107 protein-coding genes (1 of these 107 only partly in view) are annotated in these 114,959 nt (G+C 62.0%); 54 read left to right on the top strand and 53 right to left on the bottom strand.

The features are described 5' to 3' along the window. Together LAN70_12275 and LAN70_12270 are read left to right on the top strand one after the other, a co-directional pair. Nucleotides 1–445: the 3' portion of a hypothetical protein gene (locus LAN70_12275; protein MBZ5511931.1), read on the top strand. 125 nt of this gene lie to the left of the window's left edge; 445 of the gene's 570 nt are visible here — the last part of the coding sequence; the start codon falls outside the window, past its left edge; its stop codon occupies nt 443–445. Between the two features lie 164 nt (nt 446–609). Next, nucleotides 610–927 carry a hypothetical protein gene (locus LAN70_12270; GenBank protein ID MBZ5511930.1) on the top strand — a complete coding sequence of 106 codons (318 nt, stop codon included), beginning with the start codon at nt 610–612 and terminating at the stop codon, nt 925–927. A 6-nt stretch (nt 928–933) separates the two neighbouring features. Here LAN70_12270 and LAN70_12265 read toward each other — a convergent pair whose 3' ends face one another. Genes LAN70_12265 through LAN70_12250 form a run of 4 tightly spaced genes read right to left on the bottom strand, consistent with a single transcriptional unit; the run spans nt 934 to nt 5,028 of the window. After that, nucleotides 934–1,821 (bottom strand): hypothetical protein, encoded by an 888-nt coding sequence (locus tag LAN70_12265; protein ID MBZ5511929.1) that lies wholly within the window; start codon nt 1,819–1,821, stop codon nt 934–936. Continuing rightward, the gene (locus LAN70_12260; GenBank protein MBZ5511928.1) at nt 1,818–2,909 is read right to left on the bottom strand and encodes an adenylosuccinate synthetase; all 1,092 of its coding nucleotides are present in this window, start codon (nt 2,907–2,909) and stop codon (nt 1,818–1,820) included. The genes LAN70_12265 and LAN70_12260 overlap by 4 nt, the downstream gene beginning before the upstream one ends. Continuing rightward, complete coding sequence (locus tag LAN70_12255) at nt 2,906–3,466, bottom strand: AAA family ATPase (GenBank protein ID MBZ5511927.1); 561 nt, start codon at nt 3,464–3,466, stop codon at nt 2,906–2,908. The genes LAN70_12260 and LAN70_12255 overlap by 4 nt, the downstream gene beginning before the upstream one ends. 14 nt (nt 3,467–3,480) lie before the next feature. Continuing rightward, nucleotides 3,481–5,028 (bottom strand): DUF429 domain-containing protein, encoded by a 1,548-nt coding sequence (locus tag LAN70_12250; protein MBZ5511926.1) that lies wholly within the window; start codon nt 5,026–5,028, stop codon nt 3,481–3,483. 81 nt (nt 5,029–5,109) lie between these two features. On the opposite strand from LAN70_12250, the gene LAN70_12245 reads away from it, so the two are divergent. The 3 genes from LAN70_12245 (at nt 5,110) to lpxC (ending at nt 7,287) form a co-directional block, all read left to right on the top strand. Beyond that, complete coding sequence (locus tag LAN70_12245) at nt 5,110–5,565, top strand: helix-turn-helix domain-containing protein (protein MBZ5511925.1); 456 nt, start codon at nt 5,110–5,112, stop codon at nt 5,563–5,565. Nucleotides 5,566–5,846: 281 nt separating this feature from the next. Beyond that, a complete protein-coding gene (gene pheA / locus LAN70_12240) occupies nt 5,847–6,116 on the top strand; it encodes a chorismate mutase (GenBank protein MBZ5511924.1) in 270 nt (89 codons plus the stop codon). A 268-nt stretch (nt 6,117–6,384) separates the two neighbouring features. Next, complete coding sequence (lpxC, locus tag LAN70_12235) at nt 6,385–7,287, top strand: UDP-3-O-acyl-N-acetylglucosamine deacetylase (GenBank protein MBZ5511923.1); 903 nt, start codon at nt 6,385–6,387, stop codon at nt 7,285–7,287. A 128-nt stretch (nt 7,288–7,415) separates the two neighbouring features. On the opposite strand, the gene LAN70_12230 is transcribed toward lpxC, so the two are convergent. Further along, on the bottom strand, nt 7,416–8,180 hold the full coding sequence (locus tag LAN70_12230; protein MBZ5511922.1) for a response regulator: 765 nt from the start codon (nt 8,178–8,180) through the stop codon (nt 7,416–7,418). Between the two features lie 120 nt (nt 8,181–8,300). Here LAN70_12230 and folK point away from each other — a divergent pair, with 120 nt between their 5' ends. After that, nucleotides 8,301–8,843, top strand: a complete 543-nt coding sequence (gene folK, locus LAN70_12225) for a 2-amino-4-hydroxy-6-hydroxymethyldihydropteridine diphosphokinase (protein MBZ5511921.1) — start codon at nt 8,301–8,303, stop codon at nt 8,841–8,843. A 165-nt stretch (nt 8,844–9,008) separates the two neighbouring features. On the opposite strand, the gene LAN70_12220 is transcribed toward folK, so the two are convergent. After that, nucleotides 9,009–9,659, bottom strand: a complete 651-nt coding sequence (locus tag LAN70_12220) for a hypothetical protein (GenBank protein MBZ5511920.1) — start codon at nt 9,657–9,659, stop codon at nt 9,009–9,011. A 394-nt stretch (nt 9,660–10,053) separates the two neighbouring features. Next, the gene (ruvA, locus tag LAN70_12215) at nt 10,054–10,638 is read right to left on the bottom strand and encodes a Holliday junction branch migration protein RuvA (GenBank protein MBZ5511919.1); all 585 of its coding nucleotides are present in this window, start codon (nt 10,636–10,638) and stop codon (nt 10,054–10,056) included. Nucleotides 10,639–10,939: 301 nt separating this feature from the next. Here ruvA and LAN70_12210 point away from each other — a divergent pair, with 301 nt between their 5' ends. Next, nucleotides 10,940–13,561, top strand: coding sequence for a protein kinase (locus LAN70_12210; protein MBZ5511918.1), 2,622 nt, complete (start codon nt 10,940–10,942; stop codon nt 13,559–13,561). A 132-nt stretch (nt 13,562–13,693) separates the two neighbouring features. Next, nucleotides 13,694–15,358, top strand: coding sequence for a hypothetical protein (locus tag LAN70_12205; GenBank protein ID MBZ5511917.1), 1,665 nt, complete (start codon nt 13,694–13,696; stop codon nt 15,356–15,358). 243 nt (nt 15,359–15,601) lie between these two features. Here the strand turns inward: LAN70_12205 and LAN70_12200 are convergent, their stop codons facing one another. Continuing rightward, nucleotides 15,602–16,339, bottom strand: coding sequence for a hypothetical protein (locus tag LAN70_12200; GenBank protein ID MBZ5511916.1), 738 nt, complete (start codon nt 16,337–16,339; stop codon nt 15,602–15,604). A 66-nt stretch (nt 16,340–16,405) separates the two neighbouring features. On the opposite strand from LAN70_12200, the gene pnuC reads away from it, so the two are divergent. The 8 genes from pnuC to LAN70_12160 all read left to right on the top strand — a co-directional run bounded on the left by pnuC (nt 16,406) and on the right by LAN70_12160 (nt 25,543). Next, nucleotides 16,406–17,020, top strand: a complete 615-nt coding sequence (pnuC, locus tag LAN70_12195; GenBank protein ID MBZ5511915.1) for a nicotinamide riboside transporter PnuC — start codon at nt 16,406–16,408, stop codon at nt 17,018–17,020. Between the two features lie 474 nt (nt 17,021–17,494). After that, entirely contained in the window at nt 17,495–17,812 is a 318-nt protein-coding gene (locus tag LAN70_12190; GenBank protein ID MBZ5511914.1) for a hypothetical protein, read from the top strand. Nucleotides 17,813–17,941: 129 nt separating this feature from the next. Then, on the top strand, nt 17,942–18,031 hold the full coding sequence (gene kdpF, locus LAN70_12185; protein ID MBZ5511913.1) for a K(+)-transporting ATPase subunit F: 90 nt from the start codon (nt 17,942–17,944) through the stop codon (nt 18,029–18,031). A gap of 1 nt (nt 18,032) precedes the next feature. Further along, nucleotides 18,033–19,832, top strand: a complete 1,800-nt coding sequence (gene kdpA / locus LAN70_12180; GenBank protein MBZ5511912.1) for a potassium-transporting ATPase subunit KdpA — start codon at nt 18,033–18,035, stop codon at nt 19,830–19,832. 6 nt (nt 19,833–19,838) lie between these two features. Then, nucleotides 19,839–21,863, top strand: a complete 2,025-nt coding sequence (gene kdpB, locus LAN70_12175; GenBank protein ID MBZ5511911.1) for a potassium-transporting ATPase subunit KdpB — start codon at nt 19,839–19,841, stop codon at nt 21,861–21,863. Nucleotides 21,864–21,872: 9 nt separating this feature from the next. Next, nucleotides 21,873–22,463: a potassium-transporting ATPase subunit KdpC gene (gene kdpC, locus LAN70_12170; GenBank protein ID MBZ5511910.1), complete on the top strand. Its 591-nt coding sequence runs from the start codon at nt 21,873–21,875 to the stop codon at nt 22,461–22,463. Nucleotides 22,464–23,263: 800 nt separating this feature from the next. Beyond that, complete coding sequence (locus LAN70_12165) at nt 23,264–24,976, top strand: hypothetical protein (GenBank protein MBZ5511909.1); 1,713 nt, start codon at nt 23,264–23,266, stop codon at nt 24,974–24,976. Nucleotides 24,977–25,252: 276 nt separating this feature from the next. Further along, a complete protein-coding gene (locus LAN70_12160) occupies nt 25,253–25,543 on the top strand; it encodes a hypothetical protein (protein ID MBZ5511908.1) in 291 nt (96 codons plus the stop codon). Between the two features lie 75 nt (nt 25,544–25,618). On the opposite strand, the gene ftsH is transcribed toward LAN70_12160, so the two are convergent. From ftsH to LAN70_12090, 14 genes are all read right to left on the bottom strand, one after another. After that, nucleotides 25,619–27,532: an ATP-dependent zinc metalloprotease FtsH gene (gene ftsH, locus LAN70_12155; GenBank protein MBZ5511907.1), complete on the bottom strand. Its 1,914-nt coding sequence runs from the start codon at nt 27,530–27,532 to the stop codon at nt 25,619–25,621. Nucleotides 27,533–27,755: 223 nt separating this feature from the next. Then, on the bottom strand, nt 27,756–28,310 hold the full coding sequence (locus LAN70_12150) for a hypoxanthine phosphoribosyltransferase (GenBank protein ID MBZ5511906.1): 555 nt from the start codon (nt 28,308–28,310) through the stop codon (nt 27,756–27,758). A 120-nt stretch (nt 28,311–28,430) separates the two neighbouring features. Then, nucleotides 28,431–29,894 (bottom strand): tRNA lysidine(34) synthetase TilS, encoded by a 1,464-nt coding sequence (gene tilS, locus LAN70_12145; GenBank protein MBZ5511905.1) that lies wholly within the window; start codon nt 29,892–29,894, stop codon nt 28,431–28,433. Nucleotides 29,895–29,947: 53 nt separating this feature from the next. Then, nucleotides 29,948–31,450, bottom strand: a complete 1,503-nt coding sequence (locus LAN70_12140) for a bifunctional folylpolyglutamate synthase/dihydrofolate synthase (protein MBZ5511904.1) — start codon at nt 31,448–31,450, stop codon at nt 29,948–29,950. Between the two features lie 68 nt (nt 31,451–31,518). Then, entirely contained in the window at nt 31,519–32,376 is an 858-nt protein-coding gene (gene accD, locus LAN70_12135) for an acetyl-CoA carboxylase, carboxyltransferase subunit beta (GenBank protein ID MBZ5511903.1), read from the bottom strand. Between the two features lie 109 nt (nt 32,377–32,485). Next, entirely contained in the window at nt 32,486–33,022 is a 537-nt protein-coding gene (cobO, locus tag LAN70_12130; GenBank protein MBZ5511902.1) for a cob(I)yrinic acid a,c-diamide adenosyltransferase, read from the bottom strand. Nucleotides 33,023–33,093: 71 nt separating this feature from the next. Further along, the gene (locus LAN70_12125) at nt 33,094–33,531 is read right to left on the bottom strand and encodes a 23S rRNA (pseudouridine(1915)-N(3))-methyltransferase RlmH (protein ID MBZ5511901.1); all 438 of its coding nucleotides are present in this window, start codon (nt 33,529–33,531) and stop codon (nt 33,094–33,096) included. Nucleotides 33,532–33,814: 283 nt separating this feature from the next. Beyond that, nucleotides 33,815–34,651, bottom strand: coding sequence for a methyltransferase domain-containing protein (locus tag LAN70_12120; GenBank protein MBZ5511900.1), 837 nt, complete (start codon nt 34,649–34,651; stop codon nt 33,815–33,817). Nucleotides 34,652–34,717: 66 nt separating this feature from the next. Further along, on the bottom strand, nt 34,718–35,170 hold the full coding sequence (gene rsfS, locus LAN70_12115) for a ribosome silencing factor (GenBank protein MBZ5511899.1): 453 nt from the start codon (nt 35,168–35,170) through the stop codon (nt 34,718–34,720). Next, nucleotides 35,163–35,867 (bottom strand): nicotinate (nicotinamide) nucleotide adenylyltransferase, encoded by a 705-nt coding sequence (nadD, locus tag LAN70_12110; GenBank protein MBZ5511898.1) that lies wholly within the window; start codon nt 35,865–35,867, stop codon nt 35,163–35,165. The genes rsfS and nadD overlap by 8 nt, the downstream gene beginning before the upstream one ends. A gap of 266 nt (nt 35,868–36,133) precedes the next feature. Continuing rightward, nucleotides 36,134–37,201, bottom strand: a complete 1,068-nt coding sequence (gene obgE, locus LAN70_12105) for a GTPase ObgE (protein MBZ5511897.1) — start codon at nt 37,199–37,201, stop codon at nt 36,134–36,136. A 144-nt stretch (nt 37,202–37,345) separates the two neighbouring features. Next, nucleotides 37,346–37,606, bottom strand: coding sequence for a 50S ribosomal protein L27 (gene rpmA / locus LAN70_12100; GenBank protein ID MBZ5511896.1), 261 nt, complete (start codon nt 37,604–37,606; stop codon nt 37,346–37,348). A 119-nt stretch (nt 37,607–37,725) separates the two neighbouring features. Beyond that, nucleotides 37,726–38,235 (bottom strand): 50S ribosomal protein L21, encoded by a 510-nt coding sequence (rplU, locus tag LAN70_12095; protein MBZ5511895.1) that lies wholly within the window; start codon nt 38,233–38,235, stop codon nt 37,726–37,728. 508 nt (nt 38,236–38,743) lie between these two features. Beyond that, nucleotides 38,744–38,899: a hypothetical protein gene (locus LAN70_12090; protein MBZ5511894.1), complete on the bottom strand. Its 156-nt coding sequence runs from the start codon at nt 38,897–38,899 to the stop codon at nt 38,744–38,746. Between the two features lie 146 nt (nt 38,900–39,045). On the opposite strand from LAN70_12090, the gene LAN70_12085 reads away from it, so the two are divergent. Both LAN70_12085 and LAN70_12080 read left to right on the top strand, forming a co-directional pair. After that, on the top strand, nt 39,046–39,630 hold the full coding sequence (locus tag LAN70_12085; protein ID MBZ5511893.1) for a TIGR00730 family Rossman fold protein: 585 nt from the start codon (nt 39,046–39,048) through the stop codon (nt 39,628–39,630). Nucleotides 39,631–39,853: 223 nt separating this feature from the next. Then, the gene (locus LAN70_12080; protein ID MBZ5511892.1) at nt 39,854–41,824 is read left to right on the top strand and encodes a protein kinase; all 1,971 of its coding nucleotides are present in this window, start codon (nt 39,854–39,856) and stop codon (nt 41,822–41,824) included. Nucleotides 41,825–41,921: 97 nt separating this feature from the next. Here the strand turns inward: LAN70_12080 and LAN70_12075 are convergent, their stop codons facing one another. Continuing rightward, nucleotides 41,922–42,383 (bottom strand): hypothetical protein, encoded by a 462-nt coding sequence (locus LAN70_12075; protein MBZ5511891.1) that lies wholly within the window; start codon nt 42,381–42,383, stop codon nt 41,922–41,924. 213 nt (nt 42,384–42,596) lie between these two features. On the opposite strand from LAN70_12075, the gene LAN70_12070 reads away from it, so the two are divergent. From LAN70_12070 to LAN70_12045, 6 genes are all read left to right on the top strand, one after another. Beyond that, a complete protein-coding gene (locus tag LAN70_12070; protein MBZ5511890.1) occupies nt 42,597–43,571 on the top strand; it encodes a cysteine synthase family protein in 975 nt (324 codons plus the stop codon). Between the two features lie 114 nt (nt 43,572–43,685). Then, entirely contained in the window at nt 43,686–44,153 is a 468-nt protein-coding gene (locus LAN70_12065) for a M67 family metallopeptidase (protein MBZ5511889.1), read from the top strand. A gap of 95 nt (nt 44,154–44,248) precedes the next feature. Then, the gene (locus LAN70_12060; GenBank protein MBZ5511888.1) at nt 44,249–44,524 is read left to right on the top strand and encodes a MoaD/ThiS family protein; all 276 of its coding nucleotides are present in this window, start codon (nt 44,249–44,251) and stop codon (nt 44,522–44,524) included. 86 nt (nt 44,525–44,610) lie between these two features. Further along, nucleotides 44,611–45,780: a molybdopterin-synthase adenylyltransferase MoeB gene (gene moeB, locus LAN70_12055; GenBank protein MBZ5511887.1), complete on the top strand. Its 1,170-nt coding sequence runs from the start codon at nt 44,611–44,613 to the stop codon at nt 45,778–45,780. Nucleotides 45,781–45,909: 129 nt separating this feature from the next. Beyond that, nucleotides 45,910–46,605, top strand: a complete 696-nt coding sequence (locus LAN70_12050) for a PEGA domain-containing protein (protein ID MBZ5511886.1) — start codon at nt 45,910–45,912, stop codon at nt 46,603–46,605. Nucleotides 46,606–46,833: 228 nt separating this feature from the next. After that, nucleotides 46,834–47,814 (top strand): curli production assembly protein CsgG, encoded by a 981-nt coding sequence (locus LAN70_12045; GenBank protein ID MBZ5511885.1) that lies wholly within the window; start codon nt 46,834–46,836, stop codon nt 47,812–47,814. 208 nt (nt 47,815–48,022) lie between these two features. Here LAN70_12045 and LAN70_12040 read toward each other — a convergent pair whose 3' ends face one another. The 5 genes from LAN70_12040 to LAN70_12020 form a co-directional block, all read right to left on the bottom strand. Continuing rightward, nucleotides 48,023–49,744 carry a hypothetical protein gene (locus LAN70_12040; GenBank protein MBZ5511884.1) on the bottom strand — a complete coding sequence of 574 codons (1,722 nt, stop codon included), beginning with the start codon at nt 49,742–49,744 and terminating at the stop codon, nt 48,023–48,025. Between the two features lie 493 nt (nt 49,745–50,237). Then, the gene (locus LAN70_12035; GenBank protein ID MBZ5511883.1) at nt 50,238–50,624 is read right to left on the bottom strand and encodes a hypothetical protein; all 387 of its coding nucleotides are present in this window, start codon (nt 50,622–50,624) and stop codon (nt 50,238–50,240) included. 38 nt (nt 50,625–50,662) lie between these two features. Next, nucleotides 50,663–51,622, bottom strand: coding sequence for an NADPH:quinone oxidoreductase family protein (locus tag LAN70_12030; GenBank protein MBZ5511882.1), 960 nt, complete (start codon nt 51,620–51,622; stop codon nt 50,663–50,665). 474 nt (nt 51,623–52,096) lie between these two features. Continuing rightward, nucleotides 52,097–52,735 carry a hypothetical protein gene (locus tag LAN70_12025; GenBank protein ID MBZ5511881.1) on the bottom strand — a complete coding sequence of 213 codons (639 nt, stop codon included), beginning with the start codon at nt 52,733–52,735 and terminating at the stop codon, nt 52,097–52,099. Beyond that, a complete protein-coding gene (locus LAN70_12020) occupies nt 52,704–54,623 on the bottom strand; it encodes a glycoside hydrolase family 3 C-terminal domain-containing protein (GenBank protein ID MBZ5511880.1) in 1,920 nt (639 codons plus the stop codon). Before LAN70_12020 ends, LAN70_12025 begins: the two co-directional genes overlap by 32 nt. 269 nt (nt 54,624–54,892) lie before the next feature. Between LAN70_12020 and LAN70_12015 the strand changes: the two genes are divergently transcribed. Then, nucleotides 54,893–56,029, top strand: coding sequence for a TonB C-terminal domain-containing protein (locus LAN70_12015; protein MBZ5511879.1), 1,137 nt, complete (start codon nt 54,893–54,895; stop codon nt 56,027–56,029). 75 nt (nt 56,030–56,104) lie between these two features. Beyond that, nucleotides 56,105–56,995, top strand: a complete 891-nt coding sequence (locus LAN70_12010) for a hypothetical protein (protein ID MBZ5511878.1) — start codon at nt 56,105–56,107, stop codon at nt 56,993–56,995. Between the two features lie 299 nt (nt 56,996–57,294). Here LAN70_12010 and LAN70_12005 read toward each other — a convergent pair whose 3' ends face one another. After that, nucleotides 57,295–57,660, bottom strand: a complete 366-nt coding sequence (locus tag LAN70_12005; protein MBZ5511877.1) for a YbjQ family protein — start codon at nt 57,658–57,660, stop codon at nt 57,295–57,297. Nucleotides 57,661–57,752: 92 nt separating this feature from the next. Between LAN70_12005 and LAN70_12000 the strand changes: the two genes are divergently transcribed. Both LAN70_12000 and miaA read left to right on the top strand, forming a co-directional pair. Then, the gene (locus tag LAN70_12000; protein ID MBZ5511876.1) at nt 57,753–57,959 is read left to right on the top strand and encodes a hypothetical protein; all 207 of its coding nucleotides are present in this window, start codon (nt 57,753–57,755) and stop codon (nt 57,957–57,959) included. Next, nucleotides 57,960–58,874, top strand: coding sequence for a tRNA (adenosine(37)-N6)-dimethylallyltransferase MiaA (miaA, locus tag LAN70_11995; GenBank protein MBZ5511875.1), 915 nt, complete (start codon nt 57,960–57,962; stop codon nt 58,872–58,874). Between the two features lie 353 nt (nt 58,875–59,227). Here the strand turns inward: miaA and LAN70_11990 are convergent, their stop codons facing one another. Then, nucleotides 59,228–60,322, bottom strand: a complete 1,095-nt coding sequence (locus LAN70_11990) for a Gfo/Idh/MocA family oxidoreductase (protein ID MBZ5511874.1) — start codon at nt 60,320–60,322, stop codon at nt 59,228–59,230. A gap of 274 nt (nt 60,323–60,596) precedes the next feature. After that, nucleotides 60,597–61,070, bottom strand: a complete 474-nt coding sequence (locus LAN70_11985) for a DinB family protein (protein ID MBZ5511873.1) — start codon at nt 61,068–61,070, stop codon at nt 60,597–60,599. A 50-nt stretch (nt 61,071–61,120) separates the two neighbouring features. Between LAN70_11985 and LAN70_11980 the strand changes: the two genes are divergently transcribed. Next, nucleotides 61,121–61,411, top strand: coding sequence for a type II toxin-antitoxin system RelE/ParE family toxin (locus LAN70_11980; protein ID MBZ5511872.1), 291 nt, complete (start codon nt 61,121–61,123; stop codon nt 61,409–61,411). A 10-nt stretch (nt 61,412–61,421) separates the two neighbouring features. After that, the gene (locus LAN70_11975) at nt 61,422–61,739 is read left to right on the top strand and encodes a HigA family addiction module antidote protein (GenBank protein MBZ5511871.1); all 318 of its coding nucleotides are present in this window, start codon (nt 61,422–61,424) and stop codon (nt 61,737–61,739) included. Here the strand turns inward: LAN70_11975 and lpxI are convergent. Next, nucleotides 61,736–62,611: a UDP-2,3-diacylglucosamine diphosphatase LpxI gene (lpxI, locus tag LAN70_11970; GenBank protein MBZ5511870.1), complete on the bottom strand. Its 876-nt coding sequence runs from the start codon at nt 62,609–62,611 to the stop codon at nt 61,736–61,738. The genes LAN70_11975 and lpxI overlap by 4 nt on opposite strands. 294 nt (nt 62,612–62,905) lie before the next feature. Between lpxI and LAN70_11965 the strand changes: the two genes are divergently transcribed. From LAN70_11965 to LAN70_11950, 4 genes are all read left to right on the top strand, one after another. Next, the gene (locus LAN70_11965; GenBank protein ID MBZ5511869.1) at nt 62,906–64,378 is read left to right on the top strand and encodes a TolC family protein; all 1,473 of its coding nucleotides are present in this window, start codon (nt 62,906–62,908) and stop codon (nt 64,376–64,378) included. Next, nucleotides 64,378–65,613: an HlyD family secretion protein gene (locus LAN70_11960; GenBank protein ID MBZ5511868.1), complete on the top strand. Its 1,236-nt coding sequence runs from the start codon at nt 64,378–64,380 to the stop codon at nt 65,611–65,613. The genes LAN70_11965 and LAN70_11960 overlap by 1 nt, the downstream gene beginning before the upstream one ends. 98 nt (nt 65,614–65,711) lie before the next feature. Beyond that, nucleotides 65,712–67,262, top strand: coding sequence for a DHA2 family efflux MFS transporter permease subunit (locus LAN70_11955; protein ID MBZ5511867.1), 1,551 nt, complete (start codon nt 65,712–65,714; stop codon nt 67,260–67,262). 201 nt (nt 67,263–67,463) lie between these two features. Continuing rightward, the gene (locus tag LAN70_11950) at nt 67,464–68,102 is read left to right on the top strand and encodes a hypothetical protein (protein MBZ5511866.1); all 639 of its coding nucleotides are present in this window, start codon (nt 67,464–67,466) and stop codon (nt 68,100–68,102) included. A gap of 5 nt (nt 68,103–68,107) precedes the next feature. Here the strand turns inward: LAN70_11950 and LAN70_11945 are convergent, their stop codons facing one another. From LAN70_11945 to LAN70_11935, 3 genes are all read right to left on the bottom strand, one after another. Beyond that, nucleotides 68,108–69,118 (bottom strand): TIGR03842 family LLM class F420-dependent oxidoreductase, encoded by a 1,011-nt coding sequence (locus tag LAN70_11945; GenBank protein MBZ5511865.1) that lies wholly within the window; start codon nt 69,116–69,118, stop codon nt 68,108–68,110. A 66-nt stretch (nt 69,119–69,184) separates the two neighbouring features. Continuing rightward, nucleotides 69,185–69,589, bottom strand: coding sequence for a putative toxin-antitoxin system toxin component, PIN family (locus LAN70_11940; protein ID MBZ5511864.1), 405 nt, complete (start codon nt 69,587–69,589; stop codon nt 69,185–69,187). Further along, nucleotides 69,586–69,873: a type II toxin-antitoxin system Phd/YefM family antitoxin gene (locus LAN70_11935; protein MBZ5511863.1), complete on the bottom strand. Its 288-nt coding sequence runs from the start codon at nt 69,871–69,873 to the stop codon at nt 69,586–69,588. Before LAN70_11935 ends, LAN70_11940 begins: the two co-directional genes overlap by 4 nt. A gap of 280 nt (nt 69,874–70,153) precedes the next feature. Between LAN70_11935 and hydA the strand changes: the two genes are divergently transcribed. Beyond that, nucleotides 70,154–71,545: a dihydropyrimidinase gene (gene hydA, locus LAN70_11930; protein ID MBZ5511862.1), complete on the top strand. Its 1,392-nt coding sequence runs from the start codon at nt 70,154–70,156 to the stop codon at nt 71,543–71,545. Nucleotides 71,546–71,612: 67 nt separating this feature from the next. Here the strand turns inward: hydA and LAN70_11925 are convergent, their stop codons facing one another. Then, the gene (locus tag LAN70_11925; protein ID MBZ5511861.1) at nt 71,613–71,840 is read right to left on the bottom strand and encodes a hypothetical protein; all 228 of its coding nucleotides are present in this window, start codon (nt 71,838–71,840) and stop codon (nt 71,613–71,615) included. Between the two features lie 112 nt (nt 71,841–71,952). Here LAN70_11925 and LAN70_11920 point away from each other — a divergent pair, with 112 nt between their 5' ends. The 4 genes from LAN70_11920 to LAN70_11905 all read left to right on the top strand — a co-directional run bounded on the left by LAN70_11920 (nt 71,953) and on the right by LAN70_11905 (nt 75,878). After that, on the top strand, nt 71,953–73,026 hold the full coding sequence (locus tag LAN70_11920; protein ID MBZ5511860.1) for an MlaD family protein: 1,074 nt from the start codon (nt 71,953–71,955) through the stop codon (nt 73,024–73,026). 40 nt (nt 73,027–73,066) lie between these two features. Continuing rightward, the gene (locus tag LAN70_11915; GenBank protein ID MBZ5511859.1) at nt 73,067–73,297 is read left to right on the top strand and encodes a type II toxin-antitoxin system Phd/YefM family antitoxin; all 231 of its coding nucleotides are present in this window, start codon (nt 73,067–73,069) and stop codon (nt 73,295–73,297) included. Next, nucleotides 73,294–73,677 (top strand): type II toxin-antitoxin system VapC family toxin, encoded by a 384-nt coding sequence (locus tag LAN70_11910; protein ID MBZ5511858.1) that lies wholly within the window; start codon nt 73,294–73,296, stop codon nt 73,675–73,677. Before LAN70_11915 ends, LAN70_11910 begins: the two co-directional genes overlap by 4 nt. 131 nt (nt 73,678–73,808) lie before the next feature. After that, entirely contained in the window at nt 73,809–75,878 is a 2,070-nt protein-coding gene (locus LAN70_11905) for a M13 family metallopeptidase (protein MBZ5511857.1), read from the top strand. A gap of 78 nt (nt 75,879–75,956) precedes the next feature. On the opposite strand, the gene LAN70_11900 is transcribed toward LAN70_11905, so the two are convergent. Further along, nucleotides 75,957–77,063 (bottom strand): peptidylprolyl isomerase, encoded by a 1,107-nt coding sequence (locus tag LAN70_11900; protein ID MBZ5511856.1) that lies wholly within the window; start codon nt 77,061–77,063, stop codon nt 75,957–75,959. A gap of 124 nt (nt 77,064–77,187) precedes the next feature. On the opposite strand from LAN70_11900, the gene LAN70_11895 reads away from it, so the two are divergent. The 3 genes from LAN70_11895 (at nt 77,188) to LAN70_11885 (ending at nt 81,337) form a co-directional block, all read left to right on the top strand. Beyond that, entirely contained in the window at nt 77,188–78,960 is a 1,773-nt protein-coding gene (locus LAN70_11895) for a hypothetical protein (GenBank protein ID MBZ5511855.1), read from the top strand. 44 nt (nt 78,961–79,004) lie between these two features. Next, nucleotides 79,005–80,057, top strand: a complete 1,053-nt coding sequence (locus LAN70_11890) for an endonuclease NucS (protein ID MBZ5511854.1) — start codon at nt 79,005–79,007, stop codon at nt 80,055–80,057. 110 nt (nt 80,058–80,167) lie between these two features. Next, a complete protein-coding gene (locus tag LAN70_11885) occupies nt 80,168–81,337 on the top strand; it encodes a PP2C family protein-serine/threonine phosphatase (GenBank protein ID MBZ5511853.1) in 1,170 nt (389 codons plus the stop codon). A 22-nt stretch (nt 81,338–81,359) separates the two neighbouring features. Here LAN70_11885 and LAN70_11880 read toward each other — a convergent pair whose 3' ends face one another. Continuing rightward, nucleotides 81,360–82,541 (bottom strand): D-alanine--D-alanine ligase, encoded by a 1,182-nt coding sequence (locus tag LAN70_11880; GenBank protein ID MBZ5511852.1) that lies wholly within the window; start codon nt 82,539–82,541, stop codon nt 81,360–81,362. Nucleotides 82,542–82,662: 121 nt separating this feature from the next. Beyond that, the gene (locus LAN70_11875; GenBank protein MBZ5511851.1) at nt 82,663–84,306 is read right to left on the bottom strand and encodes a cobalamin-dependent protein; all 1,644 of its coding nucleotides are present in this window, start codon (nt 84,304–84,306) and stop codon (nt 82,663–82,665) included. A 187-nt stretch (nt 84,307–84,493) separates the two neighbouring features. On the opposite strand from LAN70_11875, the gene LAN70_11870 reads away from it, so the two are divergent. Together LAN70_11870 and LAN70_11865 are read left to right on the top strand one after the other, a co-directional pair. Then, nucleotides 84,494–85,729 carry an ABC transporter permease gene (locus tag LAN70_11870; protein ID MBZ5511850.1) on the top strand — a complete coding sequence of 412 codons (1,236 nt, stop codon included), beginning with the start codon at nt 84,494–84,496 and terminating at the stop codon, nt 85,727–85,729. Nucleotides 85,730–85,826: 97 nt separating this feature from the next. Next, nucleotides 85,827–87,113, top strand: a complete 1,287-nt coding sequence (locus tag LAN70_11865; protein MBZ5511849.1) for an ABC transporter permease — start codon at nt 85,827–85,829, stop codon at nt 87,111–87,113. A gap of 41 nt (nt 87,114–87,154) precedes the next feature. Here LAN70_11865 and LAN70_11860 read toward each other — a convergent pair whose 3' ends face one another. Beyond that, the gene (locus LAN70_11860) at nt 87,155–87,385 is read right to left on the bottom strand and encodes a hypothetical protein (GenBank protein MBZ5511848.1); all 231 of its coding nucleotides are present in this window, start codon (nt 87,383–87,385) and stop codon (nt 87,155–87,157) included. 286 nt (nt 87,386–87,671) lie between these two features. Between LAN70_11860 and LAN70_11855 the strand changes: the two genes are divergently transcribed. Next, complete coding sequence (locus LAN70_11855; GenBank protein MBZ5511847.1) at nt 87,672–88,322, top strand: corrinoid protein; 651 nt, start codon at nt 87,672–87,674, stop codon at nt 88,320–88,322. Next, complete coding sequence (locus LAN70_11850; GenBank protein MBZ5511846.1) at nt 88,313–89,773, top strand: trimethylamine methyltransferase family protein; 1,461 nt, start codon at nt 88,313–88,315, stop codon at nt 89,771–89,773. Before LAN70_11855 ends, LAN70_11850 begins: the two co-directional genes overlap by 10 nt. Before the next feature lie 112 nt (nt 89,774–89,885). On the opposite strand, the gene LAN70_11845 is transcribed toward LAN70_11850, so the two are convergent. The 3 genes from LAN70_11845 to LAN70_11835 form a co-directional block, all read right to left on the bottom strand. Continuing rightward, the gene (locus tag LAN70_11845) at nt 89,886–91,514 is read right to left on the bottom strand and encodes a serine protease (GenBank protein MBZ5511845.1); all 1,629 of its coding nucleotides are present in this window, start codon (nt 91,512–91,514) and stop codon (nt 89,886–89,888) included. Nucleotides 91,515–91,874: 360 nt separating this feature from the next. Further along, nucleotides 91,875–93,749 carry a tetratricopeptide repeat protein gene (locus LAN70_11840; GenBank protein ID MBZ5511844.1) on the bottom strand — a complete coding sequence of 625 codons (1,875 nt, stop codon included), beginning with the start codon at nt 93,747–93,749 and terminating at the stop codon, nt 91,875–91,877. 271 nt (nt 93,750–94,020) lie between these two features. Next, nucleotides 94,021–96,042: a S9 family peptidase gene (locus tag LAN70_11835; GenBank protein ID MBZ5511843.1), complete on the bottom strand. Its 2,022-nt coding sequence runs from the start codon at nt 96,040–96,042 to the stop codon at nt 94,021–94,023. 175 nt (nt 96,043–96,217) lie between these two features. Here LAN70_11835 and LAN70_11830 point away from each other — a divergent pair, with 175 nt between their 5' ends. Next, entirely contained in the window at nt 96,218–96,769 is a 552-nt protein-coding gene (locus LAN70_11830; GenBank protein MBZ5511842.1) for a hypothetical protein, read from the top strand. Nucleotides 96,770–97,227: 458 nt separating this feature from the next. On the opposite strand, the gene rsmD is transcribed toward LAN70_11830, so the two are convergent. After that, nucleotides 97,228–97,797: a 16S rRNA (guanine(966)-N(2))-methyltransferase RsmD gene (gene rsmD / locus LAN70_11825; GenBank protein MBZ5511841.1), complete on the bottom strand. Its 570-nt coding sequence runs from the start codon at nt 97,795–97,797 to the stop codon at nt 97,228–97,230. Between the two features lie 170 nt (nt 97,798–97,967). On the opposite strand from rsmD, the gene LAN70_11820 reads away from it, so the two are divergent. Next, entirely contained in the window at nt 97,968–99,077 is a 1,110-nt protein-coding gene (locus tag LAN70_11820) for a site-2 protease family protein (GenBank protein MBZ5511840.1), read from the top strand. Nucleotides 99,078–99,294: 217 nt separating this feature from the next. On the opposite strand, the gene serA is transcribed toward LAN70_11820, so the two are convergent. Both serA and LAN70_11810 read right to left on the bottom strand, forming a co-directional pair. Beyond that, the gene (serA, locus tag LAN70_11815; protein MBZ5511839.1) at nt 99,295–100,926 is read right to left on the bottom strand and encodes a phosphoglycerate dehydrogenase; all 1,632 of its coding nucleotides are present in this window, start codon (nt 100,924–100,926) and stop codon (nt 99,295–99,297) included. A gap of 141 nt (nt 100,927–101,067) precedes the next feature. Beyond that, nucleotides 101,068–102,258 (bottom strand): alanine--glyoxylate aminotransferase family protein, encoded by a 1,191-nt coding sequence (locus LAN70_11810; GenBank protein ID MBZ5511838.1) that lies wholly within the window; start codon nt 102,256–102,258, stop codon nt 101,068–101,070. 424 nt (nt 102,259–102,682) lie between these two features. Between LAN70_11810 and LAN70_11805 the strand changes: the two genes are divergently transcribed. From LAN70_11805 to gatB, 3 genes are all read left to right on the top strand, one after another. Then, nucleotides 102,683–103,135: a GatB/YqeY domain-containing protein gene (locus tag LAN70_11805; protein ID MBZ5511837.1), complete on the top strand. Its 453-nt coding sequence runs from the start codon at nt 102,683–102,685 to the stop codon at nt 103,133–103,135. 85 nt (nt 103,136–103,220) lie between these two features. After that, the gene (locus LAN70_11800) at nt 103,221–103,757 is read left to right on the top strand and encodes a transposase (protein ID MBZ5511836.1); all 537 of its coding nucleotides are present in this window, start codon (nt 103,221–103,223) and stop codon (nt 103,755–103,757) included. Between the two features lie 157 nt (nt 103,758–103,914). Next, nucleotides 103,915–105,405 (top strand): Asp-tRNA(Asn)/Glu-tRNA(Gln) amidotransferase subunit GatB, encoded by a 1,491-nt coding sequence (gatB, locus tag LAN70_11795; protein ID MBZ5511835.1) that lies wholly within the window; start codon nt 103,915–103,917, stop codon nt 105,403–105,405. 159 nt (nt 105,406–105,564) lie between these two features. Here the strand turns inward: gatB and LAN70_11790 are convergent, their stop codons facing one another. Both LAN70_11790 and LAN70_11785 read right to left on the bottom strand, forming a co-directional pair. Further along, nucleotides 105,565–106,476 carry an MBL fold metallo-hydrolase gene (locus LAN70_11790; protein MBZ5511834.1) on the bottom strand — a complete coding sequence of 304 codons (912 nt, stop codon included), beginning with the start codon at nt 106,474–106,476 and terminating at the stop codon, nt 105,565–105,567. A gap of 64 nt (nt 106,477–106,540) precedes the next feature. After that, the gene (locus tag LAN70_11785) at nt 106,541–107,929 is read right to left on the bottom strand and encodes a hypothetical protein (protein MBZ5511833.1); all 1,389 of its coding nucleotides are present in this window, start codon (nt 107,927–107,929) and stop codon (nt 106,541–106,543) included. A gap of 43 nt (nt 107,930–107,972) precedes the next feature. Between LAN70_11785 and bcp the strand changes: the two genes are divergently transcribed. Then, nucleotides 107,973–108,431, top strand: a complete 459-nt coding sequence (gene bcp, locus LAN70_11780; GenBank protein ID MBZ5511832.1) for a thioredoxin-dependent thiol peroxidase — start codon at nt 107,973–107,975, stop codon at nt 108,429–108,431. Between the two features lie 52 nt (nt 108,432–108,483). Beyond that, nucleotides 108,484–109,128, top strand: a complete 645-nt coding sequence (locus LAN70_11775) for a DNA-3-methyladenine glycosylase (protein ID MBZ5511831.1) — start codon at nt 108,484–108,486, stop codon at nt 109,126–109,128. Between the two features lie 92 nt (nt 109,129–109,220). Here LAN70_11775 and panC read toward each other — a convergent pair whose 3' ends face one another. The 5 genes from panC to LAN70_11750 form a co-directional block, all read right to left on the bottom strand. Then, nucleotides 109,221–110,033 carry a pantoate--beta-alanine ligase gene (gene panC / locus LAN70_11770; protein ID MBZ5511830.1) on the bottom strand — a complete coding sequence of 271 codons (813 nt, stop codon included), beginning with the start codon at nt 110,031–110,033 and terminating at the stop codon, nt 109,221–109,223. 179 nt (nt 110,034–110,212) lie between these two features. After that, entirely contained in the window at nt 110,213–111,109 is an 897-nt protein-coding gene (panB, locus tag LAN70_11765; protein MBZ5511829.1) for a 3-methyl-2-oxobutanoate hydroxymethyltransferase, read from the bottom strand. 134 nt (nt 111,110–111,243) lie between these two features. Further along, complete coding sequence (locus tag LAN70_11760) at nt 111,244–111,411, bottom strand: hypothetical protein (protein ID MBZ5511828.1); 168 nt, start codon at nt 111,409–111,411, stop codon at nt 111,244–111,246. Nucleotides 111,412–111,531: 120 nt separating this feature from the next. Further along, complete coding sequence (locus LAN70_11755) at nt 111,532–112,488, bottom strand: VTT domain-containing protein (GenBank protein MBZ5511827.1); 957 nt, start codon at nt 112,486–112,488, stop codon at nt 111,532–111,534. A 126-nt stretch (nt 112,489–112,614) separates the two neighbouring features. Next, nucleotides 112,615–113,121: a methylated-DNA--[protein]-cysteine S-methyltransferase gene (locus LAN70_11750; protein MBZ5511826.1), complete on the bottom strand. Its 507-nt coding sequence runs from the start codon at nt 113,119–113,121 to the stop codon at nt 112,615–112,617. Nucleotides 113,122–113,428: 307 nt separating this feature from the next. On the opposite strand from LAN70_11750, the gene LAN70_11745 reads away from it, so the two are divergent. Next, a complete protein-coding gene (locus LAN70_11745) occupies nt 113,429–114,850 on the top strand; it encodes a hypothetical protein (GenBank protein ID MBZ5511825.1) in 1,422 nt (473 codons plus the stop codon). The last annotated feature ends 109 nt before the right edge of the window (nt 114,851–114,959 follow it).

The following is a 114,959-nucleotide window of genomic DNA, read 5'->3' as shown; positions in this document are numbered from 1 at the left end:
TGTGGTCTCAATTGTCCTAATCGTGTGTTTTTGCTTTGAGGTTCTGTGGGCAGGCGTGGACAGCCAAAAGACGATGTACGTCGGGGGCACTGTCAGCTCAATCAAGGAGCAAACAGAAGGAGTTTCATCCACCAGCGACGAGAAGGTTTTCCTGTTTGACTACGGCACGGGCAAGCTCCAGATTCCTTACGATCGAATCGAGAGCCTCGAGTATGGGCAGAAGGTTGGCAGACGTGGCGGGGTTGTCAGCCGATGGGTTATCACGAAGAAGCGCAAGCATTTCCTGACGATCGGTTACAAAGACGAAAACGGCCAGCAGCAGGCGGCGGTGCTGGAGCTCGGTAAGGACATTGTTCGCGTAACGCTCGCTGCCATGGAAGCGCGCAGCGGCCGCAAGATTGAGTACCAGGACGACGAAGCGCGGAAGAGTGGCAGCGGAAATTAGCAGCGCGTAGACTCGGCTGTGGACAGAATCCCCGGTTGATCGATATGGGCAATTCCGGTTCAAGAAGCGCGTGGACGAATCCTTGGCCAAGCTGAAGGACTCGAAGCCTTCCCAGCCCGCTAAACCGGAGGCTCCAGCCAAGTGATTTCGGCAGGACCCCGCACGTGGCGCCCCTGGCCCGCCGCAAGGGTCCGGAGCTGGAGCCGGTGGAGAAGCAGACCGTCCGCGAGCTGTTCGATTACGTGCTCAACGAGGGCAAGAAGGATTTCACGGTACAGCGCTACAAAGGCCTGGGCGAAATGAGCGCGGAGCAGTTGTGGCAGACCACCATGGACCCGGAGCGGCGCACGCTGCTGGCGGTGAAGGCGGAAGATATCGAGGCGTGCGAGGCGATCTTTACCACGCTGATGGGCGAAGACGTGGAGGCGCGGCGGAAGTTCATCGAAGAGAATGCGCTGGATGTGAAGAACCTGGATATCTGAAGCCGATTATCTGCCGCGGAAGAAGAACGCTATAAAGGCCACAATTACGGCGAGCACTGATACGAGAAACGCGCCGAATGTCCAAACTGTTACGGCCTTCTGAAACTGACTGGTTGCAATTATCGCAACCGCAGCAAACATAATCGCGACCGCCGTGTAGATGATGGTCGAGGTTTGTGCCGCTCTGTCCTCAACCCGGCGAATACTCGCAGATGTGTTAGTTTGCAGTTCGGTAATCGCAGCTTGAAATTTTCCAACATCTGTCTGGAACGCCTTGATTTGAGCATCGACCTGAGTCACCAGGGCACTCTGCAGCGCTGGGTAGTCCTCGAAGAGGATCAACTCAGTCTTCGCCTTGTATGCGAGTGAGTTCCCCTCGTGAAATTCAGTTGTTTTGACGAAGTCAATCACCGCAATGGTGTCCCGGTACCGCAGTCTCACCAACTGATCGGAAAGGTTATAAATTGGGCAAAACAGGTGGCCGACGTATCCGGGGTCGACCTGAGGGCCTCCGACCCACAGTAAGCCTTCGTACGCACGGGGAACTTGGATGTTCCATCTACCGATCAGGAACCGGGGCATGTTAATTGTTTCGAGTGTTTTGATGATTGCAACTTCAAAGGGCGGAATATCCAATTCTTCATTGCCGTCTTTGTCTGGCAGCTTCTTGCGGTCTCCACCTATGGCGTATTGGTCGCCAACACTTAGCTTGTAGTATGCGGGCTTGAGGTTAGTCTTGTTAAAGGGACTGATGAGATCGAATTGCTTGCAGTAGCTTTCGATACCATCGCTCAGAACGACACCGGTGCCCGGAAAATCGTCGGTGGTGGGCCGCCGTTCCCTCAATCTTTCCAGCCGCTGTCGTTCGGCCTCGCGCTTTTCGTCTAGAGTCATACCAGTGCGGGACAGGCTGTAACCTGCCGGAATGGCAACAGAGCAGACGTCGCCTCAATCACGTTCGTGAGAGTCGGCCCCACCCCCAGAAAATAGTCCGATGCCTTGAATTCGCTGAGCCGCGAAACAAAACGCAACGACTGCTCCGAGAGGTTGGCGACATCGCGTTTACCAAGATCCTCATAATCGAAGTAGTCCAGTCCGTTGACTGCTATGTGAGTCGGACGGTTCACAGACACAGCTCGTTTCGCTAAGTCCCAATCGAACCTAGCAACACGGCGGGTCTTGCGAGTCACACTCGTTATCTCGTGGATGGGGTGCGGGTATCCACTCTCAGCCTGCAGAGTTTCCCAGTCGATCTCCTCTTTCAGTGATCCTGCTTGTTCGCCAGCCACACGGATTGGAAATGTCCGCAGTACGAGCACGATTTGAGTAGCCAAACGCGGGCTTAAGCCAACTTCGCTAAGACATCCTGCAGCGGTTGTATCCCTCGAAGTGGCCTTGGGGTACTCCGCGGTGTGGTACAGAGACAGGCCAAACCCTTGCGTCCCCTCTACGAGAACTTTGCGGCCCTCATCGACAGCTTGGTTTGCTTTGAGGGAAACGTCGTCCAAGAAGGCGGTCAACCACGGACTGGCCTTGGCAGCATGCGAAGCAAGACGGACATCGCTCCCTCGGAGAGCGCGTCGCGCCACAGCCGACCCGACTCCGCACAGGGTCGAACTCAGCCGCTCGCGCAAGCCTAACTGGGCCTCACGTTCCCGATCAGACGGCTCGATGACCATTGCATTGCGATCAATTCGGACGCGCCGCTCGTCCAAGCCCAGAGACTCGATCTCGTGCCGCAGCACATCAAGGTCGATCAGCGCCCCGGCGGGAATCATCAGCATTGTTCGAGGATTGACGAAACCTGTCGGGAGCTGGCGAACAAGCATGGTGCGCCCGTCCTCCGCGACGAACGAATGCCCAGAATTCGGTCCGCCGCAGCGGATGCAGATGTCGATGTCTTCGCGCAGGGTGATAAAGGCAGAAATCTTGCCTTTCCCCTCCGACCCGTACTGTCCGCCGACAACAACCCAGAGGCTCACGGCTGGTCTCCTGACCGGATGCGCTCTAACACGCCGTTAACTGCAACGAAAAGATCACCCAGGCTTCCGGTGTTAGGAATAATGGCGAACGCCTTTGGCCGAAGCTCGTCAATGTGCTGCTCAACCGGATGCGCGTCGGCCGCATCGAAGTCCTGGCGTGTCTTGTAGCGACCACTGGCGTGCAAACGCTCCCATCGGACTTGGGCGGGGCAGTCTACAAAAATCAGGAAGAAAGAGGAAGCAAAAGTGTTCCTCAGGCTTTCATAATCGACCGGGTGACGGAGGCCGTCCACAGCGCAGTCTTTTCCCGGTTGTATTCTGGCGATCAGCTCACGATTGAGGCCCGGTTGTAAGCTTCCCGCCATAACCGCCCAACCCACAGCTTGCAACTCCGCCTTGCTGTTCGCCTCTGCGCCCCGCCACTCGGACAACACTTGGCTGTATCGCAGGTACTGAAACCCGCGCTCACTGGCCAAATACTTTCCCACCGAGGTCTTTCCGGCCCCGATCCTGCCTGTTATGCCGAGAACGACACGGCGGTGTTGCGGTTCTGCCATCGGGGCATTGTAGATTAAGCATGGCTCCTGTCCACCGAATCGAGGCCGGTGGCGGAGAGAATTTCCGCGAGCTTCGCGTAATTGATCTTCGGCGACCGCGGCACGATCAGGTAGTCCTCCGAAGGTGTGCCGAGGGCTATGTACTCATCAGCCAGGTAAAACAGGCCGACCAATGCGGAGGTAATCGCGTCGACCTCGTCGTGGGTGACGCGCTCAGTCAGGAAGCTCCCATTGATGCCAGCGCGGTGAAGTCCCCATTTGAGCTCTTCCAGACTGGCTCCCTTGCGCGGAATGCCCAAGAGGTCCTGTGCGGCACCCGGATAGCTCTCAATGACGGTTAGGCCCAGTCCTCGCAATGTCTGCGCCAGCCTCATGCCTCGCATTGTGAGCCCCTGCATCGTAGGCAGGAGGCACCAAAAGACAGAGATGCCCATGCGCTTAAGAGCGAGCTCGCATTTCCGGTAGATCAGGCCCGAAATGTTTTCCAAGCTCTTTACCTGTTCGGGTAGAGACAATGGCGAATCGATTGACACGATATCCGGGCGTGCTGCCACTGTTTCCCTGATGAGCTCTTCATCGGTCCGCAGAGCCATTGTAGAGGCTTCTGCGCCATCCATTAGTGCCCAGCCTGTCGCTCTGCGTTCGCTGCCTGTGAGGTCAATACCCACTACGCGCTGAGGGCCGCATTTGGCGAGGAGCGAGGCCACAACGCCGCTCGACTTCGATGTGCACCTTGCACGCCTCACCACCGAGCGCGACGCACGCGGCATTTCCGTAACGCCGGAAAAAATCGGCGCTATGGAGCTGCGCAGAAACGTAGCCGTCCGCTTGCTTAGGCGGTCGTAGGCAATCTCCATAATCGCCTTCAGGTGAACCACGTCTTCGGTGTTGTATTGGACGAGTTGCTGGAGGGCCGAACGTTCGCCCCGAAGGTACTTCGACCAGAGAACCGTTGCTTCGTAGCCGCCCAAATCCTTCACCTCGTCTGGGCGCGTGATGCCGAGCTTCGTCTCAATCTCCTTAAGGCCACCGCGCAGCCCGAGCTTCCGGGTTAACCAGCGAAGGTCGATGTGAATTGGCGGAATGCGGAGGCCAGGAAAGGCGAGCTTGAGAAAACGAAGGTCGAATCCGGAACCGTTGAACGTGACCACAACGGAGTAACGCTCTAACTCTGCCGCAAAGTCCTGCAGATTTTCGCCTTCGATGAAAACTTTGTATTTCCGGCCGTCATATAGGCCGACCATGGTGACGCTGTCGAAGACCGTGGACAAGCCCGTCGTCTCGATGTCGAGGTAGACGCATTCGTCAGCGAATTCCGGGAATACGCGCCATGCCTCGCCCAGCGTGCAGAGGCGCTCGAAGAAAGCGGCGTCGCGAGTTCTAATTGCCTCGCGCGATCGGGGAATGTATTCGTCGAGGACGTGCTGCAGGCGGGCGCCCACGGCTCCGAAGCGCTTTTCGAAGCGGTCGGCATCGTCCCATGACTGGATGCCGTGTTCCCACAGATCCTGTTCGGTCAGCTTGCCTATGCCGGGGATGTGAATGAACGTTTGCTGCAGCATAGGCGTACCTCAATCAATCTTAATATATTCTATTCAAATAGATAGATTATTCAAATAGAATTTTTCGAAAATTCGAATAGAATGTTTGCGATGAAGCGCCGGGGTCGTAAGCCCAAACCGCATACCGACAAGGACATACGGCTGATGTCGGACGTGTCCAAGCAATTGACCGAACAGATAGGTAAGCGGTTTAGCGGAAAGGCAATCAAGTTCCAGGCTGCACAGGAGTTGGGAGTAAGTCGGGCGGCGCTGTACAACTACATAAGAAAAATTGATGTGCCCGGCATGGACGTGTTGGAGCGTCTTAACCAGAAATGGGGCCTGGAGTTTGCGTATGGTGTACTGAAGCTAGATACAGAGTTCTTCCGAGCTCAGCGTGAATCAAGGCCGCCGGCCACGGACACGCGATCCACGGCTCAGCAGTATGTGCTCCCATTTATCGAAGGTCTGCGAGAGCAGGATATTGAGGTCCTGCAAGTTACCCCGCATAAACCGAGCTCCGTCGACGTCAGATTACGCATACGGTTCGCCGGTTGAAATCAGCAACGCCATCAAATCCCCGGTTGACACACAGACTTGTGACGAGGCATGATGCTGCTGCGCATAATATGTCTCGCACGCGATTTAGCTACGCCTTTACTTACCGCTACTTCTTTGGGAGTGGCGGCCGAGGCGGAGCTTGTGCGTACATTCCGTAGCAGCTAGCGCAAAGATTCCAGACCGAAGCCGCGAACTCTCCAGGGTTCGCGGCTTTTTATTTTGTCAGCAGAAATTTCAGCAGAAGCGGTTTCAAGAGAATCGTTTTTCAGGAGATTGCAATGTCCACCCTCGTATCCGACTGGCGCGCCGCCATTGACGTCCTCGACGGCCAACTGCTCAACCTGCTCAACATCCGCGCCAAACTGGCCTGCGAACTGGCCAAGGTGAAGCGCGAAACCGGCATGGAGATTGTGGATCCGGAGCGCGAGCGGCAGGTGCTGGCGCGCGTCCGCCAGGGCAACAGCGGCCCGCTCGACCAGGACGCCATCACCCGCATCTTCCAGAGCATCATCGAGGAAGCGCGGCGGGTGCAGGCCGGGGCGGAGTAGAAGCAGGTTCAGTTTCGAGTTTCAGTTTCAGGTCGTCAGATGCCGGCCTGAAGCGCTCGACCTGAAACTTACAGTGACCCCGGCGGCGGCTGACACTCCAACTCGTTACCCTGTCGGCACCTGCGGTCAGAACGACTCTAACTGTGTCTGATTTGCCACAGTCCACTCTTGAATCGTCCGCTGTAATCTACTCATCAGAAAATAGTTAGTTCGCATAGAACTTGTTGTGCGGGCGTGGGTCTTCGTTTAAGACGAGTCTCAGCAAGCGATCTTTTTGGCCTTCGAACAAACAATCCGCGGCCCGGTGGCCTGTGAGGGCGTAGGCCTGCACTCGGGCGCGCCGGTGCATATGCGCCTGTTGCCCGCGCCGGCCGGCACGGGCATCGTCTTCCGCCGGGTGGACCTGGACGGCTTCCTGGTAGAAGCCATCAGCCGCAACGTGGCGCGCGTCAGTTATGCCACCAGCCTGATGAAGAAAGGGGTGCTCATCTCCACCACCGAGCACCTGCTCTCGGCGTTCATCGGACTGGGCGTGGACAACGCGATCGTGGAGCTGGACAACCTGGAGCTGCCCATCCTGGACGGCAGCGCCCGCCCGTTCATGGACATGGTGCTGAACGCGGGGCTGAAGAAGCAGCGGCGGCAGCGGATGTACATGCGCATCCGGCGCGAGCTGGAATTGCGCGAAGGCGACAAGTTCATCGCCATCTATCCCGCGCCCGGCTATTCGGTGGCCTACACCATCAATTTTCCGCACCCGCTGATCGGGCGCGAAAGCTTCGAAGTGGAGCTTTCCGACGGGCAGTACCGCCGCGAGATCGCGCCCGCGCGTACCTTCGGTTTTGTCGAGCAGGAAAAGGCGATGCGCAACCAGGGCCTGATCCGCGGCGCCTCCGAGCAAAACGTGATCGTGCTGACGCGCGACAGCGTGGTGAACGGCCCGCTGCGCTATCCCGACGAGTTCGTCCGCCACAAGGTGCTGGACCTGATCGGCGACCTGGCGCTGGTGGGGCGGCGCATCATCGGACGCGTGGTCGCCGACCGAGCCGGACACGCCATGCATACCGCGCTGGTTTCGCGGCTGCTGCGCGATCGCACATTGTGGGAAGAGACGACGGAAGAAACTGCGAGCAAGCCCGCGTACGCAGCGGCGGCGGAACTCAGAACCTGAAAAATAGTGGTCAGTGGCCAGTCCCACTATCGCGTTCGAGGGCGAACGCGCTCCAACTGCTTCCAAGCAACTGCAAAACGCCCGAAGCCTAAAGCCTTAAACCTAAAACCTAGAACCCAGCGCCTGTTTCAGCTTTCACGGTGCCAGAAGCTGCGTTTTGCCGGCTCGGGTTTCACCGGCTTCTTGTCGCCTGCCGCTTTCTGATTGAACCACTTCGCCATGAGTTCCTTGACGGTGAACGGAGGGTTTTCAAAACGGATGCCGGCCTGGGATTCGCCGTCCACCCAGGCGATGGTGCCGTTGGTTTCGATCCAGCTGCTGGTTCCGGGCAGCACGAACTTAATCGTGGCCACCGCCTTGGTGTCGCTGGGCATGGACTTCAGCTTGACCGCCATGCCGCCCTCGCTGAGGTTGATGGCGGTGGCCAGCACTTCATGCTGGCGTTGCTTCTCCTTGTCTTCGTAGCGCAGAGTGACCGCCATGTCCACCGGGTGGCGGTAGTAGCGGCGGCGCTCCGCCAGCATCATGCCGTGAACGGCGCGGAAGCTGTGCAGGGCGCGGTCGGCGGTGATGGGCTTCTCCAGGGCAAGGTTGGCGCCCATCTCGAAAGCGTTGCGCACGCTGGTGATGCCGTTGATGATGGCGAAGGCGGTGGAGGTCTTGTTGGAAGCCAGCTGGCGGACGCTGCGGAGCACGTCGAGGGCGCCGTGGCAGTCGTCGCAATCAATGATGATGGCGTCCCACTTGCGGCGCGCGAGCTCCTCAATCGCCTTATCGGGGACGGTGCAAACCTCGACCTCGATCTCCAGGTCGTTGAGAACCCGGCGCAATACGCGAATTACATCGTCGTCACGGCTGAGCAGCAGTGACTGCAGCGCCATCTCGTTGGCCAACCCCGGTGGCTCTTGCCGAGCTTCGATTCTATTCCATGTGAGCGCAGATCGCATTGCCCGACCAGTTACTATCGTGTCGCTCTTGCCAGTTGCGGCGCAAAACAGGAAACTACGGCGAGCATGCGCAAGACCGTCTATCTCTCGCTGGGGTCAAACCTGGGCGATCGGGAAGCCAATCTTCGGGACGCCATTGCCCGGCTCGCGGAGCTGGGCGAGGTGACCGCCGTTTCCTCGTATTACGAGACCGAGCCGGTGGATTTCCTGGACCAGCCCTGGTTCCTGAATTGCGCCGTCGCCATCAGCACGGAGAAGATGCCGCGGCAGTTGCTGGGCGCGCTGCAAAAGATCGAGCAGGCGATGGGACGCCGCCGCGCGCAACCCAAGGGCCCGCGCGTGATTGACCTGGACATCCTGCTGTTCGGGTCAGCGGTGGTGGAAACGGCGCCACTGACCATCCCGCACGCGGCCATGCACGAACGGCGCTTCGTGCTGGAGCCGCTGGCGGAGATCGCGCCCGATGCGCGCCACCCGGTGTTCAAGCGAACCGTGCGCGAGCTGCGGGATGGACTGCCGCCGGGGCAGCAGGTGAAGCGCTGGCAGGGGAATTCACCACGGAGCCATCCCTCGGCTGGGCTCGGGGCAGGCTCCGGCACGGAGAAATAAAGAATTGCGAAGTCAGAATGCGTTTAACGATTTTGTAATTTGGTAAATGGGTAATTTAGTAATTTCTTGTCATCGGTAATCGTTGTTGAGCAAATTACCAAGTTACCGAATTGCGAAATTACCAAATTGTCTCTGCCTCACTCCGCGTCTCCGCCGTGTCGTGAATCAGCGTTGCCAGGGAAACTGCTTCTCCGGGACCACGACCACGTGGAAGATGCCGCCGATGTCGGCAGGATCGTCGCGGCCGTTGACGAAGGAGAACTCGCGCTGCTTGCCGGTGAGCAGCGGATCCACCAGCTTGATTTCCTTGATCTGGAACATGCGCTGGCCGTTGGGGTAGATGTACTCGTCGTAGGTGACGGCGCGGACCACCAGGGCGCGCGATTTCCAGAACAGCAGCACGGGGAGGCCGAGGCGCAGGGGGGCGATGAGGTCGTCGGGAATGGTGGGCGCGCCGGAAATGTAGCGCGATTCCAGGCGCACGTGGCGGCCGTCGTCGAGCACGTAGGCGCCGTCAATCACCTTGGCCAGTGTCTCCAAGGCCGGCAGGGTGTCGATGCAAACCTCGCCGTAGTTTGCCTTCTGCACCCAGGTGTTCTGCTTGATCGCCACCTGCTGGGACTTCAGCATGGCCTCAACCGCGACAGCCCAAGCCCAGTTGGCGCACTTCTGAACCGGGGTCGGCAGCCAGAACGCGGTCAGCTCGACCGTCTGGTCCGGCAGGCGCATCAGGGGCGCGCCTTTGGGCTTTTTTTCGGCGGCCAGGGGGAGCGCGAGCGCGGCCAACAGCATCACGATGAGGTATCGGCGAAACACTTGCCGCAGATTAACGCTGATGAGCGCAGATGGCGAGTGGCGATGTGAATTACTACGCTACGACTGATTCACCACCGAGACACCGGGGGCACCGAGGTACACCGAGAATAAATTGAGAAGTTTTCATGGCGAGTGGCGACGTGAATTACTACGCTACGACTCATTCACCACCGAGACACCGAGGGCACCGAGGTACACCGAGATGATTCGGCGGTTGCCAACAACTCCATCAGTTGGGCACGAGAGTAGGGATCCCTCGACTCGCCCGTGCAAAACCGGCGCGGACCTACGACTCATTCACCACCGAGACACCGAGGGCACCGAGGTACACCGAGAATAAATTGAGGAGTTTTCTCGGTGAGTCTCGGTGGGCTCGGTGCCTCGGTGGTAGGAGTTACTTCGAAAGTGCGGCGAGGGAGTCGCGGAACAGGGCATCGAAGGTGGCACCGTTGCCGGCACGCGCGGCGGCGGCCACGGCGCGCTCGGCCGCGGTGCGCTGGTATCCCAGGTTGAGCAGCGCCGACAAAACATCTTCTTCGGCGGGGGTGGCCGCAGGCAGGGTGGGCGCGGCGCCGAAGCCTTCCAGCTTGTCACGCAGCTCCAGCACCATGCGCTCGGCGGTCTTCTTGCCGATGCCGGGAATGCGCGTCAGGCGGGCGACATCGTTGCTGCGGATGGCGCTGACCATGTCGGGTGTGGGCATGCCGCTGAGGATGGTAATCGCCAGCTTCGGACCGATGCCGCTGACAGAAATCAGTTTTTCGAAAAGCTGTTTCTCTTCGGAGCGCAGGAAGCCAAAGAGGGCAATCGCGTCCTCGCGGACGTGGGTGTGGATAAAGAGCGCGACCTCGTGGCCGGCAGCGGGCAGTTCGGAAAATGTCGGGACGCTGATGGTGACATCGTAGCCGACACCTCCGGTGTCGACGATGGCCTGGTTGGGATGCTTGGCGATGAGCTTGCCGCGTAGATGGGCGATCATGGGAGGCTCCAGGCTTCAGGCGCCGGGCGAGAGAATATTATCCGCGCGGCGGCGCGCATGCACGCGCATTCTCGCGGTGCGAGGGGAAACCGCTCATCTGTAAACGGGGATGGGGCACCGTCTCTAGAACCGGCTTCAAAAATACATTTTCGCCTCAGGAAAAATGTCCCTCAGGGGCTAAAGCCCACTATTTTTGCGGCCTCGAGCGGCACGGCTGAAGCCGTGCCCTACCCAAAAACCTGCTGTTGACCATTGCCGCTCGCGGCTCGTAGCATGACTCAATCCTGTGGGGCGGGATTCCATGGAAGGGACACTGGTTTCGCATTACCGGGTTGGGTCGCGTCTGGGCAGCGGTGGCATGGGCGTGGTCTATGCCGCCGAGGACCTGACGCTGGCCCGGCAGGTGGCGCTCAAGTTCCTTCCCGAAGCGATGGAGGCGGATGCGCTGGCGCTGGAGCGTCTGCGGCGGGAAGCGCGCTCGGCGTCGGCGCTGAACCACGAATCCATCTGCACGATTTATGAAATCGGCGAGCACGAAGGCCGGCACTTCATCTCCATGGAGTTGCTGGAAGGCACGCCGCTGGATGCGCGGTTGAAATCCGGCGCGCTGGCGGTGCCGGAACTGTTGGACATTGGCATCCAGGTGGCGGACGCGCTCGATGCCGCCCACCAGCGCGGCATCGTGCATCGCGACATCAAGCCGGCAAATATTTTTCTGACCCGCCGCGGGCGGGTGAAAGTGCTGGATTTCGGGCTGGCGACGGTGTTGGTGGACCGCGCGGCCGCACTGACGGTGGGCAGTACCGCGCCCGACCCGCGCCTCACCAGCCCCGGCACCGCCATCGGCACGGTCGCCTACATGTCGCCGGAGCAGGCGCGTGGCGAAGAACTCGATCCGCGCAGCGACCTGTTTTCGTTCGGCACCGTGCTCTACGAGATGGCGACAGGAGTGCTTCCGTTCGACGGCAAAACTACGGCGGTGATGTTCGCGGCCATTCTGGAAAAAACGCAGGCGCCGGCATCGTCGGTGAACGCGGCGGTTCCGGCGCGCCTGGCAGAGATCATTGACAAGTCGCTGGAAAAGGACCGCGACCTCCGCTACCAGACCGCGGCCGAATTGCGCGGCGACCTGAAGCGCCTGAAGCGCGACTCGGAGTCGGGTCGAACGGCGGCCGCGGGCGGCACGACCGAATCCGTCGCGGCCGCTCCCCGACGCAAGCCGGCGTGGATCTATGGCGGGATCGCGGCGCTGGTGGTTGCGGTGATCGCCCTGGCAACATATTTCTATTCGTCACGCGCTTCCCGAATAGCGGTGACGCCGCAGACCTTGAGCATCGCGCGCCTCACCGACAACGGGCACGTGCACGACGCTGCGATTTCGCCGGATGGCAAGTGGCTGGCGTTGATGCGCCACGACGCCCACTCGGCGGCTTTGTGGGTGAAACAGGTGGCGACCGGCAGTGAGACGCGGGTGGTCGAGCCGCAAGAAGGGGAGTTTTCCGACCTGGCGTTCACCCCCGACGGCAACTATCTGTACTACGCATTCCGTCCGGCGGGAAAAGCGCAGCAGGCGGTATACGTGGTGCCCGCGCTGGGCGGGACGCCGCGCCTGGTGATCAACAACACCGCCACCGGGGTTGCGTTCTCGCCCGATGGCCGGCAAGTGGCATTCATGCGCGAAGTGGGTGGGCGCGATCGCGTCCTGGTGGCGGATGCAAACGACAATGGCGAAAAAACGGTGACCGAGAACGCGCATCTGTATAAGACGCCACCCTCATGGTCGGCGGACGGCAAAACGCTTCTGCTGACCACCGACCTGTTCACCGAGAGGGGCCTGGGGGTATTGCTGCTGCAGCCGGTGACGGGCGGAGAGGCGCGCCAGGTTCCGGCCCGCGGCCAGGTGCCCGCGGCGCAGTGGCTGTCGGATGGAATGGTATGGCTGGAAAAATCGCCGGAAACGCAGGGGCGCTCGCAAATCTATTTTCGGGCGGATCTCTCCAGCCAGCCGGTGCGCCTGACCAATGACCTGAACGATTACGGCGATGCGCTGAGCGTGACCGCCGACGGGAAAGCAATCGTGGCGGTGCAGACGGAGGCGGCTACCAGCATATATGTTGGCGATACCGCCAGTCTCGCCGGTTTCGACAAGCTCAAGGCGGTGACGGCAGCGTCTTCGGAGCGTGACGTCACCGACTGGACGCCGGACGGCAAGGTCGTGATCGCGGATGCCTCGGGGCACTCGACGCTGTTGAACCCCGACGGCACGGGCGACGTCCGGCTCCCGACGCAGGAGTTCGGCCTGGCCCCGTCCGTCTGCGGCGACGGGAAATCATTCCTGTATTCGAGCCTGACGCGCAGCAATGCCATCCACGTGACGCTGGCGTCCACCGGCGGGGGAAGGGAAACCGACCTGACCTCGGGGCGCATGGACTGGCAGCCGGTCTGCTCACCGGACGGCGCCTGGGCTGTCTATTTGAGCCACGACAGCGGGGTGTGGCAGTTGATGCGGATCTCGACTTCCGGCGGCAAGCCCAGCTTGCTGTTCGGGGAAAACGGCCCGTGGTGGCCGAGCATCTCCGGCGATGGCAAGTACGTGGGATTCCGCGCTGGCGCCGGGGATGAAGACCGGAAATTCATTGTCATCCCCGCCGAAGGCGGCGCGCCGGTTCACCAGTTCAACGTGCCGCCGGACAGTGACATCTTCCGGCTGGCCAGCGACGGCGCCGGTTTCTACTACACCCAGCACGATGGCGATGTGGACAATCTCTGGTACCAGTCCATGGCCGGTAGTCCGGCGCACCAGGTAACGCACTTCACCAGCGATCACATCTACGCCTTTGCCTTCTCCCGCGACGGCCGCCGCGTGGCCTTCACCCGCGGCAACGAAAAGCAGGATGCGGTGATGCTGAGCAATTTTCGGTAAATCGGGTGATCGGGCGATCTGGTGATCGGGTGATCTGGGCCGAACAACATTGCCGATTGTCGATTTCATAGGGGTGCGTTCGACTCGGGCGTGCGCCCTCGCTCAGGATGACAGTCGTTAAGGAGGATGGCCATGAGGTTCAAATCTTCTTTTCGTTCATCACACATACTGGCGCTGGTTTGCGCCTGCCTGCTGATCTCGACCGGCGCGTCTGCCCAGCACGAGCATGCTGCCGGCTCGAAATCGGTGTGCGCCGAATCCGGTTTCGGCAACACGCATCACTCGGTGAAGACCACCAGCCCGGAAGCGCAGCGGATGTTCGACCAGGGGCTCGCGCTCGACTACGGCTTCAACCACAACGAGGCGGAAAAGTGTTTCCAGCGCGCGGCCCAGCTCGATCCCCAGATGGCGATGGCGTACTGGGGGATCGCGCTGGTGGTCGGGCCCAACTACAACCTGCCGATTGACGCGGAGCGCGAAAAGCAGGCCTACGAGGCCATCCAGAAGGCGGGCCAACTGGCGGCCAACGGCCCGGCGGTGGAGCGCGAGTACATCGCAGCGCTGGCCAAGCGCTACACCAACCAGCCGACCGAGGACTACCACGCGCTCGACGTGGCCTATAACGCCGCCATGCGCGAGCTGGCGAAAAAATATCCCGACGACCTGGATGCCGCTACGCTGTTCGCCGAAAGCGGCATGAACCTGCGTCCGTGGAAATTGTGGAAGCACGATGGCACGGCTGAGGCGGGGACGGAGGAGATTGTCGCGACACTGGAATCGGTGCTGCGGCGGGATCCCGACCACCTGGGCGCCAACCACTTCTACATCCACGCGGTGGAGGCATCGAATGATGCGGACCGGGCGCTGCCCTCGGCACTGAGGCTGGGGGCGCTGGCGCCCAAGTCGGGTCACCTGGTGCATATGCCGGCCCACGTTTATATCCGCACCGGCATGCACGAGGTTTCCGCCAAGATTAATGTCGACGCTGCGGCTGCCGACGAGGCCTACATCGCGGAAACGCAGCCGCAGGGCATTTACCCGATGATGTACTACACCCATAACCTGCACTTCATCGCCTACGAAAACGCGATGATCGGCCGCTACCAGGATTCCGTCGCCGGCGCCAAGCGCGTGCAGGCGCACGTGGGGCCGCATGCCAAGGAAATGGCGCTGCTCGATGGCTTCAACGTCATGCCGGTGGTGGTGATGGTGCGCTTCCGGCGCTGGGACGAGATCATGGCGCTGCCACAACCCGATTCCGCGCTGCCCATGAGCAACGGTATCTGGCATTACGCACGCGGTCTCGCCTTCGCCGACCGGGGCAAGATCGCCGAAGCTAATGCGGAGTTGGAGGCGTTGCAGAAGCTCGCGCCGGCTATTGCCAAGGTCCCCACCATGGCTCCTGGACCGAAAAACGCGACCATCATGCCGAAGCTCGCCGCGCACATCGTGGAAAGCCGCATTGCCTGGGCGCAAGGCAAGAAAGACGCGGCCATCCAGCACTTGCGCGAGGCCGTCACGTTGCAGGACGAAATGGATTACACCGAGCCGCCGGACTGGTTCTATCCCACGCGCGAGTCGCTCGGCGGAGAGCTGTTGCAGGCGGGACGTGCGGCGGAAGCGGAGAAAGTTTTTCGCGAGGATTTGCAGCGCAACCCGCGAAATCCGCGCTCGCTGTTCGGCTTGATGCAGGCGCTCAAAGCGCAAGGGCGCGAGCACGATGCGGAGTGGGTGGGGCAGCAATTCGAGGCGACATGGAAGAATGCGGATGTGAAACTGAGGGTGGAGGATTTGTGAGGGAAAGTTGGTTCGGGTAACGGACGAGGGCGCCCCTGGCGGATCGGGTGATCAGGTGATCGGGCGATCCGGTGATCGAGTGATCTGAACAACATTGCCGATTGTCGATTGCCGATTGTCGATTGTCGATTTCACAGACGCGAGGGCGCCGGAAGCCTACATTTTAGGAGTGACCTGACGCGCTCGAGGGTGAGCGCGCTCCATCTGGGATCTACAAGCTGAAAGCTGATAGCTGAGAACTGATTATCCCCGGCGCTTGTAATAGACGTTGAACTCGAAGCCGGGGTTGGGCGGGAACAGGGCGGCGGCGGCGCGCAGCCGTTCCGCCAGCGCGTTGGGCACCAGCAGCGGATATTCACGCTCGCGCAGGTCGTAGTAATCCACGTCGAGAAAAATAGCCAGCATGTAGATGGCGATAGCGTCGGCGAAGGCCGCCGTCAGGTACTCGTTGCGCGCCTTTTCCGCCTGCGTGCCGGGCGTGGTGGCCGCCTTGCGCGATTCGAAGGCATCCAGGGAGGTCTCGCCGCGCACGCGGTCTTCCGCCTGCTTCCACACCAGGTCGGAGAACGGCTCGGCCACCCCGGCCTGCTCGACGAAGGCGTGCGCCACGTTGATATAAAACTCGAAGGCCACCGAGAAGCGGTCGTCCATCAGGCGAGTGGAGATAAAGACGCACTGCGAGTCGCCGATGTTGAGGTTGCGGTGGCAAACCGCGTTATCGCTGAGCGAGACGTCGTAGCGCTCGGCGATCAGCGTGTCTTCTCCCTGGCCCACCGCCAGCGGCACGAAGTAATACGCCTTGTGATGCAGCGACGCGGCCACCGAGCGGGGCACGGTGGCCACCATGCGCTCCAGGTCGGCGGAGTTGATGGTGACCTCGCCCATGGAGGCGAAGCACACGCCGTTGGGCGCCTGCGAAACCGGGGCGCGGCGAATCGCTTCCGCCGGGGTGAGGGTTCCGGATTGGGTGGTGTCTGCCATGAGTAGGTGCCGGCCGCTACCAATTCTAGCTTATGTCCGGTTTGCAATCTGGGTTACTATCCGCCAATGTCGCTGTCGCCCGTCGAGGTGATCGGATTCGTCACCGGGGTGGGCTGCGTCTGGCTGGCGGCGCGCGCGAACATTTGGAACTGGCCGGTGGCGATCGTCAATGCCATCAGCTACATCATTGTCTTCTTTGGCGCCAAACTCTACGCCGACTGCGGCCTGCAACTGGTGTACGTCGCCATCTCCGTGTACGGCTGGTGGAGCTGGCTGCACGGCGGACGCGACCGCTCCGAGCTGCCGGTGACGCGGGTGCGCGCCAGCGCGATTCCGATGCTGGCGCTGGCCACCGTCGTTGCGGCTTCAATCCTCATGTTTCTGCTGCGCCGCTACACCGACAGCACGGTGCCCTTCTGGGACGCGCTCACCACCGCCATGAGCCTGACCGCACAATACATGCTGGCGCGCAAGATCATCGAGAACTGGTGGCTGTGGATGGCCGCCGACATCCTCTACATCGCGCTGTATGTCTACAAGGGGCTGTACCTGACCGCCGTGCTCTACGGCGTGTTCTTTGCTCTCTGTGTCGTCGGACTGGTGCGCTGGCAGAAGCAGCTCGGGGCGCCTGAGGCCGAGGCGGGAACCCTGGAGCGGATATCGCTTCAATCCCGGAGATGAGCAGCAAGCGGTGAACCTGCCGTTCTCTCCTCCGGTTGTGGGTGGCGCGGTGGGCGCTTTGGGAGAGACGGCTGGCCAAGACTTCGGGACTTTGCCAGCAGCACGGCCACTAAGAAGAAGAAGCCAAGCACGGCGACGGTAAAACTCATTTCCCCTCCCGCCAAGAAACGGCTGGCTCGAATTGAGTCCAGCTTCTGATTTGATAACCGACCCCCTAAAGATTGAATAAGAAGTCCATAAAAAGTTCATAAAGCGGGCGCCGGCGCCACCGACACGACGCGAAGCAAGGGAGCGAGCCGAGGGTCCCAGCGCTGCGCTCGTGAATCGAAGCGTGGGTTGATTTCCCCTTGTCGCTGCCCGCTTTACGAATTCTTTATGCACTTTTTATCTAAAGTTTATGGTCAGCACTCTCTAATGGATTGAAGGTTGTGCAGGGTGCGGCGGCAGGCCGCACCGCTCAGCCGGGAGATCTGAGTGACGGAGCTGGTCATTTTGACGGGAATTTGCGCGGCCGGAGTGCTGTTCTTGCTTCGCTTTCTGGTCGCGCTGTGCCAGAACTCCGAACCGGCAAATGCGGTCCATCTGCTGCGCGTCACGCCCGCGCCGACTGGTCGTGAACCTGATGGTGGTGACGAGGAGGAATCGTTGAACCTGGGAGATTCCCATACCCTCCGAAACCGACGGAGCAGGCACAGCCCAGCCGCCACGACGGCAAGGTGGAGCGAAATGGAAGCCGCGTCCAGTGCCAAGGCGAAGCGGTATTCGGCCAATCAAGGCCGGTACTCAGCATGATTCGTTTTGCAAGACGTCAGGAGATGACCCTATGCAGGACTTGATATTCATCGTTGCGACGATCGCGTTCTTCGCACTGTCCATCGGATATGTGCGGTTCTGCGACCGCGTGAAGTGAGGCGGAAACATATGCATCTGGAATCAGCAATCATGCTTGCCGTCAGCGCGCTGATGACGGTGTACCTGGTCTACGCGCTGCTGCGGCCGGAGAAGTTCTGACATGACAGCCAACGGATGGCTACAGATTGGCGTTTTCCTGCTGTTGATCCTGGCGGTGACCAAGCCGCTCGGAGTCTACATGGCGCGCGTGTTCAGCCGCGAACGGACATTCATGGACCCGGTCATGCGTCCCATGGAGCGGCTGCTATACCGGGTGACGGGCGTGGACGAGAACCACGAGATGCGCTGGACCGAATACGCGGTGGCGATGCTGCTGTTCAGCTTGGTGTCGATGGTGGTGCTGTATCTGATGCAGCGGCTTCAGGGCTATCTGCCGTTCAACCCGCAAAAGCTGAGCGCGGTGTCACCGCCGGCGCTGGCATTCAACACCGCCGCCTCGTTCACCACGAATACCAACTGGCAGAACTACTCGGGTGAAACGACGATGAGCTATTTCACCCAGATGGCCGGGCTTGCCTACCACAACTTTGCTTCGGCGGCGGTCGGCATAGCGCTGGCGATCGCTTTCATTCGTGGCGTCGCGCGCCGGCAGATGGAGACGATCGGGAATTTCTGGGTGGACCTGGTCCGTAGTTCCCTGTGGGTGCTGCTGCCGTTCTGCATCGTGGGCGCGCTGGCGCTGGTGTCGCAGGGAGTGGTGCAGAACCTGAAACCCTACGACACCGTCAAACTGGTCGAGCCACAGCAGGTGCAGAAGGTCGGCACTGACGGAAAACCAGTGGTCGATAGTCAGGGTAAGCCGGTGATGGATACCGTGACGGAACAAACCATCGCACAAGGCCCCGTGGCCTCGCAGGAGATTATCAAGGAGTTTGGCACCAACGGGGGCGGCTTCTTCAATGCCAACAGCGCCCACCCTTTCGAGAACCCGACGCCGCTTACCAACCTGATTGAGATGTTCTCCATCTTCGCAATTGGGGCCGGACTGACTTACACGCTGGGCCGGATGACCGGCTCACAGCGCCATGGATGGGCGGTGTGGGCGGCGATGGCGATCCTGTTCCTCGCCGGGGTGACCGTGGCTTATTGGGCCGAGTCCCGAGGAAACCCGCTGCTTGCCGGTGTGGATCAGCGCGTGAGTGCCACGCAATCGGGCGGCAACATGGAAGGGAAGGACGTGCGCTTTGGAATTGCCAACACCGCTCTGTGGGCGACGGTTACCACGGACGCCAGTTGCGGCGCGATCAATGGCTGGCACGATTCCTTCACGCCGCTGGGCGGGATGGTGCCGCTGGTCAACATCATGCTGAGCGAAGTGATCTTCGGCGGTGTGGGCTCCGGCATGTACGGCATGCTCATCTACATTGTGCTCGCCGTGTTCATTGCCGGACTGATGGTGGGCCGCACGCCGGAGTACCTGGGCAAGAAGATTGAAGGCTACGACGTGAAGATGGCCATGCTCGTGGTGCTGGTGTTCCCGCTGGTCATCCTGGTGTTCACGGCGATTTCCGCGGTCAAGCCGTTCGGCACCTCGAGCATCCTGAATGCCGGGCCGCACGGGCTGTCCGAGATGCTCTACTCCTTCACATCGCAAGCCGGCAACAACGGCTCGGCCTTCGCGGGACTGACCACCAATACCCTTTGGTACAACACCGCGGGCGCGTTCACCATGTTGATTGGGCGCTTCCTGATGATCATCCCCATGCTGGCCATCGCCGGCAACCTGGCGCGCAAGAAGTATGTTCCACCGTCGCTGGGCACGTTCCCGGTGACGACACCGCTGTTCACCGTGCTTCTGATCGGCGTGATCCTGATCGTGGGCGCGCTGACGTTTTTCCCGGCCTTGAGCCTGGGACCGATTCTGGAGCACCTGCTGATGGGCGCCGGCAAGACTTTCTGAGGATTTATGGCGAGACAAAAAGCGATTTGGGAATGGAAGATCGTGCGCCGCGCGATCTGGGACGCACTCGTGAAGCTGAACCCGCGCAAGATGATGGGCAATCCCGTCATGTTTGTGGTGGAAGTCGGCAGCGTGATCACAACGATCCTGCTGATCCGCGGTGGCTCGGCCTTCAAATTCAATCTGCAGATCACTCTGTGGCTGTGGTTCACGGTTCTGTTCGCCAATTTTGCCGAAGCGATGGCGGAAGGACGCGGCAAGGCGCAGGCGGATACGCTGCGCAAGGCCAGGGCGGAGACGATAGCGAACCGTTTGCTCGCCAACGGGCAGACCGAAAAAGTGCCCAGTTCCGAGCTTCGTGCCGGGGACATGGTCCTGGTTTCTGCCGGCGAGTTCATCCCGTCCGACGGTGAGATCACCGAGGGCGTGGCTTCAGTGGACGAATCGGCGATCACGGGAGAGTCGGCGCCCGTGATCCGCGAATCCGGCGGAGACCGCTCGGCTGTGACCGGTGGCACGCGCGTGCTGTCCGATCAGATCAAAGTCAAGATCACCTCGAACCCGGGCGAAACTTTCCTGGACCGCATGATCGCGCTGGTGGAAGGGGCCGAGCGGCAGAAGACACCCAACGAGATTGCGCTGAACATTCTGCTGGCGGGTTTGACGATCATCTTCCTGCTGGCGGTGGTGACTCTACAGCCATTCGCGATTTATTCCGGCTCGCCGCAGACCGTGTTTGTGCTGGTCTCGCTGCTGGTATGCCTGATTCCTACCACGATCGGCGGGCTGCTGTCGGCGATCGGTATTGCCGGCATGGACCGGCTGATTCAGCACAACGTGCTTGCCATGTCCGGGCGTGCGGTGGAGGCGGCGGGCGACGTCAACACGCTGCTGCTCGACAAGACGGGGACGATCACACTCGGCAACCGCCAGGCGTCGCGCTTCATTCCTGCGCCCGGTGTGACCGAGCAGGAACTTGCGGATGCGGCCCAGCTATCGTCTTTGGCCGACGAGACGCCGGAAGGCCGCTCGATCGTTGTCCTCGCCAAGGAAAAGTACGGATTGCGCGGACGCGAACTGGGAAAGCACGAAGCAGAGTTCGTGCCCTTCTCCGCGCAGACGCGCATGTCGGGCGTGAACATGAACGGCTTCGAAATCCGCAAAGGCGCGGTGGACGCGATCGCCAACTTTGTCAAGCAGGGCGGCCGCGACTTCCCGGTTCAGGTGCAGGCCAGCGTGGAGCAGATTGCCCGCGCCGGTGGCACGCCTCTGGTGGTGGCGGAGAAAAGCCGGGGCGCGTTGGGAGTGATTGAGCTCAAGGACATCGTCAAAGGAGGGATGCGCGAGCGCTTTGACCAGCTTCGCGCCATCGGCATCCGCACGGTCATGATCACCGGCGACAATCCGCTGACCGCCGCCGCGATTGCGCGCGAAGCCGGCGTCGATGACTTCCTGGCGCAGGCGACTCCCAAGGACAAAATGGATCTGATCAAGAGCGAGCAGGCGGGCGGCAAGCTGGTGGCGATGACCGGGGACGGCACCAACGACGCGCCGGCGCTCGCGCAAGCCGATGTGGGCGTCGCCATGAATACGGGCACGCAAGCCGCCAAAGAGGCCGGCAACATGGTGGACCTGGACTCCAATCCCACCAAGCTGATCGAGGTGGTGGAGATCGGCAAGCAACTGCTGATGACGCGCGGCGCCTTGACCACGTTCTCAATTGCCAACGACGTGGCCAAGTACTTCGCCATCATTCCGGCAATGTTCGCCGGCACGTTCCCGGTGCTGAACGCGCTCAACATCATGCACCTGCGAACCTCGCAGTCGGCGGTGCTCTCGGCCGTGATTTTCAACGCGGTCATCATTGTTGCCCTGATTCCGCTGGCGTTGCGCGGGGTGAAATACCGCCCCATGGCCGCGGCTGCGCTGTTGCGGCGCAATCTCTGGGTTTACGGCGTGGGCGGAATCATTATTCCGTTCATCGGGATCAAGCTGATCGACATGCTGATCACCAGCGTGCGTCTGGCATAGGAAATCGTCATGAAGAAGAATCTAATCACTGCTGTTCTGATGACGCTTGCGACCACGATACTTCTCGGCATCGTTTACCCCCTGGTCGTGACCGGCATCGCCAGAGTCGCGTTTCCGGACAAGGCCAACGGCCAACTGATTCAACGCGACGGCAAGACCGTAGGCTCCCGGATCATCGGCCAGCCATTCACCGGGCCGGGATACTTTCACTCGCGTCCCTCGGCAGCGGGAACCAACGGCTACGATGCCGCCAACTCCGGCGGCTCCAATCTCGGCCCCACCAACAAGACGCTGATTGACCGCGTTAAGCAGAGCGCTGATTCTCTGCAGGCGGAGAATCCCGGTAAGCCTGTGCCGGTGGACCTGGTAACGACATCCGCGTCGGGTCTGGATCCCGATATGACGCCCGCCGCCGCCGATTTTCAGGTGCGGCGCGTGGCGCGGGAGCGCGGCATAAGCGAAGACCAACTGCGCCAATTGGTAGCGAAGCATACGGCGGGGCGGCAGGCCGGGTTCCTTGGCGAGGCGCGTGTCAACGTTCTGGAACTGAACCTCGAGCTCGATGAAGTCCACCCGATCAACAAGAGGGCTGCGAAGTGAGTGCCAAGAACACGATGATTCGCCACCACCTGATCGAAGGAATGTTGCCGGAAATATTTGGAATACTCTAGTGCGATATCCGCGATGAGGCGGAACGGCTGGAACCGCCGTGACCCGTCCTTTGAGAAGAAGCTGGTCGAAACCTACCTCGTTTCATGCCAAACACGAGTAGTTCCACTCCCTCTGCGAATGCGTGTCCGACTGTAATCCAATAGCTGTGCTTTGAATAATCGTTTTCCCCGTGCGGGCGATGGCTCCTGCTGTTAACTCGCAAGGTTCATGCACTAGAGCTTGATGGCTCTTTCGCCTCGATCCCGGCACGCAGTTTGAACTACAGCCAGGGCAATACTTCCCCAATGAAACTGCAGGTCTTGGGGACCTGGGATTCTTCCCGAACATTTGCCGCAGTTAGTTGCCTGGTTACCTTGGGCACTGTTCTTAGGTGATCGAGGTCATACGAGGTTCCGAATATATATTCGTGAAGGTGTTGACACCGGGGCGGCCCTCAAAAGGTCGCGACGCGAAGATGTCGAAGCGGTTTTGCCTTCGAGCCAGCTCAAAGATCCCCCAGCTTCGCACTGTTCACGCAAGCGCGAAGTTCCACGACTGGAGTGTTGGCAGCCCTTGCTCGCTGAGCCACCACACGCTGGGGAGTGACGTATGTTTCTAGATTTCTTGGGCGGTCTTAGGTCTGGGGCCCTGGTTTTACGATTCGGCCACCCTCACCGCCAGCTTCGGCTTAGCTTGTCGATTTTCCCAGCATCAGGATGGGCCGTGCACGTAGTCATCGGGAGAACCTTATGAAAAAGGTATTGATGTTGATCCTGGTTCTTTGCATAGCCGGTTCTGCGATTGCTGCGGTTCGCACAGACGCTTTTGAGCGGGCAAATGGCGCTCTAGGTGCACATTGGACGCAGACGTTAGCCAATCCATTGCAAATCAGCTTTGGCGGTGTTTATGGCGCAAGCAGCGGCGGCCAGCTCGGCGCCCTAAGTGCAGAATCGGATGGCATTTGGACAGGCGATACGTTTGGCAGTGACCAATTTTCGGAGATTCTGCTGCGAACGTGGTACAAGACTCAATGGATAGGATCATGGGTTAGGCGAAAGACCTCGCCCGATCAAGGTTATTTAGTTCTTTATTACAGCGGTTCGTTGATGCTGTTTGTTCATAGCGGCGGTGGATGGAGACAATTACATACGCAAACGGCCAGTACGCCGGTCCCGGGTGACAAGATCAAGATAGTTGCCAGCGGCAGTTCCCCGGTTACGATCAATGTCTATCGCAACGGCACCCTAGTGTTTACCTATGTAGATTCAACTTATCGCTTTACAGGCGGGGCACCGGGGATTGCTACAAGTGAGCCACAGTGGGGTGCGGTCGAATCATGGGCGGGCGGAGACGGCGACGGAACAGGGGTAAAGCATCGAACTCCCCCTGCTCCGTGGCGTCCACTACCCGGAAATGGAATGTTCGTTTACAATGAGCGTATAGTAAGTGTAACCGGGTCAGGCGGTTCCATCAACGAAGTTTACCTTGATTTCATATCTGCCCACACCGACAACGGCGGCGGGCCGATAACCTTGCGTTACGTTGCGCCGGATAGTCCAGCAAGGCGCAAGCCTCATCGCTTCTTGTATGTCCTTCCGGTCTGGGATAAAGTGCCGCTGCCAACTGATACTTCGGGCGATGGTTTGTACGAAGTAGTTTCGCACAACTATCATAATCTCTATAATTACACCGTTGTTACTCCCGGCTTCGGTCCTTCGCCGTGGTATGCTGACCATCCAACGGATGTGACGAAGCAACAAGAGTCGTTCATGTTGCTTGAATTCGCGCCTTGGGTAACGTTAAACCTTGGCACTACGGGGATGGAACTCAACTTAGCCATTGGATTTTCCAAGTCTGGTTATGGCGGATTAGACCTTATGTTCCGCAACCCTGCTCTATTCACTGCGGGCGCGTTTTGGGATTTCCCGGCAGACATGGTTTGGTCGCAGACTTCTGACTATGGCGGCGGCGATATAGTTTATGGGACTGAAGATAACTTTGAAAGCAATTATCAACTGACTCACACGTTCATCAATGCACACAGAGCGTTGTTTCATTCTCATCCACGACTATGGCTGTCAGGTGATCCGGTTGTTTTTCAAATAGAGGTTCAAGACCTTGCTTCCCGCCTTAACACGGCAGGAATCCCTTATCTGTATTCCGACGATGAATCGACTTCCGGTTCTGCAAATGACACATGGGCTTCGGGATGGGTTGATCGGGCGATTGTAGCCCTCGATGAATTGCAAGAATCAGTTCCGACGGACAAAGATCAATGCAGGAAAAAGGACAAGGACGAATGCAAGAAAAAGGACATGGATGAATGCAAGAAAAAGGACAAGGATGAATGCAAGAGAAAGGATGAACGTAAGGAAAAGGGCTGGATGGCGCTCTTCCGGCCCGATGGCAGTCCATTCAAGAGCCAAAGAGACTGCGTTCAGTTCGTCAACACCGGGAAGTAATTCCTAGCCCGGAATACTTGAGAGTGTCGGTCCCCTCTTTGTTTGTTCAACACGCGACATATCACAAAGTAGCGATGAATACTTGTGAGTGTATCTGAGCGGTGACTGCCAGTCCGATTTGCCGCGACTTGTCCGAGGCGGCCGTGCAGCTCTCGCCAGCAGAACCCGCAGCAGAAGAGAGCATCAAAGTAATCGAGGTTTCCTGGCCGGCGGCATAACGTCCGAGTAGCCCCGTGTCCAGGTGGTGGAAAGCCTGCGTCCGATTACAATGAATTCGTGACTGCAGTCCTCAAAAGTTTAGCCGCCGGCGTGGTGGGCGCGTCGCTGTTTTTCTGCTTCTTCATGATGTTTTCCATCCCGGTGCTGACCGTGATGGCGAAGCTGCACGATCCCAACGCCCCGCTCGAGGCGCCCGGTGTGGTGATAGCGCCGTCGGCGCTGTTCCGCAGCGTCGGCCTGCCGCTCAGCGCGGTGGCCTTCGCAGTCTGCTTTGTGCTGGCGATGAAAAAGTTCCGCGCTGAACATCGGGTGATCCGGCGATCCGGTGATCGGGCGATAAAAAAGTAGGGCGGCCCGGAGGCCGCCCTTGGATTGCTAGTTTGAATCGCACACGCGAGGGCGCGTGTGCCACACAGGCTGGCCTTACGCCGGCGTTGGCCGTTCGCCCGGCACGATGCCCGGCTGGGCGCCGCCCGGCGCCGGTTTCAGCACCTGCTGCACACCGTCGTCGTGCGAAGAAGACGGCGGCACCTTCGCCGGGAGCGCCTTGCCTTCGATGAGCATCTTGACCTCGTTGGCGTCCAGCACTTCGCGCTCCAGCAGGGCCAAAGCGATGCGATTCAGGGCATCCCGGTGATTGCCGAGGATGTCCACCGCCGACTTGTAACCGGAATCCACGAAGCGGCGCACTTCCTGGTCAATCTTGATGGCGGTGTCCTCGCTGTAGTCGCGATGCTGCGCGATCTCGCGCCCGAGGAAGATCTGCTCTTCCTTCTTGCCGAAGGTCAGCGGCCCGAGGTCGCTCATGCCGAACTCGCAGACCATCTTGCGCGCCAGCTCGGTGGCCTGCTCGATATCGTTGCCGGCGCCGGTGGTCATGGTGTTGAGGAACAGCTCTTCGGCTACGCGTCCACCCATCATGATGGCCAGGCGGGTCTCGAGATAGGTCTTGCGGTAGGTGTGCTTGTCGTCAATGGGCAACTGCATGGTGACGCCCAGCGCCATGCCGCGCGGGATGATGGTGACCTTGTGCAGCGGGTCGGAGTCGTCGCGCAGCGCGGCCACCAAGGCGTGGCCGGCCTCGTGGAACGCGGTGACCCGCTTCTCCTCTTCCGAGAGCAGCATGCTTTTGCGCTCGGCGCCCATCAGCACCTTGTCCTTGGCGATTTCCATGTCGTACATCATGACGGTCTTGCGGTTGGCGCGCGCCGCCAGCAGGGCCGCCTCATTGACCATGTTGGCCAGATCGGCGCCGCTGAAGCCGGGAGTGCCGCGGGCCAGCACGGACAAATCCACATCATCGGCGATGGGAATCTTGCGGGTATGGACGCGGAGAATTTCTTCACGCCCACGCACGTCAGGACGAGGAACTACGACGCGCCGGTCAAAGCGGCCGGGACGCAGCAGGGCGGGATCGAGCACATCGGGACGGTTGGTGGCGGCGATCAGGATGACGCCTTCGTTGGATTCGAAGCCGTCCATCTCGACCAGCAACTGATTCAGAGTCTGCTCGCGCTCGTCGTGACCGCCGCCGAGTCCGGCGCCGCGATGGCGTCCGACGGCGTCAATTTCGTCAATGAAGATGATGCAGGGGGCGTTCTTCTTGCCCTGCTCGAACAGGTCGCGGACGCGGCTGGCGCCCACGCCGACGAACATCTCCACGAAATCGGAACCGGAAATGGAAAAGAACGGGACGTTGGCCTCGCCGGCGACGGCGCGGGCGAGCAGCGTCTTGCCGGTTCCCGGAGGCCCGACCAGCAGCACGCCCTTGGGAATGCGTCCACCGAGCTTTTGGAACTTCTGCGCCTCGCGCAGGAACTCAATGATTTCGCGCAGCTCTTCTTTGGCCTCATCCACGCCGGCCACGTCCTTGAACGTGACCTTCTTCTGCTGCATGGAAAGCAAGCGGGCGCGCGATTTGCCGAACGACAGCGCCTTATTTCCGCCGGTCTGCATCTGGCGGATCATGATGAACCAGAGCGCGCCTAACAGAATCAGCGGCGCCAGGTTGAGCAGCCAGGTCGGCCAGCTTCCACTCGCGACATCCTTGACCGTGATGTTGACGCCCTTCGCCTGAAGGGACTTGTACATATCGGGGTAGTTGGCGGGGACCGTGGTGTGGAACTGGGTCTTCTCGTTGCGGAATTTTCCCTGCACCTCGGTGCCCAGGATGGTGACTTCCTGGACGTTGCCCTGGTCCACCTGGGACATAAATTCGGAGAAGATGATCTCCTTGGGTTTTTGCCCGGTGCCGCCGGCCTTGACCACCTGCCACAGCAAGACGCCGGACAACACGATCACCAGCCAGAACACCACCGTTTTGACCGTCGAATTCACTCGGAAACTCCTCTACTTACCTGCAGGGAAGACGCAAAATAGCGCACCCTAATGATTAGATGCCTGCGCGCACAAAGGGTCTCGCCCTTTTCGCCAGCCTGCAACCATTGTAACCTGCCGGAGGCGGAATGCCCCGCCGCGGGAACAGGAAATTCGCGGTGATCATGGCTCGTTGGTCACGCCACCTTAGTGTCGCGGGCGCCCCGGGTCCGAGGTTGGCAGGCTACTCGGTGGCCGCTGCCTCCACTCCGCTGGTGGCCACGTAAGGGAGGTTGCGCCGTAGCTGGGGCGCGCCCAGGCCGTAGCCAAAGACGAAGCGGTCGTCCACGGCGAAGCCGAAATAGTCGGGCGCCAGGGAGATGCGCCGCGCCGACTGCCGGTCCAGCAGGGTTGCCACCTTGGCCGACGCCGCTCCCCGGGCCAGCAGGTTGCGCAACAGGAATTCGGTGGTGATGCCGGTCTCGAGCAGGCCCATGATTAGCAGCACGTGCGCGCTTTTCACCTGCACCTCGGGGCTGAAAAAGATCTCGGTTGCGGTGCTGCCGGCCTGCGCGATTTCCCTGTGCTCCGGCTTGACGAACTGGCAGATCACTGGGATGTCGAGCTCGCGCACCAGGTCCGCCATGAAGATGAAGCCGTCCTCCAGCACGCCTACGGCATACAGGGTGCGGCCGCGGTAATCGTCGGAGATTTGGCGGGCGAGCTGGTGGATGCGGTCGCGGATCTGCTCGGCACTGATCACCGCAGAGGCGGGGAGAGGTTGCGCTGCCTGGTTCACGGAAGTACCTCGGTTCGATTGCGTGATGTGCCGATTTGGCGATTTGCTGATTGCGGAGGTTGCGCATGGCAATCGGCAAATCGGTAAATCAGCAAACTACCCAATCCCAACTTGCTGCCATTATTGCTCGTTTCCGCCAGTCTGCCCTAGCGGAACTTCTTCCAGCAAGAGCGCGTCGGGGCCCGTGTCCCGGACGCGGAAACGTTCGGGGGCGGGAAACCCGGGGAGCCAGACGATTTCGTCGCCGCTCACAATGACCGGCCAGTACGGTTTGCGCTCCCGCGGAATGTGCCGCGCTTGCAGCAGCTCCTTCACTTTCTTGGGCTGGCGGGTGTGGGCCGGCCAGTAGCGATCGCCGGCATGCCAGTTGCGCACCCGCAATTCGCCTTTCACCAGCGCCGGGTCGAGCAGAACACGAGTGGCGCGGGCGCCCTCGGCCGCGTGTGCCAGGTCTTCACCAGTGACGATGGCAGCGCGAAGCTTCCTGCCCGCGACTTCCACCTCGCCAGGCACAGCGAGCGACAAATCGTATTCCCGCTGCTCCTTCTCCGTTTGACACCTGCGCTGGAACCAGAGTTCCCGGTCCTGGCGGACCGCTTCCCAGCCGTGGCGAAGTTCGAGGCGGAGCGCGCTCACCCCGGAGCGCGCCATCGCCAGCACCTCATCAACATGCTGGAACTCGAGGCGCAGCCCGTGCTGCCCTGCAAGCGCACGAATCAGCCGCCGCTGCAGGGCGAGAGGCTGAGCAAGGAGCGAATCCAACTGAATTGCCGATTGCCGATTGTCGATTGCCGATTGCGTCCGGAGCTTGGGTAACAAACAGCGCACGTGCTCTGTCCAATACTCTTCTTCCGCGCGCGCGATCTCCGCCGTTTGGCTAAGGGTTTCGTCCAGCGCAGGATTGAGCTGCCGCAGCACGGGCATGATTTCGTGCCGCAAGCGATTGCGGGCGAAGCTGACGTCGACGTTGCTTCGGTCTTCGCGCCAGGACTGGCCCAACCGGTCGAGGTAGGCGCGCAGTTCGTCGCGGGAGATATCGAGTAGCGGACGAACGATGCAGGGCGCTGGCGGGATGTCCGGCGCCTGGCCTTCGACCGAGGCGCTGATCCATCCACCGACACCGGGATAGATTCCCGACAGTCCCTTCGTACCCGATCCGCGGAGGAAGCGCATGAGGACGGTTTCAGCCTGGTCGTCGCGGGTGTGGGCGGTGGCGACGCGATGCACGGTCGCGTCGGCAGTCAGGCGATCGAAGAAGGCGTAGCGCAGGGTGCGCGCCGCCGCTTCGAGCGAGAGCTTGTGCTGGCGGGCGTAAGCGGGCGTGTCACCGGAGCCGCAGTGGAATTCCAGGTCGAGGTCGCGGGCAAGGTCGCGCACGAACCGCTCGTCGGCATCGGCATCGGCGCCGCGGATTTTGTGGTTGAAGTGGACGACGGAAAGGACAATTCCGAGTTCGGCGCGCGCTTCCAGCAGCAGGCGCAGCAGCGCGACCGAATCGGCGCCGCCGGAAACCGCCACGCCGACGCGATCTCCGGGCCGGATCAGGCCGTGATGGCGGACGTAGCTGAGGACGCGGTCGAGCACGGAGTTATGGTACGGGAACGGGGGGCCAGGAGTCAGTAGTCGGGACTCAAGCTTCAGGAGGTTGAGAGTCCCAGCGCCTGCATGGCTTCGCCGACCACGTAAATGGAGCCGGTGATGACCACCACGGCGCCGGCGGGAGCGCGGCGGCGGACGGCTTCGATGGCGTCACGGACTGAGGCCGTAACCTCGATTTCGGCGCCGGTGCGAGCGGCGGAGTCGCGGACCTCTTCGGCGGTGGCGGAGCGCGGATTTTCGGCGCGGGTGGCGACGACGTGGTCGGCGAGCGGGAAGAGGATCTCGGCCATCTCCGCAATCGCCTTGTCGCGCATGGCGCCAAAGACGAAGTGCAGTGGACGCCCTTCGAAGCACTGCGAGAGCGCCGCACGGAGCGCCCACGCGCCGGCGGGATTGTGGGCGACGTCGAGGACGCAGGTGAGTGCTTCTGCAGGGGCTGAAGCCCCGGTCGGGGAGGGGCGGTGATCGGCACGACTGAAGTCGTGCCCTGATACAGGCAACTGTCCAGGTACACGAAGGGTCACGACCTGGAAGCGTCCGGGCCAGCGGGTTTCGCCAATGCCGCGCTCGATGTCCCGGGGCGTGATGCGCAGGCCGGCGCTGTTCAACTCCACCGCGGTCGCGATGGCGAGGGCGAGGTTGCGCCACTGATGGCGTCCGAGGAGGGGAGACGCCACCGTGATCTCTTCGCCCATGACGGAGACCGGATAGCTCATCACAGCAGGTCCCTCCCCTTCGGCTCGCTGCGCTCGCTCAGGGTCGGGATGACACTCTCCGAGGGTTGCGCCGGGCGAGACGGGCGGGACGTAGGGAACGGCGCTGACGGCGCGGGCGTCGCGCTCGATGATGGTAGTGCCGATGACGTCGTTGGCTTGGGGATGCTGCGGCAGGGTGACGACGGTTCCACCGGGACGGATGATGCCTGCCTTCTCGCCGGCGATCTCGCGCACCGTGTTGCCGAGGAATTTCTGGTGGTCGAGAGCAATGTCGGTGATGACGGAGACGAGCGGCTCAACAACGTTGGTGGCATCGAGCCGCCCCCCCATGCCGACCTCGAGGACAGCGAGATCCGCGGCGTCCCCGGGTCGGAGACCCGGGCCACACAGATCCGGGCCACACCGGCCGGAAAAGTGCAGGAAGGCCATGGCGGTGAGCACTTCGAAGAAGCTGGGATGCCAGGGCAACTTGCCTTGCTCGACGAGACCAACGGCAGCGGTTTCGACCTGGTCATGGGCGCGGGTGAAGTCGGCATCGGAGATGGGCTCGCCGTTGATGCGAATGCGCTCGTTGATGCGAATCAGGTGCGGCGAGGTGTACAGGCCGGTGCGGTGCCCGGCGGCGCGCACGATGGAAGCCAGGGTGGCGGCGGTGGAACCTTTGCCGTTGGTGCCGGCGATCAGCACCGAGCGTAACTGTCGCTCAGGCGAGCCGAGCGCTTCCAGCAGCACGCGCATGTGCGCCAGGTCGAACTTGTGCGACGGGGTGCGCGCCAGTTCGTGGCCGAGTTCGTAGAGTTGCGCAACTGCGGAAGCGTAAGACATCAGTCTTCAGTCGTCAGTCTTCAGTCGCCAGGCGTGAACAGCGGAAGAAGATGGAAGATCACAGCGGTTCACGCGGTCTTTGTGTTGGGCGTCATGAAGTCGAGCGCGCGCGCGATGTAGTTCTTCAAGTGCTTGCGATGAACCACCGCGTCGAGCATGCCGTGCTCGAGCAGGAACTCGCTGCGCTGGAAACCCTCGGGCAATTTCTGGCGGATGGTCTGCTCGATGACGCGCGGGCCGGCAAAACCGATGAGGGCGCCGGGTTCGGCGATATTCAGGTCGCCGAGCATGGCAAAGGACGCGGTGGTGCCGCCGGTGGTGGGGTCGGTGAGCACGGAGATGTAAGGCACGCGGGCGTCATCCATGCGGGCCAGCGCGGCGGAAATCTTGGCCAACTGCATCAGGCTGATGACGCCTTCCATCATGCGCGCGCCGCCGGAGGCGGAGACGATGATCAACGGCATGCGCAGTTCGGTGGCGCGCTCGATGTTGCGGGTGATGGCCTCGCCGACCACCGAACCCATGCTGCCGCCGATGAAGGCGTATTCCATGGCGCTGACGAACACCGGGCGCCCGTTCAGCTTGCCGCGCGCGTTGAGGATGGCGTCCTTCAGGCCGGTATCCTTCTGCGTTTTGGTCAGGCGGTCGGAATATTTTTTCAGGTCGGTGAATTTCAGCGGATCGGTGGAGGCGAGATTCAAGTCGTCGGTGGTGTACTCGCCATCGTCGAGCAATTGCGCCAGCCGGGTACGCGCGTCCACGCGGAAATGGTGCTGGCACTTGGGGCAGACATTGAGGTTGGCGTCGAGGTCCTTTTTCCAGATGATCTGGCGGCACTCCCCGCACTTCACCCACAAGCCCTCGGTGCGGACCTTCCTCTCGCCCGAGGCGTCCAGATCGCCGGATTGTCGCTTGAACCAGGCCATGGGAATTTGTAATTGAGTAATTTGGCAATTGGGTAATTTGCTCGGCGAAGCTGAACTACTTGCACGCCCGACAAAATTACTAAATTACCCGATTACCAGATTACCAATGTCAGTACTCGATTCCCCGCTGCGCCTGGACGCCCTTCTCGTAGGCGTGCTTGACCTGACGCATTTCGGTGACGGTATCGGCCAAATCAACTATTGTCGGGTGCGCGTTGCGTCCCGTCAAGATGACATGCACCATCTCGGGCCGTTTCTTGAGCGCGTCGGCGACCTTATTGGGATCGAGCATGCCGTAGCTGATGGCGTAATTGATCTCGTCGAGGATGACCAGGTCCCACGCGCCGGACAGGATGGCCTGCTCGGCTTCCGTCCAGGCTTGCTCGACCATGCGGATGTCCTCGGGATCGGTTTCGGCGCCGCCGACCTTCACGAATCCGCGCCCCATCTGCTTCATGACGAAGCGGTCGCCGAAGGCCTGCACGGCGTCGAGCTCGCCATAATGCCACGAGCCCTTGAGGAATTGCAGCATCAGCACCTTCATGCCCTGGCCGACGGCGCGCAAAGCGGTGCCCATGGCGGCGGTGGTCTTACCCTTGCCGGGACCGGTGTTGACGATGATGAGACCCTTGCGAACGTCTGCCATAGGTTTCATGTTTCACGTTTCGCGTTTCACGCGCGGGCAATCAAACGTGAAACTCGAAACGTGAAACCTCCCTAGTGTCCCAAGTGGTACGGATGGCCCTTGAGGATTGTAAATCCTCGATAGAGCTGTTCGAGCAAAACCACGCGGGCGAGCTCGTGCGGGAGAGTCATTTTGCCGAGCGAGAGCTGAAAGGAGGAGGCGGCGAGGGCCTGGTCGGAGAAGCCGTCGGGGCCGCCGACGGCGAACAGCAGCGATTGCGTGCCGCGGTCCTGGTGGCGGCGGAGGAATTCCGCGAACTGCTCGGAGGAGAGCTGCTGGCCGCGCGCGTCGAGCAGGACGAGCGTCTGCGGGGAACGGGATTTCTCGAGCTGCTTCAAAAGCGCCGCTTCACTTGGCAACTCCAACGATTCCGTCGGAATGTAGCGCGACAGCCGCTTGAGGTAGTCCGAGGTGAGCGATTGGATGGCGGAGTCTTTGGTTTTGCCGACCCAGGCGATGCGGAGGCGCATGAGTAATTTGTAATTGGTAATTGGTAATTTGCAATTGGGAAAAGCAGATTCTTCCCGTGCGGCTCCCTTCGCTCGCTCCGGCAGGAGAGCAAATGCATTGCCGATTGTCGATTGATGATTGTCGATTGAGGATTGGCACACCGCTCGTTCATACCGGGAGAGCGCAGGGGTCCTTCGGCTCGGGCGTGCGCCCTCGCTCAGGATGACACCGGTTGGGGCGTGCATGACCGCTCAGGATGACAATCTTTGAAGCTTTGCATGCGATCAACAGGTTTGCGTGCCGTCAACGCACAGCGGAGGCGAGGATGAAGTCGGCGGTCATGTTCACTTTTTCGCCGTCCCAGTAGCGGGAAAAGGCGGCGTGGACTTCGCGCGCGATGGGCTCGATTTGTTCAGGGCGGACCTGATCGAGCAACGTCCGGAAGGGGACGGTTGCGACCTGGAAGTACTCCCACAATTCCTCGATGGAGGCGGGCCACACCCAGGGCACGGTGCGGAGTTCTTCCTGCACTTCGCGAAATCCGGCGGCGGTAAGGGCGGCGGCCAGCGTGCCGCGCTCGCCGAATTTGACGATCTGCTGCGCTGCGGGAGGAAGCGCCGCGCCGGTGTGGCGCATGATGACGCGGCCGGTGGACTGAAAGTAGGGCTGGTCGAGCGGACCCCAGGCGAGCAGCGCGACACGGCCGCCGGGCTTGAGCACGCGGCGCATCTCGGCCAGCGCGCGCGGCAGGTCGGAGAAGAACATGACGCCGCAGCGCGAGGTCACGAGATCGAAGCCGGCGTCGGGAAATGACAGGTGGTGCACGTCGGCGACTTCAAAATTAATGTTGGTGAGGCCGCGCTGGCGGGCACGTTCGGCGGCAATCTTCAGCGGTTCGGGCGAAGAGTCGGTGGCGGTGACGTGTCCGGTGGGCGCGACGGCGCGCGCGATCTGCAGGCTGGGGGCGCCGGTGCCGCAGGCCACATCGAGCACGAGCATTCCGGGGTGAGGTTGCGCCAGGGAGACGATCGCATCGGTGGCGCCGCGTCCCATCTCCGCCGACGGACGCTCCCAGCGGGTGGCGGCGTTCATGCGCGCGTGCGTGGCCCAGTCGGGGGAGGGAGAGGGGGTGGTGGGCATGAAAAGAAGTTACCAGAGTCTTCAGTCGTCAGTCTTCAGTCGTCAGCACAAATCGATTGCGAGCTTCTATGCTTTGCGGGCGCGGGGACGCGAACGATGAGGGCGGCCGGGCGCAGGCGCCGCAGTTTTCGCGCGCGGGCGTTTCTTGGGCGCCGATCGCAACTCCCCGGGGGTCCATTGCTTGGCCGACTTCCAAAGCCGCTCCAGGTTGTAGAAGTGCCGCGCTTTTTGCGAGAACACGTGGACCACGAAATCCACGTAGTCCAGCAGGATCCACTCCGCCTGCTTGTAGCCTTCGACATGCGTGGGACGCAATCCGGCCCGAGAGAGTTTCTGCTCGACCTGGTCGGAGATGGCTTGAACCTGCCTGGGGTTGCCACCGGAGCAGATGACAAAGAAATCGGTGAAGCCGCCGGAGGCCTTGTCGAGCTCCAGCACGGTGACGTCTTCCGCCTTTTTTTCCTCGGCGGCGGCGATGGCGTCCAGGACCTGCCGTTGTAATGCGTTTTTCTTAGGCATGAAACCTCGGCGCATGCGGCGGGGATGTTCTGTAGAGATGCATCTTGGCAATGTAGGCGGCCACGGCGTCGTCGAGGAAACGTGAGACGCCGCGGCCGGTGGCAAGGGAGGTGCGGACCTGGGTGGCGGAGACGTTTTCCTTGACGCCGGCGAGGATGTGGAGGGTGAGGCGGCCGAGGACGAGGTCGCCGGAGGCGGGCCGGCGGCGGAGTGGCGCCGCGTCGTCGTCCCTGGGGCGCATGGACCGGGGCAGGGCGCGGGCCACGTCGGCGAGCGAGAATCCGGGGCGGCTGGCGACGATGAACTCGACCTCGCGCAGCAGGGCCTCAGGCTGGCGCCAGTTGGCGATGGTCAGAAAAGAATCGATGCCGAGGAGGAAGAACAGGCGATCGCTTTTGGGCAGCGAGGCGCGGAAGCGGCGCACGGTTTGAATGGTGAAACTGGGCGTGCGGCGGGCTTTTACGCCGGGCGCTTCCATCAGCGAGGGAAGGAAAGCCTGGTCGTCGCGGGTGGCGAGCGCGAGCATGGCGTAGCGGTGATGATAGGGCGTCACCGGCCGGCGCTGTTTCAAAGGCTGGATATCGGCGGGAACGAAATAGATGCGGCCGAGGTTGTAGGCTTGCTGCGCCGCGCGGGCCACATTGAGGTGGCCGCGATGTACCGGATCGAAGGTCCCGCCGAAGATGGCAACGTTCATGAAAAGCAGTGGCCAGTGGTCAGTGATCAGTGGCCAGTCTCAGTTTCCTGTTTCCCGTTTCCAGTTGCAAGCGGGAATGGATGAAAAGAGGTGTCTGGTGATGTTCCCGTTCCGATGCAAACCGGCTTATCACCACCGAGGTACCGGGTACACAGAGATTCACCGAGATTTTCTGAACAGCTTCTCGCGATAGCTCGGTAGACTCGAGGTCTCGGTGGTCAGAATAAAATTTCCGAACTGGCCACTGGCCACTGATCACTGGCCACTTATCCCGCGATGGGTTCGGCATTGGGCTTAGGCGTGGCTGCGGCGGCGAGTTCGGCGTGGCGCACCTGCATGACCTTCTTGGCGATGGCGTGGGTCAGCTTGGCGATGCCCTCGCCGGTCACGGCGGAGATGGGGTAGAGCGGCAGGGTGTGCTTCTTGCAGTGGCGGCGCAGCTTGGCGAGCTTGTCCTGGTTGGCGACGTCGATCTTGGAGGCCGCCACCAGCACCGGCTTATGCTCCAGCCCGGCGCCGAAGCTGGCCAGTTCGTTGGTGATGACCGCGTAATCCTTCGCCGGGTCGGGACGGCCGCTGGAGTCGGAAATATCCACCAGGTGGACCAGGAGGCGGGTGCGCTCGATGTGGCGCAGAAACTGCGTGCCCAGTCCGGCGCCGGCGTGCGCACCTTCGATGAGCCCGGGAATGTCGGCGACGACGAAGCTAACGTCGTTCGGCTCTTCGCCGACGACCACCACGCCGAGGTTGGGCTGGAGCGTGGTAAAGGGGTAGTCGGCGATTTTCGGGCGGGCGGCGGAGACGCGGGAGATGAGCGTGGACTTGCCGGCGTTGGGATATCCCACCAGCCCGACATCGGCCAGCAGCTTGAGTTCCAGGCGCAGGGTGCGTTCTTCGCCGGGAAATCCGGCCTCGCACTCGCGCGGCGCCTGGTGAGTGGAGGTGGCGAAGCGCGCGTTACCGCGTCCACCGCGCCCGCCGCGCGCGATGACAATGCGGTCGTCGGCGCGGGAAAAATCGTGGACGCGCTCGCCGGTGGCGTCGTCGTAGACCAGGGTCCCGACCGGAACTTTGAGGATGACGTCGACGCCTTCGCGTCCGGTGCAGTTGGAGCCCTCGCCGTGGCGGCCGCGTTCGGCCTTGTATTCGGGATTGAAGCGGAAGTGGACCAGAGTGTTGTGGCGCTCGCTGGATTCCATGATGACGTCGCCACCCTTGCCGCCGTCGCCGCCGGAGGGACCGCCGCGAGGAACGAACTTCTCGCGGCGGAAGGCCATGCAGCCGTTGCCGCCGTTGCCGGCCTTGATCTGAATTTTGGCTTCGTCGATGAACATAGCTCTCAGCTTTCAGCCATCAGCTTTCAGCCGATCAACTCCAGCGCGAAAGGAAAAGGCACGGCAGCGCCGTGCCTATATTACGAGCGATTCAACTGCCGGTGCCTTAGCGGCCAAGCTGATAGCTAATAGCTGACAGCTCGATTACGCTTCCGCGGGCTCGACGAGCACGAACTTGCCCGAGCGTCCCTTGTCCACGAATTTCACCTTGCCGGTGATTTTGGCGAACAGGGTGTCGTCCTTGCCGCGGCCGACGTTGAGGCCGGGCTTGATGGGCGTGCCGCGCTGGCGGACGATGATGGAGCCGCCGGGCACGGTCTGCCCGCCGAACACTTTGACACCAAGCCGCTGCGAATTGGAGTCGCGGCCGTTGCGTGAACTACCTAAACCTTTTTTGTGAGCCATAACAAAATCCTGTTTCGAGTTTCAGTTTCAGTTTCAGTTTCAGTTAGTTCCAACTCCAGCTTCGGTTGCAGTCCTTGGCGGCACACCGCCTCCAACTGAAACCGAAACTGAAACTGAAACTATTTCTTTTTAGCGCCGCCCTTGGACTTCGTTCCCGCCTTGGCGTGATGAGCGGCCTTGCCGGCTGCGCCGCCCGCTTCACCGGCTTTCCTGCCCGACGCCTTCTTTTTCGGGGCGACGGCTTCGTCCGGCGCCGCTCCGTCCGCGGACGGCTCGGGAGGCTTGGCCTTCACTGCCGGCTGTTCCGGGGCCTTGAAACTCTGGCCGTCAAAAGCGATCTCGGTGATGCGGACCGCGGTGTACTGCTGCCGGTGTCCATTGAGCTTTTTGTATTGCTTTTTGCGCTTGTAGTGGAAGACCAGGACTTTGTCGCCGAGGATCTGGTTCACGACCTGGCCGACGACGCGGGCTGCGCCCTGCGGCTTGCCCAGTTCGCCCTGGTTGGCGGAGACGGCGAGCACGTCGCCGAATTCCACCTGCTGCTGATCGCCGCCGAGTTTCTCCACCCGGATAACGTCTCCAGGCGCGACGCGATACTGCTTCCCCCCGGCGCGGATGACCGCGTACATAAAGCCTCCATCATGACAGCCCGGCGCCTCAGCGCCCGCGGCCCATAAACATTGCGTGCTCTGCTCCCGCGCACCAGGACGGCGGCGGCAACCCCTGACGGGGCCCGGCAGTACAGGCAAACCAATAGATTTTAGCGGTTACGGCGGGGAAGCGTCAATCGGGTCAGCGGATTTGCCCACTGTGCGAGGACGCCTGCCTCAACCTTTCCGCGCCAACACGTGCCGTCCCTGCGGAGTTTGTGTCGTAGGTGTGTCGCGCCGCTGGCGCTCCGCGATATTGACCCACTTTCCCCACCGCTGCCGCGGTGGGCTAACGAATTCCGCCCGCTTCGCGGGCTGGTTTCGCGTGCTTCGGAGCACTTTTTTCGCCACCTTGAGGTTACGACACAGACTCCTGCGGGACTCGGCACTACAAGGGAAGCGTCTACCCAGGGCCCGCGCCTGCGGCGCTGCGATCGCGACCCCCGCGGAAGAAACGACGCTGGGCCGACAGCACTGATGGGTTCCGCTAAGGTGAAGTGATTTCCTCCACCCACTCTTGCACCAGGCCCGCGTGCCATTCGCGGGAGAGCTGCGGGATCACCGCCGTGCCGGAGAACCAGAGCGATTTCGCCAGCAGTTCGGCGAGGGCGACGATGGCGAGCGCTTTGCGGGGGCCTGACAAGGGGATGAATGCAGTCGCGGCAAAAGCGCAAGCATACAACAAGACGGCTGCGGGAACCGCGCCGGGCACTAACTAAATCGCTTGCTACGACGGCGGATTTGAGCGAAGAATCGCGGCAGCGGGCACGCGACCCCGCTTGGATTTTCATGACCAGGAACATCTGCGTATTCAGTTCGTCGAGCGACGCGGTGGATGCGGCCTTCTTCGCGCTGGCGGAGGAACTGGGCGCGGAGATGGCGCGGCGCGGACACGCCCTGGTGTATGGCGGGACGAACACGGGGCTGATGGGCGCGGTGGCGCGCGCGGTGCGGCAGGGCGGAGGCAAAGTGGTAGGCGTGATTCCCAAGTTCATCGCCGACCGGGGCCTGGCCTACGACGCCGCCACCGAGCTGATCATCACCAACGACATGCGCCAGCGCAAAGCCACGATGGAAGCGCGGGCGGACGCGTTCGTCGCCATGCCGGGCGGCTTCGGCACGCTGGAAGAGGTGCTGGAAATCATCACGCTGAAGCAGTTGCGGCAGCACAGCAAAGCCGTGGTGTTCCTGAATCCCGGCGGCTATTACGATCCGTTGAGCGTGCTGTTCGAGCACATGTACGAGCAGCGCTTCGCCAAGGCCGCCTACCGAGGCATGTACCAGTTCGCCGCCGACGTGCGTAGCGCGCTCGATTACATGGAGCAATACCAGCCGCCGGTACTGCCCGCGAAATGGACGGGCGCGGGGCATTGAAGAATTGACGAATTGACCGACGTTGTCGGCGACGATTGCCAATTCTCAAGTCCGACAATCCACCAAATATCCGGCTGGAAGTACTATTGCGTGTACTCGCGGTGGTTTGAATTTGCTGGTAAGTTGCTGTAGGCAGCGGGCAACCGCCGCCGGTCCGCTTCTACCCCAACCACGCGCCCTCGTGGCCTGAGGTGCGCGCGCGGTCCACGGAACGAGTCGCGTTATGGAAAAGATCGGCCGCTACGAGATCATCGGTGAAGTGGGCAAAGGCGCCATGGGAGTGGTGTACAGGGCCACCGATCCCAACATCGGCCGCACCGTAGCCATCAAGACCCTGCGCATCGACATTCACGGCACGGAAAACGAGGAGATTCTGGGCCGCTTCAAGAACGAGGCCCGGGCCGCCGGGATGATGAACCACGCCAACATCATCACCATTTACGACGCCGGCGAGCAGGAGGGGTTGTTTTATATCGCGATGGAGTTTATCGAGGGGCAGACGCTGCAGGGCCTGCTGAAGCAGGAGCAGACGCTGCCGGTGGAAAGGGCCACCAACATCGTGCGCCAAGTCTGCGCCGGCCTGGATTACGCCCACGCGCGCGGCATCATTCACCGCGACATCAAGCCGGCCAACATCATGATCACCGGCGACGGCACGGTGAAGATCATGGATTTCGGGATCGCCAAGAGCGGGGGCACGGGGATGACCTCGACCGGGCAAGTGGTGGGGACGCCCAACTACATGTCGCCGGAACAGGTGAAGGGCAAGCCGCTGGACGGGCGCACCGATCTGTTCAGCGTTGGCGTGATGCTTTACGAGATGCTGACCGGGGCCCGGCCGTTCGACGGCGAGAACGTCACCTCCATCATTTACAAGATCGTGCACGAGAACCCGCCTACGCCGCGCGAGGTGGTGGGTTTGCATCCCGGCCTGAGCGCGGTGGTGATGAAGGCGCTGGCGAAAGAGCCGGACCAGCGATTTGCCACCGGCGCCGAATTTGGGCGCGCCGTGCAGGAGTACGGTTGGTTCAAAACCGAGGTGGCGCCGCCGGCGGAAGTAATTCGATTTGACTCGAATCGCGACGCGATAGCTTCGCCAGTTCCATCGGCAACGGGCAGCGCTGCGGCCGCGGAGCCGCCGATCAAGTCAACCCCAGTGCTGGACAGCACGGTCGAGGCGCCGCGGCTGCCGGACGGCCCGCCGGCGCCAGCCAAGACCGGGCGGCTGTCTACCATCGTTGCCGCCGTGCTCCTGGTCGCGCTGGCTGTGGGCGCGTACGTTGGACTGCATCGAACCGCGCCGCCTGCCAATCCGCCTGCCGCGGACGTGAATGCAGGCAAAGAGTCGCCTCCAGCCGCCACCGGGACCGCGGACGGAAGCACGGCAAAACCCGGCAAGCACCGGGCCGGGGGCAAGGAAGTGGCGAGGGGAGCGGCGGAGGGTGCGAAGCCAACACCCGCCGGTTTGGGCGATCTGCAAATTTCCTCGACGCCGTTCGGAGCCAGTGTCACGATTGACGGCAGGACCGATCCTGACTGGGTGACGCCATTCGCGGCGAAACGACTGATGCCCGGGCGGCACAAAGTGGTCTTCACCTTCAAGGGTTACCAGCCGGAAACGCGGCAGGCAGACGTGGTGGCGGGAACGAAGTTGCCGCTGTACGTGAAACTGCAGGTGGCACAAGGATTCCTGGTGCTGAACAGCGATCCGGCGGGAGCGGAAATCTACATTGACGGCAGCGACAGCGGCCAGGTGACGCCGGCGCGCATCACGGTGAATGCGGGCCAGCACCGTGTCGCGCTGCGCAAGGAAGGGTTCAAACCGAAGGTCACTTACGCCGACGTTGCCCTCGGCGAATCCTTCAACTTCGCGCCCGCGCTGGGTCCCGGCAGCGGCCAACCAGCCATGAGCAGCGCGCCCGCGGGCCAGGGTCCCAGCCCATTCCGCAGGCGTCGATTGTTCGGGAAGAATGCATCCGACAGCGGCGTGCTGGACGTGCGCACGCGTCCGCGGGGGGCGGAAATCCGGCTGGGCAATACGCCGGCGCCGTCGAAGAGTCCGGCAAAATTTGCGGTGGCGCCCGGCAATTACACGCTGACCCTGAGCCTGCCCGGGTTCAAGCCGATCACACGCGCGGTGCAGATCGAAAAAGGAAAAATGATGGGCGTGGACGAGGTGTTCGAGCCGCAATAGCTTTTGTGCCCGTTATAAAACGTTTGTGCAGGCGGCTCGGCCGGCGGACAGTTTTCCGCCGGCCTTCTTCTTGGCGAAGATTGCTTCGAGGGATGCTTCAGGCGTGGCGCTTGCTTTTTGCTTTTTCCCACGGCTTTTTCGGGCGCGCGGCGGCCGGCTCATCGCGGTGCTGCACGCGGTCGTAGACGTAGTTCTCGCTGACCGTCCCCAGCGACTCGTTGTACAGGCTGGGGGCGCCGATGGACTCTTTCAGTTCTTCGGAGAACTGGTGCAGGGCCGTGAGCTGGTCGGCGGTGGCGGGCACTTCGGTTTTGGTGGTCTTGAAAAACTGCTGGTAACCGCGGTTGATCAGCTTGGCGATTTCGCCGCCGATGAGGTAGCCGGGATAGGCGAAGATTTTCACGCCGCTGTCGCCGGACTTTTCAATGGCGGCCGAGCAGTTGTACTTCTTGACGAAGACGCGGTTCTGCACGCCGGGGGCTTCCAGCAGATCGAAACCGTGATCGCGCAGCCAGGCGATCGCTTCGTCGTACGTCTTGGCAACCGGGGTCTTTGCCATGTTCGGAGCCTGCCGCGGCGGGCGGACACGCAAGCAAAATGTAACGCCGGACCACCCTACCACATCCAAGAGGGTAACGGTTAGAGACGGCGCTCGCTGCTGCAAATCGGCCGCTGGGGACGAATTCGATACCTCCCGCCTCGCGATGGTTGCCCGCTGTCCCATGAATCCGTTACTTTTGAAGCCGTGGGGACCCAGCCTAAATTCGTGCCTATGACGCAGCCTTTCTCGAGTACGCACAGGAAGCCGGTGACGCCTGTCCGCGAAGGCACCCCGAACAGGCTGGGCCGCAGTGTGCTGGAGCGCATCGGCAACACGCCGCTGATCCGGATGGTTCGCATCACCAGAGATCTGCGCGGCGTGGATGTGCTGGCGAAGGCGGAGTGGTTCAATCCCGGCGGGTCGGTGAAGGACCGCGCCGCGGCCAACATCGTGCTGGAAGCGATTGATGCCGGAGAGCTGCCGCGCGGCCGCGAGCTGCTCGATTCCACGAGCGGCAATACCGGTATCGCTTACACCATGATCGGGGCCGCCGTTGGATTCGGCGTCACGCTGTGCATGCCGTCCAACGTTTCGGTGGAGCGCAAGCGCATCCTGAACGCCTACGGGGCGAAGATCGTGTACACGGATCCCGGCGACGGAAGCGACGGCGCCATCCGCAAGGCGCGCCAGATGTACGCCGCGGATCCCGCCCGCTACTTTTACGCCGACCAGTATTCCAACGATGCGAACTGGCGCGCGCACTACGAAACCACGGCGAACGAAATCTGGCGGCAGACCGAGGGGCGCGTCACCCACTTCGTGGCCATGCTGGGCACGAGCGGAACGTTTGTCGGCACGGCGCGCCGGCTCAAGGAACTGAACCCCCATATCCGGCGCGTGTCGCTGCAACCGGATTCGTCGTTCCACGGCATTGAAGGCACCAAGCACATGGCCACCGCCATCGTGCCCAGGATCTATGATCCGGAGTTGGCCGACGCCGATCTCGGCGTCTCCACCGAGCGCGCGTACGAAATGGTGAAGCGGTTAGCGCGCGAAGAAGGAGTGCTGGCGGGGATTTCCTCGGGCGGCGCGCTGGCGGGCTGCCTGGAAGTGGCGAAGACGGCGCCGCGCGGGTCGGTGATTGTCACCGTGTTCCCCGACAGCGGCGACAAATACCTGAGCGAGAAATTCTGGGACGAAGACTGATCTCACCACCGAGACACCGAGGACACCGAGATACACCGAGATTACGGAGCTTCTTTGTTTCAGTTTCCTCGGTGCGACTCGGTGTACTCGGCGCCTCGGTGGTGAATTGAATCTATGTTGAGAATCGCCCAACCCGAGTTCAATGCCCTCCGCGCGCACGGCGAGCAGACCTATCCGCAGGAGTGCTGCGGCGTGCTGCTGGGGCGGATGGAAGAGGAGGAGCGGCAGGTGGTGGAGACGGTGCGCTGCGGCAACACGCGCGCCGACCGGCCGCAGGACCGCTATCACATCGATCCGCGCGACCTGGTGCGCATCCAGCGCCAGGGACGCGAGCGCGGGCTGGACATTGTCGGCTTCTATCACTCGCATCCCGACCATCCCGCGCGCTGGTCGCAGACCGACCTGGCCGAAGCGCACTGGATGGGATGCTCCTACGTCATCACCAGCGTGGAGCAGGGCCGCGCGGTGACGACCAACTCCTTCGCACTGCTCGGGTCGGGTGAAGAGGACAAGCGTTTCGAAGACGAGCAGGTTGAGGTGGCGAGCGAAAAGGTGCTGGTGAGGGAGTTTGAGGAAGAGTGAAGCCTGTGTGGCGCGGGTCTTCGACCCGGGCCACACGATGGACCTGCCTGAATCCGGCCGCGGTTGGCGGGCATCAAAAACAATCTGAGAAGCCTATGAAAATCATAATTCCGACGCCGTTGCGCCAGTATGCCGACAAGAGGGACGCCGTTGAGGTGAAAGCCGGGACGGTGGCGGAGGCCCTGAGCGGCCTGACTTCACGCCACCCGGAGCTGCGCCAGCACCTGTACACCGATGACGGGCACCTGCGCGCCTTCGTCAACGTCTACCTGAACGACGAAGACATTCGCTACCTCAGCAAAGAGCAGACTCCGGTCAATGAGGGAGACACGCTGTCGATCGTGCCGTCGATCGCCGGAGGAAATTTGTAATTGGTAATTTGCAATTTGTAATTTCACGGAAGCGGCGCACGGGGCCGCCCAATTACAAATTGCAAATCACAAATCGAGTACAGACCATGGCCACGATCACCCAACTCGAACCGGTTACGCTCTCCAAAGAGGAAATCCTGCGCTACTCGCGCCACCTGATCATGCCCGAGGTGGGCATGGACGGGCAGACCAAGCTCAAGGCCGCAAAAGTGCTGTGCATCGGCGCGGGCGGGCTGGGGTCGCCGCTGGCGCTCTACCTGGCGGCGGCGGGCGTGGGCACCCTCGGCGTGGTGGATTTCGACGTGGTGGATTTCACCAACCTGCAGCGCCAGATCATTCACAGCACCGCCGACGTAGGCCGGCCGAAGCTGGATTCGGCCGCGGAGAAGATCAAGGCAATCAATCCGTACGTGGAAGTGCGGCCGTTCGAAACGCGGCTGACCAGCGCCAACGCGCTCGATCTGTTCCGCCAGTTCGACATCGTGGTGGATGGCACCGACAATTTTCCCACCCGTTACCTGGTGAATGACGCTTGCGTGCTCAGCGGCAAACCGAACGTGTACGGTTCCATCTTCCGCTTCGAAGGCCAGGTGAGCGTGTTCGCCACCGCAGCAGGCCCGTGCTATCGCTGCCTGTATCCGGAGCCGCCTCCGCCGGGACTGGTGCCTTCGTGCGCCGAAGGCGGGGTGCTGGGAATCCTGCCCGGACTGGTGGGGGTGATGCAGGCGACGGAAGCGATCAAGCTGATCCTGGGCGCGGGCGAGCCGCTGATCGGACGCCTGTTGCTGGTGGATGCGCTGAGCATGAAGTTCCGCGAGCTCAAGCTGCGCAAGAACCCCGATTGCCCGGTCTGTGGAAAGAACCGCACCATCACCGAGTTGATCGATTACAACCAATTCTGCGGAATCCGAGGCGAGGAGAAGCCGGTGGGCGAAGCGAAGATGCCGGAAATCAGCGTGGAAGAACTGAAGCGCCGCCAGGATGCCGGCGAGGACCTCTTTGTTCTTGATGTGCGCGAGCCGCACGAGTACCAGATCTGCAATCTTGGCGGACACCTGATTCCGCTGAACGATCTGCCCAAGCGGGTCCACGAGCTGGATTCCAGCCGCGAGATCGTCGCCCACTGCAAGATGGGAGGGCGCAGCGCCAAGGCGGTGGACTTCCTCCGCCAGGCCGGCTTTACCAAGGTGAAGAACCTCGCCGGTGGGATCAACGCGTGGGCGGACAAGGTGGACCCGAGGATGCCGAAGTACTGAAGACAGGAGTTAGAGGAGTTGGTAGTTGGTCCGGCCGGTGGCGGCCGGGCTTTTGTTTCTGCACCCCCTCCGTCACTTTGAATCTCGATTCAGAGATTGGATAATTGCGCGTTGCCGACGGGGGGTTCAATGCGACTCAGCGCAATTATTATTGCTGGTGCTGTTCTTGTGACGAGTGCAGCAGCACAAGATAAGCCTCGGGTTTTCGTCACTGATTCTCAATCATGGGAAATCCAAGGCAGTAGCGGAGGGTCAGGCGGTACATTTGGCGGACAGGTAAAAGGCGGCGCGCGGCCCCAAACCGCCGAAATCGTGAAAACCTTCGGCGAACGTTGTCCTGACGTAATAATCAACAACAAGAAAGAGAAAGCAGACTACGTCGTTGTGCTGGATCACGAAGGTGGCAAGGGATGGGTCCGAAGGGACAACAAAGTAGCCGTGTTCAATGGCGACGGCGATTCCATTGTCAGCCGATCTACCCGTTCTCTCGGCAGTTCTGTCCAGGATGCCTGCAACGCGATCAAGGCTGACTGGCCCAAGAGAGCTGCCATGCAGCACCAGGAACCTACGGGAAGCGCAAAGGATGCCGCAGCGGCCAAACCGCCCGAATTTGCCGGCGCAAAACTTCAGATCAGCTCCGATCCCGTCGGCGCAGACATTGAAGTGGATGGAAGTTTTGTCGGTAGTACGCCTTCAGCAGTGGATCTTCCGGCGGGCGAGCACTCAATCGTCGTCAAGAAGTCGGGGTACAAAGACTGGGCACGCAAAATTAAAACGACGGCAGGCGCAATCAACGTCTCCGCATCCTTGGAAAAACAGCAGTAGTCCCGTAGCCCGGCTGCCTTCGGCCTGGCTTTTCTATTCATCGCGCCACGATCTTCGTCCTGCCAATTCGCCGACCGATCGTTTCTACCGCTTGCAAAAATCCTCAGTTCGTGGAGAATTGCGTGCAGTGATTTCGGGGTTCTCTCTGTGGCGCGGACGAAGTTCCCCCCGTCCCCGCCGCCCACTCGCTTTGAGGCGATCCGAAGATTTGGCTGTGGAGGCTACGTCATGAAGTCCAAGGTTCTCTCACTCTGCGCGCTGCTGGTTGTCCTCTCCGTTTCCGGATTCGCGGCGGAACGCAAGAAACGTGTCGCGGTATTCGACTTCGACTATTCCACCGTCCGCACCGCCGTCAGCGCCGCGTTTGGTGGCACCGAAGTTGACGCGGGCGCGGGCATCACCGCTTTGCTAGTCAAGCGCCTGGTACAAGACGGCACCTACAGCGTGATTGAGCGCGCGAAGATGGACATGATTCTGAAAGAACAGAATTTTTCCAACAGCGACCGCTTCAATCCCAACAGCGCCGCCAAGATCGGCAAGTTGCTGGGCGTGGACGCCATCATCGTCGGCAACATCACCCAGTTCGGCAACGAGACGAAGAACCAGGGAGTGGGCGGCGGTGGCGGCGGGTTTGGCGGCTTCGGCCTGGGCGGCTTCAAGCACAAGGAGTCGAAGGCCATCGTGACGCTGGATGCCCGCATCGTGGACATCGATACCGCGGAAATCCTGGCGGTGGCCGACGGCAAGGGCGAGTCGTCGCGCAGCAGCACCTCGCTGACGGGCGGCGGCGGGAACTGGCACGGCTTCGGCGCTGGGGGCGTGGATTTCGGCAGCAGCGACTTCGAGAACACGATCATCGGCGAGGCGATCAAGAAGGCCGTGGACCAGATGAGCACGGGAATCATTGCCGGCGCGTCCAAGCTGGAAGCGCGCGTCATCAAGGTCGAAGGCGTAGTGGCATTCGTCGATGTTGGCAAGCTAGTGCTGAACGTCGGCGCCAAGGCCGGGATCAAGGTCGGCGATCAGATGAGCGTCGAGCGCGTCTCCAGAGAGATCAAGGACCCGACCACGGGGAAGGTGCTGCGCCGCATGAGCAGCGAAGTCGGCAAGATCCAGATCAGCGATGTGGACGACGTTTCCGCGGTGGGGAAGGTGGTCTCGGGACAGGGATTCAAAGTGGGCGACGTGGTGAAGACCGTGACGCAGTAAGATTTGCCGATTTGCTGATTGGGTGATCTGGTGATTGCCGGCCGAGGTTTGGCCGGCATTCTTATTTTCGGGTGAGAGGGGCGTTGCGCCCGCTTAGGGTTTATTTCTTGCCGCAAAAAGCGGGGAGCGCCGTGCCCCTGTTGCACGACGCTCCCGTTTCCAACCGTAAACAGCGTACCCCGATTGCGGTTCAGGGCTGCCTGCCACCTCAGTTGGGCTGCTTGGCTTCCGCCTCCGCCTGGTCAGCTTCCTTCTGTTGCTGTTCCAGATCGCTGGCCACGTTCTTGTCCGGCGTGGGTTCCGGGACTTCTCCAGGCTGAGTGTGGGTATCGGGCGCGGCCGGCAGTCCGTTCTTGCCCTGCTTTGCGGCCAACTCCTTAAGCCCATCATCCATCTGAATCCGCAGTTGATTGTGCATCTCCTGCAGCTCGTCGACGGATATGCCCACGATAGCGTCAAGCGGGCACTCACCTTTCTTACTGGCCTTGACGAGCGCGTCCACCATGTTGTCGCCGTCCGGCTGGTCACTGGCCCGGGAAACCACGTCGCCAGGAGTCAGCGTGCACTCGTCACCATCCGAGGTGGTTAGATTCTCGTCGCTGGATACCACGAAGACGAGTACGTTGGGATCGAGCGCCGCCGGCACCTGGTCTCCGCCCGGAGCGGCATCCTGCTGGCCGTTAGCCGCCGCTTCTTTTTCCGCCGCGATCTCGTTCTTGATCTGGTTGGCGATCGCCTGCTTCAGGTCGTTAGTCAGGGTTACGTTCTTACCGCCTTGCGGAGCTCCGCCACCCAACATGTAAACCCCGTAGGTAGCCCGGAGCTGGGCAGCAACCAGCGGATCGGTGGACCACAAGGCAGCGATTTCGTCGGCTGACGCATTCGCAATTGCCGGGGGAACGAGAGCACCGTTCTCCTGCTGGGCCTCATAAGCAGCGCGAAGATTCGCGGCAATCACGTAGTCGGTGAGCCAAAGTGAGGCATACGGATATGACGGATACGGCTGATAGTAGTAGGCGCCGTAAGCGCCGTACCACGGCTGCCCGGCCCAACCCCAGTTGTAATAAACCGGCGACGGCCAGGGATTGTAGGCCCATCCATAGTAGGCGGGACGATAGTAATAGGCGGGAGCGTAACCGTAGTATGGATGGCCTCCATAGTAGTAGTTACGATACCCATAGGCGTAGTAGTGTCCGCCTCGATAGTAGGTGCGCTGGGAATAGGCCCGGCCGCCATGGCTATAGTAGGCACGCTGGCTGTATCCGCCGTGCCGTCCGTAGCTCACCACCCGGCGCCCGTTGTGCATACTCTCAACGCGCCGCCCGCCGCGCACTCCGTGCTCGATCCTCATTCCGTGAGCTGTCTGGATGGAACGGACATGGCCGTCCTTACGGAAAGTCGCGTGCCCGCCATTCCTCAGGGCCACTTGCCTGCTTCCTGCCGGCTGATGCCGGTTGACTCCGCCAACTGCGCGGTTGTTCATGCCACCCGCGCGGTTGTTGGCGCCACCCGCGCGATTCGCGTTCGCACCGCCCGCGCGATTGTTCATGCCACCCGCGCGATTGTTCGCGCCCACCGTCCCACGATTTGCGTTGGCGCCACCCGCGCGGTTGTTCGCGCCTGCCGCCCCACCCGCGCGATTATTGGCGCCTGCCGTCCCGCGATTCGCGTTGGCGCCCGCTCCGCGATTGGCGCCCGCCTGTCCGGGATTGGAGTAACTGCCTGCCCCACGATTGGCGTTGGCGCCCGCTCCCATGCCGCGATTCGTGTTGGCGCCCGTTCCGCCCATTCCGCGATTGGCGCCCGCCTGTCCGGGATTGGAGTACGTGCCTGCCCCACGATTGGCGTTGGCGCCCGCTCCCATGCCGCGATTCGTGTTGGCGCCCGGGCCACCCATTCCACGATTGGCGTTGGCGCCCCCACCGCCCATACCGCGATTCGCGTTGGCGCCCGGGTTCTGCGCGGGGGCCGAGCGCGGCGCGCTCGGAGCTGGCCTGCTCGGAGCGGCTGCGTGGGGTGCAGCAGCCGGTGGTGCCGCCGGCTTTTTCTGTTGGGCCGAAGCAACTGCCGCTGCAGTTAGGGTGAAAAGAACCAGCCATACGGACCACCTCGGCTGGGCATTCTTTCCTGGGATGCTGGAATTCATAGCCACTCCTGTGAGATGCAAAACTGTTTCCTGATAACCCGCCCACCAGCGAAACGTGCACCGCCAGACAAATTTTGTCCGGCCTGCAATCCGCTCATAAGTTTTCCCGAGAGCTTCTGGGTCCGAATGCCTGGGGGGCAGAATCTGGCGGCACCGACCTTCAAAGTGCCGCTCATTTCACACCCGTTTCACTACCGTGTCAAGCGCGCCCTTCGGCCCAAGTTCACCGGAATTCATACAGGCGGCCGGCGCTTCTTGGCGTATCTAGCGACGCGGATCACTTGGCAGCTGTTCCGTCCAACGCGACATCGAAGGCGGCGTGACAGTTGGTGGCCGGATCGTGGGTCACGGTTTTCGATTGGTCCTGGTAGGTGATGGTGAATGCGAGCGGCTTTTTGACGTCGTGCGGCAGGCCGGTGAACTTGCCTCTGCCGTTGGAATCGGTGGAGAGTTCCAGCTCGGTCTTGCGCTTGCTCATGAATCCGTAGCGCACGATGGTGTTGATCTTGGCGAGATAAACCGGCTTGTGGGCGGCGTCGGTGACGGTGAACTCTGCCCAGCAGGGGCCGGCGTCGGCGCTGAGTTGCGGTATGTCGGCGGCGGTAGCGGTGCTGGCGATCAGCAGCAAAATGGCTGCGCAGAAGATCAATTTTCGGAATGGCACTGCGACCCCCAAGTTCATTAGCCACCTATCAGCAGCTTCTAGCCACCGATCACCAAGACCACTTTCCCGTAATTCTTTCTCTCCAGCAACAGGCGGTAGGCGTCGGCGATTTTCTCCAGCGGCAGCACGTGGCCGACGACGGGATGCAGGCGCCCGGCGTCAATCCACTGTTGCAATAGTGCCCAGGCCGGGCGCATGAGTTCCGGGCGCTGCGACATTTTCGCCAGCCACAAGCCGTGCACGCTGGTTTGCTTGTCGTACAGGATTCGCGGATCGAGCGAGGCGCGCTCGCCGGTGGCGGCGCCGTAGGTGATGACGCGGCCGCGAAACGCAAGGCAGCGGACGCTCCTGGCGACATGCTCGCCGCCCAGCATCTCAAAGACGGCGTCCACACCCTCGCCGCCGGTCAGCTGGCGAATTTTTTCTTCGTAATCGTCACGCTGGTAATTGATCGGGTGCTGAAGACCGAGCTTTTGCACCGCGGCCAGCTTTTCATCCGAGGACGAGGTGCCGTACATCTCCACCTGAAGCACGCCGCCGATCTGGACTGCCGCCGTGCCCACGCCGCCGGCGACGGCATGGATCAGCACGCGCTTGCGGCGAGCGGTTTCGCCCAGCAATCCGGCTTTCCAGTAAGCGAAATAAGCGGTGAAGTAATTGACCGGGAAGGCCGCCGCCTCGGTCGCAGACCATTGCTCCGGCACCGGCCACATCAGGTCCGGGGAGGTTGCGATCGTTTCCGTGAAGGCCTTGCTCTGGGTGTATCCCATGACGCGCTCGCCAGTATCCTGGCGACGTCCGGCGAACTCGCGCCCGGCAACCAGGGGCGGCTCCGGGGTTCCGGGATAGCCGCCGCGCGCCGCCATGATGTCGGCAAAATTCACGCCCGCGGCCTCCACGCGCACCAGCACCTGGCCAGGGTTGGGCTGCGGGTCCGGAACGTCGCGGATCTGGAGCACCTCGGGCCCGCCATAACGCGTAATGACAGCGGCTTTCATAGGAAATGATCAGGAATTACTGGGGATTTTATCGCAGAAGAAAGTCGACGGTCGACGGTCGACGGCGAATGTAACTTGGCCGTCGACTGTCGACCGTCAGCCGTCGACCGAAAAAATAAAAACCGGCGCGGTTCTCCCCCGAGACATGCGCCGGTTCCTTAAGGCTCCAGAGAACAGCACCGAGGTAATTTTACGGCTGGTCCCGTCGGACTCGGCGCACTGGGGCCCTAAATGTTGCCGCCGCCTCCGACATGGTTGTGTACGGCCCAATGGCGGCGGACTTGGGTATTGCCCGGTTCCCAAGTTGCGCTACCGCGGTTGATGGGTCAACCGGAAAGCGCCAGTGTGATGTTGTCAAAGTGGATAACCGTGGGAAGGAATTGCGGAATTGAGTAACTGCGGAACTGCGGAATTGAAAAAGCGGAACCGGTCTCAATTACCCGATTCCGCAATTCTCCAATTCCGCAATCAAGCTTACATGCCTTCCTTGCCCCGCTTCATCACGTAGACCAACGCGAACTCGCTGCCGGAATCGATGGGCTTGACGGCCACGATGTGCTGCCGGTCGGGCGTGCCCGCCTTCAATTCGATGTTCGTGCCGTTGTGCGAGCCTTTGTCGCAGGTAATCTCTTTGCTGTCGTCAACGTGGTTGTAAGTGACGAAGCCCTGCTGCTGGCATTCCAGGAACTTACCGCCGAAATCCTTCATCTTGGGACGATAAAACGCCAGCACCTTGTCAGGCGGATCGTCACTGCGGTACTTGATGGCCACCACCTTCAGCCCGATGCCGCCGACCGAAAGGTTGACATTGGCGGCGTGCTTGTCTCTTTCCCCGTCGGTAACACGTTGAGCCCCGGGATAGACCGGCAGCCCGGTGTCCTTCACGTCGACGTCGGTGTTCACGTTCAGGTTGCCGAAGGGGGTGCTGATGTCCACCTTCTTTTCGCCGCTGGCGGTGCGGTCCTCGTGGACGGTGCAACTGGCGAGAAAGGCCAGCGCGGCGAAGGCGAGAAGGGTATGCGCAACAACCCACCCTGTCCCGCGAAAAGCGCGCGGGACAAGGGTGGGCCAACCGGCTGGTTTACGGGGCGGAAACAGTTTTTGTCCTGACATTGAATTTAGTCCCTCCTCGGCCAACCTGCTGCGGCCGGTCAATACCCTCGCCGCGTTGTGCGATGCCGGGAATGGTGACCGGCAGGCGGCCGCGAATCGCGATCTCGCCGAACAGCGCGCGGATGGCGCTGAGTTCCGACACGGTAGTGAACGAAAACGTGCACAGATAATTCTGCACCGTGGGGAACTCGGCGGCGAGGTACGGGTTTCCCAAGGCAATCATCGCGGTGCGCTCCGGGACGCGCTGCAGGATGGCCTCGATGAGCGCATTCATATCGCGCGGCAAACCGAGCGAATTCTTCATCTCGTTGCTGGCCATCGGGCCCAGGAACACCGGCGCCAGCACTACCTGCGCCTCTTCGACGGCAGCGACAATCGGCGGCGTCAAGGCGGCTGCGATGCGCCGATCCACGTAAAAGACCCGCGCATCGGGCACGCGCGCGCGTAACTCGCGCTCGAAGACGCGGCCGTACTCGAAGCGGAGGTCGTCGGTAAAAATGACGGCCATCACCCGGTTGCGGGTTTCCTCCACCTTAAGATACGGATTGACGATGGCCGCGGTTCCCGCGATTTGGCGCTTGAGCGGAAGCAGTTTGCGGTTGTCACGGACCAGGGTGACGGCCGCGTCGGCCACGTGCTGCCCGAAAGCGAGGTTGCCGGGCAGCGCCACCAGCTCCGGCACCTTGTCGAGGTCCACCAGGCGGGCCTTGTGCAGGCCCAGCGAGGCCTTGGCGCGCAGCACCTTCAGGGCCGATTGGTTGATCTGCGCCTCCGGGATTTCGCCGCTGCGCGCCGCCTGCAACAAACCGTTGTAGGCGCCGTCAATGTCCAGCGGGATCAGAACCATGTCGTTGCCGGCCTTCACCGCCGCCACCGCCGCGGCGCCCGAGGGATTCGGCGAGCGGGCGTAAATCCGCATCAGGGCGTTCATGTCGAGGGCATCGGTGACCACCAGCCCCTGGAATCCCATTTTGTTTTTCAGCAGGCCGGTAACGACCGCATGCGAGGTGGTCGCCACCGTGTTGGGGTCGGGCTCCAAGGCCGGCACGGTAACGTGCGCGATCATCACCGCGTCCACGCCGGCGTTGATGGCGGCCTGGAAGGGCGGGAGCTCAACCGATTGCAGCCGCTGCAGGTCGCCATTGACCTCCGCCAGGCTCAGGTGCGAGTTGGTGGCGGTATCGCCGTGTCCGGGGAAATGCTTGGCCGTGACCAGCATTCCCGCTTCATGCGCTCCCTTGATGTAGGCCGCCGCCAGTGCGCTCACCTGCTGCGGGTCTTCGCCGTAGGAGCGGGTATTGATCACCGGATTCGCCGGGTTGGAATTGACGTCGGCATCGGGGAAGAAGTTCCAGTGCACGCCGATGGCGCGGGCTTCCACGCCGGTGATCCGGCCTGAGGTCTCGACGTCGGCGGGGTTGCCGTCGGCGCCGAAGGCCATGGAATGGGGAAACACGGTAGCGCCGTAGAGGCGCATGGAGAGGCCGCGCTCGAAGTCCGCTCCGATCAGCAGCGGCAGCGCGGAGTCGAGCTGCAACTGGTTGGTGAGCATGGCCGCTTCGTAGGGCTGGTTGCGCAGCACGAACGGGCCATCCACCGGCACGGTGAGCCCAAAGCAGCCGAGGTGATACTTGCGGATCATGTCGCGCAGCCGGGTGAATTCCGGACTGTCGAGGTTGAGAAACTCGGCCCGCGCCCAGACCAGCAACATCTGCCCGATCTTTTCTTCCAGGGTCAGCTTCTTCAGCGTCCTCTGCGCCCACTTGTCGCCATCGCGGTCCAGTTGCACCGGGCCGAAGGCGGAGAAGCGCGCCTTGCGGCCCCTGGCCATCGCGCCGCTAGCGAAGAAGACGAGCAGCGCAGTCACCAGGGCCAATCTTTTGAGCATGAGCGAAGCGTAACACAAGGCTCCAGGCTTCAGGCTTTAGGCTTCAGGCGCAAGGCCTTTTGCGGCCCAGGTCCCCAGCACGCCGCGAAACTCGCACCCCCGCACCGGGTTAAGTAATTGACTGCGCGTGCGTTCCGGCGCATCAGGTGAGAGAATAGAGAGTACCGTTATCCTCTGACCTGTGGCTGAAAAGGTCCGCAGCAGTTTGCGGCGGCTGAGCGTCTAATCTCTAATGCGGGCGCGCGGCTCGCAGGGAAACTTTTGTCTTCATGGCGCTGACCTTAATTCCGTTCAATACGCCTCCGGTGAATACGCCTCCGGTGAATACGGCTCCGGTGAATACACCTCCGGCGCCGCCGCGCAATGGGCATCCGGAGACGGTCCAGGCCAGGCTTCCTTTCGATTTCGAAGACCTGCCGACGGACCATCCGGTAGCAGTGCCGGTTCTCCTGATCCAGCTCCAGGATGACCTGTCGCGTTCGCGGCTGCGGGAAGCCTTCTGGATTTCGGTGGTGGCTCACCTGCTGGTGCTGATCGTCATCGTCGCCGGACCCAAGTATTTTCCGATGCACCGCCTGATCGCGGTGCGGTCCGCGGAAGATCTATTGCGCGAGCGCCAGGCCACCTTCCTCGAGATGCCTCCGGACGAGCAGAAGGTCACCACGCGGCCGAAGTCCAACATCATTTCCGATAAGGACCGCATCGCCACTTCGCGCGCGCCGCAGATTGACCGCAAGACGCTGGACGAACTGCGCGACGCGCGCCGTCCCGGACCGCCGCAGCCTCCCGGAAATCCGGAGCAGCCGGCGGTGCCCGCGATGGCGCAAGCCGCGCCGCAGCAGGCGCCCAATGCGGGGCGCGGCGCGCAACCTCCGCCCAGCCAGAATGAAACGGCGCAACTACGCGCGCCGGCGTTGACGGCGAAGCAGGCGTTTGGCGGCGCCATGTCGGCGGGATCGGCGATTGAGCAGGCAGCACGCGCGGCGGCTGGTTCGCGCGGGTACGGCGGCGCCGGCGGCGACTACGGCACCGCCTTTCCCACCGGCGGCGGCATCAAGAGCAACATGGACATCCTCAGCGACACCATGGGCGTGGATTTCGGTCCCTACCTGGCGCGCGTGCTGCACGACGTCCGCCAGAACTGGTACCAACTGATTCCGGAAGTCGCCCGCGCCCCGCTGATGAAAAAAGGAAGAGTGGCGATCGAGTTCGCCATCATGAAGGACGGCTCGGTGGCGGGCATGCGGCTGACAGGTCCCTCGGGCGATGTTTCGCTGGACCGCGCCGCCTGGGGCGGCATCACCGGCTCGAATCCGTTTCCGCCGCTGCCCAACGAATACCGCGGCCCGTACCTGGCGCTGCGCTTCCGCTTTTTCTACAACCCGGACAAGCACGACCTGGAATAAGGCAGCTTACGGGGTCCGTCGGTGCGGGGAAATTTATTCATTAACAAACCTAAGACCAATACGGCACAAACATACTTGACACACCTGACGATCACCGGGTTGCTGGTGGTGTTTGCGCAGGCCGTACCGGCCACTGCGCAGACCCGGGGCAGCATTGTGCAAAGCCAGCAAGCCGCCACGGTTGCCAGCACGGTGCACATCGGGGCGGGGTGCGCTTGGATTTCATCCAACCACCCGGAACTGGCGCCGTTGGCACAGGTGTGCGAGTCTGCGATGTCGATGCGGCAGACCCTGCCCAACTTCATTTGCGAGCAGGAGACGAGGCGCAGCCAGCCGGTGGCGGTGATGAACGTCGGACGTCCGAGCTACCGCGAGGCGGTGGACGTGGTGACCGCGGAGGTGACTTATGCCGACGGTGAGGAGCGTTTCGGCAACATTGCCGTCAACGGCCATCCGGCAGCCAGCATCCCCGCCAATTTCGGCATGTGGTCGGAGGGCGAGTTCTCGCCCGTGGTGACAAGCATCCTGCACCCGATGAGCAGTCCAGAGTTGCGCTATCGTGGCGAGCAGCAGATGGGATCCACGCCGGTGCTGGTCTATGACTACCGCATTGCGAGCGGGCACAACGTGTCCTGGGCGTGGCGGATCAATGGAAGGGAATCGCTGCCCGGGTATCACGGCACTCTGTGGGTGGACAAAACCACCGGCCAACTGCGCCGCCTGACGCGCGAGTCGAGCAAGGACGAGGTCGAATCTTGGACGCACTACGTGCTGGTGGCGAACGACATAAGGTATGACGCAGTCGACATCGCCGAGCTGGGCAAGTTTTTCCTGCCGGTTCGCTCCGAATTGATGAGTTGCGAACGTGGCATGACGTTTTGCAACCGGAACGTGCTCACGTTTAAGAACTGCCGCAAGTTCTCCGCCAAGGCGCGCATTATCACGGACGCGCCGGAGCCGAGATAGTTTGCAGAAACAGGACTCCTGATCCTCGGGTCCGTCTTCTTACGAACCGAAACAGAGCTCATCGTTGGTGTGGCCGATAGGGAAACCGAGATCCCTCGACTCGGGTTTCCCGCGCGGGAGACAGCGCGCGGGGCCCTCCCTCGCTCGGGATGACACCCGGATACGGCAATTGAGAATCCGGTTCGTGGTAACAAGCATGGCGAGCGGTGGATGCAATGCGCGCGCGAGGCGCAAAACACGAGGTCCTCGACTCGCGCGGACCAAAACGGCGCACTCGCTCGCGATGACGGAAAGGCAGATTACGGCTGCTGCTTCTCCACCACGACGGCGGTGCCGTAGGCCAGGACTTCGGTGACGCCCTGCATGATCTCGGTGGCGTCGTAGCGCGCGCCGATGATGGCGTTGGCCCCCAGGTCGGCGGCGTGCTGCAACATGACCCCGAAGGATTCGCCGCGCGTCTTTTCGCAGAGATTGGTCAGCAGGGTGATGTTGCCCCCGACCAGCGTCTGCAGGCCGGCGCCGATGGTGCCGAAAAGCGAACGCGAGCGCACGATGATGCCGCGCACCACGCCCAGGTTGCGCACGATGCGGTAGCCGTCCAGTTCGAATGCCGTGGTCACCATGTTGTGTAAGACGCGGCCGGTGGAACGAGCGGTAGTTGCCATGGAACCTCCAAAAATCGCGCAGTCAACGACTGTTTCCCTCAGCCGGGAACGCGTAGTTTATCGCACGTGCGATTGTGGATTGGGTGATTGGCTTGAGTAAACGCAGCAAGTGGAAAATCGGTAAGCCGGTGAATCGGCAGATCAGCGAATCAGTAAATGGCTACAATATCGGCGTGGCTGACGAGCCGAAATCCCGGGTGGTGAGCGCCGAGACCATCGGGCTGATTGTGATCGCGGTGATGCTGGCGATCATGATCCTGGCGCGCTGGGCCGGCATCATCGCGTGGAGCGCGCGCTGAATGGCGCCGCTGCTGGTCGCCGTCGTCGGCCCGACGGGCAGCGGCAAAACCGCGCTGTCGCTGGCGCTGGCCGAGCGCTTCAGCGGCGAGATCGTCAACTGCGATTCGGTCGCCATCTATCGCGAGTTCAACATCGGAACCGCCAAACCGCCGGCGGAAGAACGCGCCCGCGCGCCGCATCACCTGTTCGACGCCATTGATCCGAAGCACTACATGACCGCCGGCGAGTACGCCCGCCGCGCGCGCCAGGTGCTGGACGACATCAAGCGGCGCGGGCGCACCCCGATCGTGGTGGGCGGAACCGGTCTGTACCTGCGCGCGCTGTTGGAAGGCCTGTTCCCCGGTCCGGAGCGTTCGGAGGAATTGCGTGAGCGCCTGCGGGCGCGGCAACAACAGCGCGGCGCGGAGTGGCTGCACCGCATTCTCCAGCGCCTCGATCCCCAAGCCGCCGCCAACATTCACCCCAACGACACGCCCAAGGTGGTGCGGGCCATCGAAGTCTGCCTGGCGTCGCGCGAGCCGATGAGCGAGCTATGGAAGAAGGGCCGCGACCCGCTTACGGGATTTCGTATTCTCCGCCTCGGATTGAACCCGGAGCGTAACGCGCTCTATAGCCGCATCAACGAGCGCGCGCGCCGCATGTTCGACAACGGCCTAGTGGAGGAAACCAGGCGCCTGCTGGAAAAATATCCCGGCGCGTGGGCGCTATCATCCCTCGGCTACAAGCAGGCGGCGCAGCATCTGCGCGGAGAAATTGACCTGAAGCTGGCGATCTGGGCGGCGCAGCAGGCGCACCGCAACTACGCCAAGCGGCAGATGACATGGTTCCGGCGGGAGCCGGAGGTGGAGTGGCTCGCCGGATTCGGAGATGAAGCGCGAGTTCAGCAAGAAGCGGCCAGCCATTTAGTGATTTAGTGATTTGTGATTTAGTGATTTGAACTGGCTGCGAGCATGCGACCGTGGACCGCTATCCTGACGCGTGACATCCCAGGGCTGGCGAGTGTGTGTGTGAGAACTGTGCCGCGCCGCTGGCGCTCGATAATTCTGTTCCACTTTCCCCAGCGCTGCCGCGCTGGGCTAACGAATGCCACCGCTCCGCGGCTGGAACGGAGTGCGAGCGGAACCAAATCGCTAAAATCACAAATCACTAAATCACAAATCGCCAAATCACAAATCGCCAAATCACAAATGGCTCAGCTTGGCGCGCTCGGAGTGCGAGCGGAACCAAATCGCTAAAATCACAAATCGCCAAATCACAAATCGCCAAATCACAAATGGCTCAGCTTGGCGCGCTCGGAGTGCGAGCGGATGGCTTCCAGAATTTGCAGCGCGGCGGCCAGCGCCCGGCGTCCGTCCTCCAGCGAGACCACGGGAGGGGTGCGCCGCCGGACCGCGTCGAGGAAGGAATACAGCTCCGCCTTGAGCGGCTCCTGCTGCACGACCTTGGGTTTGTCAATTTTGAACTGCGGCGGAATCCCCACCGCCTTTTTCGCCCGCGCGGCGATGGCTCGCTGGATCGCTTCCATATTGAAGATGCCGGTGCTGATTTCCTTGCCTTCGGCGCGCGCCGCCGTGGCTTCAGGCGACTGCGGGTCCACGCTGATCACCAGCACATCCTGGCGCGAATAATCCACCGACACGTATTGCCGCGGCTGGAAGAAGCGCAGCTTGCGCACGCGCTCGGTGGAGACGCGGCTGGCGGTGAAGTTGGCGACGCAGCCGCTCTCGAACTCGATGCGCACGTTGGCGATGTCCACCTTGTCGGAGAGGATGGGCAGCCCGACCGCGCGCACTTCCTTGACCGGCGAATGGACGAACGAAAGCACGATGTCGAGATCGTGGATCATCAGATCGAGCACCACGTCCACGTCGAGGGCGCGCGGCCCGAACGGGCTCAGGCGATGGACCTCGAAAAACATGGGCTGGGTGACGATGGGCACGGTGGCGGCGACCGCGGGATTGAAGCGCTCCAAATGGCCGACCTGGGCGATGCGATTGGCCTGGCGCGCGGCGTGGATCAGTGCATCCGCCTCTTCCAGGGTTGAAGCAAGCGGTTTCTCGATGAGCACGTCAACGCCGCCCCGCAGCAGCGCCTGCGCAACCTCGGCATGGTGCAGGGTGGGCACCGCCACCGACGCGGCGTCCACGTGCGCGCTATCCAGCAACTCGGCGACGGAGCGGCAGGCGCGCGCGCCGAATTGTGCGGCGAGGGCCTGGGCGCGGGTAAGGTCGGTGTCCACGACCGCCGCCAGTTCGACCGCGTCGCCGCGTTTTTGCAGCTCGTGGTAGACGCGCGCATGGTTGCGCCCGAATGCCCCGGCGCCGATGACGGCAACTTTCGTGTTTTGTAATGCAACGCTCACAATAAGTCTTCAGTCGTCAGTCTTCGGTCGTCAGCAAGAATATCCTCGAAGGTCAGTCGTCAGTCTTCAGTCGTCAGTCTTCAGTCTTCAGTCGTCAGTCTTCGGTCGTCAGCAAGAATATCCTCGAAGGTCAGAGTTCAGCCTTCGGTCTTCAGTCGTCAGTCTTCGGTCGTCAGCAAGAATATCCTCGGAGGTCAGAGTTCAGCCTTCGGTCTTCAGTCGTCAGCACAAATCGTTCGTGGCGGTCTTCAACTCAAAGCTACGTTCCTGAAGACTAACGACCGACGACTGAAGACTTCTTGAGCAACGCCATTTGCCCCGCGTGGTAGAGATGGTGCTGCACCAGGCCGTGCAACATGAATGAGTAGCTGTACTTTTGACCCGGCGCGAACATGCCCAGCTCGTCGTTGCTCATGGACTTCAGCTTGGCGAGCAAATCCTGCTGGGCGGCGCGGAACGAGGCCACCGCCGCCTGCCATGAGGCATCGCTGGTGTCGCTGACCGGCGGCCAGTCGTCGGCGCCGGTGAGCTCCACCGCTTCCCCGTTGAGACGGCGCTGGACCGCGCGCGTCCAGGCAGTGACGTGGTTGAGAATTTCCCAGAGGCTGTGCCCTTCCGCGAGGGGATGGGCAGCGGCGGTGCGCGCGTCCACGCCGGCCAGGATCTGCATCACGGCGGGCCCGTGCCAGGCTTCGCCGTCTACAGCGCGGCGCAGTTGTTCGGCGATACGTTGAATTTCGGCTGCCATAATGAAATTTAATCTCCGTATACACGGTATCCGTGTATACTCAAGTTGCTGTGATCATCTCGTTCGCAGATCAAGCTACCCATGATGTTTATCACGGCGTGAACTCGAAAGCCGCGAGGAAGATTGCGAGCCAGCTTTGGGACCGAATTCGGGACAAACTCGACATGCTGAACGCCAGTCACACGCTGGATGACCTGCGAGTTCCGCCCGCCAATCGCCTGGAGAAGTTGCGCGGCAAATGGGATGGGTTCTACAGCATTCGCATCAACGATCAGTACCGAATTGTGTTTCGTTTCCATGCGGGCCATTGCAGCGATGTCCAGTGCACCGATTACCATTGAGCGAGGAACCATGTTGCCATCACACCGCATTTCCGCTCACCCCGGCCGGATTCTCCTGCGCGAGTTTCTCGAGCCAGGCAGGATCACGCAGGCGCAACTCGCTCGCGACCTCGGCATTTCGCTCAACCGCATCAATGAACTGATCCGCGGCAAGCGCGGCATCACGGCCGAGACCGCGCTGCTGTTGTCCGCCTATTTTCGCAATTCCGCCGAATTCTGGATGCAACTCCAGGCGGCGCACGATCTGACCAAAGCCCGCCAGGAATTGCACCCGAAGCAGCCAGTCCACAACGGCAGGGCCCGCGGCAAAGCATCGAAAACAGCCTAAGCCGCCACGACGCAAATGCCGGCTGCATTTGCCGCTTCGATCACCCGCTCGCCGTCAATCAACAGGCATTTGCCGGCATCCACGGCAAGGCAGGTCGCACCCGCCGAGCGCATGGTCTCGATGGTCTTCACTCCGACCACGGGCACGTCGAAGCGCATGTCCTGGCCCGGTTTCGCCACCTTCACCACCGTCAGGTTGCGGCTGAGGGTGGGCGAATTTTCAAAAGCAGGTCCCTCGCTCCGCTCGGGATGACACAACTGGAGAGTAGCCATAATCTGCGCGGCGCGCTCGATGGCCGCATCGGTGCCCTCCATGGCTTCCACGGCAACGCAGGCGGCGCCGGCGATGACCACCGTCTGTCCGATGTCGTACTGCGCCAGGTGGCGGCCGACGCGCCGGCCGTACTCGATGTCTTGTTGCTCCTGTTCGCCGGGGCCACGGCGCGTCAGCACGCCGGCGCGCGCCAGCAGCGGCTCCAGGAGTTCGGTGGAATTCATCAGCGTGATGCCCTCGTCGCTCAGGACCTTGGCCACGGCGCCGATCAGCGAATCGGTATTGCGCGTGGTGAGTGAAAGCAGCACCTTGGCCAGCCGCCAGTCGGGCCGAATGCTGGAAAAAATCTGCTTGTGCTTTACCTGTCCGGCCATCACCGCGCGGCGCACGCCCTCGCGCTTCAGGATTTCAATGAGCTTCGACAGTTCCCCCAGCGACAGCCAGTGGACCGAGAGCGCGCCGTGTTGCTCGATGTCGGGAAACGCTTCTTCGCGGATGGCGGCGACCACCACGTCGAGTCCGCGGGCGCGCGCGGCGTCCAGCACCAGCAGGGGAAAGCTGCCGTTGCCGGCGATGAGCCCAATTTTTTCCGCAGCCATGGATGGCAGCAGTGTACTCGCGGGCGACGCGCGGCGGGAAGCCCGCTTCTAATTCAACGCACCGGCGGAAGACGTGCCGCTCCGGCGGCGCATCTCAAAAACGTGCGCTCCCGCGGAGAACCATTTACCCTGTTTGGTTCGGCGGCGCAGGCGGACGCCGCCTGTACGGGCGCCGGCTTGGCGTCCGTGCGACTCCCTGCCACGGCTCCAGGTTCCCGATCCGAGCATCCGCAGAGCAGTGGCCGAGCGCCGCGGGCGCAACATCCCGGCGCCGGACAAGAAAGAGGAACAGCGTTGAGCGGCGATCTTTGTGGTTCTATTCATAAGTTCGCGGTGGTTGCCGGTCTGGTGGCGGGCAGCCTGAGTGCGCTGGCGCAAGGATTGCCGGCGTCCATCCCGATGAATGCGAGCGCGCCGGGCCCGGCGGCAAGCATGCCGGCAGCGCTCACGCAGTCGCAGAATCCGCTGTTCGGCAGCGTGGCGTCGGGCAAAGCCACGCCGGAAGTGCTGCCGCTGAGCGCGCTCGACGCCATCGATCGCGGGCTGAAGTACAACCTGTCGCTGCTGCTCGCGGAGCAGGCGACCACGGGCGCGCGCGGCGCACGGTATCGCGCCCTGGCCGACGTATTGCCGACCGTGACCGGGCGGGTCGCCGAATCGGTGCAGGAGATCAACCTTGCCGCGTACGGCATTCCCCCTCCGGCCGGGACCGGGCCGATCATCGGGCCGTTCGCGGTGTTCGACGCCCGCGTTCTGGCCAGCGGCAGCTTCTTCGACCTGCACGCACTCAACCTGCTGCGGGCGCGCACCGAGGACGTGAGCGCCGCACAACTCGATCTGCAGAACGCGCGCGACCTCATCGTGCTGGTGGTTGGCGGCACCTACATGCAGGCGCTGGCCGGAGAGGCGCGCATCGCTTCCGTCGAAGCCCAGCTCACAACCGCGCAGGCGCTCTACCGGCAGGCGCTCGACATGAAGAACGCCGGCATGGTTCCGGGCATTGACGTGCTGCGCTCGCAGGTGGAAATGCAGGTGCAGCAGCAGCGGCTCGTGGCGGCGCGCAACGACTTTGCCAAGCAGAAGCTGACGCTGGGGCGGATCATCGGCCTTCCCGCAGGCCAGGAATTTAGCTTGACGGAAAAAATTCCGGTCACGCCCGCGGCGCCGCTCACCCTGGAGCAGGCGCTGGAACGGGCGTATCGCAACCGTCCGGATTATCATCGCGCGCAGGCGCAGGTGCGAGCCGCCGAACTTACCCGCAAAGCGGCCATCGGCGAGGCGCTGCCGACCATCAAGTTCAACGCCGATTACGGCATCATGGGGCAGCGTCCGTCGGAGAACCACCCAACCTACACCACGGCGGCGGCGCTGAACATCCCCATCTTCCAGGGCGGCAAGGTGAAAGGCGAGGTGATGCAGGCCGACGCGCTGATCCGCCAGCGGGAGGCGACGCTCGGCGATCTCCGCGGCCAGATCGAATTTGAAGTGCGCACCTCGTTTCTCGATCTGCAATCCGCCGCCGAGCAGGTGCAGGTGGCGCAAAGCTCCAGCAAGCTGGCCGAAGAGGCACTGGAGCAGTCACGCGACCGCTTCCGCGCCGGCGTCACCAACACCGTCGAAGTGGTGCAGGCGCAGGAAGCGCTCGCCGCCACCAACGAGAATTACATCAACAGCACTTTCGCCTACAACGTGGCCAAGCTGACCCTGGCCCGGTCGCTCGGAGTCGCCGAGCGCGCGGTGAAAGATTTTCTTGGAGGGAAGCACTAGTGGCGGACTCGAACGAGGAGTCGAGAAGGGATCCGGCGATCGTGGAAGAAGCCCGCGAGCCGTTTCCGGAGGAGACCGAAGAGCCGGCGGCGCGGCGGCGAGCGCGATCGTATTCCCAGCAGCATCCCGGGGCCCCGCTGATGCTGTTGCTGGTCCTGGCAGCCATCGTGGTTGGCGGAATCCTGATCTGGCGATATTACGCGGCGCGCGAAGGCACCGACGACGCCCAGGTGGACGCGCACATTGCGCAAATCAGCGCGCGCGTGGGCGGCACGGTGATCGCGGTCCACGTGGATGACAACCAGTATGTGAAAACCGGGCAGGTGCTGGTGCAACTCGATCCCAAGGACTACCAGGTGGCACTGGCGAAGGCGCGGGCCGATCTTGCGGACGCACTTGCCGGACATCGCGCCGCGCAAACTGCGGTGCCGATCGTGCATACCAGCACCAGCAGCACTCTCGACATGGCACGCGCCGACCTGGGGGCGGCGCACAAGGGAGTGATTGTGGCGGAGGCGCGCCGGCGCGAGGCGGAAGCCAATGACACCAAGGCGGCACAGGACCTGGAGCGATTCCGTCAACTGGTGGCGAAGGATGAGGTGTCACGCCAGCAGTACGACACCGCGGTTGCGAGCGAGCAGGCCGCGCGCGCTACGCTGGACGCGGCGCGCGCCGCCGAGGCCAGCGCCCAGAACCACGTTGCGCAAGTCGAGGCGCAGGTCCGCGGGGCAGAAACGGCGCCGCAGCAGGTGGCGATGACGGAGGCCCGGGCGGGCGCTGCCGGGGCCAACGCCCAGAAGTACCAAGCCGCCGTCGAGCAGGCGCAGCTCAATCTGGACTACACCACGATTTCCGCGCCGGGGAACGGCATCGTCAGCAAGCGCAACGTGGAGTTGGGCCAGGTGGTGCAGGCCGGGCAGCCGCTCATGTCCATCGTCAAGCTGGACGACATCTGGGTCACCGCCAATTACAAGGAGACGCAACTGGAGAAGATGAAAGTCGGCCAGCGCGCCACCATTCATGTGGACGCTTACAACCGCGACTTCAAGGGCCACGTGGATTCGATCGGCGGCGGCACCGGCGCGCGCTTCAGCCTGTTGCCGCCGGAAAACGCCACCGGCAACTACGTCAAAGTGGTGCAGCGCGTGCCGGTGAAAATTGTTTTCGAGCCCGGCCAGGAGTTGGGCGGGCTGCGCCCCGGCATGTCGGTGGTGACCACGGTGATGGTGAAATGAATAAAAAATGACGAACACAGAGCCCACAGAGGCTCTTTGATCTGTGACCTCTGTGTCTCTGCGTCTCTGTGTTTTTTGTTCCCTTGCAAGAGTCTTCCATGCCCCAGCGCGAGACAGCCGTCAATCCGTGGATCATCGCCATCTCGGTGATGCTGGGCACCTTCATGGAGGTGCTGGACACCACGGTGGTGAATGTGTCGCTGCCGCACATAGCGGGCAACGTCGGCGCCACCGTGGACGAGGCCACATGGGTCCTGACCTCCTACCTGGTGGCCAACGCGATCGTGCTGCCGATGACCGGGTGGCTCTCCAACCAGTTCGGGCGCAAGCGCATCCTGATGACCTCGATCGTCGGGTTCACGGTCTCTTCGGTTCTGTGCGGCTTGTCGCCCAGCCTGCCGTTCCTGATCGTCTTCCGCATTGTGCAGGGCGCGACCGGCGGCGGACTGCAACCTCTGTCGCAGGCCATCATGCTGGAAGCGTTTCCGCCGGAAGATCGCGGCAAAGCGATGGCCTTCTGGGGACTTGGCATCGTGGTGGCGCCCATGCTCGGCCCGGTGATTGGCGGCTGGATCACCGACAACTACAGTTGGCGCTGGATTTTTTATCTCAATCTGCCCGTCGGCATCGCGGCCATGGTCATGTCCAAGCTCTTCATCTTCGATCCCCACTACATCGGCCGCAAGACGCGCGTGGACTGGTGGGGCATTGGCTACCTGGCGCTCGGCATCGGCGCCTTGCAGGTCTTGCTCGATAAGGGCCAGGAAGAGGACTGGTTCTCCTCCGGTTTCATCCGCGTGCTGATCGTCATGACCGCCGTCGGCCTGGTGTTGTTCGTCATTCGCGAGCTGCGCGCCGGCCACCCGATTGTGGACCTGCGCGTCTTCAAGGTCCGCACCTACGCCACCGGTGTCTTTCTCATGACCGTGCTCGGGTTCGTGCTCTACGGGAGCATTGTGCTGATCCCGATTTTTCTGCAAACGCTGCTGGGATATCCCTCGCTGCAAGCCGGATGGGCGATGCTGCCGCGCGGCCTGGGCGCGTTCATTGCCATGCCGTTTATCGGCGTGCTGATGTCGAAGGTGGAGCCGCGGAAATTGCTGTTTCTGGGGTTCCTGGTGGCGGCTTACTCGATGTGGGACCTGGGCAACATCAACCTGAGCGCCGGCTACTGGGACGTGTTCTGGCCGCAATTCATCCAGGGCGTCGCCATGGGGTTCCTGTTCGTGCCGCTGACGACGATTACGCACGATCCGATTCCGAAAGAACGCATGGGGAACGCCACCAGCGTGTTCAACCTGATGCGCAACATCGGGGGCAGCGTCGGCATTGCCGTGGTGACCACCATCGTCGCCCGGCGCACGCAGAGCAACACCAATATCCTGGGCGCCAACGTCACCCCGTTTAGCCCCGCGGCGCAGCAGATGATCGCGGCCGCCCGCGCCGGCTTCATGGCCCGCGGCATGGACGCCTACACCGCCACCCGCCAGGCCTACGCTGCCATCTTCGGCATGGTGCAGCAGCAGGCGGCGATGGTGTCGTTTGTCGGCGCTTTTCGATTGTTGGGAATTATGTTCTTGTGCGTGATCCCGCTGATCCTGCTGATGAAGAAACCGCGGCACGTGGCGGGCGGCGCGCCGATGGATTGAATCCAGTCCCGCAGGTGTCTGTGTCAGCCGCTGGCGCTCACGCTTTTTGGTCCACTTTACCCAGCGCTGCCGCGCTGGGCTAACGAATTTCGCCGCTCCGCGGCTGGTTTCGGTTCGCTTTTGGACCACTGCAACGCGCGAAATCGAGCTATGACACAGACACCGCAGGGACGCACGAACAATACTACGTGCGATCTTTCCTTGACGGAGTTGAATCTCGGTTATAGCGTGTGGCGCAACATGACGGGCCAGGGCGAATCCGAATCGGACCGGCTATGTGCGCAGTTACCTAAGCTGCGCGGTGGCTTTGTAATTGCCATTTCGATTTTTGTGTTGGAGATTGTGGCAGGTGTCCAGAAAGGACTGGCTAACGGTACACCGCAAGAGCGATCAGCCGGCGGCTACGCTTTGGCGCTGGCGGTCATCGCCGACGTGATGGCGACCGCGTACGTTCTAAGCTCGATCTCTACCTTTCACTCGATCGTTAATGACGTCAAGGGGTGGTCTCATCCCATCTCACCGAAACGCGCTGTCCGTTTTCATTTCATACCGTTCTTCAATATTTACTGGAATTTCAAGTGGCCGGTCGAAATGGCTAAATTCGTGAATTGGCGAACGCAAACGCACAGGATGTCTGGAGTGTTGGTCGGGGCATTGGTTCTAGCCGGGTTCTTGGTTGCCGGATTTGTCGAAGTGAGTGTTGGACTTGTAATTGTATTATCTGCTTTTGCATACATCTCAAGATGCTTGCGTGCCGCGCTTGCGGCAGCGCCCGTTCCTGCCGATTTTCAAATCGCTGATGATTCGAACGCGAGATATCTGGAAACATCGGCACACTGAGCAGCTTACGACGCCTCCCGCTTCGCGCCGACAAAATGCGGCAGGATGTCGCGCTGGTAGATCTCCAGCGTCTTCTCTTCCTCGCCGCACATGAGATAGATGTTGAACTGGGTGACGCCGAGGGAAGCCAGCCGCCGCAGCTTTTCGCGATGCGCCTCCACCGGGCCCACGATGCAGAAGCGGTCCACGACGTCGTCGCTCACGAACTCCGCGTTGTCGCTGCCTACCTCGCAATGGTGCAGGTAGTCGTATCCCCCGCGGTTCTGCACGTAGGAGGTCAGCGCCGGCGGCAACTGGTCCTGGGGATACTTCGCCAGCAAATCCATCACGTGGTTCGACACCAGCGCCGGGAACCAGCGCACGTGCTCGCGCGCGGTGTTGAGGTCGTCGGAGACCCACACCGGCGCCGCCGCCATGATTTCGATCGTATTCGGGTCGCGTCCCGCCTCCTTCGCGCCCTGGCGCGCGAACCCCACGCACCATTCGATCAGGTCGGGATCGGCGAATTGCAGGATGATTCCATCCGCCATGCGTCCCGCCAGGTTCAGCACCTTGGGCCCGTAGCCGGCGATCCACACCGGCGGCGCGCCCGGCGACCACGACATGCGCGTGGGCTGGCCATCGTAATCAATCTCCTTGCCTGAGGTCAGATCGCGGAACTGCTCGATGGCCCGTCCCAGCTCTTTCGGCGACACCGGTTTCTTCCCCAGCACGCGCCGCGAGCTGTCGCCACGGCCGATGCCGAGCTGCATGCGCCGGCCGGAGATCAGGTCGAGGGTCGCGAACAGGCTGGCGGTCACGGTGATGTCGCGCACCGCCGGGTTGGTGACGCATGGCCCGATCTTCATCTTGCGGGTATTCGCGGCCATGAGCGTCATCAGCGGGTAGCAATCCATCCACAGCACGTGCGAGTCGAAGATCCAGCCGTACTCGAAGCCCGCCGCCTCCGCCTGGCGCGTCAGGCTCAGGATGCGGTCCACGGTCATGTCGGGCTTGAACGTGATGCCGAATTTCATCGGACCCTCCCCAGAACCCCCAAGAGGCGCGGATTCTATTACAATGCGCGCCGCTAAGCCAGAACGTTAGGTGAGGCGGCGGAGGAAGTCCGCGGGCGAGGAGATGTTCACGGAGTGGCGGCCTCGTCTGGGCTTGAAGTGCCTCGCGTTGCCGGTAATCAGCGCATCGGCGCGGCCACTCACGGCCACCTCGAGAAACGGAAGATCGGTGGAATCAGGGAGGACCAAGTTCAGAGCTTCTGCAGCGACGTACTCTCCAGCGTGCTCCACAAAATCGAGCAGAAGCCAAACATCGCCAGGATCGAATGCAAAACGGGACCGTACCAGGACCTCTCGGTACTCTTCCAAGATGCGATTATCGATGAGGACCACGAACGTGCGCGCAAGCAGGAGATCTACAATCCGCCTCGGGGCGCCGTCCGGGTTCATGAAAGCGGACACCAGCACGTTGGTGTCAACCACTACCCTCATTTGGTTTTTCGCTTGGCGCGAACGGCTCGAATCTCGGCCTCAATGGCGGATGGCGACTTGACTTCCGGCGGGAGCGTAGCGGCGTGCTTCCGCATCCGCGAGACGGCTCGCAGGGCTCGCGCCTGCCGGATTGCCAAGGTCGTTTCCTCAAAATCGTCTTCGTTGATGCCGACCATCAACGCCACCGGCTTGCCGTTCGCGGTAAGTACCAGGTCCTCTTTTTGCACTAATTTGCGGACATGGCCTGGGCGGTTCCGCAGCTCGCGCGTACTCAGAAATTTCATGGCGCACCTCCGTAGCCGATATGGCTACGATAGCGCGACAGAACAGCCCACGTCAAATCGACGGTCGTTCAGTCAGCCGGTCTTTCAGCCGTTGAGTGCAAATGCAACCTGAAAGACTGACAGACCGTTATAACGGCCACGGCTGCCACTACCGATTCGTAAGCAGCAGCGTCCTTAAGCCGACTGCAGCGCTAACAACGCAGCACGCACAAAAAAACACGGATTCTAGCATACAATGGCGCGCTGCTAAGCCAGCCAGCTTCGGCCACGGAGGCCTCACATGGCATTCGACACCATCATTGCCAACGGCACTATTGCAACCGCTGTAGATACCTACAAAGCGGACATCGGCATCAGCGACGGCAAGATCAGCGCCATCGCCGCGTCGCTGCCGCGCGGGCAGGGCAAGAAAACCATCGACGCGAAAGGGAAGTACGTCTTCCCCGGCGGCATTGATGTCCACACGCATCTCGACATGCCGTTCGGCGGCACCACCAGCTCGGACGATTTCGCCACCGGCACGCGCGCCGCGCTCTATGGCGGCACTACCACGCTGATTGACTTCGCCATCCAGGGCAAGGGCCAGAGCCTGCGCACCGCCTTCGATACCTGGATGAAAAAGGCGGACGGCAAGGCGCACTGTGACTACGGCTTCCATTGCATCATCACCGACCTGCCGGACGCGCGGATTGAGGAAATGGGCCAGATGGTGCGCGAGGGCGTGCCGACGTTCAAGCTTTTCATGGCCTACCCCGGCGTGCTGATGCTCGACGATGGCAGCATTTTCAAGGCCCTGCGTGCCACCGCGAAGAATGGCGGCATGGTCTGCATGCACGCGGAAAACGGCAGCGCCATTGACGTGATCGTGCAGCAGGCGCTGGCGGAAGGAAAAACGGCGCCCAAATACCACGCGCTCACTCGCCCGACCACGGCGGAAGCGGAAGCAGTGAGCCGCGCGATCGCGCTGGCGGAAATGGCGGGCGCGCCGATGTACATCGTCCACCTCAGTTGCAACGACGCGCTGGAGAAGGTGCGCGAAGCGCGCGACCGCGGCCTTCCGGTGTATGCCGAAACCTGCCCACAATATCTATATCTCTCGCTCGACAATTTCGACGCTCCGGGCTTCGAAGGCGCGAAGTACGTGTTCACGCCGCCGTTGCGCGAAAAATGGCACCAGGAAAAACTCTGGGAGGGGCTGAAGCACGATCAACTGCAAGTGGTCTCCACGGACCACTGCCCGTTCTGCTACAAGGAGCAGAAGGAAATGGGCAAGAGCGATTTCACCAAGATTCCCAACGGCGGCCCCGGCATCGAGCACCGCATGAGCCTGGTGTACTCCGGCGGCGTTGCCTCGGGACGGTTCAGCGTCAACCGCTTCGTCGAACTCGTCTCCACCACGCCGGCGAAACTATTCGGCCTCTACCCGCGCAAGGGCGCGATCGCCGTGGGGAGCGATGCCGACCTGGTGCTCTTCGATGCCAAGCGCAAGCACACCATCAGCGCCAAGACGCACCACATGCGGGTGGACTACAGCATGTTTGAAGGGATCACCGTCACCGGCATGCCGGACCTGGTGATGTCACGCGGGCGGGTGGTGGTGGAGGGCGAGAAGTTCCACGGCAAGCCGGGCACGGGGAATTTTCTCAAGCGCGCCGCGTACTCGGGGACCTAGTCCCGAGACGCGAGTCCCGAGTCGCGAGACTGACACTCGGGACTCGGGACACGGGACTCGCGACTGACTAGTGCTGCTGGTATTCGTACTCGCGGTAGAGCGTGTAGACCAGGTTTGCGGTGGCGCCCGCGACCTTCTCCTGGTAGGAGGTATCGACAATCTGGATTCGGCCGTGCTGCTGTTCCGCGATGTGTTCGGCCTCTTCCTTGGTTTCGGCATCGCCCTTGAAATCGCGCCAGCCGCCGGCGGCCGCGGCGGGATCGAAGGCAAACACAAGAAATCGTTTCAGAGCCATGTTCGGCCTCCTTGAGGAGTGCGGCAGGATTTTAGCAGGTCGCCTATTCGTTTTCCTCCCCCTTCTGCTATGATTGCGGGCTTCCCGACATCGGGACTGCCATGGGGGAGACTTGCCTAGCCAGCGACAGGTGAGATGGGCGCAATTGCGCGTGGGTCTGGTCGTGATCTTCGCCAGCATTACGCTGGCGGTTCTGGTTTTCCTGATGACCGGCCCGAGCGGGATGTTCACCAAGAAAATCGTGGTCAAGGCGTACTTCGACAACGCCGGCGGACTGCGGGTCGGCGCCCCCGTGCGACTGGAGGGCGTGGACGTGGGCAACGTCACCGCCATCACGGTGGTCCCCAGTCACGGCCTGACACCGGTGGAGGCCAGCTTGAAGCTGAGCACGAAGTACAACGGCGCGCTGAAGAAGGACTCGGTCGCGAGCCTCTCCACCGCCGGGGTGCTCGGCGAAACCTTTGTGGACGTTGACAGCCGCGCCGCCACCGGCGCCCCCGCCCAGAACGGCGACACGCTCCCCACCAAGGTCAGCCCGCAATTGCAGGACGTAGTGCGCGCCAGCCAGGGCACGCTAGAAAACGTGGACATCCTGGTCCGGCGCGTGGACCGCATCCTCACCCAAATCGAGAGCGGCAACGGTTCCATCGGCAAGCTGATTTACGACGAGAAGCTCTATGATCGCCTCAACAACACGCTGACCGAAGTGCAGCAGATGGTGACGCAGATCAGCGAAGGCAGGGGCAGCGTCGGCAAGCTCATCAACAGCGACGAGCTTTACAACAAGGCGAAAGCTTCCCTGGACAGCCTCGACAAGATCATTGACGAGATCAACCAGGGCAAGGGCAGCGTGGGCAAGTTCCTGAAGGATCCGTCGCTGTTCGATAACGCCAATGCGACCATCGCCAAGGCCAACACGCTGATGAGCGACATCAACGCCGGCAAGGGCGCGCTCGGCAAGTTTGCCGCCGATCCGGAGTTCGCCCGCAAGCTCGACAACACCATGACCAAGCTCTCCTCGATCGCCGACAAGATCGATTCCGACAAGGGCACCGCCGGACTGTTCCTCACCGATCCCAAGGTCTACAACAACACCGACCAGATGCTGGTGGAGACCCGCAACCTGCTGAAGGCGGTGCGCGAAAATCCCAAGAAGTACCTCACCATTCACTTCAAGGTCTTCTGAGCTTGCCCTTGGGTGACTTAGCTAATATACTTAGCTAAGTATGTACACGGTTCATCAGGCCAAAACCAACCTGTCTCGCCTCATTGCCGAAGCCCAAAACGGCAAAGAAGTGGTGATTGCGCGCGGCAAGACCCCGGTTGCCAAACTGGTTGCGATCGGCAGCAGCCGCAAGAAGCGCGTTCCCGGAAAATACAAGGGCCGCATCTCCATGAAGCCCTCGTTCTTCGACCCCATGACTCCCGAGGAGTTGAAGGACTGGGGTTACGAGTGAAAGCCTTGCTCGACACGCATGCGCTGCTTTGGTGGTTGTCAGACGATCCGGCACTGTCGGCTAGAGCACGCCGCGCAATCACGGCGGCCGACAACGAAATCTTCGTCTCCGCAGCCTCCGCCTGGGAGATGGCAATCAAGAACAAGCGCGGGAAGCTCGACATTCAGAACCTGCTTGATCGCTTGCCGCAGGAAATCGAGGAGGAGGGCTTCCTGGTGCTACCCATCTCAATCGAACACGGGCTGCGGGCGGGAGCGCTTCCCGAGCACCACCGCGATCCGTTTGACCGCATGTTGATCGCGCAGGCGCAGGCAGAGCAACTTCCCATCGTCAGCAACGACACCGTGTTTGACAGCTACGGTATCAAGCGCATCTGGTGACCGGGGTTGTGCGACAGAATCAGAACGCCGGCGCAGGTGAAGATTTGTCAGCCTGGGCGCGGCGTCCTTGCGCCCGCCGTACCCGCGACCGTAAACTCGTAGGTTTCGCAGAATCCATCGTGAGGTCCCAGATGCGCACTCTTCGGTTTCTTTCTGTTGTCCTGCTGCTGGCTGCCGTCTCGCTGGCGCAGCAGACCAAAACTCCTGCCAACCCCACCGGCCTGGCGCTGCCGCCGGACCTGCCCAGCATTCCCGCCTTCGACATCACCGCCCTGGACAAGACGGCCGACCCCTGCGTCAACTTCTACCAATATGCTTGCGGCGGCTGGATGGTGAAGAACCCCATTCCGCCGGACCAGGCCATCTGGGGACGCTTCAGCCAACTCCAGGAGCGCAATCGAGATGTGCTGCGCGCCATCCTGGAAGTCGCCGCCAAGCCCGACCCCAAGCGCAGCGCGGTGATGCAGAAGATCGGCGATTTCTACGCCTCCTGCATGGAGGAGCAGAAGGCCAACGACCTGGGCGCCAAGCCGCTGCAGCCCGAATTCGATGCGATCAACAAGATTGCCAGCCGCCAGGACCTGATCAAGACCATCGCCCATCTGCAGAGCATCGGCGTGGGCGCGCTGTTCCGCTTCGGTCAGGAGACGGACATGCACAACTCGACCATGGTGATTGCCGGTGTTTACCAGGGCGGCCTGAGCCTTCCCGATCGCGATTACTACCTGAAGGAAGACGCCAAGTCAGTCGAGACCCGGCAGAAATACGTGGAGCACGTCGGCAAGATGTTCGAGCTTCTCGGCGACAAGCCGGAGACGGCGTCCGCGGAGGCGAAAACGGTGATGCAGATCGAGACCATGCTGGCGAAGCCCGCCCTGGACCGCGTCGCCATGCGCAAGCCCGAGAACCGCGACCACCCGATGACGCCACAACAACTGGCGGAGCTGGCGCCCGCCTTCGAGTTTGCCCAATACTTCGCCGCCACCGGCGCTCCGGCAATCACCAAGGTCAACGTGGTCGCGCCCGACTTCTTCAAGCAGGTCAACGCGCAGCTCGACAGCGTGCCGCTCAGCGACTGGAAAACCTACCTGCGCTGGCATCTGGTGCGTGTCTATGCGCCCTGGCTCTCCGCTCCGTTCGTGAGCGAGAACTTCGGTTTCTTCAATCACTACCTGGAAGGCCAGCAGGAGCAGCAGGCGCGCTGGAAGCGCTGCGTGCGGATCACCGACTTCCGGCTGGGCGAAGCGCTGGGACAGCCCTACGTGGATTTGACCTTCGGCGTGGAAGGCAAGCAGCGCACGCTCAAGATGGTGCAGGCCATCGAGAAGGCCATGGGCGAAGACCTGCAGATGCTCTCCTGGATGACGCCGGAGACCAAGAAAGCCGCGGCCGTCAAGCTGGCGGGCATCAGCAATAAAATCGGATATCCCGACACGTGGCGCGATTATTCCAAGCTCGACATCGTCCGCGGCGACTTCTTCACCGATCTGGAACGCGCCGACAACTTCGAGCGTCATCGCCAGTTGAATAAAATCGGCAAGCCCACCGACAAGCTGGAGTGGGGCATGTCGCCGCCCACGGTGAACGCTTATTACAATCCGACGCAGAACAACATCAACTTTCCGGCGGGCATTCTTCAGCCGCCGTTCTACGACAACAAAATGGACGACGCGGTGAACTTCGGCGGCATCGGCGCCGTGATCGGGCACGAGTTGACGCACGGCTTCGACGACCAGGGCAGCAAGTATGACGCTGCCGGCGACCTGCGCAACTGGTGGACCGAAGCCGATAAGGCCGAATTCGAGAAGCGCACCTCGTGCGTCTCCGACGAATACGACCAGTTCGTCGCGGTGGACGACGTTCACCTCAAGGGCCGGCTCACGCTGGGAGAGAATACCGCCGACAACGGCGGCATCCGCATATCCCTGATGGCGCTGCGGAACAAGATGGCGGAGGAAAAGCACACGCCCAAGCCGATTGACGGCCTCTCGCCGGAACAGCGCTTCTTTATTTCCTACGCGCAGGTGTGGTGCCAGAACGCTTCGCCCGCGCAGTCGCGGCTGCGCGCGCTCACCGACCCGCACTCGCCCGGGAAGTACCGAGTGAACGGCGTGGTGTCAAACATGCCGGAATTCCAGCAGACCTGGGGCTGCAAAGCCGGTCAGCCGATGGTGCGCGAAAACGCCTGCCGCGTCTGGTAGTAGCCGCTCGTGCTTCACGAAAAAAGCCCGGCACTGCCGGGCTTTTTTTCTGAAACTGAAACTCGAAACTGATCAAACTCAGAACAGAATGAACCTTTTCTTCTTTATCAGCTTCGCCTTTGCCCCGGCCTGCTCCGTGGCGGTCATGACCGGCGCCGTCTGGTTGGGGCTGGCGCCGGAATCCACGAAGCCCGGCTTGATATCGATGAAAGCATTTTCCCGCAGCTTGGTGAGGTACTCGCGCAGGGCCGGCTGCAGCTTCTCGTAGTAGAGCGCTTCCTGGATGTTCGGCTCCACCGCTTTCATCGGAGGCACGCCCGCCGGCGTGTGCTCGGTCACCTTCAGGATCACGAATCCCTGCTTGGTGCGGATCACATCGGTGACGTCGCCGGGCTTCATGGCGAAGGTGCGGTCTTCCAGTTCCCTGGCCATGGTGCCGCGCTTGAACTCGCCCAGGTCGCCTCCCTGCTCCGCCGACGGCCCCTCGGAATACTTTTTCGCCACCTCCTCAAAGAACTCGCCCTTGCGGATGGCCGCCAGCGCTTCGTCGGCCTTCTTTTGCGCCGCTTGCAAGCGCTGGGCGTCGGGCTGCGCGGGATTGTTCTTGTCCACGCTGAGCTGCTGGGTCGAGATCAGAATCTCGCTCAGGCGCACCGTCTCCGCCCGCGTGAATTCCTTCTGGTGCTCATCGTAGAACTGCCTTATCTCTTCCGGCTTGATCTGGACGTGGGAGCCGACTTCGCGCTGGATGACCTGCTGAGTGACGATCTGGTTCTTGAGGTTCTGCTTGAAGTCTTCATAGGAGACGCCTTGCGACTCGGCCGCTTTCTGCAAAGCCTCCATGCTGTCCAGGTTCATGGACTTGCGAATCTCGTCCAGGCGCTTGATTACCTCCGTGTCTCCGGTGATGCCCAAGTCCTGCGCCTTCTGCACCAGCAATTGCTGGTCGATCATGTCGCGCAGGATGTCCTTGTTGCGCTTGGACTGCTCCTGGTCGGCGGCGGCGCCGGTACCGAACTTCTCGCGCACTTCCTGTTTCGTCTGCTCAAGGCTTTTAATCAACTCGGAACGGGTGATGATGGCGCCGTTGACACGCGCGATGATCTCCTCGATCACGGTGTCGGCGGCGAAAGCGGCGGCGCACACCATGCACACGCCCGCCAACAGGACTGCGGATCTGTTCATGCTGGGTCTCATGGAAAACGACAACCCCTTCTCGGGACTGAACTTGAATTTTACATGGGCGGGGCAGCGGCGGGCCAGCGCCGGACAGGGTTTTTGCTATGCTTCCAATTCGCCGAGGTCGCGCATGAGAATTCGTGTCGTCGTGTTCGGGCTTCTGTTCGCCGCCATCACCGCCGGCGCGCAAAACGCCGGTGAAAAGATTCCCGACCTGCCGCAGCTCAACGCCATGACCGCGCGCTTTGCGCCCACGCCGCTGCGCGTGGATGCCAGCCAGCTCTCGTCCGGCGACCAGAGAGCGCTGGTCAAGCTGATCGAGGCAGCGCGCCTCCTGAACCCCATTTTCATGAAGCAGCTCTGGAGCGGCGACCTCGCCCTCTACAAGAAACTGCAGGCCGACAAGACTCCGCTGGGCCAGGCGCGCCTGCAGTATTTCTGGATCAACAAGGGCCCGTGGTCCGAGCTGGACGAATACCGCGCGTTCACCCCCGGCGTGCCCGCACGCAAGCCGCTGGGCGCCAACTTCTATCCCGAAAGCATGACCAAGGCCGACTTCGAAAAATGGGCCGCCGCGCTTCCGCCCGAGAACCAGGAGCAGGCCAAGGGCTTCTTCACCGTGATTCGTCAGCGCGGCGCGTACATCAGCCTCATGCCCTATCACCTGGAGTACGGCGCCGACCTCGCAAAATGCGCCGCGCTCCTGCGCGAGGCCGCCGCGCTCACCGACAACGCCACGCTCCAGCGCTTTCTCATCAGCCGCGCCGACGCCTTCCTCTCCAACGACTACTACGAGAGCGACGTCGCCTGGATGGACCTGGACGCGCCGCTCAACGTCACCATCGGCCCCTACGAGACCTACACCGACGAACTGTTCGGCTATAAGGCCGCGTACGAGGCGTACATCAACCTCCGCGACGATGCCGAATCGGCCAAGCTTGCCGCCTTCGGGCAAGCGCTGCAGACGGTGGAGAACAATCTTCCCGAGGACGCGCAATACCGCAACCCGAAACTGGGCGCCGGCGCTCCCATCCGCGTGGTCAACCAGATCATCGCCAGCGGCGACGGCGCGCACGGCATCACCACGACCGCTTACAACTTGCCCAACGATGAGCGCGTAGTGCAGCAAAAGGGCTCGAAGCGCGTGATGCTGAAAAACGTGCAGCAAGCCAAGTTCCGCACCGTGCTTATCCCCATCGCCTCGCGCATGGTCACGGAGCGGGAGCGCGCCGACGTCAGCTTCGAACAGTTCTTTACCCACACCCTGGCGCACGAGCTCATGCACGGCCTCGGCCCGCACCAGATCACGGTCAACGGGCAGCCTTCCAATCCCCGCCAGCAGCTCAAAGAGCTGTACAGCGCGATCGAAGAAGCCAAGGCCGATGCCACCGGCCTGTGGGCGCTACAGTACATGATGGACCACGCCAAAGAGCTCAACCTCACCAGTGTGCTGCGAAGCGGACCGGCGGCCGAGCGCCAGCTCTACACCACCTTCCTGGCGTCGTCATTCCGCGCGCTGCGTTTCGGCAGCGGCGATGCCCATGGCAAGGGCATGGCGATGCAGTTCAACTACATCGTTGACCGCGGCGGCTTCGTGCAGCAGCCCGACGGCACCTTCGCCGTGGATTTCATGAAAATCAAGCAGGCGGTGAGTGACCTTACCCATGACCTGCTGACGGTGGAAGCAACCGGCGACTACGCCGGCGCGCAGAAGATGCTGGCGCTGGCGGTGATCCGTCCCAACATCGCCCGGCAATTGACCAAACTCGCCAACGTGCCGGTGGACATTGAGCCCGTATTCGTCACCGCCGACGAGCTTGCGCCGGAGGGAGGCAAGAAGCCGGTGACCCAGCATAAGGGCAAGTCGTCGAACTCGCGCCGCAAGCGCCGGCCGGCGCAGTAATTAAATCGTCAAAACACTTAGTTGTTTCCTAATGGACCACGTTTATGAACAAATTCCAATTCACCGAAGAGCAAATCAACAGCCTGAATGCCGCAAAAGCAAGCCTCAACACGCCCAAGGCGCTCGACTGGGCGGCGGACGAAGAGAAGGCCGAAGTCCTCACTGCCGCCGTTCTCAATGACGAGAGCTTCAAGAACGGGCAAGACCTCAGCCCGGACACTTTGGATGAGCTTTTTAGCAACATGAAGTGTTTTTCCAGGAATCGCAACCTGTCCAATCTGCTCTATCGAAAAAACGGCCTTGAGACGTTTAACGCCAAGTTGCGCTCTCTCATCCACGGTGCCCAGCCCTTTCCTCAACGGGTGAACGACTTCTTCAAGATGCAGCTCATCGGCCTGCAGACCATGTCGCAGTTTCTCGTCGTCTCAAATACGCGCGAATACCCGTTTGTGACCGCACAAACAAAAGAGGGTATCGGTGTCAGTTCCGAGCAGGACGAGCAGGCGCTCGACGATGCCCTCGAACTGTTCAAGGTAACGAACAAGGATGCTTTCCTCGACCGCACGCTGGACTATTTGAGGGACTACGTGATTTTTCGGGCAGTAAAGAACGCTTTCAAATTGGAGAAATACACCACAGTGAACAATCTCCTGTGGTTTGCCTTCGGAGGGAACGCGGGTGAGGAGGGTGGTCCGGAAGAGGTCATCAAGGATTATGGGGCAATCAGAATGGAAAACGACCTCCGCGATTACCTGGCTGCGAACATCTTCCTTGTTGAGAAAGGCCTGACGCTCGTCGGAAAGGAATATGACACGCGCGAAGCGGGCAGAATCGACCTGCTATGCAAAGACAAGAGCGGAGCTCACGTCGTCATTGAGCTGAAGAAAGGGCGCATCGGACATGAGGTTGTCGGCCAGGCGCTTAAGTATATCGGCTGGGTGCAAAAGAACCTGAACAAGAAGGCCAGGGGAATCATCATTGTGAACGAGCCTGACGACAAGCTTAATTACGCCGCGCTACCCCTCGGAGAACTCGTGAAAGTAAAATTCTACAAGGTGAGCTTCGACATCTCCGATGAATATCCGGTCAAGGGTTGACCTACGTATGGCCCACAGCCGCATTCTGATAACGAAAATCGAGAGTGATACCGTCTGTCACTAGCCGCCCCATTACCAATTGCGCAGGTTTTATAATTGCCGTGCCCCCCATGTCCTCCACCGCCACGCCTCCGCGCACGCCTCCCGTCCCGCCGCCGCCGCGCTTCCAGCAGCGCGCCAGGGATTTCTGGGCGAGCGTGAGCGAAGGCCTGGAGCTCAACCAGCTCTGGTCGCAGTTCGTACACGAGGCGCGCACCAGCTACGGGCTCTACTCGCGCGAGCTCAAACGCGACAACGTGGAAGGCATGCGGCGCGGCCAGCGGTTCTGGGCGCTGACCAAGCAACTCTGCTGGGCGGTGCTGATGAAGCTGTCGCCGGCGCGGCGGGTAATCCTGCTGGTGGCGGTCGTGTTGCTGTTGACTCCTGTGTTCGTGGTCCAGGTCAACGACAAGGGAGTGAACGTATTCGGGGGCGGCCCGGCATTCTGGGGCGGCTTGCTGCTGCTTCTGCTGCTGGTGCTGGAAATCGCCGACCGCGTCACCATGAAGCGCGACCTGGAGATCGCGCGCGAAATCCAGCGCTGGCTGGTCCCCGCAACCCCGCCGCAGATCGCGGGCCTGGAGGTGGCGTTCTGGTCGCGTCCAGCCAACACCGTCGCCGGCGATTACTACGACGTTGTCCCGATGCAATTTGATGGCGACGGCCCGAACGTGCTGCTGGTGGTGGCCGATGTGGCCGGCAAGAGCCTGCCTGCGGCGCTGCTGATGGCGACCTTCCAGGCCAGCCTGCGCACCCTGGCGACCACCGCGCGCTCGCTGCTCGACCTGGTGCGCGGCGTGAACCGCTACTCGTGCGCGCACAGCCTCGACGGCCGGCGCTTCACCACCGCCTTCCTGGCGCGCCTGAATCCCGCGACCGGCGAGCTGATCTACACCAACGCCGGCCACAATGCGCCGCTGCTTTGGCGCGCCTCAGGAACGCTGGAGCGCCTCGACGTGGGAGGCATTCCCCTCGGCATTCAGAGTGAATACGCCTACGAATGCGGCAGCAGCATCCTGCGCCACGGTGACATGCTGGTGATTTTTACCGACGGCGTGGTGGAAGCGGTCAACGAGCGCGGCGAAGAATACGATGAAAGCCGTCTCATCCCGCTGGTCGAGCGCTGCTCCGCCAAGGGGGCGCAGGGGTTGGTGGATAGCTTGACGTTCGAGCTGAAACTTTTCGGCGGCCAGGCCAGCCAGCACGACGACATCACCTGCATGGCGGTGAGGATGGTTTAAGTTTGGCAATATCACGCAACGCTCAATCCTTGGTGTACTTGTTCCTCTTCTTCTCCTCGAAGCGCTCGAGGCCAAGCTGAATCAGGCGGTCAATCAGGTCGGGATACGATATACCCGACGCGGCCCACAGCTTGGGGTACATGCTGATCGAGGTGAAGCCGGGCATGGTGTTGATCTCGTTGACGAAGATGCGGTCCGTCTTCGGGTCCATGAGGAAATCCACGCGCGCCAGGCCGGAGCAATCCACGGCGAGGAACGCCTTCACCGCCATCTCCTGCACTTTTTTCTGCTGCGCTCGCGTGAGCTTGGCCGGGATGATGAGCTTGGAGCCTTCGTCGATGTACTTGGCGTTGTAATCGTAGAATTCGGCCGCCGGAACCACCTCGCCGGCGACCGAGGCCTGCGGCTGGTCGTTGCCCAGCACTGAACACTCGATTTCCCGGGCGCGTCCGGATTTTCCGCCCACGCCCTGCTCGACGACGATCTTGCGATCGAACTTGGCCGCTTCGTCCATGGCCGCAGCCAGTTCGCCGCGGTCGTGCACCTTGGAGATTCCCACCGAGCTGCCAAGATTGGCGGGCTTCACGAACACCGGGTATTTCAGCGGCTTCTCGATCTCGCGCCGCACCTTCTTGGGATCGCCCTCCCATTGCGAGCGCAGCACGGTGACGTGCTTCACCATCTCCAAACCCGCCTGGCGGAAGAGGCGCTTCATGACGTCCTTGTCCATGCCGGCGGCGGAGCCGAGCACGCCCGCGCCGACATAGGGAATGTCGGCGAGTTCCAGCAGCCCCTGGATGGTTCCGTCCTCGCCGAAGGTGCCGTGCAGCACGGGAAAAATGACGTCCACGTTGATGGCGCGGTCGCTGGCGCGGCGGTGGGGAAGGTCCATCTCGAACGGCTCCAGATCGTGTCCCGGCACCGGCGGCACCATCACCGACTCGCCTTTGGCCAGCACGGCGGCTCCGGGGGTGAAGTCGGGGTCACCGGCGCGTAAATGCCGCTCCTCTTTGTGCTCGCCGCGCAGCAGGCGCTCGGCGTGATCGGAAGTGAGCCAGCGGCCGTCTTTGGTGATGCCGATGGGCACGACCTCGTACTTGCTCTTGTCGATGGCTTCCACGACCGAGGCCGCCGACAGCAGCGACACCTCGTGCTCGCCGCTGCGCCCGCCGAACAGAACCCCTACGCGAATCTTTTTTGCCATGATGGGAACATAAATCGAGTGCGCTGGGAAGGCAATGGGCGTTTGGGAGTCTACGGTCGACGGTCCACGGTCGACGGGAAAATCGCGCAGGGTCGACCGTCAGCCGTCGACTGTCGACCGATCACGCTTCCACCCAGTTCGTTCTCTCCACAATCGTCGGCGGCTCGTAGGTCTGGCCCCTGGCCAGGCGCTTGTCTTCGCGCTTGGAAGCCCACAACAGCACCGGGCCGAGGAAGGCGCGGGTGCTGCGGGCGGCGAGGCCGAATTCCTTCTCCACTTGCTTGCGCAGCGTGCGGATCTGCTGGCTGACCTGCTGATTGGCGTGTTTCAGCCGCTTTTCCATCGCCCACAGCGAGGCGTTGTAAGCGCTCTTCAACTGCTTCACTTCCCACTCGAAGCGGGCGCGGACGCGCAGGTCGGGGTAGTTCTTGTAGCGCATCCAGCCCTGCAGCATGGTCTGGCAGATGCGGAACACGCTGGGGCCATTGCGCTCGAAATCGCGCCAGAAGGCCCAGTCGAGAAACTTCTTGGAATCGTCGCGCGAGATGGCGGCGTGCCGGAAGTTGAACTTGTACTGCCCGTGGATGTCGGCGAGGTCGACGTCGAGCATGCGGTTTTCGTCGGTCATCTGCTGGAACAGCGGCGTGCCCGGGACGGGGGTGTAGAGCATGAACTGGTGGAAATCGGTCTGGTGGGCGATGGCGTGCTCGACCTCGGCGCGGATGTTCTCCGGGGTGTGGTGCTCCATGCCGACAATGGTCGAGCCCAGCGTCTTGATGCCGTGCCGGCGCAGCTCGCGGGTCAAGGCCAGGGTGTCGGCGCCGTTGAGTTTGGCGTAGCCCGACACTTCCGATTCCAGACCCATCCAAATCCAGGAGACGCCCAGTTGCACCAGCTCCTCCATGGTGTATTTGCGGATCGCGTTGGCGGAGGAGAACACGTAGAGCGCCCAGGGCTTGTTCTCCTGCTTCATGCGAGCCAGCAGTTGCATGGCGCGGGGGCGGTTGAGCAGGAAATTTTCGTCCATGACGAAGAACGAACGGGTGTGCAAGGCGTCCGCGGACTGCCGCATCACCTCGAACAGCTCGTCGCCGGTTTCATAGAAATTGACCGACTTGCCCTTGCCGCCGAAGAACGCCGAAGTGGTGCAGAAGTTGCAGCCCATGGGACAACCGACCGAGGGAATGATGGTGGCGGCAGTGGTTTTCCTGGATTCCGGCACGCGCAAGCCCATGACGCGCAGTTGAAAGGCCGACATGATCGGCGGATGCTTTATGGGCGCGCTGGGATCCTCGCCGAGATAGCGGCGCATCCACGCGATGCCCTCGCCCTTCACGATGTGGTCGGCGTCGAGCATCTTCTCCACGCCCGGAATTCCCGCCACGTGGCCGCCGACAATGATCTTCGAATTCGGCGAGAGCTGGCGGACGATCCGGCACATCTCGCGGGCCTTGCCGATGTTCGGGATGATGGCCGAGATCCCCACGATGTCGTATTGCTCGTCCGTTACCTCGCGCTGGAAATGCTCGAGCGTCGGGAAGTCCAGCACGGTGCACGGCGCGGAGATATTGTGCTGGATCATGGTGATGCCCCAGGAGCGATGGAACATGCGCAGAGAGAAACTGCCCTGGGCGCGCGTCACCTGGTTGTGGTAGAGCTCCATGGGGTTGATGGCGCGGCTGCCGAACTCGTCGTCCTGGGCGTAGGGCCCGAATACGGAGGTAAGCAACACTTTGGCCCGAGAGCCCTTGGGGTGGGTTTCCACTAATACGCTCCTCATCGAATGGGAATTGCCCAACGATAACCGAATGGCGCTCTTTCTACCATATGCGCCGGCGGCGGCAATCCCAAGCACAAAACGCCCGTATCACAATGGTGTGTGACGCATGACCACTCCGGCGGTTTGACGAAACCTTGGCGCCCGGATTTGCGTATCTTGGATTGTGAGCAGGATGCACAGCGGCATTCGTCTGCGCGAGCCGGCTGTGGTCGCGCTACAAACCATGCGCGCCCATAAGCTGCGCTCCTTTCTCATGCTGCTGGGCATCATCCTGTCGGTTTCCACCCTCATCCTGGTGGTCGCGCTGATCGAGGGGACGAACCGCTACATCGCCGACCGCGTCGCCAACATGGGTTCCAACGTCTTCCTGGTCCACCAGTTTCCCATCATCACCAACGCCGCCGATTTCGTGAAGGCGCAGCGCCGCAATCGCAAGATCACCTGGGAAGACTACGAGGCGATGCATGACGGCTTGCAGCTCCCCAACCAGGTGGGAGTCGAGGTAAGGAAGAACGGCAAGGTCAAGAGCGGCACCGACAGCCTCGACGACGTTTCCATCCGCGGTGTCACCGCCAACATCGGGCAGATGGACATCGAGGAGCCGGAGAGCGGGCGCTACATCACCGATGGCGATAACGATCACCGCTCCATGACCGCCTTCATCGGCCGCGAAACCGCCAACCGGCTTTTCCCCAGCCTCGATCCCATCGGCAAGCTGGTCTCCGTGGACGGGCGCGAATACGAAATTGTCGGCGTCGCCAAGGCGATCGGCACCGTGCTCGGCCAGTCCCAGGACAATTTTGTCTATATACCCATTCTGACGTATCTCAAGCACAACGGGCACGACCGCAGCCTGTCGGTCAACATTCAATGCCGGGGCGCGGAATGGATGGAGCAGACGAAGGACGAGACGCGCGCGCTCATGCGGGCGCGCCGCCACCTCGCTCCCGGCAGCGAAGACAACTTCGGCATCATTTCCTCCGATACCATCATGGGCCTGTGGAAGAACCTGACGGCGGTGCTGGCCTCCAGCATGGTGGGGATCGTGAGCGTCTTCCTGGTGATCGGCGGCGTGGTCATCATGAATGTCATGCTGGCCAGCGTCACCGAGCGCACCCGCGAGATCGGCGTGCGCAAGTCCATTGGCGCCCGCCGCCGCGACATCCTCGTGCAGTTCATGGTGGAATCGTCGGTCATGTCCGCCGTGGGCGGCGCCATCGGGGTCACCGTGGCCTGGGCCGGCGCCGTGATCCTGCGCAACACCACCTCGGTTCCCATGGCCGTACCCATCTCCGCCGTCATCATTGCCCTCACCGTCTCCACCGCGGTGGGCCTGTTTTTTGGAATTTATCCGGCCCGCAAGGCCGCCAAGCTGGACCCGATCGAAGCGCTGAGGTTTGAAACGTGAACGAAAAACACAGAGTCACGGAGACACAGAGTCGCCCGAGGATTGGCTCTTCTGAAACCCTCTGCGCCTCTGTGTCTCTGCGTTCAACTTTTTGACGATGAGCGCCGTGAGCCACAAACCGGTCTTCCTGCACCGCCTGGCATTGGGCGAGAACGCGCGCATGGCCTTGTCCACCTTGCGCGCCCACAAAACCCGTTCCATGCTCACCGTGCTCGGCGTCGTCATCGGTGTCACCGCCCTGATCGCCGTCGGTTCCATCGTGGTCGGTCTGGACCGCGATGTGCGTGCGTTCCTCGAGGACTACGGAACCAACACGCTGTTTGTCTTCCGCTGGGACATCGGATTTCACGTCGGCCGCCGCAGCGCGGAGGAACGCATGCGCAAGCCGCTCACGCTGGAGGACGCTCTTGCCATCAAGGAGGAATGCCCGGCGGTCAAGAACACCACCGTCGAAGTCTTCCAGCGCTATGACCGCCGCACCGGCCCGGTGAGCGCGCGCTACAAGGGCAACGAGGTCTTTGAGATCGATCACAACGGCACGCTGCCGTCCTGGACCGAGGTGTACAACGGGCACCTGCTCAAGGGCCGGTTCTTCAATGACGGCGAAGACCTCCACCGCGTGGATGTCGCCGTCATCGGCTACGACCTGCAGGACGGCCTGTTTCCCGGCGAAGACCCCATCGGCAAGGAAATCATCGTCGACGGCGTTTCCTACCGCGTCATCGGCGTGCTGGAGAAACGCAAGGGACAGTTTTTCCGCGACGAGTCCGCCGACAAGACCATCCAAGTCCCGTATCACAGCTACCGCAAGCACCATCCCACGTACGACGAGCACTTCATCGGCGTCGAAGCCTTTCCCGGACAGAAGGCGGCGGCCGAAGACGAAGTGCGCGGCCTGCTGCGCCGCTTCCGCAAGGTTCCTTTCGACAAGCCCGACAACTTCAGCGTCTCTTCCGCCGAGGCCATGGCAGCACAGTTCCGCCAGATCATGGGGGCCATCGGCTTGATCACGGTGGTGGTCAGTTCCATCGGACTTCTGGTGGGCGGGGTCGGGGTCATGAATATCATGTTGATGTCGGTGACCGAGCGCACCCGCGAGATCGGCGTGCGCAAAGCCGTCGGCGCCCGCCGCGGCGACATCATCCGCCAGTTCCTGATCGAGGCCGTCACGCTCACCGGCACGGGCGGCGCGATCGGCGTTTTGATCGGAGTCGGCATCAGCGTGATCATCAATCTGACCATGCCGAAACTTCCCTCCGCCGTTCCGCCTTGGGCGATCGTGCTGGGCGTCGGCTGTTCCATGAGTGTCGGCCTGTTCTTCGGCATCTATCCGGCGTGGAAGGCGGCCAAGCTGGATCCGGTCGAAGCGCTGCGCTACGAGTGAGGAATTCCGCAATTCGAAGTGTTCCGTGGGCGGGAAAGGGTCTAGCGGGCCACTGCGGTCAGGGGGTCGGGTTTGGTTTCGGGCGGAGGCGTGGGCCTCTTCTGCTTGTCTTTTGGCTGCTTGGCGCGTAGTTTCGGCTGCGCATGATGAGCGCCACCGCCTGCCTGGTACCCGCGCGCACGCCCGCGCGCGCCCAAGCTCACGGCCGCGCTCAAGAACAGCACGACGACGAGGAACCGCACCAACACGGCTATAGACTGCTTCCCAAACATGACCGGATTCTAATATGGTCTTATTTTGCGGCGAAAAAGTAAATAGCTGTTTCAGGGGAGAGGGAAGCGGGGTAGCCGGCAGGTGGTGGGTGGTAGCTGGTTAGGCGGATGGGACACAGCCCAACCTGGGCGTGAACATCACGGTGCGATACATTACGCGCGCGCACGAACGCTTTGATATGCGCGCGCGGCTGTACCGGGCAATCGTGGAACTGCTGCACGCCAAGAACGTTCGGCAGGTTGCGGGCGAGATTTCGGACGCGGGGTAAGGCGGCGAATGGAGCTTCTGGAAGAGCTGCGGCAAGCGATCATTGACGGCCTGCCGGACCATGCCGCCCAGGTGGCGCGTCGAGCCGTGGAACAAGGCATCGAGCCCGCGCAGGCGCTCGATCAGGCTTGCGTGCCCGGCATGGATTACGTCGGGCAACGATTCGGATGCCACGAAATGTACCTTCCCGACGTGATGGCGGCGAGCGAAGCGATGAAGGCGGCGGTGGCCGTGCTGGAACCGGAGATGCGGCGCCGTGGCAGCGAGCGCAAGACGCGCGGAACGGTGGTGCTGGGCACGGTGAAAGGGGATATTCACGAAATCGGGAAATCGCTGGTGGCGATCATGCTGTCGGCGGCCGGATTCCAGGTGCACGATCTCGGAGTCAGCGTTGCGACCGAAGCTTTCGCGGCCAAAATCCGCGAAGTGGATGCCGACATCGTGGGCGTTTCCGCCCTGCTGACCACCACCATGACCGTGCAAAGAAATGTGGTGGAGTCGCTCGACCGCGAAGGACTGCGGCCACGGGTGAAGATCATGGTCGGCGGGGCGCCGGTAACACGCCGATGGGCGGACGAGATCGGCGCCGACGGTTACGCCAAGAATGCCTCAGAAGCGGTGACGCTGGCGCGGGATTTCATGGCAGCCAAGCTGGGCGCATGCCGGTGAGACCGAAACTCGAACTGCTGGACCGGGAGTTCGTCGGCCGCATCGCAGACGAAGCGTTTCAGCTGCTGGCCGAGACCGGCATCCGCGTGGAAACGCCTGCGGTCATCGAGATGTTGCGCGGCGCCGGCGCGCAGGTCGAGAACGGGACGGCGCGGATCCCGCGGCCGGTCGCGGAGTCGTTGCTGGCTTCTGCCCCGAAGGAGTTCTTCCTCTACGATCGTGCCGGCCGTCCGGCGGTGCACTACGGCGGCGACGATGTGCACTTCGATCCCGGCTCGTCTTGTCTGAACGTGCTTGACCCGGAGACGCAGCGTCCGCGGCCGGCGGAAGCGGCCGACATGGCTCACCTGGTGCAGGTCACCGAGATGCTGCCGCAGTACGCGGCGCAATCGACCGCGGTGGTCTGCAGCGACGTTGCACGCGACATTGGAGATCTGTACCGGCTGCTGGTGGTCCTGTGGTACTCGGACAAGCCGGTGGTCACGGGTGCGTTCAGCGCCGCGGGTGTGCAGCCGATGCTGGATTTGCTGGCGGCTGACGGCGGGAGCCGCGAGACGCTGCGGAAAAGGCCGCGGGCCGTGTTCGATGTCTGCCCGACTCCGCCGCTGAACTGGTCGGAATTCGGCGCGCAAAATTTGGTGGAGTTGGCGCGGGCAGGCGTGCCGGCGGAAATCGTCTCCATGCCGCTGGCCGGTTTGGCGGCGCCGGTCACGCTGGCGGGCGCGGTGGTGCAACATGCGGCCGAATGCATCAGCGGCATCTGCATTCACCAGCTTGCCTGCCCGGGTGCGCCGATCGTCTGGGGAGGCGCGCCGGCGATTGTTGATATGCGCACCGCGACCACGCCCATGGGCGCCGTGGAAACCGTGATGATTGACATGGCGTGCGCGCAAATCGGCAAACATTTTGGTTTGCCGACGCATGCCTACCTGGTGGCCAGTGATGCCAAGCTGGTGGACGCGCAAGCGGGCATGGAGAGCGCGATGACGGCCACGCTGGGTGCGCTGGCGGGCATCAACATGATTTCCGGCGCGGGCATGCTGGATTTTCTGGCGTGTCACAGCGCGGAGAAGCTGGTGGTGGACGCCGAGGCAATTGGGTCGGTGCAACGCTTGTTGCGGGGCATCGAGGCACGCACCGAAACCTTGGCGCTGGCGATGTTCGCCGCCGCCGGGCCGAAAGGCGAATTCCTGAAGCTGCCGGAAACACGGCGGCTATTTCGCAGCGAGCAGTACCTGCCGTCGGAGGTCATCGACCGGAATCCGCCGGGCGCCGACGAGGAGGGCAAGCCGCGCGATACGTTCTCCCGCGCGCGGCAACGGGTGGCGCAACTGCTGGCGAACTACCGACGGTCCGACGCCGCCCGGGAACGGGAATCGCAGCTCCGTGCCGCGTTTGAGGTGTACGGCCGAAAAGCAGGAATGACGCGGCTGCCCGGAATCGAAGGTTGAGGCGCATACGCGGCGTGACCCCGACGTCGAGGTGGATAATCGCCCCGGCCTCTATCTGCTCCCGGCTGCAGAGAGGGCACAATCTCCACGGCACCCGTTCAGGTTTCTGCATTCATCGGATATCCTGCGCGCTTGTATTCCAGCGAATTGTTGAATTGACCTGGAACAGGCGGTAGTTAACGAAGTTGGCTTCCGAATGCAGCAATTGCCCCGAGCCAAGCCGGGCTTCCAGAAGCTCGTGTGCTGGTACCGTCCCCATTGGAAGCTGTCCATATACCACCGTTAAGCGTATGTGCTCGAAGCCGGAGGCTGGGGGCATCGGCATCTCCAGCGTAACCCGCAGCAAACGAAAGTCGGATAGGGACGCCAGGACCTCTCCGAAGCAGGAGACGCTCCCGTCCCAGAACCGGTCATCGTTGGCTGCGTATACCCGAGGATGGCAAAGGTTCTCGTCGGCGGTCGCTGAAAACTCAAAGCGTTCTACCGGCCGGTCACCCAGTGTTGTTCTTCCCGCATAGCGGATGTGCAACTTGGCGTCCATCAGCGAAACCAGGAGGCCATACCATTCTTGACCCGGGACCACACCAGGGTGGGACGGCAATGGTATCTGATCCGTGACTTCGCCGTTGGGTGAACGGAAGCGCTGCTGGCCGCCCACGACCTGAATCTCATGCTCCCAGATTATTTTCTTTTCCTGCATGGTCAACGATTGCAGGGCCACGAAGTTCTTCATTGAACCGGCCATTGCCTCAACCCTGGAGCGCAGTGCTTCGACCTCTGGCGTCCGGGGAAGCAGGGGAACCTCGCGCGGAGACACTGGCCAGACAAGGCTGGTGGCAGGCGATAACGGCAATTCAGGATTCTGCCCAGTTATATCAAGCTGCATGCGGATGCTCTCGTCGATCTGTATTGGCTCGGGAGACCCTTCTGCCAGTACAGATGGGCGGTACATATCGCCGGGGAACAGGCTGGCCAGTGAAGGCTTCGCTTTACGCACAAAGTCGGCGAGCGACCACATCGGTATGCCGACCACCAGGCGGTGGTCTTTCTCTGCTACCAAGGCGACGGTCGCAACCGCTTGCTGGTCGGCATTGCGTATCAGCCCCCCGCTACTACCCATCTCCAGTGGTTCGTGAAGGGTAAACAGCAGCGTGCCGTCGGAGAACTCGCCCGTGAATTCTCCTGCGACCACCTGGAATCGACCCCGGGGATAACTGACTGCCGCAATCTTTTCCCCAGGCTTTAGCCGGCCTCCAAACACCGGCGTGCTGTGCATGCCTTTCTCCGCCAGCGGGCGGCGCATCTCAAGTATCGCCAGGTCCCTGACCCTGGTCAGCTTGATCTTGCCCGACCAGATATTCAGCGTAGTAGCGTCAACGTCGGCACTGCTGGTAGCAGAAGTCTTTCTGGCGATGCCCACGCCTTTGACTCTGGTTCGCTGCCTGAGGCCGGCGGCTACATGATGATTGGTTACCAGTACGCTGCAGTCAGGGGATAAACACCAGGCTGAACCACTCGTCTTCTCCAGTGCAATCCCGGCAGGGGCTGCGAAACGCAGCCGCAGACCGTCGATCTTGGCAACACTGCGATCGGAAGCCGCTGCCAGGCAACTGAGAAGAATAGTTGCTAAGGAGAAAAGGAGCCGGTTATTCATAGCTTCCTCTGTATCCGTGGTACTAGAGGAAAGGAGTCCGATGCGGATGGCGATGCTGCGCAGGCTTTCGGCGGCTTCGGCGCGCACGACCGTTCCGCGGGACCCGCGATACCTTTGTGGGATGGCTGTAGCCGCCGCCGCAAAGGCGCTTTCTCAAAATCCGCCTAATGATTTTTTCGGCCCATGATTGAGCCAACTGTCGGGGGGAGGTTCAGTCTGGGTTCGTTCGGCCGACCAAAGGAAGAGTAGTTATCGAAAATCCATTACGCTGAGCGCCACGGATTCTGCTCTTGCGGTAACAAGCTGTCAAGATGCACGATTTTGCATAGTTGCAGAAAGTTGCACATATGACGAAGTTGAAGTTCGGTGGGCTTGCCGCGGCAGACATCGACCGTGGGTGGTTTGGCAAGCAGTTCTGCTCAGAAACGGCTGCCAGAGCCGCGGGCGTCACTTTCCCATCGCCGCGAGCCGTTGCCGAAGCGGCTGAAATCCTTGCGGGTCGATCGCAGCGCCGCGCTGGATCGCGGTGGCAGCTTCCTGTACGCGTCCCGCGCGCAGCAGGACTTCCGCCAACGCCTGGAGCTCACGGCTCGGCACGGTGGATCGCTCAACCGCCCGCTTCAAGTCCTCGATTGCTCCTGCCGTGTCTCCTTGCTGCGCGAGGAACAAGCCGCGCCAGTAATAGCCATTCGGCTCATCAGGAGCGACACGAACCGCTTCGTCGTAGTGCCGCCGCGCTCCCGCCAGGTCAGCGCGCGCGGCAAGGTCAATCGCCAAGTTGACATGCGCCAGATTCCACAGGGGCGACAGGCGAACGGCCTCGCGGAATCGTCGTTCGGCGCTCTCGTATTCGCCGCGTGACATCAGCTCAATGCCATAATTCATCTGGGCGCGAGCGGATTCAGGGTTCTTCGCCACGGTGTCAGCCCACAACGTGATCTCATCCACCCAAACCTGGTTGCGGGCATGGGTGAGACCTGCCAGCGGCACCATGAACAGAAACACCACAACGGCGAACGCCCACGGCTTAACAGAGAGCTGGCGCAGGAGCACGAAAAGGCCCAGCGCCGCCATCAGGAAAATTCCAGCCAAGGGCAGGTAGGGGCGATGTTCGTTCACCATTTCAGCCAAGGGAATGAAGCTCGAGTGCGGCGAGAGGTGCACGAAAAAAGCCAGCCCGAGGAAAGTAATTGCCGGCGCGCGCCGCGCAGCATAGAGCAACAGCGCCAGCACGCAGATCCAACCGCTGACGGCATATAGAACCCGGGCATCCAGCAGGGAAGTCGACAGGGGATAGGAACCATAATCAGCGACCATCCAAACCGGGGCGAAAAACTCGCCGATGTAATACCACCACGCGCGGAACTGGGTCAGCAGATACATGGTCGGAGTACTCACTCCTCCGTCGCCCCAGAGATTAAAGCGAGGCAAGCCGAAGAAACGGATGCCGAAGTAGACCAGCGAAACCGCCAGCAAGGGGACGAAACGCGCCCAACCAGACGACGTTGGTAGTAACGCGGGCAAGGACCAGCCGCCGTTTCCCTCCGCTTTGCGGTTCTGGTATCGGCGCTGTTGCCGCGACATTTTTTCCGCTTGCCGGCAGAACAGGAGTTCCGCCAGATACAGCACGCCGAGCAGGCTGATGGCCTCTACCTTTGTGAACAGTGCCAAGCCGTACAGCAAAGCCGGAGGCAGGACACCTTGGAACGAGGAGCCGCCGCGCAATGCCCGCAAGTAGAGCACGGTCGCCGGCAGTGCAAAAGCGGCGACCAGCAGGCTTGAGCGTGCCCACATGTAATTGGCGATGCCGGTGGTGATGGGGTGCACCGCAAACAGCAAGCTGGCGGCGCAGGCGACAACATCGCCTTCCGGTTCGCTGAGCCACGCCAGCGGCAGGATCCGTGTGCGGCCAAAAAGAATGCGCCCCAGGGCGAACACATTGACGGTAACCCACGCGTGCAGCAGCAGGTTCAGCAGGTGCCAGGACCAGGGTTTGTATTTCGAGATCGCATAATTCAACGCGTAGGTCGCTTGCAGGACCGGCCGGTAATCGGCGTTCGCACTATGTATGGTCAACGTGAACGGATCGACAAAATAACGCGGAATATTGTGCAGGCTCCGGATCCACGGGTTGAGAATCAGGCCGTACTGATCATCCAGGTGAAAGCCGTTATTCACGCTGTTGTAGTAAGCGGCGGTGATGGCAAGTACAACCGCAAGCCCGACAACCACGAGGTTGAGCCGCGGCAATCCAGACGGCAAACTGGTACCCGATGTGCCTTGTCGGAGTGTCTCGCTTTGTTGTCCGATCGCAACTGGCATCGCCGGTTTCCCACAAAAGGAGTGTTCTTTCAGAAGATACCTACCGTGAAACCCACGCCAACAGTACAAAAGTAACTGCGCTCATGACTCTTAAGGTGCGGCCGGGGCGGCGTGCAGCAACGGCACGTAAGTTGGACATTGCTGAGGCGGGTGGACCACGGTTTCCGTCGTTACCCTAATGTGGGTGCCCCGGCCGGAGCCTGTCCTGAGCGAAGCCGAAGGGCGCTTTTCGAAGGGTAGGTAACCGCTCGTCTGACAGACTTCTTAGTTCTTACTTCTGACTTCTTAGTTCTGACTTCTCCTCCGGCATGTACTTGGCGAACCAGTCCAGCATGCGGCGCACCACATCGCGCTGGTGTTCGGGCCGGCTGAATATGTGGCCCTCGCCGGGATAGACCACCAGTTCGGTGGGCACTCCGAACGTCTTCAACGCGTGCCAGAACTCGAACGATTGCGGCGCCGGACACTCGCCATCGCGCTCGCCCACCACCACCAGCGTCGGGGTTTTTGCCTGCTTGACGAAAGTGATAGGCGCGCTCCGCTCATAGACCTTGGGATCGTCGTACACGGAGGCGCCGAAGTAGGGGATCATCCACTGGTCAATGTCATTCTCGCCGTAGTAACTCAGCCAGTTGGACAGCCCGGCGGCAGCCACCGCGGCACGAAACCGGTGCGTCTGCGTTACCCCCCACATGGTCATGTAGCCGCCGTAGCTCCAACCGGTCAGGCCCATGCGCTCGGGGTCCACCGGGGCTTGCTTCAGAACCTCATCGGCGCCGGCCATGATGTCGCGAAAATCGCCGTAGCCGAAATCCTTCACGTTGCCCTGGGTGAAGGCTTCGCCCTGACCGTAGCTGCCGCGCGGATTCGGGCAGAGCACGAAGTAGCCCTGGCTGGCCAGCGGCGCTTCAAACGGCCAACCCGGCCAAGTGGGCAGGCAGGCGCTGGCGGGCCCGCCGTGCGCCACCACGACCAGCGGGTACTTGCGGGCGCGGTCGAAATTGCGCGGATAGAGCAGCCAGCCCTGCACGCGCATGCCGTCGCTTGACCAGTGCAGGCTCCGGGCCTCACCCCACATGGGATGGAGCGACTGGTTGGCGTTGGTCACCTGCTTCCACGCGCCCAGGGGCCCGGCCCACACTTCGTAGGGATGCGCGAACGAGCTGCGGATTACCGCCGAAGTGGTTCCATCGCGCGCCACCGACGCCGCCAGGCTCCATCCCTGGGCGTGCACCGACTCCGCCGCCGTCCACAACGTGTTGGCCGCGCCGCTGGCGGGATCCACGGTGGCGATGGCGGATTGCCCGTCGGCGATTTCCACCGCAAGAATTTTTCCCGACGCCAGCCACGCGATCCACGACGCGGACGCCTTCATGCCCGCAGTCAGATTGCGCGGCGCGCCGCCACCGGCGGGGACGGTGTAGACGTCGCCGCCGATCGAACCGAAGTCGCTCATCAATCCGCCGATGTAGGCGATGCTGCGGCCGTCCGGCGACCAGCGCGGCAGGTTGATCTGCAGCGGCGGCTGGAGGATGGATTTCATCTCGCCGCCCGACGCCGGCAGGGTGTAGAGCTGGGCGATCCACCAGTTGTTATCGCCGGAGCCGCGCGCCGCCGTCGCCGCGAAAGTCTTGCCGTCGGGCGACCAGTCGTACTCGTAGATGTACATATCGGGAGGCGATATTAGTTGCGCCGCGCCGCCCGCCACGCTCACCGTGGCCAGCCGCTGTTCGTGAGCCGTTTCCTCGATGACGCCGACCGCCGGCTCCATCGCCACCAGCGGCCCGGCCGCCCGCGGCGCGTTCTCGATCAACAAGAACGCCAGCGTCTTTCCGTCCGGCGACCACTGGGGATCGGCCAGATACCCGGCGAAGTGCGTCAACTGGCGCGCCAAACCGGAGGTGACGCCGGCAACCCAAAGCTGCAATTGCCCGGAGCTTTCTGCATCGGAAAGAAACGCCAGTTCGCTGCCATCGGGCGACCACGCAATGTCGTGCTCGCGGTGCGGTGCGCCGGCGGCCGCAGTGATCCGTTTTCGGGCCGCCGGATCGCTCAGGGGCGCGACGTAGATGGCCGCGTCGGCGGTCGGCGTACCGTCCGCTGCTTTGAGCGACTCCACCCAGGCGACGCGCTTGCCGTCCGGCGAGATGGCCGCCTGGCGGAATCGCCGCACCGCGAAAGCCTGGTCCATGACTGCGTCAGCCGCGCTCTTCTGCGCCACGGCCGGTACCGCGGCGCACCATGTGGCCGCGAACAAGAGGAAAACCAGCGAGCGTCCCCAGCATCGTTGCATCCGTGAAGATTACCGGAGAGCTGGCGCGGCGAACAACTTCTTTGGCACTCCCCGACGGGGTTGGCTGCCAGAAAGCGCGTGGGGAACGGAGTCACCCGAGAGCGTGCCAAAAGTCACTTGCGTCTGTGAGCTAATTGCGGTATCTACCGCAACAGGCACCGGGAAGGGCCGAACCTTGATTCCCGAATCGCATCCACTGCAGCAGTTTTTTCTCGAGCTGGTCAGCGAACATTTTCACCACACCATCGGCTTGCGCGATCCGCAGGTGAGCGGGTACATCGCCAACATGCTCACCGAATTCACCGAGATCGAGCAGTTGCACCGCATTCGCGACGCCGGCGGGCGCCCGCTCGACGATGTGGGCACCATGCTGCTGGAGGCCGACCCGGTATTCGGCGAAGCGCCCTCGTTTGACCGCGAGCGCGCCGTGCGCAAGCACATTGGCGACTACACCCTGTTTTTCACCGGCATGTTCCCGGAGGCGATCAATCGCCGGCGCCTGCGCCGCCAGCGGCTGGAAAATTTTGTGGACCTGATTCGCGCCGGCAAGGAGAGCTATTACATCGTCTCCAAGTTCGAGTGGTTCGAGTACGCCAAAGCGGCGCCCCTGTTCGCCAAACTCTCGGCGCGCTTCGAGGAGTGCGTCTTCGGGCTGAACCAGGTGAAAAACGAACTGGCGGAGCGCCAGCATCCCATCGTGCGCCGCACCGACGAGTTGTTGATGTAGCGGTACGACGGTGGCAGGAAACATCGCGCGCGCAAACTTCCGTGGATGGAAGAAAGCCGAGATTCCGCGGGGCTGAAGAGCGTGTGTGAGAACTGTGCCGCGCCGCTGGCGCTCGATAATCCTGTTCCACTTTCCCCAGCGCTGCCGCGCTGGGCTAACGAATTCCGCCGCTCCGCGGCTGGATTATGGGCGCGATTGGACCACTGCGCTTCCCGAAAGGGGTTCTCACACAAACTCTGAGGTCCCTCGGAATGACAATAATAAAGGGCTTCTGCGGCGCGGCTCCCTCGGCTCCGCCCGGGACAGGTTTCGCCGCGCCCTTTCAAAACGAGCTTCAATTGGAGTTTATCAGCAGCCTAATGAAGCCGTGCCCGTCCCAAGAATGACTTTTGAAACCAGTCCTCCCAACTGCCAATTACCAACTACCAATTACCAACCACCAAATACCAACTGCTTTCTCACGCGCTCAGCCGGTAAAAGCTCAGGGCCGCGTCTCCCTGTTGCAGCAGGCGGTAGCGCTGGAGCGCTCCGAAGCGCTCGCCGGGATCGAATTTCTTTTCGTGTTCGGCGATCACCGTGCTCGCCGGGCGCAGCAGCCGCGATTGCGAAAGGAACCGGAGCGTCTCGGCGTACGTTTCCTGCTTGCGATAAGGTGGATCGAGGAAAACGTAGTCGGGCTCGACCGCCTGGCTGTCGAGCAGACGCAACGCCCGCAGCACCGCGCGCTCGTGGATCTCAAATCCTCCGCCGATGCCGAGCGCGCGCAAGTTTTCCCGGATGACCGCGGCGGCGCGCGCCGAGGACTCGACAAAGTGCACCGCGTGCGCGCCCCGGCTGAGCGCTTCGATTCCCACCGCCCCGGTTCCGGCGAACAGGTCGAGCCACACGCTTCCGGCCAGCGCCTGGGGACGCCCGGCGGTGAGCACGTTGAACAAGGTCTCGCGCAATCGATCCGACGTAGGCCGGATGTCCATGCCGCGCAGCGAGCGCAGCGGGCGGCTGCGATATTGTCCGGCGATGACGCGCATCCTGCGAGTCTATCGGTCTATCGGTCTGTCGGTCTATCAGCCGGAGGGGACGCCGGATTGCAATAGCGAATGACGATTGACCGATCGAGCGAAAGACCGATCGACCGAATGACCGAAAGACCTCCAGCAACTCCCTTCCACCATTTACAATGATTCCGGGTGTGCTACTGATGAGGAGCTGGTCGGTTTCGGCGGGTCGCGTTTTCGGCATCGATGTTCGCGTCCACCTGACGTTCGTCTTTCTGCTGATGTACGTGTGGATGACGGAAGCCAGCGGCCTGGGCGCCGCCGGCGTAGGACGCGGGCTGGCGCTGGTCGGCCTGGTGCTGGCGTCGGTGCTGCTGCACGAGCTGGCGCATATGCTGGCCGCCTTGCAACAGCGACTGCCGGCGAGTTCGGTGGTGCTGCTGCCGATCGGCGGCGTCAACCTGCTGCAGGAGCCCTCGCGGCAAAAGCTCGATACCAACCACGAACTGCGCATCGCCCTCGCCGGCCCGCTGATCAATCTGCTGATGGCGTTCCTTTCGGCCGCAGTGGTGCTGAGCGTCGCCCCGGAAGCCGCCCTGTGGAAGCAGCCTTTCATCTATTCCGGCAACCTGCCGCGCAGCTTGTTCTGGATCAATATTTTTCTCGGGGTGTTTAATCTGCTGCCTGCCTATCCCGCCGATGGCGGCCGCATGGTGCGCGCCCTGCTCGCCCGCCGCATGGACCAGGTGCGGGCCACACGCCGGGCGGTGTCGATCGGCCAGGGATTCGCCATGGCGTTCATTCTGGGCGGCATCTGGAATACCTGGCTGATGCTGGTGGGATTTTTCCTTTTCGTGGCCGCGCAACTGGAAGACCGCTCCGCCGTTTTTCAGTCCGTGCTCGAGCAGGTGCGGCTGGAAGACGTCATGCTCACCGACTTTTCCACCCTCTCGCCCGCCGACACGCTGGAAGACGCGCTGCACAAGGCGGTGCACACGCTGCAGGACGATTTCCCGGTGGTTCGCGGCTGCGACATGGTGGGCGTAATCTCGCGCCAGAAGGTTCTCGCTGCCCTCCGCGCCAGCGGCAACGGCTATGTGCAGTCGGTGATGAACCGTGTTTTCTCGGTCTGCCAGTCGGGCGACACGCTGGCCTCCGCCTTCCGCAAATTGACGTCGCAAGGTGTGACCGTGCTGCCGGTGGTGAACAGCGGCCGCCTGGTCGGGATCATCACGCTGCAGAACCTGATGCACAGCATGTCGCTGCTCGCCGAAACCAAGCGCCTCAAGCACGATCAAGAGCAGGCAGAATAGTCGTCAGGAAAGTCTTCAGGAAAGTCTTCAGTCGTCAGTCTTCAGTCGTCAGGAAAGTCGTCAGGAAAGTCTTCAGTCGTCAGGAAAGTCTTCAGTCGTCAGTCTTCAGTCGTTAGGAAAGTCTTCAGTCGTCAGTCGTCAGGAAATGCCGGTCTGACGCCTGAAGACTGAAGACTGAAGCCTGAAGACTGAAGACTGAAGACTGGGGCCTGAAGACTTATCCCAGCCGGATGGCCCGCGCCAGGGTGATGGCGGCGATGCCGCGCAGCTTGTGCAGCACCGCGTCCGGCACCCGCGAATCCACGTGCACTACGCACACCGCCTCGCCGCCGGAGCCATGTCCACCGCTGGCCGGCGCCGCGGCCGCGCGCGCTGCCTGCTCGGCGCGACCGAGTGAAAAGTTGGCGATATTGATTTTCGCCTCGCCCAGGATGGTCCCGATTTTTCCGATCACGCCCGGCACGTCGCGGTTGCGCAGGTAAATCAGATTGCGCTCCAGCGGGGCCTCGACATCAATTCCGTCCACCGACAGCAGCCGTGGCGACACGCCGTGCAGCACCGTGCCCTTCACCGCGTGCTCGTCCTGGGAGGTCTTCAGATGGACCGTAATGACGCTGCCCGCGCTTCCGCCCGACACCTTGGGCTTGGCGGTTTCGCGCACGCGGATGCCGCGCTCCTCCGCCATCGCCGACGCGTTCACCAGGTTGGCCTTTTCCGCGAGCACGGAATTCAACACGCCGACCAGCGCCGCGTTGCGCACCAGTTTGGTTTTTCCGTCGGCGATGGGGCCGCTGAATTGCATCCCGATTTCCTCCAGCCCGCCCTCGGCCGCCTGCGCGATGAACGCCCCGAGCCGCTCGGCCAGCGTCATGTAGGGTCGCAGCTCGGCGTACTCTGCGTCGGAAACCGATGGAACGTTGACCGCGTTCTGCATCACGCCGCGGCGCAGGAATTCGCGTACCTGGACGGCGATCTGCACTCCGACCGCCTCCTGCGCTTCATGCGTGGAACCGCCGATATGCGGGGTGAGAATCACATTCGGGGCGGTGAGCAGCGGTGAATTCTTCAGCGGCTCTTCGGCAAAGACGTCGAGCGCCGCCCCGGCGAGATGTCCATGCGACAAGGCAGCCGCTACAGCCGCTTCGTCCACCAGTTCGCCGCGCGCGCAATTGATGAGCCGCGCGCCTTTTTTCATCAGGCGCAGGGTCTCGGCGTTGATCATGCCCGCGCTTTGCGGCGTGAGCGCCAGGTGCAAGGTGACGTAATCGGCGGCGGCGAGAACCTTTTCCAGCGTGGTCAGCTCGATCTCCGCCTGACGCGCCACTTCCGGCGACACGAACGGATCGTGCGCCACCAGCTTCATCCCAAAGGCGCGAGCCCGGCGCGATACCTCCATGCCGATGCGGCCCAGGCCAACGATCCCGAGGGTTTTGCCGCGCAGCTCCGTGCCTTGCAGCGATTTCTTTTCCCACTTGCCGGCGTGCATCAGCGCGTCGGCGCGGCAGAGGTGGCGCGCCATGGCCAGCGCCATCGTCATGGTGTGCTCGGCGACCGCCACGGCGTTGGCGCCCGGCGTGTTCATGACCGCGATGCCGAGGCGGGTCGCGGCCTCCAGGTCCACATTGTCCACGCCCACGCCCGCGCGCCCGATGACCCGCAGCTTTTGCGCGTGCTCCAACAGGGCGGCGTCCGCCTGCACGGCGGAGCGCACGATCAGCGCGTCGGCATCGGCGATCTCACTGGCCAGCCGGCCGTCAAGCTGGTCGGGAGTGACGATGTTCCAGCGCTTTTCTTCGCGCAGGATATCGATGGCAGAAGAAGAGATTTTTTCCGCTACAACAATTTTCATAACACCTGCCGCTATGGTCTGTTATGGCGCTAGTCGTCGATGGTCGATGGTCGATGGTCGATGGTCGATGGCCGAAAGGAGTTGCGAACGACTAACGACCAACGACTAACGGCTGTTTCGGGCCGCGCACAAGAATAAGCCCTACACAGCGCTTGCTGCGGGTTTTGCGCCGCAGCGCTCGGCGTACACCGTTTGCGCCGCCGCCACTGCCGTGCCAAATTCCACCGGGCGAATGCGCGCCATCACCTGCTCCAGCGCCGCGATGATGCCGATGGTGTCCAGATAATCGTAGTACCCGAGGTGGGCAATGCGAAAGAGGGCGGACTTCATCACATCGCCCTGGCCGGCGGCCACCACCGCGCCAAAGTTGTCGCGAAACGCTTTGACGATTACGCCGGAGTCAAGCCCGTCCGGCGCCGCAATCGCGGTCAGCGCGTTGGACGGCACGCTCGCGTACAGCTTCAATCCCAGCGCACGCGCTCCGGCCCGGGTCATCTCGGCGCAGAGCGCGGCGTTGGCGATCAGCGCGTCACGTCCGGCGGCCAGATTGCCCGCGCCGGCTTCGCGGATGTAATCCATGGCGGCGGCGAGCGCCGCCACCAGCGCGATGGCCGGCGTGAACGCCGACTCGCCCTTGGCGCCGGCCTTGCGTTCCTTGCGCAGGTCAAAGTAATAGCGCGGGGATTTCGCGTTTTCCATGCGCGACCACGCGCGCGGGCTCACGGCGCAGTAGGCCAGTCCGGGCGGCACCATCACCGCCTTCTGCGAGCCGCCGATGATGACGTCAATGCCCCACCCGTCCACGTCGAACCGGGTGGTGCCCAGGCCGGTGATCGCGTCCACCACCAGCAGCGTGTCGTGAGCGGACTCGCGCACCAGACCCGCCACCCCTTCGACGTCGTGACGCACGCCGGTCGAGCTTTCCGTCGCCTGCATGTAGACGGCGCGCGTGTCGGGCGTGAGCCGCGCGCGCACGGCATCGAGCGCGAAAGTCTGGCCATACGGTGCGCTGACAACATCGGCGGCAAGGCCGTACGCCTTGGCCAGCTCGGTCCAGCGCTCGCCAAACTTTCCCGCGGTCAGCACCAGCACCTTGTCGCCGGGCGAAGTCAGGTTGGCCACCGAGGCTTCCATCGCCCCGCTGCCCGACGACGCCATCAGCACCACGTCATGGTGCGTGCCGACAAAGGTTTTCAGGTCCGCCAGCAGGCGCGTATAGAGCGCGCGAAAGTCCGCGGTCCGGTGATGAAGGTTGGCCGCCGCCATGGCCATCTGCGCGGCCGGCAGAAGAGGCGTCGGCCCCGGAGTGAAGAGCCGATTCTTGCGTAACATGATTGCCGTCCTCGTGTAATGACGGAATGATTCCGCCGGATGATTGCTGATGAGCTACGCTTCGAAGCTGATGAGATTGTGTGAGACCTGTGTCGCGCCGCTGGCGCTCGACAATTTTCTTCCACTATCCCCAGCGCTGCCGCGCTGGGCTAACGAATCCCGCCGCTCTGCGGCTGGATTTTCGGCCCACTTTGACCACCGCCGTCTACGAAATTGGGTTCTCACTCAGACTCTGATGTCCTGGTGATTGGCCGGCGATGAAATTTTCCCGGCGCATCGCCCGGGCGGCACGGCGCGAATCATAAGACCCCGGCGCAAGCCCACGCACCACTATAATGGGCGCTCGGGCGATGGCGACACCGATTTCGGCCGAGTAGCGCGGAAATTTTTCGATCGGCACGATGCACCATCCGCAGGAGCCACCATGAGCATCAGCGAGCAAGTTCAGAAAGATATGGTCGGGGCGATGAAGGCGCGCGACGAGCGCCGCCTCTCCACCCTGCGCATGGTCAAAAGCGCGCTCAAGAACAAGGAAATCGACAAGCGCGCCCCCCTCGACGACCGCGAAGCGCTGCAGGTGCTGGGCACGCTGATCAAGCAGCGCAAGGACTCTGTCGAGCAGTTCACCAAGGGCGGCCGGCAGGACCTCGCCGACAAAGAGGCCGCCGAGATCGTGCTCATCGAAACTTACATGCCCAAGGCGGTGGGCGAGGACGAGATCGCCGCCACGGTTCGGGCAGCGATTGCTGAAATGGGCTCGTCCACGATGAAGGACATGGGCGCGGTGATGAAAAACGTCATGGCCAAGTTCGCCGGCGCCCGCGTGGACGGGAAAGTGGTGAGCGAGACGGTGAAGAAGGAGCTGGCAGGGAAATAGCACATTCAGATCGATGTATCAGGGCACGACTTCAGTCGTGCCGAAACGTCGTCGATCTTACAGGGCTTTAGCCCCTGAGGCACTCATGGCAATCCCAACTCGCAATGCCGATCCTAGCCAGCCTCTTCAAGCGAATCGCACCTTCTTCGTGACGACTGCCGCATGGGGACACCGGCGCTTGCTACAAAGTCACCGCATGGCGCGTCTGCTCGTTGATGTTCTCTATCATTATCGTGCTCAGCATAAATACGCCTTGCACGACTTCGTCGTCATGCCGGATCACCTGCACGCATTGATCACTGTGGGGTCAGACCTTACCATTGAACGCGCTGTTCAGCTCATGAAAGGCGGCTTTTCGTACCGAGCATCTCACGAACTGCAATTTCAGGGCGCGGTTTGGCAGCGTGGTTTCTCGGAGGTCAGAATCTTTAGTTCCGAGGCATTCCTCGCACGCCGCACGTACATTCGGGAAAATCCCGTCAGGGCGGGGCTGGTCACTTCGCCCGAACAATGGGAGTACGGTTCGGCATACCCCGGCTACGAGTTGGACGGGAATCCGTTCGCAGGGGCTAAAGCCCGGTCGTTGGTAGCTCCGGTCGGCACGACTGAAGTCGTGCCCTGATACATCAGTCGTGCCCTGATACATCAGTCGTGCCCTGATACATCAGTCGTGCCCTGATACATCAGTCGTGCCCTGATACATCAGTCGTGCCCTGATACATCAGTCGTGCCCTGATACATCGCCAGCCCACTTATATCGGTTGTAAACTATCGTTCGAATGTTCACCACCCAGGACACACGCGCTGGCGTTCGCGCCCGCTACGAGCCGGTCATCGGCCTGGAAGTTCACGTCCAACTGCTGACCGCCAGCAAGATCTTTTGTTCGTGCTCGACTCGTTTTGGCGACCCGCCGAACACCAATGTCTGTCCCGTTTGCCTCGGCCTGCCGGGTGCGCTGCCGGTGCTGAACAAGAAGGCGGTGGAATTCGCGACTCTTGCCGCCATGGCGCTGAACTGCCGCATCAATGAGCGCTCCATCTTCGCGCGCAAGAATTACTTTTATCCCGACCTGCCCAAAGGTTTCCAGGTTTCGCAATACGACAAGCCGCTGGCGGAGTTCGGGTGGATTGAAGTGCCGGCAGCCGCGGGCGAGGGCGCCCGCGCCACAACCAAGAAGATCGGCATCACCCGCGTCCACCTGGAAGAGGATGCGGGCAAGAGCCTGCACGAAGGCTTTCCCGATTCCTACGAGCGCACCTATCTGGACCTGAACCGCTGCGGCGTGCCGCTGCTTGAGATCGTCAGCGAGCCCGACATCCGCTCGCCCGAGGAGGCGCACGCATACCTGACGCGCCTGAAGGAGATCATCCTTTACACGGGCGTCAGCGACGTCAACATGGAGGAAGGCTCGCTGCGCTGCGATGCCAACATCAGCGTGCGTCCTGCCGGCCAGGAAAAATTCGGCACCAAGACCGAGATCAAGAACGTGAATTCGTTTCGCTTCATCCGCCAGGCGCTGGAATATGAAATCGGGCGCCACATCACCGTGATCGAGTCCGGCGGACGCATTGCGCAGGAGACGCGCCTGTTCAACTCGAACGAAGGCAAAACGTACAGCATGCGCTCCAAGGAAGAGGCGCACGATTACCGCTATTTCCCCGAGCCCGACCTGTTGCCGCTGGTGGTGGACGCCGCGTGGCAGCAGCAGATTCGCGCCACGTTGCCCGAATTGCCCGAAGCCCGCAGGGCGCGCATGGTGAGCGAGTACGGGCTCACCGAGGACGACGCCTCCACGCTCACCCGGACGCAGAGGATGGCCGACCAATTCGAATCCGCCGCCCGCGCCGCCAAGAATCCCAAGCGCGTCGCCAACCTGGTGATCGGCGACCTGCTCGGCCGATTGAAGGCGCAGGGGCTGGAAATCGAGCAGTCGCCGATTTCCATGCAGGGCGTCGCCATGTCCGCCGACTTGGTGGAATCCGGCGCCATCTCCGGCAAAATCCTGAAGGACCTTTACGACAAGGCGTTCGAGCGCAAACAGGATTTTCCCGCCATCTACGAGCAGGAAAAACCGCAGCAGATCAGCGACACCGCCGCCATCGAAAAGATGATTGACGACGTGCTCGCCGCCAATCCCAAGCAGTTGGAGCAGTATCGCGCCGGCAAGACAACGATGAAGGGCTTCTTTGTCGGCCAGGTGATGAAGGCGTCGAAGGGCCAGGCGAATCCGGCGCTGGTGAATGAGCTGCTGGAGAAAAAACTTGTTTAACCACGGATCGCCACGGATAAACACGGATCAGAAGATCGGAAGTCAGAATTAAGAAGTAAGAAATCAGGAGTAAAAGCGGCGGAGAATCCGCGTAGTTTTCGAGTGGCCGTTCTTACTTCTGACTTGTCTTGATCCGTGCTAATCCGTGGCGATCCGTGGTTAGTTGTGCTTGATAAACTCGCCCGTCTTGTTGCCCTTCAGGTCGTTGTACAGCGTCTCGATGAATTTGTCGGTGGTGATGAACTTGCCTTCGCCGCCCCAGATCTCGTAACCCGCGAGAACTTTTTGCTGCTTGAGTTGCTCCAGCGTTTTCCCCTGATCGATGCCCTTCTGCACGCGCGCCATGCAGTCCTTCAGCATGGCGACGAACGGCTTCATGTCGGCCACGGTCGAGAGCTGGCCGTGTCCCGGAATCACCTTGGCGTCCGCCGGAACCGTTGCCATCACCTTTTCGACGGCCGCGATCATGCCTCGTACGCCGCCGCCGCTCGCCAGGTCAATGAACGGAAAACCGTAGGTGACGAAGTCGTCGCCCATGTGCACGACATTGGACTGCGGAAAAAAGATGACCGCATCGCCGTCGGTGTGCCCGTGGGGAAAGTGGATGGCGCGAATGTCCTCGCCGTTCAGGTGCACCGTGGCGCGGTCGTTGAAGGTGATGATGGGCAGCGCTTCCTTGGGCGCGGGTTTCACCTCAGTGCCGAGCAGGTTGGCGCCGTTCTTCATGCGCTCGCGCACGTTTTCCTGCGCGATGATCGGACCCTGCTTCTGGAAATAGGCGTTGCCGCCGGTGTGGTCAAAATGCCAGTGGGTGTTGATCACGAAGCGCACCGGCTTGTCGGTAATCTGCCGCAGCGCCGCCTGGATCTTTTCCGCTAGGGGGGCGAACTGATCGTCCACGATGACAATGCCGTCCTCGCCCACGGAAACGCCGATGTTTCCGCCCGCGCCCTCCAGCATGTACACCGATCCTGCGACCTTGGTGACCTTGATCTGGACTTTGCTGAAATCCTGCCCCTGCGCGGCGGCCACGAACGCGAGCACTATCAGGCACCACAGAAGTTTCCGCATGGACGCTCCTCACGTTAGAAACGCGGAGCATTGTACACGCGCGTGAAGGGATGTGAATACCCCGCTAGTGCTCCAGTTCTGCACTGTTGAAGAGCTGCGTGAGGGAGTCGGGGGTGGCGCGATACAGGGCAAAACCCTGGCCGTTATCGGATATCTCGCGGAACAGCAGCTCGCCGCGGCCATCGCCATCGGCGTCCACGGCGTCAATCAGCTCGGCGCGCGGATAGGCATCGAGGTGCTTGCTGTCGGTGGCCCACACTTTCAGCTTGCGTAGCTCGCCGTTGTAATCCTGGCGCGCCGCCACGGTGATCCAGTAGGTCAATCCCGCGCCTGCCGGCGGCGGTGGTGGCGTTGCCGCGCGTGGTTTGGCTCCCGGACGCGGGCCTGCGCGGCGCACCGGTGCGGCCGGCGCGTCAAGGGCGCGCGCCATCAGAACGACTTGCGGTTCGTTGCGGGTGGTGAGATCGAAAGCGCGCACCTGCACGTCCTGCAATGGGCCGGGATGCGTGCCGCCGTGCGTGCGCGCGAAGTCCTGCAACGCGGCGCTCGCTAACTGGATCATGGAATTCTTCAGCCGCTCCTGCTCGTCCAGGTTCCAGGGCAGGAGGTAGGTGTGCGGTTCCGGACCTGCGGCATCGGAGATTGCCGGCAGCACGCGTCCGGGGCGCGCCGCAGCGGCCTTGGCCGCGGCTGCACTGGGACCTGCGGGCGCGGCGGGCGACTTCGGCGCCGCCTTCGCGTCCACCGCGCCGGGAAGATTCTCCGCCTGCTCGGCGGTTGGACGCCCGCGCCGCAGCACCGGATGTTCGGAATCCTCCGGCCGCTGCGAACTCGACGGGCTCGGCGGTGATGGCGGAACTGGTGGCGCATTCGCCTTATCGGTTGGCTTGCTCTCCGTATCGCTTGGCTTGGTTGCGTCCGGCGACGGTTCTTCGCTCGCGGGTCTATGCAGCACGGGCGGTCCATCATCTCCGGGAGGCTGCGGCTCCGACTTTGGTTCGGGCGTGCTGGTCGGCTGGGGCGTCCGGTCGCGTCCGGAACGCCGCCCGCCGCGGCGCAACGTCGGTGGACCTTCACCTACGGTCGCCGATTGTGGAGCAACATCGCGCGGCCTGTGCGCCGCCGCCAACTGTTCGTTGGTCTGGAAGCGCGCATCGGCGAGCCACGCGCCATTTTTCGCCTGGCGCGCAGCAGTGAGCGTCACCATCCCGATGGATGCGCCGCTCTGCTCCACCTCGTACACGTTACCGGCCTCCAGCGCCATGGGCACAGGGTCCGCCTTGTAGATGGACGCATCGTAGTAGCGGCCGTCCACCAGGATGGTCACCGGGATGACGCGCGGGCTGCCGCCGTTCGCGGGCCATTCCACCAGGGCCAGCGCGCGCGGACCCTTGGCCTTGCGCGCGGTGCGCTGTGCCGCCGCGCCCAACGACAGGACGAGGCACAACGCCAAGAGCAAGGCGCGGTGTAAGATACTTTTTCGCCGGAGAACTATCATGCAAGTCAATGATAAAGCCCCCGAGTTTAATTTGCCCGATCAGGACGAAAAGAGCACGTCGCTGAAAGACTTTCGCGACAAGACCGTAGTCCTGTATTTCTTCCCGAAGGCCAACACTCCCGGTTGAAACGTGGAAGCGTCCGAGTTTCGTGACGAATACGCCAAGTTCAAGAAAGCCGGCGTCGAGGTGGTGGCCAGCTCGCCCGACTCGCCGCGCGCGCTGAAGAAATTCCAGGAGCAATTCAAGCTGCCGTTTACGCTGCTCTCCGACGCGGAGAAGAAGCTCGCCCGGGCCTACGGCGTGCTGAAAGAAAAAAATATGTACGGGAAAAAGGTGATGGGCATCGAGCGCAGCACGTTCGTGATCGGGCCCGACGGCAAGCTGAAGCACGAGTTCCGCGGCGTCAAGGCTGCGGGGCACGCCGCCGAGGTGCTGGCAGCGTTGAAACAAAGCTGAACCGCGGATCGCTGATCCGTGTCCATCCGTGGAAATCCGTGGCTAGTCTTATATGCGCGATCCGGGATTCGACATCACGCGCGCGCGCACGCTGTCGCGCCGGTTTTACGACCGCGACCCGCGCCGCGTCGCGCGCGAACTGCTGGGCAAGGTCCTGGTCCGCAAACATGGACGCAAGCTGCTGGCGGGACGCATCGTGGAAGTCGAGGCCTATATGGGCGCGAACGATCCCGCCGCGCACGCCGCCTCCGGGCCCACCGCGCGCAACCTGGTGCTGTTCGGCGCGCCCGGCTTCGCCTACGTGTACCTGATCTACGGCAATCACTATTGCCTGAACGTCTCCTGCATGGCGGAAGGCAAAGCGGGGTGCGTGCTGTTTCGCGCGCTGGAACCGGTTGTTGGATTGACGCAGATGTTTGCAGCGCGCGGGCTTTCTGTGCCGGAACGCGAGCCGCGCGTAACGGACTTGCGGTTGTTGACCACCGGTCCCGGCCGGCTAACGCAGGCGCTGGGCATCACGCGCGCGCGCGACAACGGCAAGGACCTGACCACGTTTTCCGACCTCACCATCCTGGATGACAAATGGCGCGCCGGCCGCGTTGTGACCACGCCGCGCGTAGGGATTAAGAAAGCGGTTGAGGAGAAGCTGCGGTACTTCATCGCGCAGAATGCGTTCGTGTCGGGCGCCAGGGCGTAGACACCACCGAGACACCGAGTTCACCGAGCAAGTTTTTCAGATTGATTCCTCGGCGATTCTCGGTGTCCTCTGTGCCTCGGTGGTGAGTCATTTCAAAGGACGATGTTGTCAATGAGCCGCGTGTTGCCGATGAAGGCCGCCACTGCTACCAGCGCACCGTGGGAAATGTCGCTGACGGGATCGAGCGTGTCCGGATTGACGATTTCCAGATAGTCCAGCCGTGCGCCGGGTTCTTCGGCCATCACCTGCTTGCCCGCTTCGATCAGTATTGCGGCGCTGTGCTCGCCGGTATCGGCCAGCGTCTCGACGCGCATCAGCGCGCGGTGCAGCGCAAGAGCCTGCCGGCGCTGCTGCGGATCCAGGTAAGCGTTGCGCGAGGACAACGCCAGGCCGTCCTTCTCGCGCACGATGGGGCAGACCACGATGCGCACAGGAAGATTCAGGTCGCGCACCATGCGGCGGATGATTGCCACCTGGGCTGCGTCTTTCTGGCCGAAAAACGCGAGGTCCGGTTCGACGATATGGAACAGCTTGGCGACGACGGTGGTGACGCCGCGAAAATGCCCCGGCCGCGTTCGCCCGCAGAGCCTGTCGCTTAAGCCCTCGACGGTAACAAAGGTGGTCGCGCCCAGCGGATACATGGCGTCGTTCGAGGGCGCGAAGAGCAAGTCAACGTTTTCCGCCTCCAGCAACTGGCAGTCGCGCTCGAACGTGCGCGGATATTTGGCGAGGTCTTCCTTCGGTCCGAATTGCAGTGGATTGACGAAGAGGGAAACGGCGACCACGTCCGACTGCGCCCGCGCCGCGAGGATCAGCGAGAGGTGTCCCTCGTGCAGCGCGCCCATGGTCGGGACCAGCCCGATGCTGCGGCCGTCGCGGTGGCGCTGCGCGCAAGCGGCGTGCATGGAGTCGGGAGTGTCGAGAATTGTCACGGAAAGTTTGTTAGGCGCTGCATGCCAGGTTCAACCAATTGTCATTCGACCCTGAGCGAGGCCGAAGGGGAAGAATCTGCTTTGCCATGGAAAAACAGCAGGTTCCTCGCTGCGCTCGGAATGACACAACCCAAGGGTCGCGTAAAGGGCGGCTAATCTCCCGATCGCATGCTGTGCTTGCGCTCCAGGATGGTTTCCAGCGCCGCGCGCGTGTCCTTGGGCAGGTGGTACGACTCTGCGTCGTTGGGATAGCCGCCCGCGACGACATCATTCTTGTAGCTTTCAACGGCGCCGCGCATGACAGCGCCGACGTCGGCGTACTGGCGCACGAATTTTGCCGGCGTGCCGAAATTCAGGCCGAGCATGTCGTGAATCACCAGGATCTGCCCATCGCACTCCGGTCCGGCGCCGATGCCGATGGTCGGGGTGTGCACCTCGGCGGTGATCATCGCCGCCACCTCGCGCGGGATGCCTTCCAGAACCATGGAAAACACGCCGGCGCGATCCAGCGCCACCGCGTCGCGCATAAGTTGCTCGATCGCGGTGAGCGTTTTGCCCTGGACTTTGTATCCACCCATGGCGTGCACCGACTGCGGCGTCAGGCCGATGTGCCCCATCACGGGAATTTCGGCGTCAATGATGCGGCGAACGATGTCGGAGCGCTTTTCGCCGCCTTCGATCTTCACCGCCTCCGCGCCCGCTTCTTTCACAAAGCGCGAAGCATTGCGCAAGGCCTCGTCGGCGCCGAGGTGATAGGACGCAAAGGGCATGTCGGCAACCAGCAGCGCATGCTTGATGCCGCGGCGCGCGGCGCGCGTGTGGTGCAGCATCTCTTCCATGCTGACCGCCAGCGTGTTGTCGTAGCCAAGCACGACCTGGGCGAGCGAATCGCCGACCAGGATAACGTCAATCCCGGCTTCGTCGACCAGGCGCGCGGTGGCGTAATCGTAGGCGGTGAGCGCGGTAATGGGCTCGCGCCGCAGTTTCTTGTCCAAAAGAGAAACGGTGGTGATTTTCTGGCGGGAATCGCCGATGGGAACAACGCTCACTTCAGCCTCCAGTGCAGTTCCGCCGCAGCGGATACCGCCTGTACCCGGAAGGACCGGGCAGTTACTTACCAAGATGCGGGCAGAGCTATTGTAGGCGCAATTCTTTCCAAGTCGAAGCGAAATCTGGGCCCGGCCTAGCGCGCGCTGCGGCGGTCACCCTTGCGGCGGTCGCGCTGGCGGCGCTCCTTGCCCGAGCGAGTCGAACCCGGCCGCGATGGGATAGCGGGGTCGCGCCGGTCCTTCCCCGTACGGATCGGCGCTTTTCGACGGTTACCCTGACGGCGCTCCACGGATGCAGCCATAACTTCCCCCCTGTATTCTTGCCTTGTGCGAACTATCTTACCTGAGCCGCGCCGGCGGGCAAGCATCGGGCGCGCACCGAAGGCTATTCACCTTTACAATCGCGCCGATGAGCGGGGTCACTAGCCCGAGGCGGTGAGTTCGACGTAGAACTCCTGCAACGGGTAGCCGAGTTCGCGCCAGCCATGAAACCCGCCGGCCAGCGGACGAACCTGAGTTACTCCCAAGCGCTTCAACTGCTGCGCCACCCGGGCGCTGGTCGCTTCGTTCGGTCAAGTGCAATAGAGGATGACCTCGCGATCGCGCGGGATCTCGGTGTGGCGCTGTTCAATGTCGCTGGGCGCCAGCCGAATCGCGCCCGGAAGCACCTGCGGGTAGGGGAGAAAATCGAGCGGATGGCGGAGGTCGATGATGGCCAGCGGCTCGCCGGCGTCCAGTTTGGACTTCAAGTCCTCGGGGCTGATGCGGGCCATCCACAGCTCGCGCTGGAAGCGGCGGCGCGCCAGATATTTTCTGATGATATAGGCGGCCAGTCCCAGCGCAAGCAGAACGACCGCGACATTCCCCAGCCGCGAGAAGTAGAACGCCAGGCGCTCCAGTTTCTCGCTGAAGAGATACCCGACCAGCACCGCGCCACCCATGTAGAACAGCGCCCCGAGAGAATCCAGGAGCAGAAAGCGCGGCCAGCGCATGCCGGTCATGCCGGCCATGGGCGGCGCCGCCGTATTCAAGCCGGGAATGAACTTGGCCAGCAGCAGCGAGCGCGTGGCATGATTCTGGAATGCGTCTTCGGTGCGGCGGACGCACGACTCCGGCTCCAGCGAAATGCGGCACAGCAGGCCGAGGATTTTGCCGCCACGGCGGCGTCCCAGCTCGTACCACAGCAGGTCGGCAATGATGGAAGCGACTACTGCGAGCGCAATGGGCAACGGAAAACTGAATTTGCCTGCGCCGGCCAGTGCGCCGGCCGCCAGCAGCAGCGGAAGCGATGGGATGGGCAGACCCAACTGCTCCACCAAGACCCAGGCGAACAGCAGCGTGTAACCGTGCTGGATGAGGAAATCGATGGTTTCGCGCATGGCAGTCGGGCAATCCGGCTCAGGTAACAGATGCTCTAGCAGCAGACGGCGAGCAAGAAATATTGCTCGGTGCGCATAGGACAAGAATCGCATCCTTCCGGCGGAGGCCTAACTGGCGGCGGAGGCCTAACTCGCGGCGGAGGCCGGCAGGAGAACGGCTTGACCGCACTCCAGGTCGAGGAGCTTCTGTTTCAACGCGAGTCCGCCGCCGTAGCCGCCGAGCGTGCCGTCAGAGGCAATCACGCGATGGCAAGGCACGATGATGGCGATGGGATTGTCGTGGTTGGCCAAGCCGACGGCGCGGAAGGCTTTCGGGCGGCCGATGGCGCGCGCCTGGTCGGCGTAGGTGCGGGTCTCGCCGTAGGGAATTTTCAAAAGCGCGTGCCAGCAACGCATCTGGAAATCGGTTCCGCGAAGATCCACGGGAACGGTGAAGTCCCGCAGTCTTCCCGCAAAATATTTTTCCAGCTCGCGGCGATAGGGGGCGAGCTTGTCGTCGGAGTAGAGCCAGGTGGCCTTGGATTTCCGCTGCAGTTGCGGACGAAATTCCAGCGCGACCAGGCCGCGTTCGGAGGCGATGAGTGTGAGCGGTCCGATGGGAGATTGCCAGGTGGAGTAGTAGAGCGTTTCCATGTGGCCAGATCGTAACACCGCGCACGATCAGGCGCTGTCCAGGCTAAAGTCGTTCGTCGAAGACTGAGTGCCCGCTACGTCGGCTCGTCACTGCCGAACAGCGCCGGGGCCTCCCGAGTCGCCCATGACTCGACCACAATCTCGAGAGACGCTGCTAATCGGCTCGAAGGGGCCTCCTTTCTACGTGAAGCCGACCGCCCAGAAAAGGACTTCGCGATGCGATACCACATCGCGCCTTGACATCTGTCACGGACAAATGATCACGGAAAGTGTGCAATCCCCGTTGGCGATCGAGAGGTCCTGGACGATGGCCAACGGATACGTGCCCGCGGCTGACGCACGGTGCCACATCGTGCTTGTACCAGGGTTCGGCGGCTTCGACGCGCTTGGACGTGTCCAGTACTATGCGGATATCACGCGCCTGTTTCAACAATGGAAGCGCAGATATGGTCCATTGCCGGCAGTGCTTCACTACTTCGATAACCTCCCAACCGCAGCGGTAGTGACTCGCGCAACACGATTGCGAAAGTACCTTGCCAAGCGCATGGCGCGGGGCGAGATTCTCGAGAACGATCAGGTCGTTCTGGTAGGCCATTCGACCGGCGGGCTCGATATCCGCCAGCTCATTTGGGACCTGCACGACCTCAAGAACCGTCGGGTTCCCGTCGATGGCGGATGCAGCGTAAGCGCGCGTGCAATTCGCCGTTGCCTGAAGGGCGTCGTATTTCTCTCCGTTCCCCATTGGGGTACCAACGTGGCGGATTGGGTGTACTCCCATTCCGTTCTGCGCAAGACCGTGATCGCTGACTTGCGGGCTGCCTTCGCGGGTTCGCACCTGTACCTGCTCGACCGGATCGAAGCAGGAATCGCAGGCAGCGCTGCCGCGTTTAGCGGCGCAGAAATGCTCCTGGCATTGCGGGACGCTCTGACCGAGGCCAATGACCACGGCGGGCAAGATCCGTCGCGGATCGCCGACGCGCAGGAAGCCGCATCCGAACTCGAATTGTATTTGAGCCATATGGCGGCGGACTTCCGGGTGATCAACGATCTCACTTCCGAGCCGCATGAAGGCGAGATGAGCCCGGCGCACTTCGACGACGAGGACCGCAAAAAAGAACTTGCTCTGTGGAACAAACCGCTGATCCGGACGTTGTCGTATGCGACTGTCGGTGGACGCCCGTTTCGCTTCCCTTCGCGCTCCGGATGTCCCGCACCCGTTTTCAGTCTGACAAACCCATGCGACTACCTTGACATTACCCAAAGCTGCGGGCTGAGTGCCGGTACCGACGTTTCCTATCGGTTCTGCTACCGGGCATGCGCCGGCGGGCCGTTCCGGTGGCCGATAGGGTCAGGCAAAGTGACGAGAGTACTCGGACCGCCTCCGGCTCAACCGATCGAGCTATGGGACAACGATGGCATCGTCAACACCGCTTCCATGCTCTGGCCCGGGTGCGAGACTACGCTGGTCCTGGCCGACCACCTGGACATCGTTGGGCACTACCGATTGAGACCTGCACAACCAGAACCGGCCGAACCGGGCAGCGAACCACCCCGCACTTACCAGTCCTACGATTCTCTCCAGTCTTCGCCACTATTTGACGAGAAGACCTTTAAGGATGTCTGGACGGAGATCTTCTTCTTCTCCGCCATCCCAAGCGCATTTGGTCAGCACAAGAAAAGCCAGCCCAGGTCCGTAGCGACGGCGGCCGCGGCAGGGACAGGATGCTGAGTTTCGAAAGTATGGTCCGGTGCCGCGTCTGAACGAGCGGATGTCCTCCAATTTTGTGCTGGGGTGTTCCACCTCGAATCTCTGATTGCTCCGGAGGTCGCTGTACGGA

It is taken from the genome of Terriglobia bacterium, from assembly GCA_020072845.1.
Lineage (GTDB): Bacteria > Acidobacteriota > Terriglobia > Terriglobales > Acidobacteriaceae > JAIQGF01.
Note: the sequence above shows the minus strand (reverse complement) of the source record. Positions and strands in the feature narration are given on the sequence as shown.

Coding starts and splice junctions, on each gene's coding strand:
- pnuC (MBZ5511915.1), top strand. CDS start 16,406: ATGTCGCTGTCGCCCGTCGAGGTGATCGGATTCGTCACCGGGGTGGGC.
- rsmD (MBZ5511841.1), bottom strand. CDS start 97,797: ATGCGCGTCATCGCCGGACAATATCGCAGCCGCCCGCTGCGCTCGCTG.
- LAN70_11895 (MBZ5511855.1), top strand. CDS start 77,188: ATGAGAATTCGTGTCGTCGTGTTCGGGCTTCTGTTCGCCGCCATCACC.
- LAN70_11760 (MBZ5511828.1), bottom strand. CDS start 111,411: ATGGCTGCATCCGTGGAGCGCCGTCAGGGTAACCGTCGAAAAGCGCCG.
- LAN70_11935 (MBZ5511863.1), bottom strand. CDS start 69,873: ATGAAATTTCTGAGTACGCGCGAGCTGCGGAACCGCCCAGGCCATGTC.
- serA (MBZ5511839.1), bottom strand. CDS start 100,926: ATGAAAATTGTTGTAGCGGAAAAAATCTCTTCTTCTGCCATCGATATC.
- LAN70_11775 (MBZ5511831.1), top strand. CDS start 108,484: ATGCGCGATCCGGGATTCGACATCACGCGCGCGCGCACGCTGTCGCGC.
- LAN70_12125 (MBZ5511901.1), bottom strand. CDS start 33,531: ATGCGCCTCCGCATCGCCTGGGTCGGCAAAACCAAAGACTCCGCCATC.
- kdpC (MBZ5511910.1), top strand. CDS start 21,873: ATGAAGAAGAATCTAATCACTGCTGTTCTGATGACGCTTGCGACCACG.
- LAN70_11905 (MBZ5511857.1), top strand. CDS start 73,809: ATGCGCACTCTTCGGTTTCTTTCTGTTGTCCTGCTGCTGGCTGCCGTC.
- LAN70_12200 (MBZ5511916.1), bottom strand. CDS start 16,339: ATGGCAGACACCACCCAATCCGGAACCCTCACCCCGGCGGAAGCGATT.
- LAN70_12040 (MBZ5511884.1), bottom strand. CDS start 49,744: ATGGGCGGTGGGGGCGCCAACGCCAATCGTGGAATGGGTGGCCCGGGC.
- lpxI (MBZ5511870.1), bottom strand. CDS start 62,611: ATGGCTGCGGAAAAAATTGGGCTCATCGCCGGCAACGGCAGCTTTCCC.
- kdpF (MBZ5511913.1), top strand. CDS start 17,942: ATGCATCTGGAATCAGCAATCATGCTTGCCGTCAGCGCGCTGATGACG.
- LAN70_11925 (MBZ5511861.1), bottom strand. CDS start 71,840: ATGGCTCTGAAACGATTTCTTGTGTTTGCCTTCGATCCCGCCGCGGCC.
- LAN70_11900 (MBZ5511856.1), bottom strand. CDS start 77,063: ATGAACAGATCCGCAGTCCTGTTGGCGGGCGTGTGCATGGTGTGCGCC.
- LAN70_11850 (MBZ5511846.1), top strand. CDS start 88,313: ATGCCGGTGAGACCGAAACTCGAACTGCTGGACCGGGAGTTCGTCGGC.
- rplU (MBZ5511895.1), bottom strand. CDS start 38,235: ATGTACGCGGTCATCCGCGCCGGGGGGAAGCAGTATCGCGTCGCGCCT.
- LAN70_12165 (MBZ5511909.1), top strand. CDS start 23,264: ATGAAAAAGGTATTGATGTTGATCCTGGTTCTTTGCATAGCCGGTTCT.
- LAN70_11835 (MBZ5511843.1), bottom strand. CDS start 96,042: ATGCAACGATGCTGGGGACGCTCGCTGGTTTTCCTCTTGTTCGCGGCC.
- cobO (MBZ5511902.1), bottom strand. CDS start 33,022: ATGGCAGACGTTCGCAAGGGTCTCATCATCGTCAACACCGGTCCCGGC.
- LAN70_11790 (MBZ5511834.1), bottom strand. CDS start 106,476: ATGCGGAAACTTCTGTGGTGCCTGATAGTGCTCGCGTTCGTGGCCGCC.
- gatB (MBZ5511835.1), top strand. CDS start 103,915: ATGTTCACCACCCAGGACACACGCGCTGGCGTTCGCGCCCGCTACGAG.
- accD (MBZ5511903.1), bottom strand. CDS start 32,376: ATGGCCTGGTTCAAGCGACAATCCGGCGATCTGGACGCCTCGGGCGAG.
- LAN70_12250 (MBZ5511926.1), bottom strand. CDS start 5,028: ATGCTGCAGCAAACGTTCATTCACATCCCCGGCATAGGCAAGCTGACC.
- pheA (MBZ5511924.1), top strand. CDS start 5,847: ATGTCCACCCTCGTATCCGACTGGCGCGCCGCCATTGACGTCCTCGAC.
- LAN70_12020 (MBZ5511880.1), bottom strand. CDS start 54,623: ATGCTCAAAAGATTGGCCCTGGTGACTGCGCTGCTCGTCTTCTTCGCT.
- miaA (MBZ5511875.1), top strand. CDS start 57,960: ATGGCGCCGCTGCTGGTCGCCGTCGTCGGCCCGACGGGCAGCGGCAAA.
- obgE (MBZ5511897.1), bottom strand. CDS start 37,201: ATGTTCATCGACGAAGCCAAAATTCAGATCAAGGCCGGCAACGGCGGC.
- LAN70_11940 (MBZ5511864.1), bottom strand. CDS start 69,589: ATGAGGGTAGTGGTTGACACCAACGTGCTGGTGTCCGCTTTCATGAAC.
- LAN70_11805 (MBZ5511837.1), top strand. CDS start 102,683: ATGAGCATCAGCGAGCAAGTTCAGAAAGATATGGTCGGGGCGATGAAG.
- ruvA (MBZ5511919.1), bottom strand. CDS start 10,638: ATGATCGCCCATCTACGCGGCAAGCTCATCGCCAAGCATCCCAACCAG.
- LAN70_12265 (MBZ5511929.1), bottom strand. CDS start 1,821: ATGACTCTAGACGAAAAGCGCGAGGCCGAACGACAGCGGCTGGAAAGA.
- LAN70_12140 (MBZ5511904.1), bottom strand. CDS start 31,450: ATGTCTTACGCTTCCGCAGTTGCGCAACTCTACGAACTCGGCCACGAA.
- LAN70_12025 (MBZ5511881.1), bottom strand. CDS start 52,735: ATGTCAGGACAAAAACTGTTTCCGCCCCGTAAACCAGCCGGTTGGCCC.
- LAN70_11870 (MBZ5511850.1), top strand. CDS start 84,494: ATGCACAGCGGCATTCGTCTGCGCGAGCCGGCTGTGGTCGCGCTACAA.
- LAN70_12060 (MBZ5511888.1), top strand. CDS start 44,249: ATGAAAATCATAATTCCGACGCCGTTGCGCCAGTATGCCGACAAGAGG.
- LAN70_12255 (MBZ5511927.1), bottom strand. CDS start 3,466: ATGGCAGAACCGCAACACCGCCGTGTCGTTCTCGGCATAACAGGCAGG.
- LAN70_12070 (MBZ5511890.1), top strand. CDS start 42,597: ATGACGCAGCCTTTCTCGAGTACGCACAGGAAGCCGGTGACGCCTGTC.
- LAN70_11840 (MBZ5511844.1), bottom strand. CDS start 93,749: ATGCCAGTTGCGATCGGACAACAAAGCGAGACACTCCGACAAGGCACA.
- LAN70_12075 (MBZ5511891.1), bottom strand. CDS start 42,383: ATGGCAAAGACCCCGGTTGCCAAGACGTACGACGAAGCGATCGCCTGG.
- LAN70_11820 (MBZ5511840.1), top strand. CDS start 97,968: ATGAGGAGCTGGTCGGTTTCGGCGGGTCGCGTTTTCGGCATCGATGTT.
- kdpB (MBZ5511911.1), top strand. CDS start 19,839: ATGGCGAGACAAAAAGCGATTTGGGAATGGAAGATCGTGCGCCGCGCG.
- LAN70_12245 (MBZ5511925.1), top strand. CDS start 5,110: ATGTTTGCGATGAAGCGCCGGGGTCGTAAGCCCAAACCGCATACCGAC.
- LAN70_11955 (MBZ5511867.1), top strand. CDS start 65,712: ATGCCCCAGCGCGAGACAGCCGTCAATCCGTGGATCATCGCCATCTCG.
- LAN70_11750 (MBZ5511826.1), bottom strand. CDS start 113,121: ATGGAAACGCTCTACTACTCCACCTGGCAATCTCCCATCGGACCGCTC.
- LAN70_12030 (MBZ5511882.1), bottom strand. CDS start 51,622: ATGAAAGCCGCTGTCATTACGCGTTATGGCGGGCCCGAGGTGCTCCAG.
- rpmA (MBZ5511896.1), bottom strand. CDS start 37,606: ATGGCTCACAAAAAAGGTTTAGGTAGTTCACGCAACGGCCGCGACTCC.
- LAN70_11945 (MBZ5511865.1), bottom strand. CDS start 69,118: ATGAAATTCGGCATCACGTTCAAGCCCGACATGACCGTGGACCGCATC.
- LAN70_12080 (MBZ5511892.1), top strand. CDS start 39,854: ATGGAAAAGATCGGCCGCTACGAGATCATCGGTGAAGTGGGCAAAGGC.
- folK (MBZ5511921.1), top strand. CDS start 8,301: ATGCGCAAGACCGTCTATCTCTCGCTGGGGTCAAACCTGGGCGATCGG.
- nadD (MBZ5511898.1), bottom strand. CDS start 35,867: ATGAACGTTGCCATCTTCGGCGGGACCTTCGATCCGGTACATCGCGGC.
- LAN70_11975 (MBZ5511871.1), top strand. CDS start 61,422: ATGTTGCCATCACACCGCATTTCCGCTCACCCCGGCCGGATTCTCCTG.
- LAN70_12065 (MBZ5511889.1), top strand. CDS start 43,686: ATGTTGAGAATCGCCCAACCCGAGTTCAATGCCCTCCGCGCGCACGGC.
- panC (MBZ5511830.1), bottom strand. CDS start 110,033: ATGCACGCCGCTTGCGCGCAGCGCCACCGCGACGGCCGCAGCATCGGG.
- rsfS (MBZ5511899.1), bottom strand. CDS start 35,170: ATGCCTAAGAAAAACGCATTACAACGGCAGGTCCTGGACGCCATCGCC.
- LAN70_11880 (MBZ5511852.1), bottom strand. CDS start 82,541: ATGGCAAAAAAGATTCGCGTAGGGGTTCTGTTCGGCGGGCGCAGCGGC.
- LAN70_12120 (MBZ5511900.1), bottom strand. CDS start 34,651: ATGCCCACCACCCCCTCTCCCTCCCCCGACTGGGCCACGCACGCGCGC.
- LAN70_11885 (MBZ5511853.1), top strand. CDS start 80,168: ATGTCCTCCACCGCCACGCCTCCGCGCACGCCTCCCGTCCCGCCGCCG.
- LAN70_12015 (MBZ5511879.1), top strand. CDS start 54,893: ATGGCGCTGACCTTAATTCCGTTCAATACGCCTCCGGTGAATACGCCT.
- moeB (MBZ5511887.1), top strand. CDS start 44,611: ATGGCCACGATCACCCAACTCGAACCGGTTACGCTCTCCAAAGAGGAA.
- LAN70_11915 (MBZ5511859.1), top strand. CDS start 73,067: ATGTACACGGTTCATCAGGCCAAAACCAACCTGTCTCGCCTCATTGCC.
- LAN70_11985 (MBZ5511873.1), bottom strand. CDS start 61,070: ATGGCAGCCGAAATTCAACGTATCGCCGAACAACTGCGCCGCGCTGTA.
- LAN70_11860 (MBZ5511848.1), bottom strand. CDS start 87,385: ATGTTTGGGAAGCAGTCTATAGCCGTGTTGGTGCGGTTCCTCGTCGTC.
- LAN70_12210 (MBZ5511918.1), top strand. CDS start 10,940: ATGGAAGGGACACTGGTTTCGCATTACCGGGTTGGGTCGCGTCTGGGC.
- LAN70_12045 (MBZ5511885.1), top strand. CDS start 46,834: ATGAAGTCCAAGGTTCTCTCACTCTGCGCGCTGCTGGTTGTCCTCTCC.
- LAN70_12005 (MBZ5511877.1), bottom strand. CDS start 57,660: ATGGCAACTACCGCTCGTTCCACCGGCCGCGTCTTACACAACATGGTG.
- LAN70_12205 (MBZ5511917.1), top strand. CDS start 13,694: ATGAGGTTCAAATCTTCTTTTCGTTCATCACACATACTGGCGCTGGTT.
- hydA (MBZ5511862.1), top strand. CDS start 70,154: ATGGCATTCGACACCATCATTGCCAACGGCACTATTGCAACCGCTGTA.
- LAN70_11800 (MBZ5511836.1), top strand. CDS start 103,221: ATGGCAATCCCAACTCGCAATGCCGATCCTAGCCAGCCTCTTCAAGCG.
- LAN70_12050 (MBZ5511886.1), top strand. CDS start 45,910: ATGCGACTCAGCGCAATTATTATTGCTGGTGCTGTTCTTGTGACGAGT.
- LAN70_11890 (MBZ5511854.1), top strand. CDS start 79,005: ATGAACAAATTCCAATTCACCGAAGAGCAAATCAACAGCCTGAATGCC.
- LAN70_12085 (MBZ5511893.1), top strand. CDS start 39,046: ATGACCAGGAACATCTGCGTATTCAGTTCGTCGAGCGACGCGGTGGAT.
- LAN70_11745 (MBZ5511825.1), top strand. CDS start 113,429: ATGGCCAACGGATACGTGCCCGCGGCTGACGCACGGTGCCACATCGTG.
- LAN70_11810 (MBZ5511838.1), bottom strand. CDS start 102,258: ATGTTACGCAAGAATCGGCTCTTCACTCCGGGGCCGACGCCTCTTCTG.
- kdpA (MBZ5511912.1), top strand. CDS start 18,033: ATGACAGCCAACGGATGGCTACAGATTGGCGTTTTCCTGCTGTTGATC.
- LAN70_11865 (MBZ5511849.1), top strand. CDS start 85,827: ATGAGCGCCGTGAGCCACAAACCGGTCTTCCTGCACCGCCTGGCATTG.